Here is a 115,343-nt window from a genome sequence, read left to right as displayed (position 1 = left end):
TTAGCTGTTCCTAGAAATGAGCATTTTATTCCTCTCTTAATTGCAATGGGAGCTGGAGATAATAATAAGATGCCTGAACATCTAATTGGTGCTTACCAATTTGGGAACTTAGCCTTAGATATATGGAGATTTAATTAAATATATATCACTTAGGTTTTACTCCCTGTACTATAAATCCCCTTTTATGATAAAATAATTTTATTAATCATAAGGGGGTTTATTTATGAACAAAAAAATTGGTTTTATAGGCTGTGGTAATATGGCAAGGGCGATTATTGGAGGTATTATATCTTCTAATTTTATATCACCAGAAGATATTACAGCTTCAGCCCTTTCAGATAAAACATTACAATCTGTAAAAGAATCGTTTGGCATCAATGTTATAAGAGATAATAAAGCAGTTGCCATGTCTTCAGACATTATTGTTTTGGCTGTTAAACCACAATTCTTTAATGATGTAATTCCTGAAATAAAGTCTTCAATTAATAAGAACGCTGTTATTGTTACTATTGCAGCTGGAATCACAATAAAGTATCTTGAAGATAACTTAGGTAAGGATGCAAAAATTATAAGAATAATGCCAAATACAGCTGCTCTTGTTGGTGAAAGTTTAACTATGTTATGTAAAAACTCACTTGTTTCCGAATCTGAGTTTAACTATATAGTAGATATGTTCAATAAAGTTGGTAAAACAGAAATTGTGGATGAACCAATGATTGATAAAGCTTTAGCTATAGGTGGTTCTTCTCCAGCTATGGTTTATATGTTTATAGAAGCTATGGCAGACGGGGCAGTTCTTCACGGTGTACCAAGAGAAAAAGCTTATAAAATTGCAGCTCAAGCAGTTTTAGGTTCTGCTAAAATGGTTTTAGAATCAGGAATTCATCCAGGGGCATTAAAAGATATGGTTTGTTCTCCTGCTGGCACCACTATAGAAGCAGTATATTCGCTAGAAAGAAATGGTTTTAGAGGTGCTGTTATAGAAGCCATTGACCTATGTACTGAAAAAGCTATTAATATGTCTAATTCAAAAAAATAAATATACAACATAAAAAAGAGTACTAAAACCATAAATGTTTTAGTACTCCTCAAAAATCACTTAAAACTCTCTTATTAAATTGGCCATTTCTATTGCGGAAACAGCAGCATCATAACCTTTGTTTCCTGCCTTAGTTCCAGCTCTCTCTATTGCTTGCTCTATTGAATCTGTTGTTAATATTCCAAACATTACTGGAATACCTGTATTTAAAGATACATTTGCGATGCCTTTTGAAGCTTCTGCACACACATAATCAAAGTGTGGTGTTGCTCCTCTAATAACTGCTCCTAAACATAAAACAGCATCATATTTTTTACTTTCAGCCATTTTCTTTGCAATTAGTGGTGTTTCAAATGCTCCTGGAACCCATGCTATTTCAATATCTTCCTCATTAGCACCATGTCTTTTTAAACCATCTAATGCTCCACTTAAAAGTTTTGATCCTATAAGCTCATTGAATCTTCCCACTACAATACCAAACTTCAGACCCTTTGCTACTAAATTTCCTTCATAATTTTTCATAATTATATCCTCCTATAAATTGTTTTGTTTTCTATACGCTATTAGCGCTTCAATTGTAATTATCTTAAGTCCATGTTTTTCAACATATTTCATTAAGTCTCCTGTTCTTGCCATTGTTCCATCATCATTCATAATTTCACAAATTACACCTGCTGGTTTTAACCCAGCTAACCTTGGTAAGTCTACAGCTGCTTCTGTATGTCCAGGTCTCTCTAAAACTCCTCCTTTTTTAGCAACTAAGGGAAATACATGCCCTGGTCTTCTAAAATCCTCTGGTTTAGATGATTCATCAAGTAGTTTAACTATTGTTTCTGCCCTTTCAAATGCTGATATACCAGTAGTTGTATTAATATGGTCTACAGAAACCGTAAATGCCGTTCCATGATTATCAGTATTATTCTCAACCATTGCATTAATATCTAACTTATTAGTCAATCTTTCTTCTAATGGTGTACAAATAAGTCCTCTTCCATATGTAGCCATGAAATTAATATCTTCTGGCTTAGCTTTTTCTGCTGCCATCAAGAGATCTCCTTCATTTTCCCTATCTTCATTATCAATTACTACTATAATTTTTCCTGCTTTAATATCTTCTATTGCTTCTTCTACAGTATTAAACTTAAACATTTTACCCCTCCAATTTCCTAAAATCCATTTTCCATCAAAAACTCCATTGATATAGAGCTCTTTTTCTTTTCTTCTTTTCCTTTATTTAATCCTAAAAGCTTCTCAACATATTTTCCTATTACATCGCATTCTAAGTTTACATAATGTCCTTTTTTCTTATTAAGAAGTGTTGTTTCCTCTCCTGTATGAGGTATTATAGAAACCTTAAATACTTCGCTATCAACATAAGCAACTGTTAAACTTATTCCATCTATTGCTATCGAACCTTTTTCAACAATATATTTAAGAACTTCCTTAGGTGCCTTTATGGTTACCCATACAGCATTTGACTCTTTCTCATTTGATGTAATAATTCCAACTCCATCAATGTGTCCACTAACAATATGTCCTCCTAACCTATCACTTGCCTTTAACGCTCTTTCAAGATTCACCTTTGCTCCAGTTTTACATTCGCCAAGATTACTTCTCCTCATGGTTTCTGCCATAACATCAGAGTAATATCCATCACTCCAAAAATCAGTAACTGTTAAACAAACTCCATTTGTACTAATACTATCCCCTATGTTACTATCCTCAAGTACTTTTTTAGCCCTAATTTTTATTCTTGCTCCATCACCAGATTTTTGAATAGATTCTACAAATCCTATTTCCTCTATGATCCCTGTAAACAAAGTCAATAACCACCTTCCTTTATATAACCTTCTACTAGAATATCTTCTCCAATAACTTTGGTTGTAACCTCATTTAATCTAAAACATTCCTCTATTCTATTAACACCGTCTCCTTCTACTGAAGTTTTGGCATCCTTTCCTCCAATTATTTTAGGTGAAATATAATATTGAACTTTATCAATTATGCCCTCTTTTAATGCTGAGTAATTTAAAGTGCCTCCACCCTCTAATAAAATTCCGTCTATATTTTTTCTTCCAAGTTCCACAACTAGATTTTTAAGGCTTACCTTTCCATCATTCTCTGGTAAGATAATAACTTCAACCCCACTATTTCTTAGAATATCAACCTTTTCTTTTGGAGCTTTTTGAGTTGTAGCTATAATACAATGTGAATCTTCGTTTACCTCTAAAACTTTTGAATCTAGTGGAATCCTCAGATTGCTATCAACTATAATTCTTTTGGGGTTTCTTCCATTGGGTATTCTACAAGTTAAAAGAGGATTATCCATTATTACAGTGTCTACTCCAACCATTATTCCTGATAATGAGTTTCTAAGTTCTTGAACTTCTTCCCTAGCCTCTTTTCCTGTAATCCATTTTGACTCACCTGTATGTGTTGCTATCTTGCCATCTAAACTTATGGCTGATTTTAATACTATAAATGGTTCTTTTGTTACGATGAACTTATTAAATACCTCATTTAGTTTTTTGCATTCTTCCTCTAGTATTCCTACTTCAACTTCTATCCCATGCTCTAATAACTTACTGATACTCTTCCCCGCTACTAATGGATTTGGATCTTTTTGTCCTATAACAACTCTAGCAACTTTATTTCTTATTAATGCATCAACACATGGTGGAGTTTTACCATAATGATGACAAGGCTCTAATGTCACATAAACTGTGGAACCTTCCACACTCTCTACAGCACTTGATAATGCATTTACCTCTGCATGAGGTCCTCCATAAAATTCATGAAATCCCTCCCCGATTATTTCATCATCTTTTACAATTACTGCGCCTACCATAGGATTAGGATTAACTTTTCCTGCTCCTTTTCTAGCTAACTCCAATGCTTTTTTCATGTAAAATACATCCACTAAATCCCCTCCCTTTAAAATAATTTCAATATTATTTTTTCCTTTTTCAAATAAAAAAACCTGAGTTATTAAAACTCAGGGCATTAAAATCAAATATTATCTACAATGAATAAAAAACTATAGTTTTTTTCCACAAAAGATAAACAAAAAGCTCTGAAATTATAAAATTCCAGAGCTATGCATTCAATCAAAGTATATAGCTAACCTAATAAATAGATTAAACTATACTCTTAATAATCTTCTTTCATCCAGACTTTACTGTCGGCCTCGGAATCTCACCGAATCTGCTAAAATAGCTCGCGGGCTTTACCGCCGGTAGGGAATTACACCCTGCCCTGAAGACTTATATATAATTTTATACTAAAAGCATATATTAACGTCAACCGCTTGTCAATTAATTAATGACTAGGTGTAAATCCGCAATATCCTATTTTATCGCATCTATCTTTCATTTCCTCCCACTTGCTATTCTCTTTAATAGTTTCAAGTGCTGAAGGATATAGTATATAATTTTCTTTAAATATATGATCTCTTAGATTAAATATAAGATATTTTGCTGTTTCATCTAAATCTGACTTAAATGCTTCAAAGTTCACATATTTAGCATTCTCTCCAAGAGATTTTATTCTTCTCTTTTTCTCTCTTAAATCCTCATGTTCCATTTTCATAATTCTTGTAGGACCAGTTATTCCTAAAACTTCCATCTCAGGGAAAAGTACTTGTTCCTCTCTTTGATGGTGATTCTCTGCATCTAATATATTATCAGCTAATTCAACTAGCTCTCTAGCTATATTACCTTCTTCATCATAATTATTCATCTTTTGAATTTTATTGTTTAATACCTCTAGTTTCTTTAAGAGCTTTAATATTTCCTCATGTTCTTCTATCATAGTATTTAAAACGTGTCCCTCAGTAATGCTTGTCTTAATTTTATCCAATTCATCCTTAAGAACTTCCATATGAACTTCACACAAGCCTCTTAATTCTTGAGGATTCATTCCTTCTTCTATAAGATTTTGTTCTGCTATAGATAATTCAACTGGACTTATTTCTTTAACTATACTTAAAGCCTCTTGTCTAACTTCCTCGGTTGCACCTTCTTGATTTAACTTCTTTAATATTATTGATAAATTCTCTATTCTTTCCTTGTTCATCTTATTCTCCTCCACTATACCCTTTGAAACAATATACTGTTTTCTTTATAAATATGGATAAATAAATCTTTTTCTAAGTCATGCAACTTATTATATACAAGTTTAAAAGTTGTACATGCTCCTTCTGGTGCTTTAAAGTCTCTAGTAATCTCTTCTAGTTCCTTTAAGATATCTCCTGCCCCATCATGCTCTGCTTCAGTCTCTTCTATATATTTCTTAACTTCGACTCTTAGATTTTCATCTTTGGTAATAAAATATCTCTCCATTAATGGGAATAGGTTCTTCTCTTCTTTTATTAAGTGTTCCTCTAACTCAACTTTAAGGCTTCCAAATAACCTATGAACCTTAAGTAGCTCTTCACTATGATGTTCAAAATGAACCTTAAGTATTTTTAGTAAAAGTTCATCTATCTCTTTAATACTTCTAAAAGTGTACGCATGGTGTGTATTAATTACATTTTCAATTAGTTTAATTGAATCAACTTCTCTCCAGTCGATATATTCACTATTTGAATTTTTGAATTTCTCATATTCTTCATTTAACTTATCAACAAAAACATCAACATTTAATGCCTTTTCTCTTAAAGCTGCTCCTAAGCTATCATGTCCTCCACAACAATAATCTATCTTTATATCATTAAATATTTTTGTCGAGTCCGGGAAAATTGAAACTACTTCTCCTAGCTTTAAATTCTCATTTATAACTCTACTCATAAATAATAACCTCCTGAATTTCTTCTCTTTATGAGTTAATATTAATCCAATTTTGAATTTTAAAATATGATTTAAATCACAAATAAAAAAAGATAAAAAATCAATTTCATACTATGATCTGAAATTGATTTTTTATCTTATCATTTATTCAACATATTCAACTAATGCTTCTCTATCCTTTACAACTATAATCTTATTTCCTTTAAGTTCGATTATCCCAAGGTCTTCTAACTTAGATAGTTTTCTGCTTATAGTTTCCCTTGTTAATCCTGTGTAATTAGCCATTTCTTCTCTATTTATAGGAAGCTTTATTTGACTTACTCCATCCTTTTCCTCTCCATACTTATCTAAAAATTCTAAAAGCATGTGAGCTATTCTTATTTCTGCATCATTCGTTGCCAAGTTTTGTGCTAGTTCCTCTGTTTCTGAAAGTTTTTTAGTAACTTCCTTTAATATCTTAAATGCAATAGCTGAATTTTTTTCTAATATCTTATCCATATCTTCTTTAGTCAACGTACATATCTTAACTTTGCTAATAGCTATTACAGAAAACTTATATATATTTTCATCCGTAAACAGATTAAGTTCTCCAAAGAACTCCCCTTCTGAAAGAATTCTTATAATCTGTTCTTTTCCATCTTTAGTTATTCTGGAAAGTTTAACTTTTCCTTCATTTATAATAAATAATGTCTCCGAACGTTCCCCTTCCTGACATAGTATTTCACCATTTTTATATTCTTTATGTCCTGTCATATCTTTTATTTCTTTTAATTCAGCCTCTGATAAAAACGAAAATATCGGAACCTTCTTTACACACAAATCGCTATGATTACAATTTCCACAATTACAAACTTTCATATGTTCACCCCTGTTTAAATAAAGTTACTATGTAAAATCAATATGATATAATATACTTACATTATATAATTAATAGGAGGCTATTACTATGGTAAAACATGAAGATAAAGTGAGAATTTATATTGGCACATATACAAAGACTGGTAGTAAGGGTATATATACACTTACTCTAGATAATTCAAATGGTAAATTAGAAGATTTAAAAGTTGCTGGGGAATTAGACAACCCTACATACGTCACTTTGGATAATAAAAATAATAGACTTTTTGCTGTAGCAAAAGAAGGGGCTAATGGCGGCGTAGCTAGCTTTTCTATAAATACAGAAACTGGAGAATTAACTTTTATAAATAGTCAGGTATCTCCTGGAGCTTCTGCTTGTCATGTTAGCATGAACAATGATAAGGATTACTTATTTTCAGCTAATTATCATACAGGTGAAGTTAGATCCTACTCTGTTAATGAAGGTGGAGTTCTTAGCAACCCAATTTCAGTAAAAATTCATGAAGGATCAGGCCCAAATAAAGATAGACAAGAAAAAGCTCATGTTCATTTTGTTGAATTAACTCCTGATGAAAAGAATCTTTTTGCAGTAGACTTAGGTATTGATAAAGTAGTAAGCTATTCAGTTGATAATGGCTCATTAGTTTACGATTCAGATACTACTATTACTTTACCAGCTGGTTCAGGTCCTAGACATTTGACTTTCCATCCATCTATGAATTTTGCATACTTATTATCAGAACTTTCATCAGAAGTATTTGTATTAGAAAAATCTGATGACGATAATTCTTATAAAATAAAGCAACAGATTTCTGCTCTACCAGAAAACTTTGATGGTGAAAGTATAGCTGCAGCTATCCATTTATCACCTGATGGTAAATTCCTTTATACTTCAAATAGAGGTCACGATTCTATCGCAGTATTTTCAGTAGATTCTAATTCTGGAGAAGTTGAATTAAAGGCTATTACACCTGTTGGAGGAAAAGGTCCAAGAGACTTTGATTTAGACCCTACAGGTAAATTTATAGTTGCTGCTAATCAAGATACTGATAACTTAACTTTATTTTCTATAGATAAGGTAACCGGATTATTGACTAAACTTGAGCAAGAGATCTCAATTCCTACTCCAGTATGCGTTAAATTTCTATAATATATAGATTTAAATTTCTATGCTTTCCTTTTGTATACTAACTAACTAATAAGTGCATACTTCCAATATATTAATTTTGCTATATAATAAATATTAAATGTAAAATTATAAACAATATCGGAGGTACTAAAATGAATGAAGTTTTAAAAGCAATTGAAGCAAGAAGAAGCATACGCGCTTATAAGCCAGAACAAATTAAAGACGAGGAATTAAATGAGATATTAAGAGCTGGAAACCTTGCTCCTAGTGCAATGAACCAAAAACCTTGGAATTTTACTGTAATTCAAAATAAAGAACTTATAGAAAAATTAAATGATTTCTGCAAAAAAGCCATGCAAAGAGATAACAACAAAGATTTAAATCTTTTTTATAATGCTCCTACACTAATAATTGTTTCTAGTGATGCTAAAGCTATTGCTCCAGAAATAGATGGGGCCCTTGCCTTAGGCAATATGTTCTTAGCTGCAGAATCTCTAGAAATAGGTTCTTGTTGGATACATGCAGTAAAAGCTTTATATTCTACTGAGGAAGGTAAAGAATTAATAAAAGAACTTAATTTACCTGAAGGATATTCTATAATAGGTTCAGGAGTTTTTGGTTATAAGGTTGCACCTGCAAATACTCCAAGAAAAGAAGGAACTGTTAACATAATAAAATAAAGAATAAAAATCGCACTAAAAACTTAGTGCGATTTTTTTATATTTATATAAGTTTTCTTAATTCTTCTATGGTTTCATTTGCTTCTTTTGTTATCTCTTCGGGATAACCTATATATTCAAGAAGCTTAATAGCATTACTTTTAGTTCCTATTCCTCTCTTAATATGGTAATCAAAAATTAATCCCTTTTCTTTACTAACATCATCTTCAAAATGATAGAAATTATATTTATCATCAAAAGATCTAGTTATTTCTATATCATGAGTAGAAATAAGACATAGTACTTTTGCTTTATGAAAATAATTAAGCAACGCCCTAGATGCACTAATTCTCTCTAATGGATTAGTGCCTCTAAATATCTCATCTATAAAACAAACAACATTCTTGCCTTTTTCTTGTTCTTGAAGAATATTCAATATTGCCTTAGCCTCACCCAAATAATAGCTTCTACCCTCTAAAATATCTTCCTTAGGATTTAATGAGGTTATTATATGGAAAAGGTCTCCTTCATATCTTTTTGAGGTACAAGTATATAAGGTTTGAGCAAAAAGACAATTTAACGAAACCATCTTTAAGAATGTTGATTTTCCTGACATATTACTTCCTGTTATTATTGCTCCTGTTTTATTAACTTCTATTGAATTAGCAATTGGATTTTCTAACAATATATGATATCCTTCTTCAATTTTTATCTCTTTCTTCTTACTAAACTCAGGCTTAGAATAATACCTCAAATCCTCTCTTAAGGCAGCAATAGAGCAATAAGTATCTATTTCTCCTATTAATTTATATGCTTCATATAAATCTTCTCTATACTTAGGCAATATTTCAATAAACTTATAATATCCTCTTTCTTGAAGTAAGAAAAATAGAAATATTAAATCTAGTAGTGAATCTACCTCCTCACTTTTTGATATATAGAACATTTCTTTATTTATAGGCTTTATTCTTTCATAAATATCACAGGCTTTATCCCTAAATTCTCTAAATTCATAATCATCTATTTCTTTAACCTTTTTCAATGTACTTATAAGTTTAGCCAAGTAAGGTATATTCCAAAGCTCATATTTATTTTCCCTATGATAATGTATCTCTATATTTACAAGATAAACAACCAAAGCCAAAAATATAAATCTTAAATCTATCCAAATAGCCCCTAGTATACATAACGGAATAAGGCTCCCTATTATCATATATACGAATCTTTTGAGCTTGCTTCCCTTTTTATTATCAAGTATAAAGGAGAGTACTTCTCTTTTCCCTTCTCTACCTAAATCAAAAAATAAGTAATTTAACTTATCTCTTAAGCTTTTATTCTCTTTTATTTCATCAACTATTTTATCTCTTTTTTCAAGTTCCTTAATATCAAAGATAGGATTTGTTAAAGTATACATTAACATAGCTTCTCCAGGAGAACTATTAGTTCTATCAACAGTCTTAAATACTTCCTCCATTGATAAATCTTCGAAGCTTTGATCATTTATGTAATTTTCTTCCTTTTCTACACTTCTTATTATGTTGCAGTCTTCTTTTATCTTCCCAAGATTCCTCTTGGATTTATGACTTTTAGGCCAATAAGAGTTTATAAGTCCTAGCATTTGTTTTTTATTAAATCCCAACATCAAAAGCTCCTCCAAATATAAAAATAACCATAACCTATTATAGCACACTTATAATAAATTATGGTAAATATGGTTTTATGATACATAGTCTATAAGTTCATTAATGTTGTCAAAAACTTTATTATATTCTAGTTGTTTTCTACCTATAACTACTATTTTAATCTGCTCTTTTAATGCAGCCTCTATCTTTTGAACAGTTCCGCCTTCTACCCCTGAATCCTTCATTATTATAGCTTCGCACTTATATTCCCTTAAAATAGCTCTATTAAACTCTTCTGAGAACACGCCTTTAACTGCTATTATATCTTCAGGCTCAATTCCAAGATTACATAGTTCCTCCATGACTTTTAATGATGCAAGAACTCTGTGGATGATTCGATTTTCTATTTTTAAATCTAAGATTTTTTTTATATTTCTACTGCCTGTTGTATTTAATATATTCCCTTTTATGCTAGAAAGTGAGTTCTTAAGTTCACTATAATCCGATATTATATTAACTAATCTATGACCACTATATTTATCAATTACTGAAGGTCTTTCGTATCTTATATATTCAATGGATAACTCATTGGCCACTTCCATTGCATTTATCGATACCTCTAATGCATAAGGATGAGAAGCATCTATTAGCTTTCTAACTTCATTCTCTTCTAGCATATTTTTTAGTTCCTCTTTATTTAAGGGCTTAGTATTTAAAAGCTTATATTTATATCCCTTTAATAACTCTCCACCATAATTAGTAGCTGTGGATACAAATATATCTTCTGTGAATTTATTAAGTCCTTTTAATAATTCTTTTCCTTCTGAAGTGCCTACAATTAATCCTATCATTTTTACTTCTCCAATTTATATCCTCTCGGAGTTATAAAGAATCCATCTTTTATAAAGCTTTTTGAATTCCCTATGATTACTATAGAAAACATGTTAACTTCTTCATCTATAAAATCCTTAAGAGTAGTTATCCAATATTCTTGTCCCTCTCTTAATGCATTTTTTACAACCCCTACTGGAGTATTTTCTCCCCTGAATTCCTTTATTATTTCTATTGCCTCTTTTAAGTAATGAGGTCTTCCTTTTGATTTAGGGTTATATAATGAGATAATAAAATCCCCTTCTGCTGCGAGCTTAACTCTCTTTTTAATATCTTCATAATCTGTCATTAAATCTGAAAGAGAGATATTACAATTATCATGCATAAGTGGTGCTCCTAGTATAGATGCTGCAGCAGATGATGCCGTTATTCCAGGTATAATCTCAACTTCTTCATTCCCTCTAAGCTCTAATATAAGTCCAGCCATTCCATATATTCCTGAATCTCCTGTACTTATTAATGCAACATTTTTCTCTTTTGAAAGCTTAAGCGCTTCTCTACACCTTTCTTCCTCACCCTTCATTCCATTAGAATAAATTTCTTTATCCTTAACTATGGATTTTATCATATCTATGTACTTATTATATCCAACTATTATATCTGATTTTTCAACTACCTCTTTTGCTCTAAGAGACATATGTTCAATTCCACCAGGACCTATTCCTACTACATAAAGCTTTCCCATGCTATTCTATCCTTTCTCCAATACAAAGGGTCATACCTTCCTTTGCAATTCTATTTACTAATATATCTCCATCACTTAAGTAAACACATGGCTCTGCCACGGAGCTTACCCCTATAGATTTCTTTACAAATTCACTACCTTTAAATAAATGTTCAACCTTTTCTATACTTTCTCTTGTATGAATATCCATAGGAACTTCAAGCTCCTTCGCTAAATTTAAAATAGCCTTTTCTTTACTCTTTAAATCTACAGTACTTATCTTGGCTACTGCTTTTAATAAATATCCATGCTCAATTAATGCTTCCTTTATAAATTCACTTAATTTATCTGCTGACGTATCCTTCTTACACCCAATGCCTAGTATTATATTTTTTCTTATAAGTAAAAGTGCATCTTCATTTAATAATTTATTTGTAACAACAACTTTTCCTTTTGTATCTATATCTTCCTCTACATATCCTTCTGGTATTTCTATCTTACCTAATGTATCTATAAACCCTATCTTCTCACCTTCTGTAAGCAAACTAGAAATTTCTTTTGCTTTCTTCATATCATTAATTAGTAGATTATTTTCTTTTGCTATAATATCTGGTGCCTTTATTCCTAATGCATCTGTAGCTGTTGTTATTACTGGAGTTGCATTAATTACTTCTGAAACCTTAAGTGCTAATTCGTTCCCCCCTCCTAAATGTCCGCTTAAAAGACTTATAGAAAACTTTCCAACAGCATCCACCACAACTACACCTGGATCCACTGTTTTTCCTTTTAAATATGGAGCTATTGCTCTTAAAGCTATTCCAGTTGAAGAAATAAATATAATTCCCCTAGCATTTTCCATAGCTTCCTTTGCAACATTACTCAATCCATCTCTTACGATAGCTTCTTTAGTAATTATCCTTCCACCTAATTCTCTTGATATATTCTCTGCTATTTTATCTCCTAGCTTCGATAAACTTAGAATATATAGCATTTTCTATACTCCCTTTCTAAACTCGTGAGTAAAATGCTTATCATAAAGTAAGGATTTTTCATACTCACAATCAATAAATTCCCCTACTAATATTTGAGCAGTTTTCTTTATCCCTGCCTCTTTTACTTTTTGTGAAATATCATCTAAGGTTCCTACTATTATTCTTTCATCCTCCCAAGTAGCTTTTTCTATAACTGCAATTGGGACTGTCCCTGTACCATATCCCTTTTTAAGCTTATCAACTACTTTATCAATCATCGATACTGATAAAAATAGTGCCATGGATGCCTTATGCGCTGCTAATCCTTCTAAGTCTTCTTTCTCAGGTACTGGAGTTCTTCCTTCTACTCTTGTTAAAATTACTGTTTGACTTACACTTGGAAGGGTGAATTCTTTTTTAATAGCTGCTGCAGCTGCTGTAAAGGAGCTTACCCCTGGAATTACTTCATAATCTATTGAAAGCATATCAAGTTCATCCATTTGTTCCTTTATTGCTCCATAGATTGATGGATCACCAGTATGAAGCCTAACTATTGTTTTTCCTTCAGAATGTTTTTCCTTTATCACATTTATAACATCCTCAAGTGTCATATTTGCTGAATTATATATTTCGCATTCTTTCCTGCAAAACTCTAAATGCTTTGCATTTACTAAAGATCCTGCGTATATTACTACATCACATTTAGTTAATATATCTCTTCCTTTTACGGTTATTAAGTCTACATCTCCAGGACCTGCTCCAATAAAATAAAGCATAAATACCCCTCCTTATCTACTTGCTAATATAAGTGACATATATTCACACTCTTTAAAGATTTCCTCTTTATCGTATATTATAGCTTCTCCTTCTCTACCAGCTCTTCTTACCATAACATACTCAAAACCTTTTTCTTCAAGAGTCTCAATTACTTCTCTTTCCTTTTTATATACCTTCATTACAACAACATACTTCTCATCTCTTATTTCATTAACTTTTCCAGCTGGAATAACTAAAAGAGCTTCATTCCCCATAACTACTGGTCTGTCTGTTAATGATGCAGCGGCACAAAATGAAGTTATTCCTGGAATCGTTTCTACTGTAAAACCATTATTCTGTATATATTTAAGAAGGTGTACGTATGTTGAATATACTAATGGATCTCCTATAGTTAAAAAACTTACGGTTTTGCCCTCTTCTAATTCTCTTTTTATAGTCTCATATATCTCTTGCACTTTCGATTTAGTATCTTTTTTTCCCATAGGGAAATGAGCAATTATTACCTTAGTATCCTTGCTTATATACTCCTTAGCTGTTTCATATGCAATACTTACTCCCCCTTCTTCTGAAGTTGGTGCAACTATAACCTCTGAAGCTTCTATTGCCTTAACTGCTTTTAGTGTTAATAGTTCTGGATCTCCTGGGCCCATTCCTATTCCATATAATTTATTCATTTGTAGTTTCCTTTCTTCCACTAACTATAAAAATTCCATTATTGCTTGTTAACATATAACTACCTTTTATATTCTTACTTATGTTGACCTGTGTTATCTCAATATTATAATTTAAAGCTTTTAGAGTCTCACATGCCTTATAGCAATTATCTAAAGTAATAAAATTTAGCACTATTTTTCCTAACTTCTTAAGCCTATTATGGGAAACTTTAATTATTTCTTCTAAGTTTCCTCCACTTCCACCTATAAAAATCCCATCAAAATTATCATCAGGAAAATTATTTAAAGTTTCTAATGCCTCACCTAATATAACTTCAAGATTGTCACAATTAAATTTATTTTTATTCTCTAATATAAGGTCAAAAGCATCTTGCTCTTTTTCAATAGCAATCACAGATTTACACATCTTGCTCATTTGAACGGACACAGACCCGGTTCCAGCCCCTACATCAAGTACTTTTGAAGAGTCTTTAAGTTCCAATTTAGAAATTGATAAAATTCTTACTTCTTCTTTAGTCATAGGAACCTTTCCTCTTATAAACTCTTCATCTTTTATATATATCATTCTCTCTCCACCACCAATACGCTTAAATTACTAAACCTTTTACTCATTATTTTTTCTGGTGCTCCAATAGTTATTTTCTCATCTTCATAAGATAAATTTTCTCCTACATAAATTCTAGCCTCTATGTTTTCTTCAAATATATCCTTTGCCAATTTATTAGGAGTATTTTTATTGTCAGTAAGCCATATGGTAAGTTTTGAAGATTTTATTTCCTCAATAAATTCTCCTTCTCTTCCATGTAGTGAAGATAATTTCGCTCCATTCCAAGGAAGCGACAATTTACTCATTAAATATTGGAAGGAACTTAATCCTGGAATCACATTTATTTCTTCTTGCAAGTTTTCTTTTAGATAATTTAGTACTCCATAAAAGGTTGGATCTCCAGAAGCTACTATACTAATGTTTTTATCCACATTATCTTTGATTATATCCACAATATCTATGAGTTTTTGCACTTTTTTCTTAGGGTTATCAACAAAATCTATTGAATCTATAGCTCTACTAAAGCCTATTATTAGTGAGCTACCCTCTAGAACTTTTACAGCTTTTAAAATCATATACTCCTTACTTCCAGGTCCTAATCCAACTAAATTAATCATAGTTCTCCTTTTCACTTGCAAATAAAAGCTTGGGTTCTTTTCCTCCCCAATATAAGACTACTTCAACTTCAATTTCATTACCAGTAAATTGCTCCATTTTATTCTTAACCTTAATTCCTATATTCTCATATACTTTATGATACTCCTTAGGAATGATTTTCACAGCACCTTCTGTGGTCTTTTCATTATATACTTTATTAACTAAGCCCAAAGGACATCCCATTAAAGCTAACTCTAAGGCAAGTATTTCTAATCTCATATCACATACCTTTGAGTGGGTATTAAATACTCCTCCCGCAACTTTTCCAAGTTTTCCGATATGCCCAATTATAGTAACTTTTCTAACCCCATTATATTTAGCTGCATCTAATGCACTACCTACATAGTTTGATATAGTTACCATCTTGTTTTTGTCATATCCCAAGGTCTCTCCATATCTTTCTCCCATATTTCCAAAAACAAATATTATGTCTTTATAATAGGCAGACTTAGCTCTCATTTCTATTTCAATGGTCTCCTTAAGAGCCTCTTCTGACATTGGGTAAACTATACCAGAGGTTCCTAAAATACTTATTCCACCCTCTATATTAAGTCTTGGGTTAAAAGTCTTTTTTGCAACTTCTTCTCCCTTTGGTACGTAAATAGTTATTTCAACTCCATTATCTTCTGGAAGTACACTTAATACTTCTTTTTTTATCATTTCTCTGGGAACTGGATTTATAGCAGGCTCACCTTTTTTCACGTAAAGCCCTTCTCCCTTGACTACTCCTACACCTTTTCCACCTTTAAGAATATAGCCACTTGGAATCTTCTTTGCCTTTGCCCATATATCAAGCCCATGGGTTACATCTGGGTCATCTCCACCATCCTTTATTATGGAACAGCATATATAATCCTCCCCTTTTTCAATGGAATCAATCTGTAGATTAAGCTTTATTCCACTTGGAGTATCTATTTCTACATAATTAAATTTTTTTTCGCTATACAGCATCATAGTTGCTGCCTTAGCTGCAGCTGTTGCGCAAGAACCAGTTGTATACCCACATCTAAGCTTTTTCCCACCTGCATTTACATACATTTCAAACATTATTCTCTCTCCACTAAAAGGTACATTAAAGCATTAACTATAGCTGCTGCTACATTGCTTCCTCCTTTTCTACCTCTTATTGTTATCATAGGAATATTTAGCTTCTCTATTTCTTCCTTTGACTCCTTTGCTCCCACAAAACCAACAGGCGCTCCTATAATAAATTTAGGACTTGCTTTTCTTTCTTCATATAACTCTTTTAAAATAAACAATGCAGTTGGTGCATTCCCAAACACAAAGAATTCTACCCCTTCCTCTACTGCTTTGCTAACAGCGGCCATTGATCTTGTGGTTTTTTCTTCTTTTGCCTTCATAGCCACTTCGTCTAGTGAAACATATGTTATTACTTCACACCCAAGATCTTTTAAAGCCTTTTTATTTATACCAGCTGCAACCATGTTGGTATCAGTATATATCTTCACTCCACTTTTAAGTAACTTCTTAGCTTCTTCTATTGCACCTTCTCTTATATAAACTAAATCTTTATATTCAAAATCTGCTGTAGTATGTATAACCCTCTTTACAATTGAAAGCTCTTCCTTATTAAGGTTATGCTCGCCCATTTCTTTTCCTATTATTTCAAAACTCTTTAATTCTATTTCCATCGGATTCTTAACGTAATGCATCTTTTCTCTCCTTACAACTAATTATAATTTCTTTTATAAAATCTAAATTAGAGAAAAAGTGTACATGTCCATATGCCCCAAGAGTATTATTTTTTATATATCCACATGTCCACTCTTTTAATCCCCCGGTAAAGGTCTTTTTATTAAGCTTATACACAGTTTTATTACTACATTCAACCTTAGATTTATGGAACTCATGAGAATTTATTGATAAATTTCTCTTAATTAATTGATTCCTTGATATATCTATGTGATTATATCCAAAATTATTTAATGTCTTAGTCATATAAGCCTCTCCATCAAAAAAGCCAACCATATTGATATTATCAATAGACTTCATTAAATAAATAAGTCCTCCGCACTCAGCATAACAGGGCGTACCTTTTTCTAGTTCATTCCTTAAGCCAATTAGAAAACTAGTATTCCTAGTAAGTTCATTACTGAAAACTTCTGGATATCCTCCACCTAAATATATCAAGTCCAAATTTTCTGGAACTTTTTCATCTTTTAGAGGAGAAAAATATATAACTTCTCCAGCCTCCTCCAGAAGTTCTATGTTCTCCTTATAGTAAAAAGAAAAGGCTATATCTTTTGCAATTCCTATTCTAATTCCTACGGAATCCAAATGATAATTATCTTTGAATTTATCTGTTTCCTTCATTAATTCTAAGATTGAATTTACATCTACATCTTCTTCTATAAGACTTGATACAACATCAATCTTTTCTTGTAAATCTGTAATCTCTTGACTTTGAACAAGCCCTAAATGTCTTGATCCTAAAGTAATTCTATCATCTTTGGGTAAGTACCCTAAAACCTTTATATTTAATGTTTCTTCAATTAGTTGCTTAAGGAATATATAATAAGATTTGCTTATATTATTTAATACTATTCCTGCAAATTCACAGTCTGAAAAATTAAGTATTCCTTTTAGTTCTGCTATAAAAGTAAGACTTGAAGCCTTAGGGGAAATTACAAGAATAATCGGAAGGCCTAAAATTTTTGATACATGTGCTGTTGAGGCTTCTATAGTTGTTCCTATTCCATCATACACACCCATAACCCCTTCAACAATTCCTATATCCTCATTATTCCTACTATAAGCTGCCTTAAGTCCTTCTTCTCCCTGTAAAAAGAAATCTAAATTTCTAGAAGGCTTTCCTGTTATTTTTTCATGAAAGGCTCCATCAATATAGTCTGGTCCCACTTTATACCCTGCTATATCATAACCTTTTTTCTTCAATAGATTCATTAAACCTATTGTAAATGTTGTTTTGCCTCCTCCAGATGAATTTGATGCAATAACTACAGATTTCATATAAAAACTCCTTCAAGATACTTATTACGCTCCATTATAATTCTAACCCTTTAAGTTTTCTCCAAACCCTTGGAATCTACCACTTAAGGCATCTTCTAAATGTTTCATATAAATATTTCTTACTTCTTTATATTCACCTAATCCAACATTGAATTCTTCAACTTCTATTCCCTCACGTTTAAGTGTAGATGCCCAAGAATCTTCTTCCTTTGAGAAAATATCTTTTCTAGCATGATCTCCTACCACAAGTAAGAATGGTGCTAGTACAACACTTTTTATATCTCTATCTTTCAAGTATTTTATAGTATTTTCTAATGATGGATAAGCCTCAATTGTTGCAATTATTATATTGCCATTGTCTAAATCTCTAAGCCTATTTTGAAAACATCCATAACAAGAGTTGCCTGGATGATGAGTTCCATGCCCCGCCAGTATAACCCACTTATTTTTAGGTAATTTATTTGAAATTGCATAAACTAAATCATCATAATCTAAGTTGACTTCATCAGATTGAAAATATAGCAAAGGGCGTCCTACTCTTAAATAATTGAACTTATCCTTGTAAATATTAGCTACCTTTTTTATATAATCAAATTCTTGTCCAGGTATTATATGCAAGGGTTGTATAGTTACCTCTTCATATCCTTCATTTAATAAAGAATCTAACGCTTTTTCTGGCGTAAAAATGCTGATATCATGTTCTTTTTTTAGTTTTTTGATAATCTTATGTGAAGTAAATGCTCTAATTACTTTATATTCTTTCCCAAATTTTTCTTCAACTTCTCTCTCCATTGGTACTATATTTTTTTCTAATGCATCTAAGTAAGATGTCCCAAAACTCAAAACTATAATTGCTTTTTTCATGATGATGCTCCTTTAAATAAAAAATAAAACCTTCTGAATAATGTCAGAAGGCTATGAGAAATAATCAAGGTAATCCTAAAATCACTTTGTCCATTTAGCCACCCTCTCCATCGCTCGTAGAGAAGAAGTTTTAACTGTGAGACTTAATTCATACTTGTTATAAAATTGCGGTTTCTGGCAATTTTATGGCACGTATGAATTTTAGTCGAACTAAAACTTCGAAGAATTTTTAGTGAAACCCAAAAACCCTATTAGTGTAAAAACTTAGGCAGGTATTCTGGCTCAAGTGTCATAATCTTAGCTTATCTTCCCAGTTTCCCAGTGATTCTATAACTAAGACTCTTCTTTTACAGCGGCGGGACCGCACAGGAATCTCACCTGTTTCCCTATTATACTAATTCCCTTATGGGACATTTAAAGGCTTTATTTAAATAAATTTATTTTATCCTATTAGTCACCTATGTTTTATCAATATTTACTTTGTATGAAGATTATAGCATTGTAGTATAACTATGTCTATAACAATACTTACTATTAATAATGAACTCTTACTAACCAGAATTTTATCTTTTTATCACTCCACCCTAGATCCCAAGGAACGTTATTTCTATCAGTATTATGACAAGTAACTAATGTATATCCCTTTGAGTCTACTCCTGATACGACAGAAATATGTGTAATATCTCCTTTTTTCTCATAGGCAACAAAATCTCCTGGTAACAATTTATATGATGCCTTATAAACTTTTTCATAGCTTCCATGCGCGATAACTGAAGCTCTTCCGCTATGTATCATATATGAGGTAAACTTATCTGCATTTACCCATGGGCCTGTAGCACTTCCTTTATTATAATTCCAAGTAGAATTCTTTTTGAATTTACCTCCTTCATGGAGTACTTGTGATGCAAAGTTTGCACAATCTCCTCCTTCTGGATTAAAATCTCTATAATTCTTATTATATTTAAATCCATACTCAGGTAGTGAAGCAGCTCCGCAGTAGGTATCTGCATATTGCATTGCTCCCTTTCTTCGTTCATTTATGTCGGAAATATCCCTAGTTTCCTGGGAAATAATATGTTGTTTTATACTTTCTGCTTTTATATTGTCTAAACTAAGGGAATCAGCAAATGGATCCGTATACCACTCCTTAGTTATTACCCATTCTCCTTCTTGTTTAGTAAGTTGTAATGAATGATATGTACCTATTCTAGAACTATTAACAATGTCAGGAAGATTTTCATATATATATTTATACTCTGTGTTACACATTATATTAAAGGAATATCTATCATTCCCACCTCTACTTCTTCTTATAATTACTTTAGGTATTATTTCAGTGAATTTAACTCCTTGTTTTTCTGCCCAGTTATTTAAATATTTCACTTTTCTTTCTTCATATTCATAAGCCCATTTTCCATACTTACTATTTGTATCATATAGTGATTCTATTAGTTCTAAGTTTTTATCTAAAATAGCCTTATTTCTATTAACAAATATGTCTTGAACAAATTCCACCAATTCCGTATCTTCTGCTTCAGAAAGAGTAGTTTGTTCTTTATTATCGTCTAGTCTATCCTCTATTAGTTCAATTGCTTTCTTTACTTCCTCATTATCTATAGGTGCACCTTTATACCAACTTCCATCACTTTCTTTCCAGTTTCCAAAATATTTTGCTTTTATTATTATTTCTGGCCTATACTCAAAGTGAAGAATATCAAAATGCCCCCATTTTCCTCCCCAAACAAAGTTATTCTTTTCAAAAACCTGAACTAAATCCTTTGAATACGACTTAAGTCTTTCCTCTGCCTTTTTTTCAGTACTCCACTTCCAATAATCTCTAGGATCACTTTTAAGATCTATTGCTATTCCAAAGGAGTGTGGACTTAATCTTCCAGTACCTGAGATAACTCTATAGTTATAGGTTCCGCTAGCTGGGTAAAGACAACTAGATATATTGGGGTTTGTCTTTGCTAATGGTATCAATTCTTTTAATGATGTTTCTAATGCTGTTCTAGCTCCGTTTTTATCATTAAACCTATAACCAGCAAATCCATACTGTAATGGCTTTAAATTTTTCTCAATCTCTCCTTTTGATGACCCATATACTTCCTGTAATAAGTCATAATTTCTGCCTCTTCCAGGATCAAAATCCTTCTTCATCACTGTTGTTGTAAATTCTAATGGATATATTTGTTCCAACATATCTTGAAGATCTGGGTTATCTAACTTCTCTTCATGCCCTTTTTTTCTCATGTCATCATATAATATCTTTTTGCCAGACTTCATTATAACAAAAGTTTTATTTCCATCTGTAGTAACATCTTTTATATACCCTGGATAAGCTAACATAAGTGTTAATATATCTTGTTTCATTTTGCTTTTATATTCTTCATTAATGATTTCTTGTGACATAACTGGCATTTGAATATTTAGTAATAAACACACTAAAATCATTGATATCCATTTTTTCATCCTTAGTCACCTCATCTAGTAGCTTTAATTTTTTTTATAACTATATACTGTCCAAAGAAATAGCATAGTATGTAATATGAGTTTAAAACTCAGAAGAGTTTTAAATAAATTTTCAAAAAATTTTTTACTTACAAAGTTCTTAAACTATAGTATAATTTTCTGAAATAATTCATTTTGAAGGAGGGCATGAGTATGGATCCTATAAAACTTTCTAAAGAAATTCATAATGATATTATCAACTGGAGAAGGGAACTTCATAAAATTCCTGGAACAGGCTTAGATATAGAAGAAACTTATAATTTCGTTTGTAATGAATTAACTAAAATGAATATTGAGTTTATCACTCTTAGCAAGACTGGAATATGCGCACTAATTAATGGCGAAAATCCTGGTCCCACTATTGCCATTAGAGCTGATATGGATGGATTACCTATAAAAGAAGAAACAGGTTTAAAATTCGCCTCAAATAATAATTGTATGCACGCTTGTGGACATGATGCCCACACTTCAATGTTACTTGGAACAGCAAAGATTTTATCTAAATATAAATCTATACTAAAGGGTAATGTTAAGTTGATTTTTCAACCTGCAGAAGAAATCTCAGCTGGAGCAGAGCCTATGATTGCTGAAGGAGTTCTCGATAATCCAAAGGTAGACCGAGTTTTAGGACTACACATAGGTGGATTTTTCCCAGAAGTAAAGGCTGGCATGATTGGTGTGAGAACTGGATATACAACTTCTGCAGTTGATAAGTTATCCGTAACAATAAACGGCAAAGGTGGTCATGGTGCTTTACCACATCTTTGTGTAGATCCAATATCAATAGGTGCTGAAATGATTTCTGCTCTTCAAAGAATAGTCAGCCGGGAGATAAATCCTCTTCATCCAGTAGTTATTACAATTGGTTCTATTGAAGGTGGTTCTACTTGGAACATCATTCCGGAGTCTGTACACTTTCAAGGCACAATTCGAACAATTTTTCCAGAGGATAGAGAACTAGTTGAGAAAAGAGTTATTGAAATCTGTAACGGAATAGCTTCTACTAATGGAGCATCTGCGGATGTAGTTTATGATAAGATTTGTCCTTCTGTTAATAATAACTCAGAAGTAACTAAAAGCTTTATGAAATCAGCTCTTAAAATTGTTGGAGAAGAAAACTTAGTATACTTAAAAGAACCTACTATGGTTTCTGAAGATATGGCTTACTATCTTCAAAATGTCCCTGGAACATTCTTTTTCCTTGGCTCAAATAACCCTAAAAAAGGAATTATCTATCCACATCATCATCCTAAATTTGATGTTGATGAAGATGTTCTTTGGATAGGTCCAGCAATATTTGTTCAAGCTGTATTAGATTATAATTCAAACTTATAATGTTATCTACAACCTTAAAATATTATAAATTCCTAAAGAATAATAAAGCTAATAAGGTCATGGAGATTATAACTCTTCCATGACCTTATCATTATTTATAAATCACTAAATTATTATTTATGAAATCTTTAAATGGTCCTTCTTTAACTTCTTTCCATTCATTGTTTTCTAACTTAAGATCAATAGTGATTTTTTTAGCCTCATCTGATATATTAGGATTTTCAAAATACTTACACATTTTACTTGTTGCAAGTTCCATGACTTTTTTCATAAAAGCATCTTTAGTCTTATATTCTTTAGCTAATTCTTTCATTTCACTTTCAGATACTATTTTGTCTGGAGTTAACTCCTTACGATCTAATATTATAGGATTAACTACAATTTCAACTTTAGCATTTTCTTTATCAACATTAATAGTATTAATGTCATATTTTATTTTTGTCATTCCTCTTCTTAATGAATCCACTAGCTTATTTAAGGTTTCTTTATCAATTCCACTTGCATCGCTCGCTATACCATCACTAAATCGCTTGTCCAACTCATTTGTAAATTCCTTTACTTCATCATTGGATATTCCTAGTTTCTTGGAATCACCCATCTCACTTTTCACTGCTAAATCCATATAAAATTTTATGTACTCACCTGGTGTTGGTGATGTTTCAGTTGGTTTTTTGCTACATGAAATTAATAATGCCATAGACATTATTAATGCCAATGATAATGTTAAAATTTTAAAATTCTTCTTCATCTTCCCCCTCCTTCCGTCTAATTATATCACCCTAAATCTAATTATAAAATCGAAGTTTTTTCCAAAATTAAAGCCATGAAAACTTTAATCTATCTCCATGGCTTAGCAGTTATTTATATATTATTAAATTATTTTTTATAAAGTTTTCAAGGGTTCCTTCATTTACTTCTTTCCATTCACCTTTTTCAACCTTCAATTCAATAGTCACTTTTTTAGATTCATCAGATATCTTAGGATTCTCGAAGTATTTGCATAATTTATCTATAATTATTTCTGTTGCTTTCTTTTCCAATGTAGCTTGATCTGTATATTGAGAAGCCAATTGCATAATCTCATCTTGTGATATTAACTTATCTGGACTAAAGTCATTTTGTTCTATTACCATTGGATTTATTGACATTTCAACCTTAGCACTCTTACTATCAGATTCTACAGTCTTTATGTCATATTTGATTTGTGACATACCTTTTCTTATTGATGTAACCATTTTGTTTAGGCTTTCTTTATCTACGCCACTTGTATCATTTTCTACAACCTTACTATATTGAGTTTCCATTTGGTCCTTAAACTTCTTAACTTCATCACTAGATATACCTAGTTTTGCAGCATCTCCTTCAGTATTCTTCACTGCTAAATCCATGTAAAATGTTAAGTATTGATCTGGTGTAACTGCTGGTTTTTTGCTACATGCAGACACTAAGGCCATTGACATTACTATAGCCATTACTGCTGAGAAAAACTTAATATATTTTCTCATATTATCCCCCCTTTTTTTCATACATATCATCATATGAGGGGGTGAAATGATTGGTTACTAGAAAATATAACTTTTTAGCAATTTCTTTTATAGTTAATTATGTATATAAATGATACAAGCCATGGAAATCCTCTTCACTTCCATGGCTTTATATTTATTTAGTTATGTATAAACTATTTTCTATGAAGTTTCCAAGTTCTCCTTCATTTACTTCCTTCCATTCACCCTTTTCAACTTTTAGCTCAACTGTAATTGTTTTAGCTTCATCTGATATTTTAGGATTTTCAAAATATTTGCATACCTTATCTAAAGCTAAATCCTGTGCTTTTTTTTCTAAAGTTGCTTCATCTGTATATTCTTTAGCTAACTGTTTTATTTCATCCTGAGTTATTAACTTCTCTGGAGTTAAATCAGCTTCATCTATTACAACAGGATAAACTGTCATTTCAACCTTAGCACTCTTACTATCAGATTCAACAGTTTTAATATTGTATTTAACTTTAGCTATTCCCTTCTTTGCTGATTCTATTAGCTTATTAGAACTTTCCTTGTCTAAACCGCTTGAATCACTTGCCGCAATACTTTCATATTGCTTATCAATTTCATCAGTTAATTTCTTAACTTCAGAATCTGGTATGCCTAATTTCTTAGCATCACCTATTTGGTTTTTTACAGCTAAATCCAAGAAAAAAGTCAAATATTGGTCTGGTGTAACTGCTGGTTTTTTACTACATCCTGCTATTAAAGCCATTGACATTACTACTGCAACAGATGCTGCAAAAACTCTAAAATATTTTTTCATATTGTTATCCCCCTTAGTTTAAATACCAAAGCAATTGTACCATAAAATGACCTCTTCTTTCAATTTTTTACACGAATCTCACTTTCTACAAACTCATTAACATTAATTTAACACTACGCTTTTCTTATGTTAACACTACTATGCTATATTGGTTTTGCTTAATTAATTGTTATAAAGAAAGAGGCGTCTCAAATGATAAATAATTCCACAAACTTAATTACTTCTGATATTTCTAAAGAATTTAACTCAATTCTAGATATGGATTCTATAATAACTCATTATCAACCAATTGTATCGCTTATAAATGGTGAAGTACTTGGCTATGAAGCCTTAACTAGAGGCCCTGAAGATTCTGTTTTGCGGAATCCTGAAAAGCTATTTGATACTGCTCATAAATTAAATAAAAGTTTAGAACTTGAACTTTTATGTAGAACTAAAGCTCTTAGAAATTCTAAGTCTCTTTCTAAGGATAAACTATTATTTATAAATGTTGATCCTAATATATTTAAGGATGAAAGCTTTAAAAAAGGGCTAACAAAAGAAATTCTTAATGGAGAAAATATATCAACAGAAAATATAATCTTTGAAATAACTGAAAAGACTTGTATAGAGGATTATAAGATTTTTAAAAAAGCTTTATTTAACTATCTTGATCAAGGTTATAAGATTGCAATAGATGATATGGGTTCAGGTTATTCAGGTTTAAAGATGCTTTCTGAAACTAGACCTCATTACGTAAAAATAGATATGGATTTAGTAAGAAATATAAATGAAGATTTGTTTAAACAGTCCTTAATAGAATGCTTTGTGAAGTTAGCACAAATTACTAATATGAAACTTATCGCAGAAGGTATTGAAACTCAAGAAGAATTACAAACCTTAATTTCTCTAGGTGTCTATGCTGGCCAAGGTTTTTTTCTAGGACTTCCTTCCCCTGAAATAATTGATATTGATTTAAAAATAAAAAACTACATTAGTGAATCAAATAGAATGAAAGCTTCAACTTTTAGTGGAATACCTAACAACTACATTGGAGAAATTGTAAGAATAGATAAACCTTTTTCTCCAAATACCCTTTGTAAAGATTTAAAATCATACTTAGATTCAAATGAAATTACCGGTGCTGCAATTGTAAAAGATTCTATTCCCCTTGGTCTTGTTATGAAAAATTCATTAGATTCATTTTTGGCCACCCAATTTGGAGTTGCTGTATTTTCAAAAAGACCGGTCTCCTTGGTTATGGATACTAATCCCTTAATAGTTGATTATTTTACACCTGTGGGAGAAGTATCTAGAATAGCTATGGCTAGAAAAAATGATACAATCTATGATTACATTATTGTAACTAAGAATTCAAGGTATTATGGTGTTGTTACTATTCAATCTCTACTTAATTTCACTACAAAAATAGAATACAATTATGCCCGGCAACTCAACCCTCTCACCGCTCTCCCAGGTAATGGGGTAATTGAAAAAGTTATTTCTGACTTTATCTTATCTAACTCATGTTGCTGCATGCTTTATTTTGATTTAGATAATTTCAAAGTGTATAATGATACTTATGGTTTTGAAAATGGCGATAAAATAATAAAATTTACTGCACGCTTAATTGAAGATGAAGCATATAAGTTATCTCCTCAAGGTCCATTTGTTGGTCATATTGGGGGCGATGACTTTGTGTGCATTGTACAGCAACCCTATGAAGACTGTACTTCACTATGTAAGAGAATAATAGAACGATTTGATAAGGAAATACTTGATTTCTTTAGCGATGAACATAAGTCAGATGGATATATTGAATCTATTGATAGAAAAGGTAATCATGAACGTTTCTCTTTAGCTTCCCTATCAATTGCCGGGTTATATGGAAGAATAGGTGCTTTAAATAACCCCGAAGATGTAGGCGTGTATGTGGCCTCAGTAAAGAAAAATGTGAAGAAAATTAAAGGAAGTTGTTTTTTAATTAATAAATTATAAACGAAAACTGATAGTTGCTAACTTCAACTATCAGTTTTTTATATTAGTACTCTATCTTTTCTTATAATCCTTAATAATAAATGGCACAGTTATTGTTGCTATATTCTTATTCTTTAGTAATGATCTCTTTAAGAATATTGCTGTTTGATTATGAAGAATATTTCCCCACCATTTTTCAGAAGTAAACTGTGGAACAACAACAGTAACTATATCATCTTCACGTGTACAAAACTCGTCTGAGTTAATAAAGTTTACTAGTGGTTCAACTACATCTCTATATTCGGACTTCTTAATTACTAGTGGTATTCCCATATCATATTTTTCCCATTTTGCTTTTAACTTTTCAGTAACTTCATCATCTATGGAAATATGGAATGCTGTAATATCCTTTGATAAGCATTTAGCATAACTTATTGTTTTAATTACTGCTTCATTTAGTGATGCTACTGGCACTATAAATCTTCTAGCTTCGTTTTTATTAAACTCTGGAAAGTAATTGTTGTCTAAGCTTAATTGTTCAGCAACTTTCTTGTAATGTCTATTTATTCTCTTCATTATAATTACGCCAACTGGAACTAAAATAAATACTACCCAAGCCCCGTGTATGAACTTATTCACTGATATTATTATTGCAGTACCTAAAGTTATTAATGCACCAAAACCATTTATAAATGCCTTATGTCTCCAGCCTGCTTGTTTACTTCTTATCCACTTCATTACCATGCCTGACTGCGATAATGTAAATGATACAAAAACTCCCACTGCATATAAAGGTAATAAATAGTGATTTTCTCCTCTAAATATTACTACAAGTATTGATGCTGCGATAGAAAGTAATATTATACCATTAGAAAAACTTAATCTTGAACCTCTCTGAGCAAATTGTCTAGGCGCGTATCCATCTCTTGCTATAAAAGATAATAACAATGGGAAATCAGAAAACGCCGTATTTGCTGCCATAGTAAGTATTAATGTAGTTGCTATTTGCATAAGGAAAAATAAAAATGTATTTTGCCCAAAAACTTGTTCAGCTATTTGTGATATAACTGTTTTATCTAAACTTGGTGCAGCATGATATACACTTGCAAGTAAAGACATTCCTCCAAATAATATAACTACTATTCCAAATAATAGATATAAAACTTGCTTAGCATGCTTTGTTGCTGGAGCCTTAAAGTTAGGTACTCCATCACTTACCGCTTCTAATCCTGTTAATGCTGTACACCCAGCTGAAAATGCTTTTAAAAATAAAAGTATTGTTAAATCTCCAATTTGATTAGAAAGAACTACAGTTTGTGCAGGTTCAATTCCTAATATAAAATATTTATACAAACCCACTACAATCATTAAAATTGCTGTAAATAGAAATAAATATGTAGGTACACTAAAGAATCTAGCCGAATCTCTAATTCCTCTTAAGTTTCCTATTGCCATGAGTATTATAATGCACACAGCAAGTTCAATCTTAAAATCTAAAAGTCCTGGAATTGCTGATGTGATTGCTGCAACTCCGGCAGTTGTACTTACCGCAACTGTTAGCACATAATCTACTGTAAGTGAAGCTCCCGCCACTAGGCTAGGTATTACTCCTAAGTTCTCCCTAGAAACTATGTATGAACCTCCTCCATTCGGATAGCTCTCTATAGTTTGTCTATATGAAAAAACTAGTATACATAATAATGCTATAATCGCTAATGATACCATTCCTAAATATTTGAAAGATCCTATTCCCATGATAGGCACAAGGACCCATAGTATTTCTTCACACGCATAGGCTACTGATGAAATTGCATCTGACGATAATACAGGTAATCCATTGATTACTGAAAATTTTTCGTGATGAATTTGAGATGATTTAAGTGGTTTACCAATCAGATAACTTTTTAAACTTGACATTGAAGCACTCTCCCAATATAAATAATTCTCTTAACTCAATAGATATTATCATCATTTAATTTACTATTCAAAATTATTATCAAGTTTAAAAGCAACTTAAAACCTTATCATTTATAGCATAGAAGAGTTATTTTCACTTGTTAGCCTATAACTAGGTGAAAACTCTGAAAATATTCAAATATTTAGGATAAGCTTTCAATTTTAAATATTAATTATTATAAATATATTTATTCATAAATTAAAAGTTGTTTTTAGCTTAAAATAATGACTATGTTTTAATAGATTTTTGAAATGATATGCAAATTAAAAGGGTGAATTTTAATTCACCCTTTTAGTCATTTTTTAGAAGAGAGTCTATCGTAGATTTACAATAAATAAACATAGTATTCGAAATGTTAAATTCTATGATTGCTATATATCAGCGTTACACTCATCACATAGGCCGTCATTACGTTCATATTCTTCTTCTGATATTTCAGTTTCGCAAATGTCACAGGAGAATACTTCTTCTTCTTTATATTCAAAGTTTCTTAGGAATTGCTCATTGTCCTCCTCTTCCTCATGTTGATAATTTACTTTCACTTTATTTACCACCTTAATTCCTCCTATTTATTTAAAACTCAATTGTAAACTTAACTCCATTATCAATATTTTCAATCTTATAATCAAACTGATGTAATTCTAATATTTTCTTTACAATGTAAAGGCCTAAACCACTGCCACCAGTTTTTCTATTTCTAGATTTCTCTACCCTATAAAACGGTTCAAATAACTTATCCAAATGTTCTTCATCTATTGATGCTCCAGTATTTATAACTTCCAAATAAGCTCTTGAATTATCTGACTTACTTAATTTAATTATTATATTTTCTTCTTCTTTTGAATATTTTATTGCATTAATTATTATATTTGAAAGTGCCTTATTTAGCCTGTTATAATCTCCTTCAATTGTAAACTCTTCGTCTATATCTATATTTAATCTAACCTTTTTTTCTTCGATGAAAAAGAACATATCCTCCATTATATCATCTACTATTTCTGAGAGATTTATTATGCTCTTATTTTCTAACTTATCATTGCTTTCAAGCTTATATATATCCAAAAGCTCATAAACCAATTTCTCCATATCTTTCATTATAGAGAGAGATTTTTTCAAATATTTATCTCTGTCTTTGTATGCTCCTATACTATAGAGCATACCTTCTATCTGCCCACTAACAGATGTTATAGGTGATTTTAATTCATGCGATATAGTTGCAACAAATTCTTGTCTTTCTTTCTCTCGTATTTTTTGCTTCTTTATGTCATCCTTAAGCTTCATATTCGCATCTTTCAAATCATCCATATTCTTTTGAAGATTACTCGCCAAAGTATTCAAACTACTTGATAATTCACCCATTTCATCCTTGCTAGATATTTCAGATTTAATACTAAAATCTAATTTTGATATTCTTCGAGCTACATCATTTAAGGTTAATAGTGGGTCCGTTATCTTTCTTGAATAAACCAGTGCAGTTCCTAAGGCTATAATGACTATAAATAAAAACATGTACGGCATTAAATATAAAATAACCTTAGCAGCTTCATCAATTGGTTGAAGTGGAGCTTCTATCATTAAATAGTAACTACTTGGATCATCTTTAAAATATACCTTTTGGGTATAAGCATAGACTTCCGAGTTATTTTTTTTATTTATTATTTTACCTGATGCATTACTAGCTTCATCTAAGGGTGGTCCATCTGACTTCTTATCTTGAGACATACCTTTAAGCCATTCATTTCCCGAAAATCTACTAAAGGAGTTTGGCAAAAAAACTAAATTATTGCTATAATCTAGTAATACTAAAGATACATTATAGTTTTTCATAAAATTATGTAGCAGTGTTTGTGACTCCTGATTATCCTGAGATTTTATATTTGTCTTACTTAATTGCCCACTTAATGTTTTTATACCTTTTTCAATATTCTTCATTTTATAATTATAATAATACTTTGGTAGCGCAAGGTATAATGTTGTTAGAATTATCATCGTGCAAACTATAAGAATTCCAGCAGTAGAAATAAAAATTTTAAATTTAATACTATTTCTCTTCATCTTTAAGCTCCAATCTATATCCTATACCTTTTACTGTCTGTATGTATGGCAACTTAAGTTTCTTTCTAATGTTTTTGATATGCGCATCAACAATTCTATTTTCACCATAAAAATCGTATCCCCATATTCTATCTAAAAGCATTTCTCTTGTAAGAACCTTATGAACATTGCTCATTAACAAGTGTAATATCTCAAATTCCTTAGTTGTAAATTCTAACTCTTCTCCATTCTCATATATTTTATATGTTTCATAATCAAGTTTTAAATTTCCATACTCAATTATATTTTCTTCTTCTTTCTTTATTCTCCTTAGCACCGCCTCGACTCTTTTTATCAAAATGTTGAAGGAGAATGGCTTTGTAATATAGTCATCAACATTAAAATCAAAAGCCTTTAATTGGTCTTTCTCATCATTTAGTGCTGTTAAAATAATTATAGGAACATTGGATTTATTTCTAATCATTTTGCAGGTAGAAAATCCATCTAAATTGGGAAGCATAAGGTCTAAAATAATCAAATCATAGTCTCCATTTTTAAACTTATTTATGCCTTCAACTCCATCACTAGCTGTATCTACTTCATAATTTTCTGCCTTTAAAAATTCTGAAATCAATTCTTGTATATCTAAATCATCTTCGATTACTAAAATATTTGCTTTCATATCATCACCCATTATAATTTTAATCTTCTAATATGAAAATTCAATGAATTTATCACATATAATGCAAAAATCATATTACATCTTATAGGCTATATAAAAAGAAAAACAGAGGCAAGCCTCTGTTTTCATCTCAAAATTTCTGATTACTTGTTATTTTATATTCCTATCGCTTACCTTTTTCATAAGGTATTCCATCTGCTGCTGGTGCTTGTGTCTTTCCAACAAAACCTGCAAGTGCTACCATAGTTATTATATATGGGAATATTGCATATACTTCTGTTGGTAAATTGAATCCAAATGCTTGCGATTTTAATTGTAGTGCATTTGCGAAACTGAATAACAAACATGCCCACATAGTACCTACTGGCTTCCAGTTACCAAAGATTAATGCAGCTAGTGCTATAAATCCTCTACCAGCTACCATTCCATCTCTATATAATGGAGTCATTCCTAGTGATAATGCAGCTCCACCTAATCCTGCTAACATACCGGAAATAACTACACATATATATCTTGTTTTATATACATTTATTCCAAGAGTATCAGCTGCTTGTGGATGTTCTCCAACGGATCTAATTCTTAATCCCCATGGAGTCTTATACATAATAAAATGTGTAACTACAACTGCTATTATTGCTAAGAATACAAACCAGTTTAATCCAGAAACAAATCTTCCTGCAACTGGTATATTTCTTATAATTTCAGGAACAGTATAATCTAGACCATTAACACCATCAGTTTGGCCCCCTTTTCCGAATAATTTAAATATTAGGAAAGCTGCCAAAGCTTGTGAAAATAAGTTTATTGCTGTACCAGAGATTACTTGTTCAGCTCTAAGTGATATACTAAGGAAAGCATGCACTAATGCAATCAATCCACCAGCTATTACTGCAAAAGCTAACCCAACTAACGCACTTCCAGTTATATGAGAACCATATACACCGAAAAATGCACCTATAATCATCATACCTTCAAGTCCGATATTTACTACTCCAGACTTTTCAGAAAAAACTCCTCCAAGTCCAGCAAAAATTAGTGGTGCTGCTAAAGCTAATGTGGAGGCTAAAAGTTCTACTATAATATTAATGCTACCCATTTATCATTGCCTCCTTCTTCTTCTTTTCTGAGAAGTATTTTACTATATAATCTGTTGCTACAAATATAATTATAATTGCTTGAATTAAGTAAACTATCTCCTTAGGAATTCCGTTAAGTTGAAGAGTTTTTGAACTACTATCTAAAGCTCCGAATAAAACTGCTGCAAAGATACAGCCAACAGGATTACTCTTCGCTAACAATGCTACTGCCATTCCTGTAAATCCATATCCAGGTAAAGTACTTAAGTCATCCATATAGTACTTTCCACCTGCCAAATGCACAGCTCCTCCTAGTCCTGCTACAGCTCCTGAAATAACCATCGCTAGAATTACGTTCTTTGCTATACTTATTCCACCATATTCTGCACCAGAAGGATTTGTACCTACTGCTCTTAATTCATAACCTATAGTTGTTTTCCATAATAACCATGCAATAAATACTGCTACCGCAATACCTATAACAACTCCGTAGTTAGCTTGATATTTAGGTATAAATCTAGCTAACTTTGCACTGTCTTCAATAATAGGTGTAGCAGATTTTCCTGCTGCTCCTAAAGGAGTTCTTAAGATTACAAAGTTGGATACGTAAAGCGCTATATAATTCATCATAATTGTGTTAATAACTTCATTTGTACCGAACCTTGCTTTAAGGTATCCAGGTATCCCTCCCCAAAGTGCTCCTGCTAATATACCTACTAATATTACTAGTGGAAGATGGACTACTCCTGGCAATCCATGTATAGAACCAGTAACACCAGCTGCTAACATACCTACTACAAATTGGCCTTCAACACCGACATTAAATAAACCAGTCTTAAAAGCTAATGCATTTGCAACTCCAGTAAATAATAATGGTGTTAAATAAAACACAGTGTTTAGTGTGTTCATCTGAGTACCAAAACTACCTTTCCAGACAGTACTAAATAAGTCTCCTAATGCCCTTGGATATTGTAAAATTGAATAACCTTTTGCCCAAACTACGAAAAATGTAGCAACAAATATAGATATTACAATTGCAAAAATTGGGAAAAGTGTAGGTTTTATTATTTCATAAATTTTATTTTCTTTATTATTTTTACTCAAGGTCTTTCACCTCTTTCTTTTCGTCCTTTAAACTTCCGCCTGCCATCAATATTCCTAATTTTTGTTCAGTTGCTTCTGCTCTATCAAGAATATCCACAACTTGCCCATCATACATTACTGCAATTCTATCTGAAAGAGCCATAATTTCATCTAGTTCTAATGATACTAATAAAACAGCTTTTCCTTTATCTCTTTCATCAATTATTCTCTTATGAATGTATTCAATAGCTCCAACATCCAATCCTCTAGTAGGTTGACATACTATTTGTAATGCTGGCTCCTTTGATATTTCTCTTGCAACTATTAACTTTTGTTGATTTCCTCCTGATAATGCAGATGCCATGACTTCATCATTCGGAGTTCTTACATCAAATTGTTCAATTAAATCTTTAGTGTGTTTTCTTATTTCCTTATAATCCATAACGATACCCTTTGAATATGGCTTCTTGTTATGGAATCCTAGAACTGCATTTTCAAAAAGAGAATATTTTAATATTAACCCTCTCTTGTGTCTGTCTTCAGGTACATGTCCAACTCCTGCTTCCATTACAGCTCTTGGAGATTTATTAAATATATCTTTACCATCTATTTTAATAGTTCCTGAAACTGCTTTCCTAAGTCCAGTAATTGCTTCTACAAGTTCTGATTGTCCATTTCCATCAACCCCGGCAATACCTAGAACTTCTCCAGCCTTTACAGATAGGCTAAGATCTTTAACTGCGGGTAAATTTCTATGATCATTTACATTTAATTTAGATATACTTAAAACTTCATTTCCCATTTTAGCTTTTGATTTATTAATGACTAGATTAACTTTTCTACCTACCATCAATTCAGCTAATTGATCTATATTAGTTTCCTTTGTCTTAACTATACCAGTAACTTTACCTCTTCTTATAATTGTTACTCTATCACTCATTTTCATTACTTCTTTTAGCTTATGAGTAATAAGTATTACTGACTTTCCTTGTGCTTTTAAATTATCTATAATAACACCTAACTCTTCAATTTCTTGGGGAGTTAGTACTGCTGTTGGCTCATCTAATATAAGTATTTCTGCTCCTCTATACAAGGCTTTAAGAATTTCTACTTTTTGTTGTTGTCCTACTGTTATATCTTCAATAATTGCGTTTGGATCTATTTTAAATCCATATTTCTTAGAAACCTCTACTACGTCATCAATAGCTTTTTTCATATCAATTTTCATGCCTTTTTTAGGCTCATTACCTAAAATAATGTTTTCTGCTACAGTAAAATTGTGCACAAGCATAAAATGCTGATGTACCATACCAATACCTAGTTTTATTGCATCATTTGGATTATTAATTTGGGCAAGCTTTCCATTTATGTATATTTCCCCTTTTTCCTGTTGGTATAACCCATAAAGGATATTCATTAAAGTGGTTTTGCCTGCCCCATTTTCTCCTAATAAAACATGTGTTTCTCCCTTTTCCAAATCAAAATTAACATCGTCATTTGCAATAGTGCCTGGGAATACTTTGGTTATGTTTTTCATTTCTACCACTTTTGTCACTTTTTATCTCTCCCATTCTTAAACAAACTTTTTAATAACTTCCTAATAACTTTATAAGAGCTAGATAAATTTTTTCATCTAGCTCTTATATAATTGAAATTTTTACACTGTCTTAAAAACTATTTTACATCTACTGGCTTAAATGCCTTTAACTCATCTATAGTTGATGGAGCTGTTATCTTTCCATCTTTTATAGCATCTTGATATTTTTGAACTAAATCAAGAACGTCTTTAGGAGTGTTCTTGCTTGAAGTTTCTGCTATTCCGATAGCTCCTTCTTTAATTCCTAATACTACATTTTTTCCACCTTGGAATTTATCATCTACAACACTCTTTGTAGCTTCATATGTTGCAGTATCAACTCTCTTAATCATTGAAGAAAGTATAATGTCAGCATATTGTGGAAGTGTTTGTGCTTGGTCCATATCTACTCCGATACCCCAAACTTTGTTACCTGCTTTGTTTGCTTCTTGAATTGCTTGGAACATTCCAACTCCAACACCACCAGCAGCATGGTAAATTACATCGCAACCTGAGTTAATAAGATTTTGAGCTGCTTGTTTTCCTAATGCAGCATCAGCAAAACTATTAACATATGCAACGTTCTTTCTATTTAGTAAATCTGCAGCTGCAGTTGGGTTTACTGATTCAACACCAGCTACAAATCCTGCTTCGAATTTATTTATAAGTGCTTCATCTTTTCCACCTATAAATCCTACTTTGTTAGTTTTTGTAGTCTTTCCTGCTATAACTCCCATTAAGAAAGATCCTTCTTGTTCCTTAAATGTATAAGAAACTACGTTTGGTTTATTTACAACTGTATCAACAATTGCAAACTTTTTATCTGAGTACTTATCTGCTACATTTCCTAGAGCAGTTTCCATTTGGAATCCTATTCCAAAAACTAAATCTGATCCATCTGCAACTAATGCATCTAGATTTGATTCATAGTCATCTTTAGTTTTTGATTCTACTGCTTTATAACCTACTTTAAGGTCATTAACAGCTTTTTTGATACCAGCATCTGCTGATTGGTTAAATGACTTATCATTTAATCCACCTTCATCTGTTGAAAGTCCTACCTTTATTTCCTTTGTGGTTTTAGTAGTAGAATCATCTTTCTTTGCACATCCTGCAAACAAAGTTGCAACTACTGCTATTGCAGAAATTGATGCTATTAATTTTTTATTCATACCTCATACCTCCAATATGTTATCGCTTACGCTTAAATATTATCTCACTAAACTACCGTAGTCAATGAAATTTTTTAAAAATAATGGAAATACAAATTTTTTTTATATTTTATTAATTAAATTTCGTTTTTTTAACAGATTTTATTATTTCCACAGTAGTTTTTAATGATATTCTATTGAAAAAAGTAAATAATAGCTTTCTTTTTCCTATTATTTGTTAAATTAATAGACAATATACTCTAATTTTTTATTAAATTAATAAAAAATTCTTTATCCACTGTTTCGATTCAAGTATCACATATTTTTCTCTAAAAATCTAGTAGTATCTTAGATGTAATTTATTCATATTTATACATAATATTAATGAAGCTTACAATTAATTCATCAATTTAAAATTATTATCTGTTATTTTAAAATTATTTTTTAAACCTGAAGTAACATACACCTTATTATCTTTTGTGACAAAAATTGCCTCAATACCTTTTTGACTTTCAATAAATTTCAATCCATTATCTACACCGAAACAAAATGCTTTTGCTAGGGCATCTCCATCTATTGACTTATTGGTAATAATTGAAACACTTGCTAGTTCATTATCAACAGGATATCCAGTTGAAGTATCTAAAATATGATGATACTTCTTGCCATCTTTAATGAAGTATCTTTCATATATACCAGACGTAACTACTGCCTTATCAGTTACCTCTATTGTTCCTAAATAATCTCCTCTTTCATTATTAGGATTTTGTACTCCAATTTTCCAGTCTGATCCATCAGTCTTAGAACCTACAGTTAAAATGTTTCCACCTAAATCTATAATCGCATGACTTACTCCATTACTTTTTAAAACCTCAGCTACTGCATCACCAGCGTAACCTTTCGCTATTCCGCCTAAATCTAAGGACATTCCCGGTTCTTTTAACATAACTTCTTTTGTATCTTCTTTTAAAAGAACATTTTTATAATTAACAAGAGACTTTGCTTGATTTATCTGATCTTGAGTTGGAAGTGGTTCAGTATCATTTTCTTTTCTTTGATTTACATGCCAGAGTTTAACTAATGGACCTACACTAATATCAAACTTCTCATTAGTTAATTCTCCATATTTTATTCCTTCTTTTATAACATAGAAGGTATTATCAGATACTTTTACATATCCTTTTCCCGCTTGATTATTTACTGCAGAAACCTCACTATCCTCATTGGCAGCATTCATTTTTTTATCTACTTCTCTTAATTTGTCAAATGCCTTATCTAAAACATCACTTGATACTTTATCATATATTGTTACTTTACAAGGTGTATCTAGTAATATTTCGCTTTTTGAAATAGGTTCTGTTGTCTTTTTACCACAAGAAACTAAACTTCCTATTAGGGATAATGTAACTGCTCCCAAAATCAGTCCTTTAAAAACTCTACCTTTAGTCATTTGTCTTCCTCCATTTTCGAAACTGTACTATAGATATTTTAACATAATGATTAATGAATTCAATAAAAGTATTTCTACTAATTCATATATTAATGCTAAAATAAATACTATTCATATAGTAAAGGAGTATGTAAAATGAGGAATACCTTAAATCTACGTAAAATACATCATGTTGCAATTATTTGTTCAAACTATGATATATCAAAAAATTTCTATGTTAATATACTAGGCCTAAATATTATTCGTGAAGTTTATAGAAAAGAAAGGAACTCATATAAACTTGATTTGTCTATTGGTGAAAGTCAAATCGAACTTTTTTCATTCCCAAATCCACCTGAGAGGCCAAGTTATCCCGAGGCTTGTGGTCTTAGACACCTATCTTTTGAAGTTGAGGACATTGATGCTTCAGTAAAATACCTCAATGCAAATAATGTAGGAACTGAGCCTGTAAGAATTGATGAATTTACAGGCAAAAAGTTTACATTCTTTAGTGATCCAGATAATTTACCTATTGAAATTTATCAATTTTAAATTTTCAAAATATTCTTGACATTGTTTTTGCATAGTTATACAATACTAACAATAACCAATTTAATATCAAAGACTTTGATGAGGAGGAGTATATATTCTCTGGATTTAAAGAGAGGGAAAGCTTGGTGTAAATTTCCCATGAAGGAACTATAGAAGGTAGCCTCGGAGTCGTTAATCGAAATGTAAAGAGTAGAATTAAACGTAGTCTCAACGTTAAAGGAGAAGTAGTATCGGTATTATAAGTTTCAACTATATGTGCCCGTACTATATTTAAGAGTGTATTATTTTTATACAAAAATAGGTGGTACCGCGGAGATTCAACCTTCGTCCTTATATATAGGACGAAGGTTTTTTATTTTATAGAAATTTTTATTATTTAAAGGAGTGTTTATTAATGAATTTATCTGGGGCTGAAATTACTATTAAACTTTTAGAACTACTTGGTATTGATACTATCGCTGGTATTCCAGGAGGTGCTAATCTCCCGCTTTATGATGCATTATACAAGAGCAATATTAGCCACATATTGGCTAGGCATGAGCAAGGGGCTGCTTTTATTGCTCAAGGTATAGCAAGGTCAACTGGCAAAGCTGCTGTATGTTTTGCTACATCTGGGCCTGGAGCTACAAATTTATTAACGGCTATAGCTGATGCAAAACTTGACTCTATACCTCTAATTGCAATAACTGGGCAAGTTCCATATTATGCAGTTGGAACTGATGCTTTTCAAGAAGTTGATACCTATGGGCTAACTATTCCAATTACTAAGCATAACTTTTTCATACATTCAATCGAAGAATTATTTGATATTATCCCAGAGGCTTTCAGGATTGCTGAAGATGGCAGGCCTGGCCCTGTGGTAATTGATATTCCAAAAAACATTCAAACTCAAATATATGAATTTAACTCTTGGCCAGAAATCAAACAACAAAAGTCATCTAAAATGCATATATCCTCACAAGATATTGATACTGCAGTAAATTTAATTAATTCCTCTAAAAAACCCATTCTTTATGTAGGAGGAGGTATTATAAATGCTGAATGCTCCCATGACTTATTTAAATTAGCAAAGAAGAATTCTATTCCAGCTACCACTACCTTAATGGCTTTAGGTTCTTTTCCATATCATGATGAACTATATTTAGGCATGCTTGGTATGCATGGTGCTAGATTTACTAATCTACTATTGAATGAGGCAGATTTAATTATTGCTTTAGGTGTTCGATTTGACGATAGGGCTGTATGTAAGATATCTGAATTTTCTCCCAATGCAAAAATTATTCATGTAGATATAGATGAATCTGAAATAAATAAACTCAAAAAAGTTGACCTTTCTATAATTGGTGATATAAGTATTATAATTAAATATCTTATAAAGAAAGTAGATTTAAATCCAAGAGAAAATTGGTTAAAAGAAGTAGCTAACTGTAAAAAGTCATACCCCCTAGTTCTTCCGGCAGAAGAAGATTTGTTTCATCCAATAAATATAATTAAGCAGGTTTCTAAATTTTTAGATGAGGATGCAATAATATCTACTGACGTTGGGCAACATCAAATGTGGACAGCTCAGATATATCCTTTCAACAAACCTAGAACCCTACTAACCTCTGGGGGATTAGGTACCATGGGATTTGGACTTCCTGCTGCTATCGGTGCAGCTTTAGCTAATCCTGACAAACAAATTGTTTGTTTTTCTGGTGATGGTTCTATTTTAATGAACATTCAGGAACTTGCTACCCTATGCGATCTTAATCTTAATATTAAAATAATAATTCTAAATAACAATCATTTAGGATTAGTTAAACAACAGCAAGAGTTATTTTATGATAAACATTTTATAGCTTCAAAGTTTATAACTAAAACAAACTTTGCCTTAGTTGCCAAAGGATTTGGTTTAAACTCATGTAACTTAAACTATGAACAAAATCCAATAGCTAAACTTGAATATGTTTTGAGCTTAAAGGAACCTTATGTAATAAATATTGACATTAACCCAGAAGAAAATGTATTTCCAATGGTTCCTCCTGGAGAAAGTTTAAACAACATGATCGGTGGTGAAAATATATGAATAATAAATATTTAATAATTGAATTATTAGTAAACAATCATCCTGGGGTAATGTCTCATATAACTGGATTATTTGCAAGAAGAGCTTTTAACCTTGAAGGAATATTATGTGGAGAAGTTGGTGATGGACTCAAAAGTAAAATGTACCTCTTGGTAAAAGATGATGTGTTTCTTGATCAAATAATAAAACAATTAAAGAAACTATATGATGTTTTACAGGTTGAGATCCATGACGACTATGAAGAAATAATATTTAAGAATCCAGAATTATTTTTAAAAGCAAAATAATATTTATAAAAGGCAATTGTAGTGACTTATAATTAAGACTGCTACAGTTGCCTTATTTTTCCCGAATAAATCCATTTATTTTCAGATTAATATTCGTAATTCCTATTGCTTATATCTAATTTATTTGATAATATATTCAAGTGATTTTTTTTAGGCGTAAAACAAAAGAAAGTGTATTGTAGAAACTTCAATAGATTTTTTTTACAATTGCTTATGTGAAAAGGAGACATATATTCAATGTTAGAATCATTTTTTAAATTAAAAGAAAACAAAACTAATGTAAAGACTGAAATATTAGCTGGAATTACTACATTTATGACTATGGCTTATATACTAGCAGTTAATCCTTCAATTCTTTCCGCAGCAGGAATGGACTCAGGCGCAGTATTTACAGCAACTGCAATATCAGCGATAGTGGCAACTTTGTTAATTGGGTTACTTGCAAAACTTCCTTTTGCGGCAGCTCCTGCAATGGGACTTAATGCATTTGTAGCTTTTACAGTTGTTAAAGGTATGGGATATTCATGGCAATTTGCTATGACAGCAGTTTTCTTAGAGGGAATTATATTTATACTATTAACAGTATTCAATATACGTGAAGCAATAATAAATAGCTTACCATTAAATATTAAAAGAGCTATTTCAGTAGGAATTGGTTTATTTATCGCACTGATAGGTTTATCAGGTTCTCAAATAATCACTCATGTAGATGGTAGTACTATCGTTTCACTTGGTAATTTAAAAAATCCTGGCGTACTACTTGCAATTATAGGTATTATTATAACTGCCATTTTATTAGCTAGAAAAGTAAAAGGTGCTTTATTAATTGGAATAGCTCTAACTACAATAGTTGGTATACCACTGGGACTAACACACCTTCCTGGGAACCTTGTTAGTGCTCCACCTTCATTAGCTCCAACATTTATGAAATTTGAATGGACTCATGTTTTTAGCCCAGACATGGTTATAGTTCTTTTCACTTTATTGTTTATGGACATGTTTGACACTATAGGAACTTTAGTAGGTGTATCAACAAAGGCTGGTCTCCTTGATGAAAAAGGTAATGTTCCAAGGGCAAAGGAAGCCTTACTTGCTGATGCAATAGGCACTACCGTAGGTGCCTGTCTTGGAACTAGTGCATTATCTGCTTATGTAGAAAGTGCTTCTGGTGTATCCGAAGGAGGAAGAACTGGATTAACAGCGGTTTCAACATCTGTAATGTTTATACTTGCATTATTCCTTTCACCATTATTTTTAATGATACCTACAGAAGCAACTGCTCCTGCATTAATCTTAGTTGGATTATTTATGTTAGAGCCTGTTAAAGAAATTAACTTAACAGATTTTTCTGAAGCTATACCTGCATTTATAGCATTGCTTTTAATTCCAATGAGCTATAGTATTGCTGATGGTATTGCATTTGGTATGATATCTTATGTAATATTGAAATTAACTACTGGTAAGTTTAAAGATATATCAATTGCTACTTGTGTAATATCAATAATATTATTAATTAAGTTTTTCATTTAAAATGTTTATATTAAAAGAGGCCGTATATGGCCTCTTTTTAGTTACTATCTAACTTATATCCAGTGTGTTCTATACACCTTTTAATTTCTTCACCTGTTGCAGGATTATTAAACTGCACCTCAACTGTTCCTCTTGCTAAATCAACTTCAACTTTATGAACTCCTTCTATTTTATCTAATGCATTATTTAATTTTGTTTTACTTTCAGAGCCTGCGAGTCCACTTACTTGATAATGAACATTATTCATATTGAAACCTCCTTAATAATTTATACATTATATTATGGAGAGCTACTATGTTTTTTATCCATTATCAATATCTTAAAAAATAAACTAGCTGATGTAATTACAACTACTCCAATTATTATCCAGCCTACTGAGATAGAATAATCTTTTACCACAAATCCCATGCCTAAAGAACCTACAAGTCCTCCCGATTTCATAAATAGAGATTCTAACGATAAGAGAGTTGCTCTATTCTCATTTTCTACATGATTATTAAATAGTGTGTAATATGGTGATTCTGCCATTCCATTAATTGCATAAAGTAATAGATATACAATTACAAATGTTATTATATTTTTTTGAAAAGCTAGAATTATAAATGAAATCCCAAGTAAGATCCTTATTAAAATCAATACCTTTAGTAAGTTTCCTTTAAACAGTTTGCAAATAGGAGAAATAATTATACTTCCAATAGCACCAGCAAAAAAATATCCTGCATTTATAACTCCAAACACTACAATTTTAGTTTCTTCTCCTAATATATTCTTTACTTGTGGCTGCCAATAAACTTCTAGAGCTGAAAAACCTAATCCCCAAACTACTGTTGATAGCATCATAAAAAAAATAGATTTATTTCTCACTACAATTTTAAGAGAACTTTTCAATGTCTTGGGTGATAATTTTAAGCTTTCTAATATCTTAGCTTTTTTATTTTCATTAATTTCTTCAACTATTAATCTTTTTGTTAATACAATCTGAATAATTATAAGCAATATTTCTACTATAAAATTAATTGAATAAATACTTAAGTGTAGCTTTGCATGAAGTATGGTTCCAATGCTCATAGGAAGTATCCCCGAGAGCAATGAACTCCCTCCTAAGGATATTAATGTGAATACATTAGATTTAGCCAAGGCACTTTGCAAGTCACCCTTTGGAAATTCATTGTTAAATTCATCCACAAACCATGCATCTATTGTACCTGAAGAAAGTGCTTGTGCTATACCCATAAATACAATCCCTATAGATACTTGAAGCAACCCCACAGAAAATATATAAATTATTGCTGCTACACACATCATCATCATAGAAATAATATAAACATTCTTTCTACCATAATTATCTGCTAGTGCTCCTGATGGTACTTCAAAGATTATAACTGTTGCCGATTGTATAGCTACAAGTAGCCCTATTTGTAACAATGAAATTCCCTTATCCATAATGAATAGTGTTGATATTGGTAATAGCATCCCTATTATGCACCAATGAATAGTTTTATTTATTATAAATTTGTTTGTTAAACTTATTTTTTTCATTTAATACCCCCCTGTCAAATTAATCTTACTCTGTAGTGTTCAGACCATTTCAACAGGGATTTTTAAAAATTTTTCTACTAAAATAAAAAAAAGGTGGGGCTAACCCTACCTTTTACCATAAAAATTATAAGTATACACCTTTTCACCTTTTTTAAAGTAATTCTCAAACGGCCCTCCTTCTTCTACATAATCAGAAATCCTTTCCGTTTCTAACTTATAACCTAATTTATTTAAATTCTTTTTAACCTCTTCAAGAATAAAATTAATTCTAAATTTTTTGTCAACAAAACTATCAGCAACAAAATTTTTAAATAAAATATAACTTCCTATAAGCTTACTATGTTCTTTTACTTTATTATCTACTAAATCCAATAGAAAATTCTTATTCTCAAAACCAAAATTACTTGTTCCTGAAATATCCATCACTATATCTATAGACTTATTTTTAATAGGAATATTTAAGAAATCACAGCAAACAAATAAAATATTTCTCTCATAATTCAAGTTTTCTAAGATTGATTTTAAAAAGATATGAGAATTTATATTTCTGTCTACAGCTATATAGGTGCTTGACTCAGGAAGTTCGCTATATATACTCCTTAAACAATATCCCCAACCTGTTCCCAATTCTAGAATTACCTTGTTATTAAAACTATTAAAATCAAGTTCTCTATGTAACCACTCATTTGTTTTATATAAGTTGTCTAAATATTCTTCACTTGTTTCTAATATATAATCCTTTATTGAACTTTCTTTAAAAAAATCCTCATTATTAGCAAGCTTATTTTCATCCATTAAAATACCTTCACTAATTATATATCTTTTACCACATTTGCAACTTAAAGTTCCATCTATTATTTTATTATCAGTTATACTTCCTTGTGTTAATGATAGTCCTTCGTTACAAAGACTGCAGCTAAGTAAATTTAATACACTTATATCAACTCCAATTTTTCTCCGCTCAACATCTTCTGATAACTCCATTGTCTTTAGCTTTTCTTCAAGCTTATTTCTTATATCTGCAAGCCTTTCTATCTCCGCTGAAATATCATTATACTTTCTTTTAAATATACCTTTATAATATTTCTTTTCTTCATTTTTAACCAAGCTAGCTAATTTTTTAAAAAAGAAAATTGTTTTGATTTCATTCAAACTAAAACCTAACGCCTTTAAACTCATTATCTCTTCTATGTCTAGTTGGCATCTTTCATCAAAATCATATTGTTTTCCATTTTTATTTGGTACCAACAATCCTAGATTAATATAGTGTCTTATAGAATCTAAAGTAATATTGTTTTTCTTAGAAAAGGCACCTATTTTCATATCTTCACTTCCTAGTTTTTCTACTCTTTTTTCTTGAGAAAAATTCATTCCATAAATATTTTCCTATTTTAATAATTAAATAGATAATAAATAGGTACAAAAACCCCATTAAGCCTGCAACTATATCCTCAAACTCCATGTTTCCTCTTTTAGTTATCTTTTGACCAATTTCTATGGCAAATACTATTACTACTAGTACTGTAAATGTGTATATAAATGATATAGCTGTGATGCTATACTTAGATAGCTTTTTGAAAGCAAGTTGAGTAATAGCAAAAATACATATCCCAAGTAATCCAATTATAATAAAGTGAAGTTGCTTATCATTAAGTCCCACTCCCATTTTATTAAATATCTTTTGAAGAAAATCATGTAAATTATTAACTACGTTCATTAAAAATTTTATTACACCAGCCATTATAACATCCTACCCCTATCTATTCATTTAATTTAACTTTTATTCTTACTAACTCCGATCTACTCCCTATTCTTATAGGAGGACCCCAAGTCCCAAAACCGGAAGAAACTATTTCAGTGAAGTTTCCTTTTTTAAGCATACCCCAGTCAACTTCAAAAAGCTTTCCTGTTATTAGCTCTCCAGGTGCTAATTGTCCTCTATGCGTATGTCCAGAGACTTCTAAGTCCACTCCTGCTTCAACTGATTCCTGAAGATTCTTCGGTTGATGATCCATTAAAAATATAGGCTTACTTCTATCTACGTCCTCCATTATTTCTGATAAATCTTTTCTCTTCATTCCAGAATAGCTCATTCCCGATATATCATTTCTTCCTACTACGTAGAAGCTATCATCCACCTTAAAATATTCATCTTGAAGAACCTTAACTCCAGATTCCTCCAAAAAACCTACTAGTTTATCTGCTTTTCCACTTATATATTCATGATTTCCAGTAACTGCAAAAACTCCATATTTTGATTTTACTGCTTTCATATACTCACTTATATTCTCATCTATATATGGTTGTATATCATCATTTATTATATCTCCAGCAAGTAGGACCATATCTGGATTTTCCTTATTGGTCATCTCAACCAACTTTTCCATCCTATCCTTATATCCAACACTTCCGATATGAATATCTGATGCCATAATTATCTTTAAATCTTTAATAGCTCCTACATTTTTATTTATGTTTACTTCATAGTCTTTTATAACAGTGTGACTTGCATTCCAAGTTCCATAAACCAAAATAAACATAATAAAAATTGTTATAATTATACCTACAGTTGCCTTAAAGAAATCTGTTATTTGAAAAATACCTAGTTTACCATTTAATATTCTTAAAATATCTACTATAGGTAAAATTATTAGTAAATACATCATTATAGCCATATAATACGACCCTATGTAATCTAGTCCACCTATAATAGTTTTAGGTAAAATCTTAGGTAGTGCCATACTAAAAATATAGCTAAAAGCACTAAACCAAAAGATTATCCATAAAACTTTAGTATTTATACTCTTATTTAAAAGCTGTACCAATTGAATTCCTCTTAACCCTATATAGTAGTTAATGATAACATACAATGCTAAAGCAAAAATAATTGCTGCTATTTTCATTAAACTTATTCCTCCCAAAATTCCTGTGCTTTTATATTCACTGGATACATTCCCCAACTTATTATTATCCATAATTCTAACCTCTTTCAAATATCTTATAATAAATATTTCTATTACTATCTACTATACTTCAATTGCCAATTGTTCTCAACAATCATTGTGATTAATATTTCACTTTATAATGCAATAAAATACAGAAGCTTCCTACCATTAAGAAAACTTCTGTATTTTTAACTATTTTTCAATATGCAAATGGGTATTATCTTCTTTCTTCCCATTTATTATGCTTAAGATATAATTACGTTGAAACATAGATATATCCTTTTCCCAAAGTTTGAATCCTTCAGTGTTTTTTATTTCATCACCAATCTTATATTCAGTTCCTGCAAAATAATTAAGATTTACTATTCTCATTATGTTGCTCATAGCTTTAATTTCTTCAACTGTATATTGTCCTGAACTAGCTAGATTTTCGTATGCCCTATCATATGCTTTATCCCCAAAATACCCTTCGGAATAAGATTTAAAATTAATTAGGTTTTTATCTTTTAATCCATTTTCTTTCGCATAAGCTTCAACATCAACAGACTTAGTACTATAATCGTATCCCTTTTCCTTATCATAATTTATGATTCCGTACTGCTGAGGATATACCGCCAATGAACTAGTTGCTATATCATAAATCTTGGTATTGTTATCTTGAGCGGAGTTTATATTTTGAATATGTATATGCCCTGTCAAAACCAAGTTTATTCCATCCTTTGTAAATTCATCAATAGCATCTTTACTATTATCTAACGTATAATCTTTTTTCACCACTCCACTGTGATCCATTAAGTTGTGATGCATAACTGTTATTAACTTTGCATTATGAGCTTTTGCTAAATCACTACATTTTTTAATCCATTCAAATGTTTCTTTAGTAATCTGTCCCCCTACTTCTGGAGATCCATTTTTAATGTTATTCATATATTTTGCTGTATCCAGCATAAGAAACCAAGTATCTTCTGTTGGTGCTACTAAATAGCTTAATGTCTTCTTATCCCTCGAAACAGCTTCATTATATCCAAAATCCTTATACAACATAGGGAAATCTTTATTGGTTATATAGTCGGTCTTATATTGATCTTCTCCCTTAAAACTTCTTGCATTAGGATTCAAAATATCATGATTTCCTGGAATTACATACACGGAAGTCCCAAGTTCCTCTATCTTATGTAACTTCTTAATCAATTCTTCATGACTCGCCTTTTCACCATTACTTGTTAAGTCCCCGCTTATTATAAGAAATTGAGGTTTACTTTTTTTAATATCATTTATAAAGGCATCCGTAATTTGTTCAATATAATCTGTTTGCTTCCCATCACCTAAGCTTACAAATCTTTGAAAAGCTTCCCCATGATCATTTATACTATCAGGTAAGTAATGTATATCTGATGTCACAAATATAGATACTGATTCCCCTCTTTTAATCTTAGGATCCACTTTCTTATCCCTATATGTATTTAAATTATAAATATAATAACCACCAGCTAAAAAGATTATCAAAATTAGAGACAAAAACGGCCAAGGCTTCTTTTTAATTTTCATATTATCCACTCACTTACTTATTAAAATGTTATGTTCTTAATATCTCATATTATTTAATAATTATAAAGAAATTTTTCAAAAAAGGATGGATTTTTTAATCATCCATCCCTTAATCTTAATATTCTATTCACTTATGTTTTTAAATTGGTTAAGGTACATATTAGAATATACACCTTCTTTTTTAATAAGCTCATCATGATTTCCACTTTCAATAATATTCCCATTATCTATAACCATAATTGTGTTAGCATCCCTTATAGTGCTTAATCTATGGGCTATTATAAAGCTCGTACGCCCTTTCATCATATTTAACATGGCTTCTTGTATTCTTCGTTCTGTTCTTGTATCAACACTACTTGTTGCTTCATCCAATATTAAAATACTTGGTTTTGATAAAATAGCTCTTGCTATAGCTAAAAGCTGCCTCTGCCCTTGGCTTAAGTTTCCTCCACTTTCCCAAAGCATTGTATCATATCCATTAGGCAATCTTTTTATAAAAGCATCTGCATTTGCCATAATTGCTGCTGCTTCAACCTCTTCATTTGAGGCATCTGGTTTTCCATACTTTATATTTTCCTTTATTGTACCTGAAAAAAGATAAGTATCTTGAAGAACTACCCCAAAGGCTTTTCTCAGACTTTCCCTTGTATATTCTCTTATATCTCTTCCATCAATTAATATTCTGCCCTCGGTAACATCGTAAAACCTAGTAAGCAAATTAACTATTGTTGTTTTACCTGCTCCTGTTGGCCCTACTAGAGCTGTATCTGTGCCCTCTTTAGATTCGAAGCTAATGTTTTTAAGTATAGGAACGTCTGCTCTATACCCAAAGGATACATCTTCAAAAACTACATGTCCTTTAATATTTTCAAGAGAAATTGCATTTTCTATATCCAAAGGCTCCTCTTCCTCATCCAAAATATCGAAAACTCTTTCTGCTCCAGCTACTGCTGATTGTAGTGTATTAAAAATATTTGCCAAGTCATTTAAAGGTCTAGTAAATTGTCTTGAATAACTTAAAAAGCTAGCTATTACCCCTACTGTAATAAGGTTCTTTACTGCTAAAGACCCCCCAATACCAGCTACCACTGCAAATCCGACATTATTAATTACATTCATTAAAGGCATTAGAAACCCTGACCAAATCTGAGCCTTAAGGCCAACAGTGCATAAACTTGAATTTAGCTCCTGAAATTCTTCAATAGCCTTATCTTCATGATTAAAAGCTTTTACTACATCTATTCCTGAAATAGTCTCCTCAATATATCCATTTAATCTTCCTAACTGAACTTGCTGCTCTTTAAATAATACCTTAGTTTTCTTAGCTATTACCTTTGTAAGTAAATAAACTAAAGGGGCTGTTATTATGCTTGCTAAAGTTAATATTGGACTTAGGACTAGCATCATTATTAAAGAACCCAATATTGTAATCACCCCAGACATAAGCTGTGTTGTTGATTGAGATATGGTACTACTTACATTTTCTATATCATTAGTTAGTCTACTCATTACCTCACCATGAGGATGGGTATCAAAAAAACCTATAGGTAATTTCTGCAGCTTACTAAATAAAGTTCTTCTAAGCCCTTTTACTATTCTTTGAGATATACCTGCCATTAGCCAGCCTTGCAGAAAATTTAGAATCGCATCAATAAAATATGCTCCAAATAAGGCTATTATAATGTATGTTAATATTGAAAAATTCACTCTATGATTATTACTAGACATTGCATCTATGGACTTTCCAATTATATATGGAACTAAAAGTGTTATTACTGCATCAATAATTATAAATACAAAGGTTATTAACAATAGGTTTCTCTCTTTTCCAAAATAGTTCCACAACCTTTTCATAGTTCCTCTAAAATTCTTTGGTTTTACTACAGGTGCCATTCTATTACCTTGGCCTGGACCTCTTCTCATCAATGATGGGGGAGTAACGTTATTTGAATTATCTTCCTTCATTCTTATATTGCCTCCTTCCCAATTTGCGACTTAAATATCTCTTGATAAGTTTCACATTCCTTCATAAGTTCCTTATGAGTTCCAATTCCTACAATCTCACCTTTATCTAAAACAATTGTTCTATCCGTATTCATTACAGAAGTAATTCTTTGAGCTATGATTATAGTAGTAAGCTCACTTGAGTATTTTCTTAATTCTTCCCTTATTTCAGCTTCAGTCGTAACATCTAGTGCACTTGTGCAATCATCTAAAATCAATAATTCCGGATCTTTTACTAACGCTCTAGCAATTGAAATTCTCTGTTTCTGGCCACCTGAAAAATTCACTCCACCTTGTCCTATCAAAGTATCATATCCATCTGGCAATTTCTCAATAAAATCATGAATTCTAGCAATAGTTGAAACTTTCTCTATATGCTCTTCAGTAGCCTTTTCATTTCCCCACCTAATATTCTCAGATATTGTGCCAGTAAATAAAACTGTCTTCTGAGGCACAATAGCTATCTTTTCTCTTAAGACCTTAGTATCTAATTCCTTTACATCTATATCATCAACTCTTATTTCACCATCAATAGCATCGTAAAACCTAGGAATCAAATTCACAAGAGTACTTTTGCCTGAACCAGTAGATCCAATTATCCCCACAGTTTCTCCTTCTAAGCAACTAAAGGATATATTATTAAGTACTTTTTCCTCATAAGACTCTGAATAGCTAAAGCTTACATTTATAAAATCTATCTTACCTTTTGAAGCAAACTCTTTTATTTGTTTCCCCTTTATAATCATTGTATTTTCTTTAGAAAATACTTCTTCTATACGCTCTGCCGAGGCTTTTGCTCTTACTAACATATTAAATACATTTGAAATTATCATAAGTGAAAATAAAATTTGGGTCATATAGTTTACAAATGCTATTATTTGGCCTACCTGCATTTGCCCTTGATTTACCTTTACTCCTCCTAACCATATCACTGCAACTATTCCTAAATTTACAGTAAAAGTAATTGCAGGAGAAAATATAGCCATCCTCTTCATTGCTTTCGTTGATATTTCTGATAATTCTTCGTTTGAATTTCCAAACCTATTTTCTTCATAGCTAAATCTATTAAATGCCTTAACTACTCGTATTCCTGACAGATATTCTCTCATTATGCTATTTACCTTATCTAAAGCTTTTTGCACTTTCCTAAACAAAGGGTATCCTATCTTCATGTTCAAAGAAATGATAATAAATACCACTGGAATTACAGCTAATAATATTAGAGCTAATCTATAATTTAATCTTATAACCATAAATAAACTTCCTATGCATAATAAAGGAGCCTTAACAAAAATTCGCATAAGACCATTAGCAAAAACTTGGATTTGATTCACATCATTTGTCAATCTCGTAATCAGAGATGCTCTATCGAATTCATCTATGTTTTTGGAAGAAAAGCTTTGTATCTTCTTATATAAATCTAGTCTTAATTCTGCACCAAAATTTTGAGAAACATTAGTTGCTATTATATTTCTAGTTGATGCTGCTATAGCTCCTACCAATGTTACTAAAAGCATTATACCTCCTAGTTTTATTACATAGTCCATATTCTTTTCAGCTACTCCAATATCTACTATTCTTGACATTATTGTAGGCTGTAATAAATCACACAAAGCCTCTAATGTAAGGAAAAGAACTGCAAGAAGAAATAATCTCCAGTATTTTTTAATATACTTGTTTAAAAAATCCATATAGGTTTCACCGCCTCAAAAAAGTCATAGCGAGTATTGACTATACCCACTATGACTCTATCTATAATTCTAAAATCATTATACTCTTTTTTATCTTACATTTACTACTTATGCAAAAACTTTACGGATATTTAAAAATTTCTAATGAATTTTTATTCATCTTTATTTAAAGGCAAACTAATAATTATCTTAGTTCCCTTATCTAAAGCACTCTTAACTGATATTTGTCCCTTATGACTTTTAACTATCCACCTTGCTATGGATAGTCCAAGCCCCGTTCCTCCTGTTTCTCTTGTTCTAGACTCATCTGCTCTATAAAATCTATTGAATATTTTAGGTAAATCTTCTTCTGATATCCCTATTCCATTATCTTCAATTACTATTAAAACTTCTTTCTTTTCTAAATAAGAGTTTAGCTTTATAGTTCCATCAATTGGAGTATACTTTATACTATTATCAATGAATATTCTTAGCATTTGCTTAATTAGCTTTCTATCACCATAAATTTCTACACTATCATTTCTTTCTAGAATTATATTGTGATTGCTATCAATTAATTGAGTGTCCTTTAGTATTTCCTCCATTAAATTTTCTAATGTAAATATTTCAAAATTTATCTCTTGTGTATTTTTATCTCCTCTTGCTAAAAACAAAAGATTCTCAACTAGCTTCTTCATATTTTCAGCTTCAGATTTAATTGCATCAATAGATTCTTGTAGAACCTTTTGATCCTCTTTTCCCCATCTATCTAGTAACTTTACATATCCTTGAATTACTGCTATAGGGGTTCTTAACTCATGAGATGCATCTGATACAAATTGATTTTGAACTTCGTAAGATTTTTGAATTCTATCAAGCATATCATTTACTGTTATCGATAAATCCTTAAGTTCATTTTGTGTCCCACTTATATTGAGTCTTGTATTCAACTCATTTATTGTAATATTCTTAACCGTATTATTCATTTCATCAATTGGCTTTAATATCTTCTTTGTTCCCTTAGTTGCTTTACTTAAAGATAATAAAATTAGTACAACTTCTACCAATACTAATATACTTAATATTATCTTTAACTCATTTAGCTCATTAGAAAATCCATATTGAGCTACTACCTTGATATCTCCGCTCTCAGTAGTAAGCCTTTTTTCATATACATAATTAATATTTAATAGTGTATTTATTTTCTTATTTAAAGCTTCCTTTGAATTAAATGGATTTTCATTAGTTTTCAATGAATTTTCATTATCTATTTTAAAGACTGTATTAATTAATTCTGCAGTCTCACTATTATTTGTGTACATTAAATTATTATTTTCATCATAAAAATAATAGTTAATCGCCTCAGTATGTCCAACGCCTTCAATAATCCCTGTAGGAAGATCTTTCTGTTGTTTTTGTATTTGATATATATAACTAACAGACTCAATTACCTTACTTTTATTTGTCTTATAAACTGCATAACCATAAATAATGCTAATTGCAATATTTAAAAAAATCAACATCCCAATTAATCGCAAGGTATACATAGTATTTAACTTTAAAACTATTGACAATCTAATCCTTGTAATTATTCCTTCTGAAGTTTTCTTAATTTCTTTTTTCACATTTTCGGCATATTCTTTGCTTATATCGTTAAATTTATTGTTATTCATCTTTCACTGAATACCCTACCCCTCTTACGGTATAGATTATTTTTTTATTAAATTTATCATCTAATTTACTTCTTAAATATCTTATATAAACATCTACTACATTAGTATCTCCATAGTAATCATAGCCCCAAACTTCTTCAACTATTTTTTCCCTAGATAATACTTTGTTTTTATTTTCTAGAAGATATTTTAATAGATCAAATTCTCTTTTGGTTATCTCTATCGCTTCTTGATCATAGCTTACAGTGTATTTTTCCAAGTCAACCTTAAGCTTTCCTGCCGTTAATATATTACCTTCAATTCTATTTACACTTTTTCTCTTTAAAGCCACCCTTATTCTTGCTAATAATTCTTCAATCTCAAAAGGTTTTGTTACATAATCATCTGCCCCAAGATCAAGTCCTGTTACCTTATCTACAGTTTCGTCCTTGGCGGTTAACATAATAACAGGAATTTCTGATATTGCTCTTACACGTCTTAAAACTTCAATTCCGCTCATTGTAGGCAGCATAATATCTAATAGAATCAAATCAAAATTGCCATTCTTAAATGTTTCAAAACCTGTCCTTCCATCATGCGCCTTCTCTACTTCATACCCTTCATAATTAAGCTCTAGTTCAACAAATCTTGCTATTTTAACCTCATCTTCAATAATCAATATCTTTCCCTTCATTATTTCAACCCCTCAAGTATTTTAATTAAATTATAACCTATCATAAACATAAAATAAGGATATTTTTAAAGAATCTCGTATCTCTACTGCAACTCTTTAAAAACATCCCCTTAATTATTATTTAACAAATTCACTTTTAATGTTTTCCGCAGTTGTGCTAGCTTTATCCATTGTATCATTCGCCCTAGTTTTTTCTATATCGTCTCCTACAAATTTAATTTTATGACCTGTAAATAACGCTAATAATAGTAATGGTAATGAAATATATGGTGCTAATACAACCACTAAAACTATTACTGTTAGTGAAAGTCTTAGTATTACATTATCATTTTTCACAATTACTAAGTGGTTTGAATTACCTTTTCTTAAAACATTCTTTGACCAAGAAATCACTTTGCATACAGCCCTTGTAAAACCATCTTGCTCTTCTTTTTGTTCTTCTTTGTGATCCTCTTTATACTCTTGCTTTTTTGAATTAATCTTATTATTTCTTTCAAGATATATTATAGCTTCTAAAATATCTCCTTGAGAATTTTCTAACGCCTCCTTAGCATCTTCGTAAGTTACATCTACTCTAGCTCTTAATTCATCAATCATCTCTATTGTTATCATAATAATCCCTCCAAAATTTATATGTTTTTCATTTTCTTTAAATCATTCATTTACTCTACACTTTTATTATAGATTTCATTAATTATAGAATGATTAATGAATTATTAGAATTTGATTAGAAAATTAATTTTATCGTAATTTTTTATTTATTTAGTTTAATGCTAAGATATTGTAATATAATATATATGATATTATGAAATCATTATTTATTAATTTTAGAGGTGCAGGATTATGACAAAAACAATTAATGAATCCCTTCATGAAATGAGAGGGAAATTACTTTATTACTCAAAATTATTAGAAAAGTTATCAAAAATCGAGAAAGAAATAATAAGAACTAAGCATCAACTTATGGCATTAAGTGATATTTGGGATAACGAAGAATCAGATGTTAAAGAATTAAACTCCTTCTCCCTAACTACACTTTTTTTAAAACTATCAGGTAAGTTCGATAAGAAGATTTCAGAGGAAAATAGAGAACTTCTTGAAGCAAAAGCAAACTTTGAAAAGTGTAATAATTATCTAATGACACTTTTAGAAGAAAAAAAACAATTATCAGAAGAAGCTTCTAGCTACTATACCTTGGAACAAGATTATAATAAATTATTAAGTGAAAAAGAGGCATCTCTTTATGCTTCAGACAACCCTAGTAAAGAGAAGTTAGTTGCAATTTCTAGCAATATTAACAAGCTTAACCTTGAACTTAAAGAAATTAATGAAGCTATTGATCAAGGTTCTGAGTTATATTCAGTATTGAGAAACTTAACTTCAGAATTAGAAGATGCAGAAAGTGTATTAAGAGAAACCAATCTTAATAAAGTTACAAGTCAACTTAAAATAGAAAACATTTCTGATTACATAAATCAAGTAAAATTACAATTAAGTAAGTATAAAGTAGAATTAAGTGATTTAGATGATACACTACAAGATACTATAAATCTAAATGAATTAGATTCTTTATGCGATAGTCTTTTTGACAACTTCTTTGCAGATCTTATGGTGGAAGCACCAATAAAAGATGCTCTCCAAGATGTTAAAGCTTTAAGAACTGCTATTGAAAAGATTCAGTCTTCCTTAAGAGATGATAAAAAATCTTTACTTGAAAATATATCAAATCTAAAAACAGAAAAAGATAAGATTTTAGAAGAATCCTAAACATAAAAGATGGAATAAGCTTATAGACTTATTCCATCTTTTTATATTACTCATAGGGTTTTAAGTTCAACTATTAACTTATTCATGCCTGAAAATGTCCAGAAGCCGACATTTTCAAACAAGTATAAGTTAAGTTTCCTATAAAAAACCCTATATATCCTTTGAAAATAACCATTTCTTATCATTAAAGCTCCTGCCTTTTATTGTTACCTTGCCATTATTTACTTCCACGTATAGCCCTTGATTATTGTTTACATTCTGTCTGTTACCAGAACCATCTGTTACTATAGTATAGGCTACAGCTCCTGTATGGACTGTTGTAAAAGGAAGATTAGTCTTTACACCGTTCTCATCTAACGGAGCATGGGTATGGGAGGTAAATAAGACTACCTCTGGATATTTCGATAGTATATCCTTAACTTGCTGCCCTTGTTCCACTCCTGTAAACCCTTTTCCATTATTATTTAATGGTTGATGTAAAAATACAAAGATAGGTTTACCCTTTACGTATTTTTCTGCTAGCTTTTCTTCTAACCATTTTAATTGTTTATCAGATAAAAATGCCTTCATAGATCCAAGTTCTTTAGTATTTCCTGATTCCGAACCAAGAGATATAAAGTGATAATCTTTAATCCATTTATCATGATATACAAATTCTTCTCCTGAAAAGTCTAGATATCTTTTTTTAAATACTTCAACTTGCTCTGGAGAATTTTGCTCTATATTATAATCAAAAAATTCGTGATTTCCTATATTACTTATTATTATCTTAGGTAAAATTGAGCTTTTTTTATCCAATGCTTTTTTTACAGATTCATATTGACTTGGAATTCCTTGACCTACTACATCCCCATTCATTATTAAAGCATCCATTTGTGGATTTATTTCATGAAAATCTTCAGCTAATTTATTAAAATTATCAATCTTTTCATGCAAATCCCCAATAACTCCAAATGAAAGCTCTGAACTTGTAGATACCTCTTTAGCTGATGATACCTCCCTATCCATTGCAAGTTTTTCTTTATAACTAAAAAAGGCAATTGCCGCAATAAACATGATTATAACATCAAGTAATATTAATACTTTCTTCAAAATCCTCAATCCTTACAAATTAAATTTTTTCTATATTTTTCCCTTAAATTATCTTTGCATCTTTATTATATTTTTATTCATATAAAATATCAATTAATACCTATTATTAATATACAAAAAATTGTATCCATACATTTTGCATTTTTTTTAAATTGTTTTAAGATAATAACATTAATAATATTAAGGGGGCAATCATCATGACACCAAACACAACAAACAAATCAAAAACAAGTGATATCGCGCTTTATGGATTATTTATTGCATTAATCTATGTAGCAACGCGATTCATAAATATTCCTGGACCTACTCCAGGCGGCCTATTTCATTTAGGAAATGTTATGGCTTTTACCATTGCAATAGTATTTGGTAAAAGAGCAGGAGCAATATCAGCAGCTTTCGGAATGGCTCTATTTGATATAACAAGTTCATTTTTACCTTGGGCACCTTTTACTTTTATAATTAGGTTTGCCATGGGATATACTATAGGTTATCTATCTGATAAAGGCACTAACGGTAAGGCTTCAAAATCTTTATTTTTTAACCTTTTGGGAATAGCTTTAGCTACCATAATAATGATAGGTGGATACTATATAGCTGAAGTAATTCTTTACGGAAACTTATATGCACCTATACAATCAATTTGGGGTAATTTTATGCAATGTGTAGTAGGTACAGTCTTAGGTCTTCCTCTTGCAACTGCAGTTAAATCTGCTTTTATAAAAAGAAATTTATTAACTAGAGCTTAAGGAGATATAAATGGATAAATTAATTATGACTCCAGGTCCAACTTATATAAGAGAAAATGTAAGAGTGGCATTAAGCCAAGAAATTACTAACCCTGATTTGGACCTAGATTTTTATGAATTTTATAAAGAAACTTGTAATAAACTTCAAACTCTTTTAAAAACTAAAAATAATATCCTTATTCTATCTGGAGAAGGAATATTAGGTTTAGAAGCTGCTTGTGCTTCTTTAGTTGAAAAGGGCGATAAGGTATTATGTATTGAAAATGGAATATATGGCGAAGGGTTTGGAGATTTCTGCAAAATATACGGTGGGGAAGTTACTTATTTTCATGATGATAGAAGAAAGGGCTTAGATTATGATAAGCTTGAAAACTTTCTACAAGAAAATCATGATTTTAAGATTGCAACCTTAGTTCACTGTGAAACGCCTTCTGGGATAACTAATTCAATCTCTGACATATGTAAACTTCTTAATAAGTATGGAATTATCTCTATAGTTGATGCAGTTTCTAGTATTGCTGGAGAAGAAATAAATATAGATGAATGGAAAATAGATGTGGTTATTGGAGGTTCACAGAAATGTCTTTCTGCTCCTCCAGGTTTAACCTTTCTATCTATAAGCAAAAGAGCACAAGATGCCATGAATAATAGAAAAACTCCTGTACAAGGTTTCTATACCAACTTATCTATATGGAAGAATTGGTATGAAGAAAAATGGTTCCCTTATACTCAACCTATTAGTGATATTTATGCACTAACTCAAGCAATAGATAACGTACTTGACGATAACAACATTATTAAAAGACATACGCTATTTGCTAATGCTGTTAGAGGTGCACTAATAAACTCAGGATTAGAACTTTTCCCTAATGATCATTTTTCAAATACTGTAACTACAGTTCTTGTTCCTTCTGGAATTGAATATAAAGATATATTTAATAAATTAATCAAGGAGCATAATATAATAATTGCAGGTGGCTTTGACTTTTTACAAGATAAAATCTTTAGAATTGGCCATATGGGAGAAAATTGTTATGAAGATAAATTATATCTTACATTAAAAGCACTTAATACAGTATTAAAGGAACTAAACTTCGAACTTAAAGCAGATCTTCACCAAGAATTTGTTAAATTGCTTCCATAATTTCCATAAAATTGACTTGTTTTAAAAGCTTATTATACAATGTGTATAATAAGCTTTTTATTTGAGAAAAAATTTATAAAAGCTGCATTTTACTTGGAGGATTAACATGACATCTAATCCCTTATCCACTAAAAAATTAACTGTATTTAAATTAACTTGGCCAATATTCATTGAAACCTTGCTTTTTATGCTTCTAGGCAGCGTAGATACCCTTATGTTAAGCAGATATTCAGATAATGCAGTTGCCGCTGTTGGTGTTTCAAATCAACTTATTACCATGATGAATATAATGTTTGGTATTCTTTCTACTGGAACATCAGTGCTTATTGCTCAAAACCTTGGTGCTGGCAATAGGAAAATGGCGTCTAAAGTTGCAACAGTATCATTAATTATTAACTGCATCTTTGGACTTTTCTTAAGCTTAATAATGTTCTTAGCTGCTCATGGAATTCTTAGTACAATGGGAATAAGACCAGAGCTTATGAGCTTTGCAGCAGAATATCTTAAGATTGTCGGAGGATGTTTATTCCTACAATCAGTTATGATGACATGTACAGCAATTGTTAGAAGTCATGGTTTGACTAAAATATCTATGCTTGTTACCTTGGGAATTAACATTGTACACGTTATTCTCGATTATATCTTTATATTTGGCCCCTTAGGCTTACCTGTTTTAGGAGTACGTGGAGTTGCTATCTCTACCAATATTAGCAAATTATTAGGACTTATAATAATGCTTTATGTTGTATTTAAAAATGTAGAACATGGCATAAGCATCAAAAATATAACCCCTTTCCCTAAAAATATTGTAAAAGACCTTTTAAAGATAGGCATACCTACTGCAGGGGAGCACTTTTCATATAATTTATCTCAACTTGTCATTACATATTTCATAAATTTCCTTGGAAATGAAGCCCTCACAACAAAGGCTTATGTTCAAAATATAGTTATGTTTGCATACCTATTTTCAGTAGCCATAGGGGAAGGAACTGAAATATTAGTGGGTCATTTAGTTGGGGCAGATGAAAATGAGAAAGCATATAAGACTTGCCTTAAAAGTTTACGTTTAGCTCTTATAATATCTTTTAGCATTGGAACTCTATTCGCCTTGCTTAGGATTCCGGTATTATCAATATTTACAGACAATCCTTCCATCCTCATTGTTGGTGGAACAGTTCTTATTATAGACGCAATTTTAGAACCTGGGCGATCATTTAATGTTGTTGTGATTAATTCTTTGCGAGCTGCTGGCGATGTTAAATTTCCAGTTTACATGGGCATTTTATCCATGTGGGGTGTCAGTGTAACTCTTTCCTATATTTTCGGGATAAAGATGGGGTTTGGTCTTGCAGGAATGTGGGTGGCTTTTGCCTGTGATGAGTGGTTTAGAGGTCTACTTATGCTTTGGAGATGGAGAACCAAGAAGTGGCAAACAATGGCCTTTGTTAGAAAGTCTGTTTAATAAGAAAAGACTGAAAAACACATGTTTTTCAGTCCTTTTATTATTTTTTATCTTTACCCTCTTTATTATTAGAGCCTTCTTTTCCATCGCTTGAAGATTTCTTTGTTTCTGCTTGATTATTATCATCATTTTTCTTACTTTTTGTATCTATATTACTATTCTTAACTTTGTCATCTTTATTCTTAACTTTATCTTTATTTTCCTTTTGTGTAGTAGCATTTTTATCACTATTTATTTCTTCAGAGTTTGATTTTTCTTTCTTAGTTTCAGTATTATCTTCCTTCTTAGCTTCATTTATTGCTTTCATAATTTCTTTTACAGGTTTATTAGCATATTCTTCTGCACTAACCCCTTGTTCTTCTGATTGAAGTTTTTCAATAAGTAACATCTTTCCTGGAGATATTCCTAACTTTTCTGCATCTTCACGTCTTTCTAGGTTTAAGTTTTGTACTACTACTTCAGTTTCTCCTAGATCAGCGTCCTTTAACTCTTGTTTAAGCTCATCTTCTAACTCTGCTACTTTATCTTCACTATTTTTACTATTTGAAGACAATGTTATAGCAACTGCATTATCTTCTCCTACCTTCAAGTATCCATTATCTTTAGCTGCTTTTATTAATTCTTTAAGTGCTTCCTCTTCTTTTTCTCCTTTAAGCTTTAACCCACTATAAATTTTCTTTCCATCTTCATTTAATGGATTCACACCAATTACTCTTCCAAACATATTAGCTTTTAATTCTACACTTGGGTTAATATCTAAAGATATATAAGAACTTGGTTTTGCATAAGCATATCCAAATGATACAAAAAGCATTACCATAGCGAAACTTGCTACCTTATATACTAGACTCCTATTAAATTTAAATACTGAATTATTAATATATTCTTGCCCTATAACTAAGCTATCTATATTTTTAACTTTATGAAAATTTCCTTTTTCATCAAGTACTATCCCATATCCATCATGTTTCTCTAATACTATTCCTTTCATCCTTATACCTCCAAATTAATGTAGTCTCTTAAATATTGATAATCTCCAATAATAACTACTAGCACTGCTATTATATATCTACGAGATCTTTCAATTTTTTTTCGGGGTAGGGATGTTAACTTTTCTAATTCCTTAATATTCAAGGTCTTTTTTCCAATTAATGCTCCCATAACTTCATTACTTTTCAGTGAAGCATTTATTATCTGATTATATATTTTTTTAGTTGTACCCCATTTAGGAGATGCTTTTACCAAGTCTTCAAATGTTATTCCATATTGCTTTAAATCTATTGATAATTGCTCAATCTCAAGTTTTCTAAGATAGCTTATCCCCTCAGTTTGATAAACTTCCATTGCATTTTTGTCAAGAATATTAAAACTTTCTGATTCTTCATTTTCAAAACTTCCTTCAGTCAAAATATTTTTCTGCTTGCTTTCCTTACGCAAATAGTCTATTAACCGATATTTTATTATGTTTTGAGCAAAAGACAAAAAACCGCCTTTTTCGAAATTGTAAGTCTTAATTGCCTCATTAAATGCTAATAATGCTACGCTATATTCCTCATCGTTATTATAATCAATATAATTATTAAGAAACTTACTTGCAGAGGAAACTATAAATGGTTTAAATTCTTCAATAAAAATATCTATTTCTTTATTATTATTTTTTATAGACTCAACTCTTTTATCTATACTTCTAATCAAGTTAATATCCTCCTGTAAAGCTTAATAAATGCACTCATTAATTTTTGAATGTAATTCATAATATATATTCGCACATTAGCCATACTTTTATGAGGTAGCATCAACTTTTTTTATTTTGAATATTATTCTAATTATTATTACTAATATTAATACAGCTCCTCCACTGACTAAAAAACCAGCTGAAGCACCTATATTATCGCATATCCATCCAGTAAGAAGACTCCCTATTGGTGTTGCTCCTGCAAAGACTAGAGAGTATATACTCATTACTCTTCCCCTATATTCATCCTTAGAATTAAGTTGTAATAAAGAGTTTGAAGTTGTAGAGAATGCGATATTAAAAAATCCAGTTATAATCAATAGTAAGCTTGTAAAGGCTAAACTCTTATTCAATCCATTTAATATAAGCATAGCGGATATAACGATAGAGCTTATAAATGCCACCTTCATCTTAGGACCTCTTTTACTCCTTATAGAAACATTTAAAGCTCCTACTAAAGAACCTGCCCCTAAAAATGACATTAATAACCCATATGTCTTTTCATTGCCATCTAAAACTAACTTCGTAAATGAAGGAACTAGAACATTGTAATTAAATGCAAATATACCTATTATACATACCATTAGTAGGGTCTCCAAAAGCAATATATCATTCTTCACATAAGATAAGCCGTCCTTTATTTCGCTTATTATATTGCTTTTAACTCTTTGTTTAATATTGTTTCCTTCTACATCAATATTGTAAAGTCCATACAGCACTGCTAGATAGCTTACTCCATTGAAGAAAAAACACCAGGCTGCTCCAAAATAAGCCATAACAACTGCTCCTATGCTTGGTCCTAATATTCTTGCTAGATTAAAGATAGATGAGTTTAGTGCAATAGCATTCATTAAATCTTCTTTTCCTGCAATCTCTACAGTAAACGCCTGCCTTGTTGGCATATCAATACAATTTATACATCCAAGTAAGAATGCCACTATTAATATATATTCATATTTAACAGTGTTACTAAACACCATGGCAGATAGTATAAATGCTAATATCATTGATGAGGCTTGAGTAAAAAGTAATAATCTTTTCTTGGGAAATCTGTCCACTATAACTCCAGCAAACAAAGAAAATATTGTTACAGGAATGAACTGAACTGTAGTAAGAATGCCTAATAAAAATGGCGAGTTAGTTATAGATAAAACAAGCCAACTTTGCCCTATATTCTGCATCCAAGTTCCAATTAACGAAGCACATTGCCCCATCCAAAAGTATCTGAAATTTCTATGCATTAATGCATGAAAATTTCTTTCTATAAGTTTCTTTACTCTCAAAATACCACCTTCTCTTTATGTAAAAGTTACCTCTTATTAGTTATCTATATCACGTTTAAAATCTCTTTTTATTTCTAGCATATGTTCAAAATCATTTAAATACTGAAAAAGCATTGCTCTGTTTTCAAACTCTTCCCTACTTTTAGGTAGCTCTTGTTTACTGCATATCTTAAAGACTTCTTTTAAATCCAATAGCAATTCTTCTGCTGTATTATATTCATGCAGGGCTGACGCAACTCTTTCTGTAAATGATGCTACCAATTCTGTTTGATCATAAGCAATATAAAACTTCGTAAAATGTCCTCTCATATATTTTAACACCTGTAATTGCACTGTTCTCATTTGCATATACTTAACGTAATATTTAGCTTCATACAAAATATTATTGTTTAAATTTATGTATGCTCTTTCTGTAGCTTCTTTAAGTTTATCTTCTAACTTACTGAATAGTTCTCCCTCACTAATACTTACAGATTGATTTCTTAAACTCTCTGCCATACTTAATAGGATTCTTTTCATAAAGCTTTCAATCTCTTCTTGGTCTGATTTAATTTTATCTTCTACCCTAGGCATATATGTATTTAATAAAATTGCTATTCCTGCTCCTATAGCCATTAAAAGCAGCTCATTCTTTATCCAAAATAATGAAATTGAATTTTCTACTAACAAATGTGTTACTAATACTGAACTAACTACAATACCATCCTGCATTTTAAACCTAACTGCTACAGGAATAAAAATAAGTAAAAATAGTCCGAATGCTACCGGATTATACCCAACTATAGAAAATAATATTGCTGAAATTAGCAATGCCAATAAGGTAGATCCTAACCTTTGAAAGGCCAAAGTTATTGAATGTTTTTTAGTATTTTGAACACTTAGTACTGTTATTACCCCTGCAGATACTGCATATCTTAGCCCTAAGACTTCTGAAATTACTATAGCTATTGTGGCACCTACTGCTGTTTTTAGTGTTCTTAGTCCAATAAACTTTTTCATAAAATCACCTACCTTTAAGTATATTCACTTTATATCTTACACCATTTTATCTGAATAAAAAAATAAGAGTCCCTAGTATTTTCATTATATTTCTAGGTGACTCTTATATATTTATTTTATTCTACAGTTTACTTAGTATATCAGTTGATATTCCCTCAAAGCCTTTTATAACTATATCTGCTTCAGAAAGATTCTCTTCACTTCCTACCCCTATAACCTTCATTCCTCCATTATGTGCTGCTCTAACACCTGCTAATGCATCCTCAAATACTACACACTCTTCTGACTTTAACTCCATTTCCCTGACTGCTGCTAGAAATACCTCTGGATCTGGTTTTGCCTTACTTATTTTGTTGCCATCTATTATGCAATCAAAGTAATTCTTCAACGCTAGTTTGTCCAGTATAAATCTTGAATTCTTTGAGGCTGATCCTAATGAAATTTTTATTCCTTCATTTCTTAATTCCTGAAGAAATTCTTTAACTCCTGGAAGTATTTCTTCTTCTTTTAATTTGTCTATACACTCAACGTACTTCTTATTTTTCTTATCTGCCAGTAACTCTTTTTCTTCTAGTGTCATTTTTCTATTTCCTAATGATAGTATTATATTAAGTGACTCCATTCTTGAGACACCCTTTAATCGCTCATTATCATCTTCATTGAATGCAATTCCTAACTCCTTAGCTAAGGAACTCCACGCTAAATAGTGATATTTTGCTGTATCGACAATCACTCCATCCAAGTCAAAAATGCAACCCTTTATCTTATTCATAAATCTCACTCCAAACTACCTAGAATTACTTTTCCAAACAAAATATATAACATAAAAAGTCATTGCTTCATTAAAATTTCTTAAATCCATGGATATTTCTCTTTTTATTTTGTCTAATCTATATAGCAAAGTGTTTCGATGAACAAACAACTCCTTTGATGCATCGCTAATATTTAAATCTCTTTGAAAAAAAGTCTCTATAGTTTTTAACGTATCTGAATCTTGACTATCTAAATAATTTTCATATGTGGCTATTATCTCTTCTTTTAAACTATTATTTATTCCATCCATGACCCTCTCAAAAATTATATTACTTGAGGTTAATATCTCTTTTCTTATTCCAACCCTGTCGCTTAGTTCAATTAAACTTTTAAGACTTTTTAAAGCTTCCTCTATATTAGTTTTCCCGTTAAGAGCCTCCAAAGCTATTCTTGGACTTCTAATATTTAGTTCTTGAACATTATGCAAGATACTTTTGCAATGATCATAAACCTCATCAAAAATTCCTAACAGTACAACATACTCTTCCCAAATACAATACCTATATTCCTCTTCATTATTGTAAGAATATTTGACTATATCATAGACTTCCTTACAATGATTCTTCGCCTTAATAAGTATCAGTGTCCCTTTATCCAAAATTTTGTTTATTATTTCATCATTTTCTTTAAAACTTGAATTTCCTTTGATAAGATTAAACAATTCATTTCCTTTTAACTCTTGAACCTCTTTTAATTTCTCTTCAAAAATGAACTTTAATAAAGGGATGCTAGTTTCTTCTTTTTTTTCTATCTCAATATAATAAACGATATCATTGTATTGAATAGGGAAGTGTATACCTTCAAGTTTTTTAATTTTTGTTGACTCACAAATATAATCTCCATTCTTGTCTGTCACTTCGATAATATATGGAAACTTATTCATGAGTTCTCTCACATAATCCTTAAATGAGTCCATGTCTTTCACCTCTATTTAAAAGAAATCTCTTTTATATTTTTAAAGGCATATTTCTTATTACTCTTATATCCCTCACACTCCTTTTCTATCTTTACTTCATGGGCTGAATAACTAGCTCTGTATAAATTGTATTGTCCCATTTTATAGTTTTTGCTTATCCCATCATCCTCATAAATTATTCCAGTTGCCTTTTCTCCATAAGGAATTAATGTCACCTTATCTGGGACATTGTCCATATTTAAGTAATCATCCTCATAAATCGGAATTATTGATCCCTCTTTCACAAATAGAAGAATCTCATCTAAATTAACTTTAAAGTTATAGAATTTAGTTCCTTGGTATTTTTGCCCATTAACCAAATTATACCAATTTCCTTCTGGTAAATATACCCTTTTTTGTCGTTCTCCTTCATATAAAACTGGTGCAACAAGTATGCTCTCACCAAAAAGAAATTGCTCCTTCATATTTAATACCTTCATATCTTTTGGATAATCAAATACCATTGCTCTAAATACGGGTATTCCTTCTTTATATGAATGATAGAAAGAAGTATAGATATATGGCATTAACTTATATCTTAAATTAATAAACTTTCTGCAAATATTTTCTACATCTTTACCAAAACTCCAAGGTTCTTGTCTTCTCGAAAGTACATCCGAATGATTTCGCATTATAGGTAAAAAACTCCCCAATTCCATCCATCTTATAAATAATTCTTCATTGGTATCTAAGCAAAATCCACCTATATCATTTCCTACAAATGAAAACCCTGACATCCCCAAATTAGCATTCATGGTCATACTCATTCTCATCTGACTCCAAAGACTTCTGTTATCACCTGTCCACACTGAGGAATATCTTTGTCCACCTGCAAATGTAGCTCTTGTCATGGAAAAGCTTCTCTTATTTTCCCTAAGTTCTTCTTGGGCCTCTTTTGAGCACCTGCTCATTTCTCTTCCATATAAATTATGGAATTCTTTATGCTCCACTACCCCGTAATCTCCGTCATGCAAACACTTTTCATCTAGAGTTCCCTCTTCATTAAATGCTGCTGGCTCATTCATATCATTCCAAATTCCATCTATCCCTACTGATATGAAATTCTTTAACTCATCTTTCCACCATTCTCTAGCATCTTTATTTGAGAAATCAGGAAATGCACTTATTCCTGGCCAAACTTTTTCAAAAGTTAATTTCCCATCATAATTTTTTACAAAATGATTTCCCTGTAATCCTCTATTATATACTTCATAATTTTCATCTAGCTTTACTCCTGGATCAACAATAGCGATGACCTTTACTCCGTTCTCATGAATTTTCTTTATCATTTTTTCTGGTTCTGGGAATTTATCTTTATCAAATGTCATTACCCTGTATCCGTCCATATAATGAATATCTAAATATATACTATCTAATGGTATTTCTTTTTCTATGAATTTATTTAGAATATCTTCTACTTCCTTTTGTGAAAAATAACTATATCTACATTGTTGATAGCCCAGTGACCACAAAGGAGGCATATCCATTTTCCCAGTTAGTATCCCATATAATCCAGTGACCTCTCTTAAGTTATTTCCTAGCATAAAATAATATTCTATTTCCCCTCCAACAGCTCCAAAGAAAATTCTATCCTCAAAGCTATTGCCCATATCAAAATAACTTCTAAAGCTATTATTTAAAAAAACTCCATAGGCTACGTCCTCCTTTAACCCTTGGAAGAATGGGATAGTCTTGTAATATACGTAACTCTCATCATCTGTATCTGGTTCATCTGTATTATAATTCTCTATATACATTCCTTTTTTATTAAGATTTCCGCCCTTTTCACCAAAGCCATAATAACCTAATGCAGAATTATCCTTAGTAATAAATATATTTCCCTTGCTATCCTTACCTGCTGGGGCTATATCTTCCAATACTATGTTTCCGTAATTATCTAGAAATTCTACTGTCCCACAATTTTTCGATACTATGGTTATAACTCTACTTCCTTTAAATGCTATGCTTCTTTCTGATTCTTCTATAAGAACTTGTACACTATTCATTTGCATTACAGATGAAGTTTCCTTTGGATTACTATGTTCTTCTCCTTGAAATATTCTTACTATGTCACCTTCAAAATATTCCACTTCAATTTTCCCTTTGGTAAACAATAATTGTGTTCTGTTTCCTATTTGTTTCATAGTTTCATATATTCCAACTGTAGAAACGGTTGCATAAGTTTGATGAATTATCTCAGATTTTTTCATTTTCATCTCCTCCTAATCTTTAAAATTACATTGTTTTATTTTAGTATATCAACGTCAGAAAACATTTTCAACCAAATTCATTATAAAGTATTGTTAAATTATCCATAAAATGCTATTATATTTATAACAACCCTTTCAATTCAGTATAGAACCATTAAATTTTTTTAACTGTTTTGTGCAACCGTTTTACTTACTATTAGTTTTGAGGTGATTAAATGAATAAAGATTACGTTTTACTTGATCCATGGCATATTATCCAAGATGGTTTTAATTCAAAGGATAATAGAATCTACGAAAGTCAAATGAGTATTGGGAATGGCTTTATGGGCATAAGAGGAAATCTTGAAGAAACCTTTTCTGGTAACTCTCTTCAAGGCACTTATGTCGCCGGAGTTTATTATCCAGATAAAACAAGAGTTGGTTGGTGGAAAAATGGCTATCCTGAGTACTTTGCCAAAGTCCTCAATTCCATAAATTTTATTGGAATAAAAGTTTTTTTAGGAAATCAGGAATTGGATTTAGATAAAGTTACAATAAAAGATTTTAGAAGAGACTTAAATATGAAAGAAGGAACCTTAACTAGAACTTCTACTATTATCGATTCAAATGGTCGAGAAACTAAAATAGAAAGTCTAAGATTTTTAAGTAAAAAAAGAAAAGAAATTGCTTGCATCAAGTACTCCATAACTCCTTTAAATTATCATGATACCATAACTCTAATACCATATTTAGATGGTAATATAGTTAATGAGGATTCAAATTATGATGAAACTTTCTGGGACGAGGTTAATAAGGGTTTCATCGAAGATTCAGCCTATCTGACACTAAAAACGAAGAAATTAGACTTTCATGTAACTTCAGCTACCTCATTTAAACTTTTAAAAAACAAAACTGAAATAAACACTACTCCAAGTACTTTAATTGAAGATAAATATGTAGCTCATAAACTTAATATATATGTTTCGCAAGGAGAGACTCTAACTTTAGAAAAATACGTCTCCCTAAGTTCAAGTAGATACTATCCTAAAGATGATTTAGTTAATAATGTTGTAAGATCTTTAAAATCAGCTAAAAATGATGGTTTTGATCTCCTATTGGACGAGCACGTATCTGGATGGAATAAGAGTTGGGAGAGTAATGATATTTTCATAGATGGAGATGTCAAAGCACAACAATCCATTAGATTCAATATATTTCAACTTCACCAAACTTATACTGGTGAAGATTCAAGGTTAAATATCAGTCCTAAAGGATTTACTGGCGAGAAATATGGAGGAAGCACATACTGGGACACTGAGGCTTATTGTCTTCCTTTCTATCTTGGAACATCCGCGGCACAGATCTCTAAGAATTTACTAATTTATAGGTATAATCAACTGGGAAAAGCAAAAGAAAATGCAGTTAAGCTTGGTTTGAAAGGTGCTCTTTATCCTATGGTTACCATGAACGGTGAGGAATGTCATAATGAGTGGGAAATAACCTTCGAAGAAATCCATAGAAATGGTGCCATAGCTTACGCTATATATAATTATGTTAATTATACTGGCGATCATAAGCATCTTTTAGATTTCGGTATTGATGTTTTAGTTGAAATAAGCAGATTTTGGGAAGGAAGAGTTATCTATAATAAAAATAAAAACTGTTATATGATACTTGGCGTTACTGGACCTAACGAATATGAGAATAATGTAAACAATAATTGGTACACAAATAGAATCGCATCCTGGACTTTAGAATACACTCTTCAAACACTTGAATTTATAAAGAATTCTTTTTCAGAAAGTTATGAAGATGTACTGAATAGATTAGCAATTAAAGACTCAGAAACTATCAAGTGGATGGATATCATCAAAAAGATGTACTACCCTAAGGATGATAACCTAGGAATCTTTTTACAGCAAGATGGTTACCTTGACAAAGAGGATCTTCTAATTAAGGATATACCTAAAGAAGACTTACCCCTAAATCAAACTTGGTCATGGGATAGAATACTTCGCTCCCCTTTTATAAAACAAGCTGATGTGCTTCAAGGTTTATACTTTTTAGGTCATCTATACGATTTAGAAACCAAACGTAAAAACTTCTATTTTTATGAACCTAGAACACTACACGAATCATCTCTTTCTCCTTGTGTTCACTCCATTTTGGCCTCAGAGCTTGGGGATAAAGAAAAAGCATATGATATGTATTTAAGAACAGCTAGATTAGATCTAGACAATCTTAACAATGATACAGATGATGGGTTACACATCACTTCAATGACTGGAACCTGGATGTCAATAGTACAGGGGTTCGGCGGTATGCGGATTATTGATGGTACTCCTTCATTTAAACCATTTATACCTGACCAATGGATTAAATATTCCTTTAGAGTTCTTTTTAGAGAAAGAGTTTTAAATATAGAAGTTTCAAAAGATAAAGTGCTAGTGACCTTAGAAAAAGGCGACCCATTAACAATTCTTCTATATGATTCAGAGATAAAACTAACAAAACAGCATTAATTCTATAGTGGTTTTAAATAATGCACACTTTAAAACCTCCATAATTTAAGGAAGTGTTAATTACCCAACACTTCCCCTTTTTTATAAAAAATGAACCCTTACAAGATGAATTACAATCTGCAAGGGTCTTTCCTTTATATTCTAGAGTATTCCTTTAATTGATTCTCTAGCAATTAAATTAGTCTCTATTATGTAGTGATTTCTCTCCAAGTTACTATCATTGAGGCTTCCAATCAAAAGCTTAGCAGCATAATATCCAAGCTTTTCTGCATTGATATCTACAGATGCTAATGGCGGATTTTGATATGCAGCTAATGGAGTATTATTAAATCCCACTAGGGCAACATCCTTTAAGTTATTTTCATTAAGATATTTTAGAGCTCCAAAAGAAAACAAATCATCCGTAGTTACTACTACCTGTGGAATTTCACTTTCTGCTATCAACTTCATGGCATCATAGCCTTCTTCTTCATTGAATTTTATCCTCTGTACTATAAAGCTTTCATTTACTTGAACTCCGTGCACAGAATGAGCCTGCAGATATCCATTTAACCTATCCTTTGAAACATTCCATTCCTTATCTCCGCTTATAAAACCAATCTTTTTGATTCCCTTTTGCAGAAGTTTACTTACCACATTATACATGGCATTAAAATTATCATTGTCTACCCAAAGTACTTCTGAAGTATCCTCTGGTCTGCCAATTACTGAAAATGGAAACTCCATATCCTTTAGGTACTCTATGCATCGATCATTTGCCCTTGCTATTAATAAGATTACTCCGTCTACTAAATTACTTGAAGTAAATTTTTTTACAAGATCAAATTCCTCTTCCTCATTTTTACTAAAAGAATACATAATATAATAACCCATTTTTTGAGCACATATATTTATTCCTGTCATTGCGTTAATAAAGAAAGGGTTTTTAAACAAATCTTCAGCTTCATTAGGCAATACTAGTCCAATTGTCCTTGTAGAGCTTTTCGCAAGACTTCTAGCAATAGCATTTGGATGATAATCCAGTTCCTTTATCACTCTTTGCACTCTTATTTTTGTATCTTCACTTATTCTTGGGCTATTAGCAATAACCCTAGAAACCGTAGATGCTGAAACTCCAGCCTTCTTAGCTACATCCCTTATAGTTACCGACATCTATTTTCACATCCATTCTAGATAGAATAATATCTACATTATTTTAAACATTTATAATTTTATCTTGCTAACTATAATTATTTTCTCATTATTATGTAATTTAGTAAACTATCCTATTTATACCTTTTATAAAATTCTACCAAATTACCTTAATGCAAGTAAATACTTATAATGCATATTAATTTCTTTTGTGATATCTTACATATTTTTTCTACCCATTTTATACAATTTTCTAAATTCGGCATATGGAATATTATTAAAGACCAGCAACTATGCCATTTATATTCAATATCCTTAGTATCTTCAAAAAATAATTTTCTTTGCTTAATGGAATTTTTTGGTGTTATAGTATTAATATAATCACTTTATAGTATTTAGTTTTTTATTTTGGGAGGTACAGGTATGGCAAATCTATCATTAAAAAATATATGTAAAGTATATCCTGGAGATGTTACAGCTGTAAGCGACTTTTCTTTGGATATAGAAGATAAGGAATTTATTGTATTTGTAGGTCCTTCAGGTTGCGGCAAATCCACAACTTTAAGAATGATCGCAGGATTAGAAGACATTTCATCTGGTGAAATTTATATTGACGGAAACCTTGTAAATGACTTAGCCCCAAAGGATAGAGATATTGCTATGGTTTTCCAAAATTATGCCCTCTATCCACATATGACTGTATACGACAACATCGCTTTTGGATTAAAACTTCGCAAAACTCCAAAGAGTGAAATTGATGTAAAAGTTAGGAATGCAGCTAAAATTCTTGATATTGAACATCTTCTCGATAGAAAACCTAAGGCTCTTTCTGGTGGACAAAGGCAAAGAGTTGCTATGGGCAGAGCTATAGTAAGAGATGCAAAAGTATTCTTACTAGATGAACCTTTATCAAACCTAGATGCAAAGCTTAGAAACCAAATGAGGGCTGAAATAGCTAAATTGCACCAAAGCTTAGGAACAACTTTTATATATGTAACTCATGATCAGACCGAAGCTATGACCCTAGGTACAAAAATTGTTGTAATGAGAGATGGTATTATTCAACAAGTTGCCTCACCAACAGAAATATATAATCATCCTTCAAATATGTTTGTTGCTGGGTTTATCGGAAGCCCTCAAATGAACTTCCTGTATGGACATGTTGTTATGGAAAATGAAACTCCTATACTTAAATGTTTAGATAGTAATATGGAATTAAACAAAAATAAAGCTACCATACTTAAAGATAAAAACTATATGGATCAAGAAATGATTATTGGTGTTAGGCCAGAAGATATAAGGCTAGTAGACTCTAATTTAGGTTCGAGTACATTAAAGGGTAAAATTGAAGTAATTGAGAATTTAGGAGCAGAAGTTTTTCTTCATATAACCTCTGAAGACAGAAATCTTATAATAAAAACTACTCCTAAGGAAGGTCTATCTGTTGGTAGCGAATTATATTTCACTTTTAACATGGATAAAATTCATATTTTTGATAAGGAAGAGCAAAACACTATTTTTTAAATTTTTCCTCTAAAATTTAATTAATACCTAAAAAAGCTGTAGCAAATAATTACTACAGCTTTTTAATATATTGCCTTTTATACTATCTTGAATCCGCCTACAATTTCTTCTAAGTTATCTGATGAATATACCATTACTTCAGAAACTTGTTTTAATTGGATAATTTGCCTTAATATATCCTCTACAAGACCAAGAGATTCTTCACTACTACTTGCTCCTTGAAGTGTATTTTTTCTTATCACTTCTGCCATTTTATTTATCTCTATATCTACTTGATTAACTGCAATACTTTGATTATTTGTAATCTTAGATATAGACTCCATGGTTCTAGTTACCTCTGTTATATTATTTGATATTAACTCAAAAGATTTAATTGCTTCTTTAGTACTTATAACAGATTTTTTTACACTTGAATTAATCTGCACAATTGCTTCAGAAGTATTCTTTGTTTCTAATTGAATATTTCTTACAATTTCACTGATAGACGCTGTCGATTCCTCTGTTTCAGAAGCTAACTTTGATATTTCTTGAGCAACTATAGAAAAGCCCTTACCTGCTTCACCTGCTCTTGCAGCTTCAATAGTTGCATTAAGAGATAGTAATTGAGTTTGTTTACTAATACTACTAATAACACTTATAACTTGTGATATTTCATTTGATCTTTTTTGTAATAAACCTATGCTTTTTAATGTTCTCTCCATTATTCTATCAAGTTCTTCCATAGAATTTAATACTTCTTCAGACGATCCATTTGCTTCAACTGCATACTTACTTGTTTTTATAGCCTTTTCAGTAACCTGATTAATTAACTCGTCCATTTCCTTAATGGAAGTAGATATATTATTAAACTGTGCTTTATTATTTTGAATTAATTCATTTTGATTGTTTGTATTTAATAGTAAACTTTCTACAGTCCCAGCTATCACCTTCATACTATTTTTTATATTTTCTGTTAATTCTGAAACTGCTTTTATTGATTGTTTTGTAGTCTTAGCTGATGTTCCAACTCTCTTAACCATATTCATTTGATTATTTATAAATTTATTAAACCATCTAGACAGCTCTCCTATTTCATCTGATGATAGCTTTTCTACCCTTTTAGTTAAATCACCTTCTCCTTCTGCAATCATATGTAATATAGAAACAGTTGTATTTAAAGGCTTTACAATAACTTTTTTAGAAATGAAATATGTTGCTAATGTTATTATAATCCAAGTAGCTATGTCACTAACAATACCAAGATTCCCTACTTTTGCTGTTATTACTCTACTTACTATTAGAAATAACGCTGTTATTATAGATGTAACTAATGGAATTCTTAAATTTACACTTCTGAAATTATATATTTCAGCTATGTCTCCTTCACACATCATTCCCCAAACTTCATTAGAATATGGTGGTCTAATTATTGTTCCCTTTCCTCCAACCATGATGTGTCTATAATCCGGATATCCTGGCCAACAATCTAAATTCTCCTCGTTTTCCATGGTCTTTTGTATACCAGGATGAAGCTTTCCTGTTGCCGGATCATTAAAAATCACTTCAAACTCAGTATGTTTATTTATTTTTACGACTCCCCACTTGCTAGTCTTTACACCATCCTTTAAATTTTCACCCATTGTAAATGTATTATCTTCAAATCTGCTTCTTGATATAGCTGTTCCTGGCAAAATATCTCTATCACTTTTTATCATAAATAGATAATTATCTCCAGAATCTTTATAAATATGAGTATCCTCATCTTGAATTACATTACTCATGTCATCATTCAATACCCTTGTACATAATATTCTTCTCTCATTATTCTCATTTCTATAAGGAATTGAAAACAACAACGTAACTTCATCAAAAAACTTTTTACTAGACAGATTTAAATCCAAGGTTTTTTCATCATTGTATGGTCCATACATAAGGTGATTACCACTTATCCCCTCTTCAAAGTTAGGAAATATGCTCATATCATCTCCTATATGTTTTTGACATGTTGAAATAATAACTTTTCCAGCTTCATTAATAACTAAGAGTTCACTAAAATCGTTGTAATATTTTAGTTTATCCTCAAGCTCTAAATTAATTTCCCTACTGTCTTCATCTAAGCTTTTAATTGTATTCATTGTGGTTTCTAATTGCACCCACTTATCCCTAAACCAATTTTCAAGAGCTTTCTTTCTCCCCCTAGAAATACCCTCAAAAACCATTTCAGAATGGCTTTTTAAGTTCCTATTCAGCAAATAATTTAACCTTAATTTCATTTATAGCCCCCCTTATTTTATAAAAAAAAGAGGGCATCCCCCATTAGGATGTCCTCTTTGACATGTATATACTTTTAAATATATAATATTTATTCTTTGTAGTCAATTTATTTATCAATTTTATTAGATTATTTGCTATCTTGGAGAGCGTCCCAACCTTCTTCTCCAGTTCTAATACGAATAACATTTGCTAATTCATAAATAAATATCTTACCATCCCCAATTTCACCAGTTCCCAAAACCTTTTTTGCGGCATCAACAACTACCTCAACTGGAATTTCACTTACTACTATTTCAACCTTTATTTTAGGAAGCAGATTAACTTCTACAGCTACGCCTCTATAATACTCTTTATATCCTTTTTGCATTCCACAACCTAGTACATTAGAAACAGTCATTCCTGTAACCCCTATATGATTTAATGCATCTTTAAGTTCATCAAATTTATTAGCTCTTGTGATAATATCAACTTTCATAAGCTTCTTATCCATATAACTTACCACCCCCATAAGTTCATAATACTATATACTTAATAGCGTAGTCTACAATTTATACTTCCCTAAAGAGTAAAAAAAATAACCTTAAGTAACTTAAGGTTATTTTTTAATAACTTATTATACATTTAATCCTGTATATGCTCCTTCACCATGTAAGGAAATATCTAATCCTTCTGACTCCTGAGACTCATCAGTTCTTATTTTCATAACAAAACTCATTACTTTTAATATTATGAAGGTTACTACTGCTGCATATAAAGCAACTGATGCTGCTGAAATAAGATGAACTTTCAATAATTCAAAGTTGCCATATATAACTCCATTTGCTCCTGCCGAATTAATATCTTTAGATGCAAATATTGCAGTTCCAATAGCACCCCAAATTCCCGCAACTCCATGGCATCCAAAGGCATCTAATGCATCATCATATCCAAGTTTTGCTTTTAATACTGCTATTGCAAGGAAACTTAATATTCCTCCAACCAATCCCAAGACAACAGCTGACATAGGACTTACATATCCAGCTCCTTGTGTTATGGCCACTAATCCTGCTATAGCTCCACTTATAGTTCCTAAAGCTGTAGGTTTCTTATAAAGAATCCATTCACAAGCAACCCAAGCAATTGCTCCTGCTGCTGCAGAAGTATTGGTGGTTACAAATGCATTAATTGCTACATAATTCATAGAAAGAGCACTTCCAGCATTAAACCCAAACCAACCAAACCACAAAATACCGCCTCCTAGTATTGCCATTGGTATATGATGAGGCTCAGGTTTTCTCTTTTTTCTTTTTCCAATAAATATTGCTGCAACAAGCCCAGAAACACCTGAATTTATTTCAACTACATTCCCACCTGCAAAATCTAATACTCCAAGTTTTTTTAGCCACCCCATATGCTCTCCATTACTTCCCCATACCCAGTGAGCAATAGGATCATAAACTAAGGTACTCCATAAAAGCATAAATATTAAGAATGCTGGAAATCTCATACGCTCAGCAAAAGAACCAGATATTACTGCAGCAGTAATAGCTGCAAACATTAATTGAAATATTACAAATTCTAAGTGAGGAATAGTACTTGCATAATCTGCATTAGGAGTTATTCCTACATTTTTTAGAAAACCCCAATCAAATCCACCGATTATTCCTTTTATGTCTGGCCCAAAAGCCAATGTATAACCTACTATTATCCATTGTATTGAAATAATAGCTAAGGCTGCATAACTATGTACTGTTGTACTTAACACATTTTTACTCTTTACCATTCCACCATAAAACAATGCTAACCCAGGAACCATTAGCATTACTAAGGCTGCTGAAATAAAGACAAACCCCATATCAGCTCCATTTAACATATTCATTTTTCTACCCCCATTTTCAATTAACTTAGCAATTCAACTTAATTTATTTTTTTGCATAAAAAAAGCGCAGACATCCCAAACAATATACACCCCCCAGTGTATATTAAAATTGAAATGAAAACGCCATAGTTTTCCTAAATTTTTATTTATCAACTAGTTCTAATTCTACTTTCATATTTTTTATATGTCAAGATTACTTTCTATATAATTGCCCCTGACTATAATATTTAATAATTTGTTTAATATTTAGTATAATTTTTACTTTATATTAATGTCTGCAGAAGTGTCGCTTATTGCTAATACGTTAAATAGCTTATTAATATCTAAGTTAGTGATAATTCCTTCTTCATCCCAATGATTTTTACATCCGCAATAATTAAGAATTACACATTGAGGGATAAATCCTATACTCTTCGCCTTCATTCCTCCCGAGATGAGATTAAGTACACATACGACACCAATAATGCCTATACTTTTATCTTCAATATTGGTGTTTTCATATATTAGAGATTCATGTGGAATTACAAAAACTTTAACTCCATATTTTTTGCCCATTAATGATAACTTGCTCACAGCACAATCACTTTTGCAGTTAATGCATACATACCCGTATTCTGTTCTTATTCCCCTGCACTCTTCTTCTAAATTGTTTCTCATGCATCCTGGCAAAAGAATTCTCTTTTCATCAGTCTTTAGAAAATCTTCTCTATATATTCTATTGAGTATTTCTGCTCCAACCATATTTAAATGATATTGAACTTCTCTCTTTCCACAATATATAACATCCTCTTTCCAGGTATGACTAGGATAAACTTCTCTTAGAAAGCTCCCTACCCCCTTCGTATAAACGCCTAATGTAATTTTGCTTTTTTCCTCAAATTCATTTGCAATATTAATACTCCTAGTCAGGAATTGGTAAATTTCTTCTTTGTTTTTTGTTTTTAAGTAATTACTCCATTCTTGTAGACACTTAACTTCATATATAAATTCTCCAGTTGCCTTTAACCATTGAATTAGTTTATTTACATTATTAAAAGACCTGGCAACATCTTTTCTCAAGCTCTTATTGTTCTTAGAAATAATGGTAGAAAGAAAGCCTTTTATTTTTATTCTTACTTTTTTCATCTTCTTTCCTTTTACCCTAAAATATACAGTCCTAGTCAATATTGTTTTGGAGAGTAACCTAGATTTTATAGCATTATTAATGTATTCATTCCAAAGCACACCTAAGATTAATATCTCTAAATAATACTCTTCTTTCTTTTTTAGTTTTTTAGGATCAATTCTATTCTGGTATTCCATACGATTTTCTACAAATACTCCTACGTTTTCTTTAACATATCCTATTATCTCTTTTGAAAATCTCTTTATTACATCATAGTATTCTTCAGCTGAATTTTTCTCATCACCCAGATAATATGTTATTACTTTCCCCATATCCTCACCCACTAAAAATATTTACCACCTTTTTACATATCTGCTATATAATATTATTGTAAACTAAAAAGATGCATTGGGGGATACTTTATTTTGAAAACTACCAAAATTGATTTTTTAAATTCATATTACAGAAAACTTTGGTGGCAATCTGATACTAACTTGCTTATCGACCTAAGAAAATATAGTTATTCAGATAAAAAATTCAACGAGAAAGATTTAAATATATTGATAGACACCATGATAAAAAAGCTTCAAACTTTTCCAAAGGAATCTGATAACCAAGTTCTTTGGAAAAATGACTTTAAGAACCATATAGATACTATCTTTAAAGAAAATATATTTTTTAGTGGAATAAGTTCAGAAATGAAAGATGCTTTTCTTATAAGTACAAGTAGATTTATAAAGGAATGTAAGTACTTTGATTCAACCTTGCCATTCACCGATATCGGGCAAGCCCTGCGGAATGTTTGGATAATTAATATTTTTCAAGAGGTATTGGGCAAAAAGATTGAATTTACTAGTGCTATTTTGGGTTACAGCCTTCTTTATCCTTATACAGATAACTTTCTTGATAATACTACTATCTCAATACATAGCAAAAAGACTTTTAATACTAACCTTTACAAACGGCTTGAGGGAGAGTTGATTGCTCCAGCTTCTTCTCATGAAGAACAAGTATTTAACCTTATTTCTTTAATTGAAGCTAAATATAATAGAGAATGTTATCCAAATGTCTATAATTCTCTACTATATATACAAAATGCTCAAGAAAAGAGCTTAATGCAGCAAGGATATAAAAGCATTCCTTATGAAGTGGATATCTTAGATATATCTATTGAAAAAGGCGGTTCATCGGTATTAGCTGATGGTTATTTAATTGATGGAAATCTATCGGACGAAGAAGAAATATTTGCTTATGGATATGGATTTATTCTTCAACTCTGCGATGATCTTCAAGATTTAAAAGATGATTTGGTTAATAATCACATGACTCTAATGTCTCAACTATCTGGCAAGTACCCGCTTGATACTATTGTAAGCAAATTAATTAATTTAACCACTCACATAATAGACTCTTCTACTTGTTTTCGCAGTAAAAATAGTAGTTTCTTAAAGTCATTCATTAAAAACAACTGTATTTTAATGATTCTTTTTGCAATTACAGATAGTAAAAACTTTTTTTCTAAAGATTATATTTCATATATTGAACAATTCTTACCTTACACCCTAAGGTATACAAGGAATTTAAAAAATAAGCTAATGAAGAAACTTAATAAATTAAATATGTCTCTTACTGATTATTCTTTAGATTATATTATTATGTTCTTACTGGAATAGAAAAACCCAATAGCTTGTTAACTAGGCAAGCTATTGGGTTCTTAAATTAATATAAATGTCCCATTTTTTCTTTTTTAGTTTTAAAATATCTTTCATTATGAAGATTTGTCTCCATTACTAATGGAACTCTCTCTACAATATTAATTCCATGACCTTTAAGTCCAACAATCTTTTTAGGATTATTAGTCATTAATCTTATTTTCCTTACTTTTAATTCACTTAAAATCTGTGCACCAATTCCGTAATCTCTCATGTCAGCTGGAAATCCTAATGCTATATTAGCTTCCTCAGTATCCATACCCTCTTCTTGAAGTTTATAAGCTTTAATCTTGTTAATTAAACCAATTCCTCTTCCTTCTTGTCTTAAATATAAAAGTACTCCTTTTCCTTCTTTTTCAATTGCTGCTAATGCTGCTGCCAATTGTTCTCCACAATCACATTTTAAAGAATGAAAAGCATCTCCTGTTAAGCATTCTGAGTGTACCCTTACAAGAACCTCATCCGCTTCATTAATATCACCTTTCACTAGCGCTACATGATGTTCGCCATTTAACTTATTAACGAATCCAACCATTTTGAAATTTCCATAAGCTGTAGGTAGTCCAGCCTCTGCTTCTCTAACAACATAGCACTCACTCTCTCTTCTATATGCAATCAAATCCTCTATTGATATTATACTAAAGTTATTAGTTATAGATAGATCCACCAGCTCAGATAATTTTGCTAAAGAACCTTCATCATTTAACACTTCACATACTACTCCAGAAGGATTTAATCCAGCTAATGTAGCTAAATCAACTATAGCTTCACCTCTTGCTGCTCTTTTAAGCACTCCCCCTTTTAAGGTTCTAATAGGAAACACATGTCCAGGAACCCTAAAATTCTTTCTACTAATACCTGGTTCTATTAACTTCTTAATAGTTAAAACTCTATCCTGAACGTCTACTCCATTTTTTGCTTCTTCATAATCTATAGACAAAGTATAATCCCCTTTGCCCTTTTCAAGAGTCTTTTCTGCTATTTCTGGCAAATTAAGCTCTTCAAGTCTTTCTTCTGTCAATGCGACTGAAATAAGTCCTCCTCCATTTTTTATCATGAAGTTCAAAACTTCTTTTGTAATTCTTTCTGCTGAAGCTACTAAAACCCCTGTATTTTCTTTATTATCATCATCTACTACTATAACTAACTTACCTTCTTTAATATCTTTTATTGCATCTTCAATCTTCGTAAACATATTTTTCCTCCTTTTATTCACCTAAATATATCCTTTAAAAATAACATCATTTCCTACAATCTCATGTTTAACATTTTTTAATACAATAGCATCCTTCATCCTTTCAATTCCAATTCCTCCAACAGGAGTTATAGCATCTTTCCCACCAATAATCTTTGGTGCTATTGCTGCATACACCTTGTTTACAATTCCACTTTCAAATGCTGATGCCAATACTGAGCTTCCACCCTCAATATAGAGAGAATCAATTTTCATTTCTCCTAAAGCTTTAACTATATCCTTAAACTCTATTCTATTATTTTTTTCTTTTATCTTAATTAACTGTACTCCTTTATTAACTAAAAATTTTTCTTTATCTTCTGGAATATTAATTGAAGATATGATTAATGTTTTAGTATCACTATCTACCTTTAAGACATTTGCTTCAGGAGATATATCCCCGTACTTAGATAAAATTACTCTTAAAGGATTTGATATCTGAACACCTTCTAATCTTGTAGTAAGCATAGGATTGTCCTGCCTCACGGTATTTTCTCCTACCATAATTGCCGCAACTCTTTGTCTTAAATGATGGACAAATCTCAAACTTTCTTCTCCACTTATCCATTTAGAATCTCCTGTTTTAGTTGCTAGCTTCCCATCCAAAGTCATTGCCCACTTCGTAAACACAAAAGGTGTTTTAAACAAAGTATAATGCTTATAGATTTCATTTAACTCTTCACATTCTTCCTTTAGTATACCGACATTAACTTCAATACCACTTGATATAAACTTTTCTATATTACTTTTAGTCTTATCAGGATTTAACATTCCAATATATAATTTTTTTATTCCACTATTAACTATTATATCAAACTCTGGTTCAAGGTTTATATATAATTCTGATCCATATATATCTTCTTTTATAGTAGATAACATTTCTTCTATTGCTGATGGGGCTCCATATTCTTTGTGATATCCTTCACCTATTACTCTATTATCTTTTACTAATACAACTCCAACTAATGGATCTGGATTTACAAAACCTACAGCTTTTTCTGCAAGTTCAATAGCTCTTTTCATATAGAATTCCTTCATGATTTTATCCCCCCAAAGAATTCAAAAATTCACTAATATTTTACTTAATGTAGCACATGAAAATTTCGCTGTCAAGTTATTTGATAATTATTATCATCTAATTCGACTTATTCAGTTATCTTTATCCACTTCTCTAGAAGCATATCTAATTTTTCCTGTAAATTTCCCTTTATAAAAAGCCATTTATTAAGCTCTTCATAATCACTTCCAAGCAAACTCATTCTAGCATCTACATCTGTTATTTCCCTCTCAATATCATTTATATTATTCTCCAACTCGTCTATCTGTCTCTTGCTTGGAGTTCTCTCTTTTATCTTTTCAGGTTTTTTTATAGGTTCCTTTTTCTTAACAGGTTCTTGACTTATTTTTCTTAGGCTTTCATCTTTTTTTACCTTGTAATAATCGAAGTCTCCTTCATAGCTAACAAACTGTTTATCACTAAGTTCAACAATCCTGTTGCTAATTTTATTTATAAAATATCTATCATGGGATATAAAAAATATTGTCCCTTGAAAATCTTCTAGAGCCTCTTCTAAGGTTTCTATTGAATCTATATCTAAATGATTTGTAGGCTCATCTAATATTAATAGATTCACATCATTAAATAGGAGTTTGCTTAGCATTAATCTAGTTTTTTCTCCTCCAGATAAGCTACCTACCTTTTTATAAACACTCTCTCCAAAAAACATGAACTTCGCTAGATATTCTCTTGCCTTTCCTTCTAGTATCTGAATGTCTTCTCTAAAGCACTCTAGTATGGTGGTATTCTCATTATTAAATTCAATATTTTGAGGCAAATAAGCTATTCTAACACTTTCACCTAGTTTTATTATTCCGTTATCGATATTCTCATATCCTAATAAGATTTTTAAAAAGGTTGATTTCCCACATCCATTAGCACCAATTAACGCAACTTTTTCTCCATATGAAATATTAAATTCTCCATTAATAAATAGTTCTTTATTCCCAAAGGTTTTTGTAGCCTCCTTAACTTTAATTACCTCTTCTCCAGATCTTTCTTCTAGCATCAAATTAAGCTTAATATTTTTCTTATTTAAATTAGGCTTATTAACTTTATCCATTTTATCTAATCTTTTCTGCATACTAGCAGCTCTCCTAAAGAACTTTCCATTATCCCCTCTGATAGCCCAATCCCTTAAATTCTTTATAGACTTTTCCATTTGGTCTATCTTTTTTTGCTGATCTCTATATGCTTGATATTGCAATAGTAAATCTTCATCTTTCTTTTTTACATAAGAAGAATAGTTTCCTTGGTAGGTAGTACTTTTAAAGTCCTCCAGCTCTACTATACTAGTTGCAACCTTATCTAAAAAGTATCTATCATGAGATACTATAATAATGGTTCCACTATATTGGTTTATATATCCCTCAAGCCATTCCAGCGACTCCATATCTAAGTGATTAGTCGGTTCATCTAAGAGTAATATATCAGGGCTTTCTAATAGTATTTTGCCTAGCATTACTGTAGTTTTCTCTCCTCCGCTTAATATACTAAAAGGTTGATTTAGTATATTCTCATTTATTTTTAATCCCTGCGTAACCTTATTTAGGTTTTCTTCCTTATCATATCCCCCCAAGAGCTCATATCTCTGTTGCACTTCGCTATACTGCTTAAATACTTTTTCTAATTCCTTTTCACTAGAATTACTCATTTTCTTTTCTAACTCAGCTATATGAACTTCCAGCTCATTTATTTCTATAAATGCTGTATTCAAAGCATCTCTTCCTGTATATTCTTCTGGAAAACTTGGAATTTGCTTTAAATATCCTACTTTTGCACCTTTTCTAATGCTTAAGATTCCACCATCAATTTTCTCATGTCCTGATATTATTTCTAATATGGTACTCTTTCCACTTCCATTTCTTCCTACTAAGCCTATTTTCTCTCCTTTGTGTACCTCAAAGCTAACTGAATCCAATACTAAATTTGCTCCATAATACTTCACTAAATCTTTTAACGCTATTTCTATCATATTTCTCTTCCTTTCCTAAATCAGATATAGGTGTTACTTTCCGAATCATTGCTTTAAGAAAGGTTTTTATTTATATAAAACAAAAAATCCGGACAAGTAAACTCCTGCCAGGATTCCATAAAAAAGTATATACTAAGCCATATACTTTTAACCATATAAAAACCGGGCAAGACCACCTTACCCGGATATCATTTCTTATTAATCTAATATATCTGGTAATAGATGAATTACTTGCTTAATGTTGAAAATATACAATTTTAGACGCACTTATCCCGTTAAATAAAGAATTTGCTGAAATTCTTACAGATATTGCTCTAATTTTGTTCATTCTATCAACATAGCAATTATTCATTTTCTATCCTCCTTTTGATATATTTACTAGTATTATACTGTAAAATTTTAGATATATCAACAATATATTTAAAAACATAAAATTTCTATATCTGTACATTATATTATTTATATTTATATTTTGTTCATAAGGGGCTAACATTATGACTAAAAAATCACTTGTGAAGTTATTTATTTATATAAATTTTATCCTATATTTTTTATTCCTATTAATGGACGTATATAATAGGGATTCTTATAATTATGTTTCTATTTGCTTAAAATATTCTACAATATTGCTTTGCTTTGTCTTAAGTTTATTTATAGGAAATGATTGCATTAATAAAAGGGATCTTTTATTAATGCAATCTGCTAGGTTTTTTACACTTTTAGCTGATTTATTCCTTGTTCTTTCTGGCAAACTTTTTTTAGGAGTATTCTTTTTTATATTAGTTCAGTACTCGTATTTATTTAGATGTTTAACTAAAAAATCCTTAATACTTATTTCAATCATAATATCATTGTTTTTGATTCCAATATTTATAGTATTTTCTTATAGGCTCAGTAATCTAAGTCTATTTATAATTGCACTATATTACGGAATATTACTGCTAACAAATTTGATAATAGCCTCAAAGAAATACAAATATCATCGTATAATTTTTTGGGGAATGCTCTTATTTTGTTTATGCGATATTAATGTCGCTCTGTATAACTTAAGTTCTAACTTTAATTTTACTAATATAAACTTTATTCCATTTGGCTTTCTAATTTGGCTTTTTTATTTTCCATCACAATTACTGCTTACCCTTAGCGGATTTAAACCTAGCTACTTAGAAAGACTACTTTAATTCTTTATATAAGGTGTTGTATACTCTGCCTTTCTCTGGATCTATAAGATTGACTTCTTTATAATATATCCTAGGAGTTTTCCAGAGTGAGATTAGTGCTGAAAACAAACTCATTTCATTATATCTTTCAGGCCAGTGTTTAATTATATGTTGTTTAATTAATGGATAGTATTTAGGATTCACTCTTGGAAATAGGTGGTGCTCTGTATGATAGGAAAAATTAAAGTGTAAAATATCAATCCATTTAGGAACCCTTACAGATAAACTATTGATTAAAGGATCATTTATCTCTACTAGCGGATTTAATCTATGATTTGTTGATATATATGCCATTACTATAAAGTTTCCTATTAACACAGGTATTAAATATATAAAGGTCCACTTAGTGATTCCTACATAAAGCAATAATCCAATCCAGACTGTCCAAGGTACTATGAATTGTGCCCAAAGTGTCAACTTTCCTTTTTCTTTAATATCTAGAATATATTCTACAAACATTCTTGTTGAATGAATCGTAAAAGTAATGCTTAGTGATATAAAGCTAACAAGAGATCTCAATTGCAATGGAATTTTATATATTAATACTATAAATGGTCTTTTTAAATACTTCTCTAAACTCATCCACGCATCTGGATCCTTTTCTTCGTTTTGAGTATAGGCATGATGATTCATGTTATGCCACTTTACCCAAAGCTTAGGCCCTACGCTAAGAGGGAAAAAAGCAACGGCGCCTAAAAAGTTTTTAAGCCAAGAAGTTTTAACTACCGAACCATGAAGAATTTCATGACCTAAAAAACCCATTGCTGCAAAACTAAATCCTAGTGCAATTGATATAATAAAATTACTGATTAAATTCATTTTTGTTAAAGCTATAATTAATATTCCTGTTATTATAACTATTAAATATGCAAGCCCTCCCAATAGTCTAGTGGGAGAAGTCTTAAATACCTTCTTAGGTAACTCAGGAATTATTTTGCTTGCATACCAACTTATATTATGAAGATTATTCATTGTCATTTCACCTCTTGAAAATTTAAATTTAAGCTAATACTTTGATTGTCAAAGTATTAGCCTTTAATTAAATGATAATTTTTTTCAATTGATTTGTCAATAATTATTATCTCTTAATATATTTTATCACTTACCTTTATTATATATTCCTTTATTTAAATAAATACTTGAAAACTGTTTGCGAGAAGTGTTGATGGAACTCATCAACACTTCCTGCAAACAGTTTTGTAATGCAAAGAATATATATAACTTACTATTAAAAGAGCCAAGCACCACATTTAATATAAGTGGCGCTTGGCTCTTATTTTCTATTCTACAAAGTTCTTAACCTTAAAGGTACCTGCTGTAAACAAGACTACTGCAAATAAGATTACTACTAGTGATAACCACACATTACCTGTATTTATTGATTGTAATGCCCAATATTGTGGTGTGAATTTTGAAAGAACAGTTATACTCTTAGGCAAATATTCGATTGGCATGAAACTTCCCCCAACAAAGCAAGAAACCGAAATAACTATTTGTAAAACTGCTTGTAACATACTCTCATTCTTAATTATTCTTGATACAAATACTCCAAGACTTAATGATACCAATGATAGTGCTGTTATATTAATTAATATAACTGGAGCTTCGGAAGGATTTCCTAATGAGTTTATAGTTAAGTTTGCTAGATATACAATCCCATATCCTATTGCAGCTAAAATAAACATTGCCACTAAAACTCCGCCAATTATGGTTTTTGAGGTATTTGAGGTAGTAAAGCTTCTTGATAAAATATTTTGTTTCTTAAGTCCTAAAAGCTCTATTGTTATTCCTATGGCTCCAAAAAGTACAAAACTTATTATCATATTAAGCATTACTATATCCCCAGTTGTTTTTGCATTTTTACCAGTAACCTCAATATTAGATTTATTATAGCTTAAATCTTCTAGGGAAACCTTTTGTCCGCTCTTTTCAAATTTTTCTCTTAAAAGCATTTTTGTAACTATTGAATTAGCATTAAACTCAAAATTGCTTTGTCCACCACTTTCTAATTTTACAGCTTGGATTTGTGGTTTTTCTCCCTTGGATATCTTTTCAGTAAAATTCTCTGGAATTTCATAGTATACTGAGATTTGTTTTTTCTTTAGTTTTTCAATCCCTTCTTCTTTAGAATATTCTTTAATCGAATTACTCTTACTATATTCCTTTATAAACTCACTTCCGTAGCTTCCTTTGTCGTTGTTTACTATGATACTTTGATTATCACTACTTGAAAATTTATTAAAAGCATAACCTAGAGCCAAAGTCAAAGTTAGCGGTATTAAAAAGCTTATAGCAAGATTTCTTTTATTTTTTAACATTCTTTTTAAGTTGCTTTTTAGTATTATTAAGAATCTCATAACTAATCCTCCCAGCTAGTTTTAACTTTAATTGTACTGATTACTAATAAACATGCGGATAAACCAATCATTATCATGATTTGAGTTAATGCTCCACTATAACTTTCAGTTATAGATAATCCTTTATATGCATTCAATATAAGTGAATTAGGTGCAAAGTTAGAAAGTACTTGAAGGACTTTAACCTCCATAATGTCTGCACTGTAAAATACTCCTCCAATTATCATTGGCAAAAAGATCAATATAGTCATTATTCCATTAGCAACTTTATCACTCTTAACTAATGCTATTATCGCTCCTATTACGGCTGCCTCAAGAATACTTTGAAGAAATACTATCATTAGTAAGTATAGATAATTCCCTGTAAATGCTGTTCCTAAAAATCTATTTATAGTTACATAAAGTATATTAATAATAAGCGCCATAATCATTGTAAAACTTACATATCCATAGAAGTAATTTAACTTACTATTTGGTGTCGAGAAAACTCTTTTTAATATTCCCTTTTTTCTTTCATTATAAAATCCCTTAATTAATAGACTAATAAGCATAATTGAAGTAAAACTAAATAGAGATATTGTGTAATACTCTCTTGAACCTAGAGTTCTATAGCCTTCTACTATCTTTTCCTTTACAGTAGGTGTATTAGAATTCTCTTGTAAGCTAATAAGAATGCTACTTGTTATCTGACTTTTATCCATAGGTGATAAATTAAGTTTCTCTACATTAGTTTGAATTATTTTATACTGATTTATATTTTCACTAAATGACTTCATAAAGGTTTTTATCATCTCAGTATCATTATCTGAGCCTTTTAACTTTTGTATATTTATATCATTAAAATCTTTACTAATTGTAACCTTGCATTTAAAATCCTCTGTAGCATCACTATTGATAAAGTCCTTTACCTCTTTATTTTTCAATATAGAAGTTAATAGTTCTCCTTCTTTGCTGTCTTTATCATAACTAATTTCAACCTTTATAGGCTCAAAAGAGCTTTTTCCTGTAAACATATCTTCTTCCATGATTCCATAGATATATGCCATTACCATAGGAAAAAGAAAGAACGCTATTATAATTGTCATTTTATTTGTATTAATGTAAGATACTAAATTTCTTTTTATATGAGGAAATAATTTCATCACTACTCCTCCTTATCTCTTAAATTTTTACCTGTTAGGGTTAAAAATACTTCTTCTAGATTAGGTTCTTCTATTCCAATATTTCTTACCATAACTTTATGCTTTGAAATAACATCCAAAAGTTCATTTAAACTAATATTATCCTTAGCCACGACCTTAATTTCCATATCATTTATATCTACACCCTTAACGGAATTTAGTTTTCTTATATCAAACATTAAATCTTGAATTTCTCCATCTGCTCTAATCTTTATAACCTTATCACTTACTACCATTCTCTTTAGTTCATCTTTACTTCCATAAGCTAATTCTTTACCTAAATCAAGAATCATTATATTGTCACATAATATTTCAACTTCCTCCATGTAGTGAGATGTATAAATTACGGTAGTGTTATTCTCTTTATTCATCTTCTTTACCACATCAAAAATATGATTTCTGGATTGAGGATCAACCCCTACAGTAGGTTCGTCCATTATCAATATTTCTGGATGATGCATCATAGCTGCTACTATATTTAATCTTCTTTTCATTCCTCCAGAGTATTTTTTCACTGGTTTCTTTAAATGCTCCTTTAATGCAGCTAACTCCAAAGCTTCATTTATTCTTTCTTTTAATAAACTTCCTTTTAATCCGTATAGTCCGCCCCAGTATTCAAGATTTTCTTTTGCAGTTAGACTTTCAAAAAGTGCTATTTCTTGAGGTACTAAACCAATCTTTTCCTTAGCCTTTAAAGGATCTTTTTTGATATCGTACTCTCCTACAGTAACCTCGCCTTTATCCATTTGTATAAGTCCTACCATTAAGTTTATAAGTGTAGATTTTCCTGCACCATTTGGACCTAACAACCCAAAAATCTCTCCTTTTCTTATTTCAAAAGATACATTATCAAGAACTAATTTATCATTAAATCTTTTAGTCAAATTTTTCACTTCTATAGCTTTCATATTTATTACCTCCATCAATCTTATACATTAATTATATTTTATTTTAAAGCATCCTCCTATTAGCCTAGGTCATTAAGTGAGATGACTTAAGTCATTTTAATCAATGAAAAAAGCATGCCTAGCAGCATGCCATTTTACATATTTTAAGTTATCCCTAAGCAAGATTGTTTTTAAATGCAAATATAGCTATTTGTGTCCTATCTCTCAAGGATAATTTTGATAGTATTGTAGTAATATTATTTTTAATGGTTCCTTCAGTTAGGTACATAACTTCCCCAATCTCTTTATTAGATAATCCCTTAGCTATCTCCACGATTATCTGAATTTCTCTATCCGTAAGACAAGTAGTCTTCTTTAACTCATCTATACTCTTTTCCCCTTCTGCTCTTTCCTCTTTAACTACAAGCTTTGAAACAATATCTGGATGAACTACTATGTTTCCTCCATATACAGCTTTTATCCCTCCATAAATAAGATCATATGAACTATCCTTAAGCAAATAACCAGATGCTCCATTTTTAAGAGCTTCTTCAATATATTCACTATCTTTAAAAGTCGTTAGCATAAGTATCTTTGTCTTATCGCATACTTCTTTTATTAGCTTTGTTCCAAGCACTCCATCGCATACTTCCATTCTTATATCCATTAATACTACATCTACATCATTATCTCTGCAAAATTCAAAAGCTTCTTTTCCATTTTCACATAAAGTTACTACTTCTATATCTTCATAGGTTGAGAGTATTATTTTTAAACCTTCCCTTATTAATTTTTCATCATCTACAATTATTAATTTTATCTTATTCATATTCAAACTTCTCCCCAAATTAGTTATACTTCATCTAAGTTAAGCTTTGATTTTTCCATTGTCACAATAAGTTCAAACCCTTTATCTTCATTTGTATGATATTCCAAGGTTCCTGCCCATGCTGCAACTCTTTCCTTAATGCTTCTAAGCCCTACTCCAGGAACTACTTCTTTTGATCCAACACCATTGTCTTTTAAATGAAGTCTTAATCCATCTTCTAAGAAATTTAAAAATATTCTAACTTCAGTAGCCTTCCCATGCCTAATAGAATTAGAAAGGAATTCTTGTATAATTCTATATATAACCATAGTTTGATCAGCATTTAGTTTCCATACTTTATTCGAAACTCTAAATTTTACGTTCACTGAAGTTAACTTTTCAAAGTTCTTAATCATCTCTGAAATAGCTACAATACCTTCATATTCCTCCAATTCTCTTGGTTTCATGGCCCTTACTGCACCCCGAACTCTTGCCATACTTTCTTTTGCAAATTCTCCAAGATTATTAGCCATTAGTGACGCTTCATCTCCATTAACTTTTGCTATTTTCTCTATTGCCCCAAGTTGAATTATAATGGTTGAAAGAGCGTGTCCCACATTATCATGAATTTCTCTAGATATCCTATTCCGTTCTCTTAATAAAGTGATTTCTTCAATGGTATTTACATAAGATTCTAATTCCTTATTAGCCTTCTTCAGTTCTTCATCTTTTTTTCTTAGCCTGTCATACAAATCCTGGGCTTCAACTTTTCTTTCCTCTTCATCCTTAATTCTGACCAATAGAATAATAATTGGTGATACACCTACTGCCCAATATATTATTAAATTGATGTTTTTTGTATATATTAACAATAATGTAATAGCAAGCACAAAAATATATGCAAATATGCTATTAAACTCATATATTATATCCATTAAAATTAAAATAAAAACTATACTGCCATAGCTTCCTGCGAAATTAAACAAATAAAATGCCATTATAATTTCCACCATAAATGATGGTATTGAGTATGCAAGTTTCTTCGGAAATATAAAATATCTTAATTGATTATTAATTATAAAAATCAATATAAGTATTATATGATTTATTCCAAGCTTATTACTATTTTCTCTTACAAAAGAAAATAAAAATATTAGTATGTATCCATATCTTAAGAAAAGCATGTACTTCTCTTTGTTTAGCTTTTCGAACATATATCCTCCCAATTTACTATTATTTTAATTTATGAATTATTTTTCCTCTTATTATATACTTTAACATCAAATTACTATTTATTGCAAAAAAAGTTAACAAAAAAGAGGCCTTAAATTGCCTCTTCCTAAAACAGCTATTTATCTTCTAAAATTTCTTTTATAGTCTCTCCTATTATCCTAATTCCCTTTTCTATATCCTCCATGCTAACTCTAGAAAAACCTATTCTTAACGTTTCTGTCCCCTTATTATCCGTATAAAAAATATCACCTGCAGTAAATACTACCCCTTTTTTATAACATTCCTCTAGCACTCTTCTAGCATTAACACCTTTTAATTTTACGAAAATGTGAAGTCCACCTTCTCCCATAATATATTCATATGGGATATATTGTTTTATTTTATCTAGCGTAAAATTATATTTTTCTCTATAATGTCTTCTTACTTTCTTTACATACCTTCTAAAAGAATCACTTATCATATAATTGTAAAATATCCCTTGATCCAAAAAAGAAGTATGAATATTTCTTGTCCTTTTAACACTTTCTAAAGTGCTTATAAGCTTTTTATCTGCTAAAATCCAACCTATTCTCAAACCAGGAAATAGGATTTTAGAAAAACTTCCTATATAAATTACTCCATTTCCACTGCTACATAAGCTAGCTATTGGAGGAACATGAGAACTTGAATATAAAAGTTCCTCATTAAAACCATCTTCTACTATTGGAACAGAGTATTTTTGGAAAAGCTCAAATACTTCTTTTCTCCTTTCACCCTTCATTACTATCCCAGTTGGATTATGGTAAGAAGGTATAATATATGCAAGCTTAGGAGGATTACTCCTTAATTCTTCACTTAATTTATCTATATTAATTCCATCCTCATCCATATCTACACCAACAATATCAAGCTCCCGTGCTCTCATTATCTTTAATGCTGTATTATGAGTAGGATTCTCACAAAGAATTCTATCACCTGGTACTGTTAGCGAATTAATTACTATATCAAACCCCTCAGTAAAGCCATTTGTTATTAAGATTTCTTTCCCCTTTGTATTAACACCTTTGTTCTCCATATATTTCATTAGATATTCAATGAGCGCCTTATATCCTCTTGCATATCCATAATTTAATAATTTCTCACCTTCAAGGGACCATGCATTCAAAAAGGCTCTTTTAAATTCATCTAAATCAAATAAGCTTTCATCAGGTGCTATGCTCTTAAAAGAAATCATCCCTTTTTCCCAAGGAATCTCTGTTTTAATGATATCTAATTCTTCACATGTGTGGGCATAGCCATTAACCTTTGACTCCCAATCTATATTAAAGCTCTTTTCTGCTACTTTTTTATTAGATGTTACAAAGGTACCTTTTCCTTTAGTACTTTTTATTTTTCCCTCACTTTCTAGTATCTCATAAGCAGTTACAACAGTACTTCTGCTTACCCCCAATATACTACTTAATTCTCTTGTGGAGGGCAGTTTACTTCCATTTTGAAGAATTCCTTTTTCAATATTATCTTTTATATGATTTTCTATTTGAATATAAATAGCCTCTTCTTTATTAAATTCAAAGGATGAAAAAATCAAATACAAACACCTCTTATACTCTAGGTTTTTTATCACTTACAAGGAGTATTCAATAATCTTGTCTAACAACTCACTATACTCCATATTTACTCCTTTTGCACTTTTAGGGAATAATGAATTCTTCGTCATTCCTGGTAAAGTATTTAATTCCAATACATAAGGAATACCATCACTTACTATAATATCAATTCTAACATAAGCCTTGCAATTAAAAATATTCCAGCACCTTTCCCCAATTTCTTTCATCTTATTCTGCAAATCCTCAGTCAATTCTGCTATAGCTTTTTCAGAGCCTCCATCTGTATACTTAGAATTATAATCATAAAACTCTCCACTAGCTTTTATTGATAGTATTGGAAATATATCTCCATTTAAAACAGGTATAGTATATTCATTTCCCGGCAAATATTTTTCTACCATAACTTCTTTATCAAACTTTAATGCTTCAGTGATTGCTCTTTCAAGTTCCTGATTATTCTTCGCTAAGAAAGTTCCAACACTAGAACCACCACCATTAGGTTTAACTACAACTGGGTAACCAAGTTCTTTTATTTTTTCCAAGTCAAAAGGTTTATCTTTTCTTACTAAAACTTCTGGTGCAACTGCTATGCCCTCACTCTTTAGTATCCTTTTGGTTTGCTTTTTATCCATACATAAAGCACTAGTTAAAATACCGCAGCCAGAGTAAGGCATATTTATACTTTCAAGTATAGCTTGAACTGCTCCATCCTCGCCAAAAGCTCCATGCAAGGCAATAAAAATAAAGTCCATCCCTTTAACCTTCTCAATTAATTCCTCTTTTGCATCTATAACAATAGGGAATACCTCATATTTATTTCTATCTAAATATTCCACTATACCTTTTCCTGAATGTAATGAAACTTCTCTTTCTGAAGAAACTCCACCCATTAATACTCCTATTTTCATATATATCCCTCCTTTTTCTAATATTATTATATTAATCTGAGAAGGGATATTTAACGTCCACCAATTAAGGAGTTTTGTAAACAAGTGGTAAGGTACTTATTGTACTCTCTTAAGCTTTAAAAAAATCTTCTTTCCAATTTGTATAATTGCTTCATCCTTTATCTCAATGGAATTAATATTATTTATTTTATCGTTATTAACTTTTATTCCTCCTTGTTCCACTAGTCTTTTTACTTCCTTTTTACTTTTTATAATTTCATTATCTACTAGAATTTCAGCTAAATTTATTTCCTCTGATGTCACTTCTAACACATCAATGTCTTCTGGTATTTCTCTTTTTTGAAAAACTATCTTAAATCTCGCTTCTCCTTTTTGAGCACCTTCTTCCCCATGATATAATCTTACTATTTCTTTTGCTAAAGACATCTTTATATCTCTTGGATTTACAGTTCCCTTTTCTAGTTTCACTTTTATATCACTTATCCCATCTGGATGTATATCAGTAACTAGTTCAAAGTACTTGATTATTAGCGAGTCTGGAATTCTCATAGCTTTTTCAAACATTATTTCTGGTGCTTCATCAATACCTATATAATTCCCTAAACTTTTGCTCATTTTCTCTTTTCCATCTGTACCCTCTAATAGTGGCATAAATATTGTTGCTTGAGGTTCTTCTCCATAATGCTTCTGTAGCATCCTACCCATTAGGACATTAAATCTTTGATCAGTTCCTCCTAATTCAATATCTGACTTTAATTCTAATGAATCATACCCTTGCATCAATGGATAAAAGAATTCATGTATTGATATTGGCATATTACTTTCATATCTCTTTTTAAAATCTTCTCTTTCGAGCATTCTTGCAACTGTAGTTGTTGCAGCAAGATTAATTACATCTTGAAAGTTTAACTTTGATAACCACTCGCTGTTAAATCTCACTTCTGTTTTATCTTTATCTAATATCTTAAATATTTGTTCTTCATAAGTTTTTGCATTCTCTAGAACCTCCTCTCTAGTAAGGGCTTTTCTAGTTTTTGACTTTCCTGTAGGGTCGCCAATCATACCAGTAAAATCACCTATAACTATAACTGCCTTATGTCCTAAATCTTGAATTTGCTTTATTTTTCTAAGAACTACTGTATGCCCTAAGTGTATATCTGGTGCACTTGGATCAAGCCCTAACTTTACAATGATTTGCCGATTCTCTTTATTTGCTTTTAGTAACTTACTTTTAAGCTCCTCTAATCCTATTATCTCATCTGCCCCTTTCTCAATAATTTTTAATTGTTCTTCTAAATCCTTCATTTTAATCCCTCCTAAAAATAAAAAAGCTCTCGTCCTTTATTAAAAAGGACGAGAGCATTACTCACGTGTTACCACCTAAATTCATTACTATTTCACAATAGTAACCTCTTCAAGTACGTCAATTATAAATTGGTTATACTCTAGCACTATAACGGGTGCAAAATCCGGAAACTGCCTACTAGATTACTAGAGTTTTTAAAACTCTCTATCTTTCAGAGTACTGCTCAGAGATGTATTCACATTAACTTATCTTGCCCCTCTCACCTACCGGGAACTCTCTTTAAGACTCTGCTTATGCTACTCTTTCTCCTCAACGCTTTCATTTATGAATTTATATCATTTTATATCAAATTAATCTGCTTGTAAATACATTGTTTAACTTTCTTATTTAAGCTCTGGAACTACATTAGGTGGTATTTTTCCTTGTACCCCTTTAACTAGGTTCCTAACTGCTACTTCAAACATATCTCTTCTAGTTTCTTCAACTGCAGAACCAATATGCGGAAGAGTTATTACATTATTCATCTTTAGTAATGGATTATCCTTTTCTACTGGTTCAATTTTAAAAACATCTAATCCTGCCCCTAATATCTTCTTATTTTCTAGAGCTTCTATTAATGCTTTCTCATTTATAGTTTGCCCTCTTGAGGCATTTATAAATATTGATGATTTTTTCATTAAATCAAATTCTCTATAACCTATTAGCTCCCTAGTTTCCTTCGTAAGTGGTGTCATAAGTACTATAAAATCAGAAGTTTTTAATAACTCATCAAATTCGCAATATCTTACACCTAAGTTATTTTCAGTTTCTAACTTTCTATTTCTATTATAGTAGATAACATCCATATCAAAGCCTAGCTTCCCTCTTTTAGCAACAGCTTCTCCTATTCTACCCATTCCAATTATCCCTAAGGTTCTGTGATGTACATTTACTCCAAATAAGTCATCATCTTCTTGAGGTTTCCACTCCCCATTTTTTACATACCTATCTAACTCAGGAATTCTTCGTGCTGAAGAAATAATAAGTCCAAATATTAAGTCTGCCACTGTATCATCTAATACGTTTGGAGTATGCGTTCCTATAACTCCTCTTTTTTTCATTGCTTCTAAATCAAAGTTATTATAACCAACTGAAATATTACTAACTATTTTTAATTTAGGTGCACGATTTAATAATTCCTCATCAATCTTTGTTCCAACAGTTAATAACCCTTCTTTATCAGAAAGTCTATCTAATAATTCTTCTCTAGTTATCTCTAAATCCGAATCCCAAGTCTCTAAATCACAGTATTTTTCTAGATATTCTTTATTTTCATCTAGTATTTTTCTTGCTATAAAAACTTTTGGCTTATCCATCTTTATCCTCCTAGTTATATATGATTTATTATAAGCTGGTTGGGATACTTTGTTAATTAATTTCCTCTACAGCTTTACTTTTATTATCCGCAAATTCTAATCCAAACATAGAAATAGTTCCTATTATTGCCACGGATGCAATTACTAGCCAAGAGCTCATAATACTATGATTCTCCATGAAGTTTCCCATTATCATTGGTCCAAAAGCAAAACCTGCACCAGATATAATTGGGAGTATCGAGCTTATCCTTCCTCTATGTGAAGCTGGTGTATGATTGGCCACAAATGCTCCATTATTTATAGCTATAAGTATTTCTCCAATTGTCATTAAAAATACTCCAAAGAAGAATAATGGCAATGCTTTTATAAATCCAAATAATCCAAAGGATAGTGCGTATAGTGCTCCGCCTATAGCCATAGTTTTAATTGGATTTAGTTTTTGTGTAATAGATGTTAATAATGGAGTAAATGCTATAACTACAACCCCATTTAGACCACCCATTAGCCCATAAATTCTAGCTCCATCTTGTCCTAAAATGGTTCCCATTTGTATAGGAAGTGCAAAACCCCATTGAGAATATGCAAAAGAATAAGCTAGCATTATTAAAGAGAATATAAGTAATATAGGTCTTTGTAATAGCACCTTAATTGCTGATCCTTCTACATGACTTTCTAGAGTCTCCTCTTCTTGAGCATTAACCTCTCCTTTTTTAATCATTGTCTCTTTTATAAATATTACAAAAAGACATAAAGAAATTAATGTTGTTACTGCATCCCCAATGAAAACAAGAGTTAAGAATTTTTTATATAACATACCACCTATAATAGGTCCTATTGCAAATCCTAGATTAAAACCCATATATAATAGTGAATATGCTGCCTGTCTGTTTTCTGGTGTTGTAAGATCAGCATTTAATGCATCATAGGCTGGTTGAGATATTGCATAAAAGCACGATGCTAATATAATAATATAAGTCATAAAAATTGAAGGTTTCATAAACCCACAGGAAATATATGCTGCTGCACCTAATAATTGAAATAATATAATAACCCTTCTACGGCCAATTGTATCTGCAAGCTTTCCTCCAAGCATTAAACATGGTACCTGACATACTGCAAGTAATGTAGCAAATCCTCCTGCCTGCCCACTAGACATACCTATCTTTTGTGTTAATATTAATGCCAACAACGGGAAAACAAAAGAACCCATGCTGTTAACCATTCTTCCAATGAATAAAATATACATCTCTTTAGGCAGTCCCCTATATTGTTTAAACATATTCTCTAAAAACTTCATTTTATCCCCCATCTATCCTTAATAAAAAGAATATAAAATATTTATCATTCATAAACACTTAAATTATACAGTTATTTACCATGTATTTCAAATTCATGTAAATTATAATATAATTAATTAAATTTTATTATGTTGAAACTTTTTACACACTCAGTATCTCTAATATGTGTAACATCGATGTTTAAATATATTTTTGATTTAAAGGAGTACTATGGAAAACTTAATTGAGCTTAACGTTAAAGAAACTGATAAAAATGCTCTTGAGCTAAAACTTATAAAAAAAGCAGTTAAGGGAGATTCTTCTGCATTTATTGAAACTATGAAAGTTTACAAAGGCTATCTTTATAGAACTGCCTATGCTTATGTTAAGAGTGAAGAAAGTGCTTTAGAGGTTTTGCACGAATGTACTTATAATGCATTTCTTAACATAAAAACTCTAAGAAACCCACAATACTTTAAAACGTGGATTACTAGAATATTGATTAATACAGCTATTAAGTACTTAAGAAGAAATGAGAATATTTCATATATTGATGACACTATGGTACTTAAAGAACCAACATCAAATGTTTCCATAGAGGAAAAACTCGATTTGTATAATGCCATTGATTTGCTTAGAGAAAATTATAAGACTGTTATAATCCTTAAATATTTCAATGATTTATCCATAGAGGACATTTCTTCTATTATGGATATACCTCTGAATACAGTTAAGACTTATCTAAGAAGATCAAAAGAAAATTTAAGTAAAATATTGATGGAGGGATACTTAGATGATTAATGAAAATTTTAATAATATACAAATACCTGATGGTATAGATTCAACTATAGAAAATGCTGTTTTAAAAGCAGTTAACGATAAAAAATTAAGAAAACCTAAAAAGATAAAAATTGCTTCCATTGCTGTTTCAGCAAGCTTTGCTGTATTATTTACCCTTGGTTATAGTAACCCAGCTTTTGCTGCCAAACTCCCTATAGTAGGAAGTGTTTTTGAATCTATCGAAAAAAATATATATTTCCCTGGAAACTATTCCGAATATTCTACTTCTGTAAATAAATCGGCTGTTTCTAATGGAATTAAAATAACTATGTCAGATATTCTTTGCGATGGCCAGTCTCTATATGTAACTTATAAAGTAGAAAGTCAAACCAAGTTTAATTTGGGCGACAAGTCACTTACAATGGATCAACTAATGTATTCTGCAGCATATGAAAAAGTAAGTTTTTCAAATAAAGAACTAGATGCCTCTGGCGTTGCCGGCCTTGAAGGAAAATTCCTAGACGAGCACACCTTTATAGGAGTGGAAAAATATAATCTAGATTCCTTAGACACATCTATCCCAGATAGTTTTGATTTTCAAGTAAAACTATCTAGGATAGGAACTCAAGATTTAGAGAAAGATCAACTTTTGAGGGGTACATGGGCATTTAAAGTTCCTGTTAAGGTGGATAAATCTCTTAATAAGAATATTCCTATTTCCGATGCTGAAGCAAATGGTCAAAAGATTGAATCTATTTCTATTACTCCATTTCAGACAATGCTTAAAACTGCTCACTCAAAAGATGATTTTGAAACAATTTATGACAAGAGAATATATGATGATAAAGGAAATGAATTAAAATTTGATCATAGTAGCATTGAGAATGGTGTAGAAACATCTTTATTCGCTACTCCAAGTAAAGACACTAAGAGTATTAGAATTGTAATTTATAATGGACCACTTAAAGCAGCTAATTCTCGTGATCCTAAAGATTTAAAGGATATAATATTATTAGATAAAACTGTTCCTCTAAACTAAATATAAATAAAGCCAGGCTTATTTGCCTGGCTTTTATTTATATACATCAGAGGAAAGACTCTCTAGCAGTTCTCCATCTATAACTTCATAATAAGTATTTTTCTTTTTTATAACTCCCTTATTACATAAAATATTTAGGGTTCTATGTAAATGCCTATAACTTGTCCCTAAAAGCTCTGCTATTTCTGTAAGATTTTCTTGAAATTTGAGTATGTCTTCTCCATTTATGTTAGCCGTTTCTTTAGTCTCAAATATATATCTTGCAAGCCTATTTTCTAGTGGGTAAAGCAAATTAACTGAACTTTTTTTAGAGGAAACATGTAATTTTTCACTTAAGGATTCACATGCAAATCTTAAGAAATTCACATCATTTAACAAATCCTCTTTTGCCTTGTTTAGTGGAATCCTTATGCAATAAGTATCTGATATAATCTGTACATTTGTGGATGCCCCTATAGAGTTAAATAATTCCAAGTCACCAAGTACTGCAAAATCCTCGCAAAAGCTAAGTAGCAAAGACTTTCCGTTACTTAGTGTTGTAAATACTTTCGCTTTTCCTGATATAAATAGATATATACTTGTGAATTCTTCTCCTTCTCTACAAATATACTCCCCTTTTGTAAAGAGTATAAGTTCCATATATCGTCTCATATCCTTAGAAAATATTTTATTAATTTTATATTTATGTATTAATTTATCTAGTTTTTTATGGTCTTCTATTTTTATCATAGTTTACTCCCTTAATGAAAATATTCTTTCTTTTAATATGACATATGTCCTACTTATTTTCAATAATACCATGATAAATTATAGTTATAAATTAAGGAGGAACAATATGAATAATTTATACGCTACATTATTTGGTATCCTAGCATCTATAATGATTCTTTTTAATGGAACCTTAGGGAATCTAACTGGAAACTATACTGCAAGTGTAATTATACACTTAGTTGGACTTATCTCTATTTGCATTATTCTTTTAGTTAACAAAGCAAAGTTTAAACTTCAAAAAGGCACTCCCCTATATCTTTATTGCGCTGGAGTTATTGGAGTATTTACTGTACTTTTTAATAACGTAAGTGTTTTAAATCTTGGTGTTGCTTTAACTTTAGCTTTAGGATTGTTAGGACAATCCTTAACTTCAATAATATTTGACCATTTTGGTTTTATGGGCACCAATGTGGTAAAGTTTGAAAAGAAAAAAATTATTGGATTTATAATTATTGCTTTAGGAATATTTATAATGACAGTTTATTAATGGAGGTTTTTTATGTTATATATACTTCTTTCAGTTTTAGCTGGGGTTTCGATAGTTATCTCAAGAGTTATAAACTCCAATTTGTCTAAAAAAATTGGTCTTTTTCAAGGAACTTTTTTCAACTACTTAACTGGACTAAGCTTTTCAACAATTATACTTGTTATAAGCAACTATGGATCTAATACAAATGCTATTTTTTCAGGGAATATTCCCTTCCAAGCCTATCTTGGAGGTTTTCTAGGAGTGTTATTTGTTGCTTTTTCAAGCTATATAACACCTAAAATGTCTGCTTTTTATTTAACTTTATTTACATTTGTAGGGCAATTACTTGGAGGAATAATCATTGATTACTTCTCATTAAATATATTATCTACAGGAAAATTTGTAGGTGGTATCTTAGTTCTTATAGGACTTGCTTATAACTTATTTGTAGACAAGAGGTCAGAAATTGATGGGAATGTTAGTACAAGCTCCGTAGAATAATATTCAGGTATTATTGTGAATTCCACTTCATACAAAAGTGTTTGCATTAAGTGTTGATGGTGCATATCCTCTTAAATATACTTTTATTGACTAACCCAAATGATTTATGGCAAGAATTCAAATACATAATCTTAGGAGATGATTTATTTGAATCACTTAGCTACATATTTCAAAAAAATGTTTCTAAAATCTGAAGATATTTTTACTGAAGTTCAAATTAATAAAATCATGAAAAGTATTAAGCCAAAATTTCCACATGAATGTCCTAAATGTAATAGTAAATGTATAAATAGAAATGGTAAAACAAAGCTTAAGAAGCAACGATATATTTGTAAATCCTGTGGAAAGAGTTTTTCAGAAACAACGGGGTCTCCATTTATGTATAGTAAAAAGCCTCTAGAAACTTGGATAAAATATATATTTTGTATTAAAGAAAACCTACCGCTTAGAGATACTTCAAGATTACTTGGTATTAATTTAAGCACAAGTTTCTATTGGAGACATAAAATCTTAAGCGTAGTTGGTGAGGAATTAGAAAGTCCCTTTCTCTCAAATGTTATAGAATTACACGAACTAAAATTGAAAGAAAACTTCAAAGGAAATCATTCAAAAAAGCTACTACCTCCACTTAATGAAAGAGATTCTATACTAATATTGAGTTCTAAGGATTCATTTAATAATTCATTCTTTAAACCCTCATGTAAAAATGTAGTTACAAGAGAAATCTTAGATGACATTCTTGCTCCCATTATTAAGAATGGTAAAATTCTTGGAACGCCTAGAAACCCTCTGTACATTAGGTTTGCAAAAGATAATAATCTTCAACTTTCAATGTATGGAAGTCTATCATATTTGAGGGATGATGTGAATTTAGGTAATGCTAGAAAACAATCTATAGATTTCAAGCGTTTCCTATATGTTTATTCTGGTGTAGCTAGTAAGTATTTAAGTTACTATATTAACTTATTTATTTTGAAATCTACTGATGTTAAAAACTTAGTAAAAGAAATATTTAATAAGCTTTTATTTGGTGTAAGGCAGCTGAAAATTAGCAGCTTCAATAAAATCCAATTTGATGGTGTTTTGAAGGCCTCTTAAAGATGTTAATTATGCTTTACTCCTTTACTCATAAGGCAGTAAAATCCAATTTTATCAACACTTAACTCGAACAGATTTGCATAGAGCCAAACATGAGAAATTAGTTGGATAAATAAAGAACCCCTGAAATTACAAATAATTATCAGAGATTCTAAACTTAATTATCTATTATCTATTTTTTCTGGGTACATATCATGTTGGAATAGACGATTCTTAGCCATTTCTTCAAACATTGTACCTTTTTTGCCATAATTGCAATATGGGTCTATGCTTATTCCACCTCTTGGTGTGAACTTGCCCCAAACTTCTATGTACTTTGGATCCATTATCTTAATTAAATCTTTCATTATTACATTTACGCAATCTTCATGAAAATCACCATGATTTCTGAAGCTAAATAAATATAATTTTAAAGATTTACTCTCCACCATTTTTTGACCAGGTATATAGCTTATATATATTGTTGCAAAATCTGGTTGACCAGTCATAGGACAAAGACTTGTGAACTCTGGGCAATTAAACTTTACAAAATAATCATTATCTGGATGTTTGTTATCAAATACTTCTAAAATACTTGGATCATATTGTGTTTTATATTTTGTTCCTTGATTTCCAAGTAAACTAATTCCTTCTAGTTCTTCTTTACTTCTGCCTTCAAATTGTTTTTCCATAAGTCAATCCTCCTACTTATTTTTTGAATTTAAATAATCCTCTAAGCCTCTTTTTCTAAGCTTACAAGATGGACATTCTCCACAACCATCTCCAATTATTCCATTGTAACAAGTTAATGTTTTTTCTCTTATATATTCTAATGCTCCCATTTCATCTGCCATCTTCCAAGTTTCTTCTTTATTAATCCACATGATTGGAGTGTGAATTACAAATTGATAGTCCATTGCAAGGTTTAAGGTTACATTTAATGATTTAATAAAGATGTCTCTGCAATCAGGATATCCACTAAAATCTGTTTCACATACTCCTGTAATTAAATGGCGTGCACCCTTTTGCTTTGCAAAAACTGCTGCGAAGGTTAAGAATAACATGTTTCTTCCATCAACAAAAGTAGTAGGAAGTTCTCCTTCTTCTCCTGCTTTTATTTCTATATCACTTCTAGTTAACGCATTTGGAGCTAGCTGTCCTAATAGCTTCATATCTAAAATATGATGCTCTACCTCTAATTCCTTTGCTATTTTTTTTGCACATTCAAGCTCTAAAGAATGCTTTTGATTATAATCAAAAGAAACTGCAATTACCTCTTTAAACTGCTTCTTTGCCCAAAATAAACAAGTTGTGGAATCTTGTCCACCGCTAAAAACTACTACTGCTTTCTCATTTCTCATCTTCTCTTATCTCCTTTACTAAAGTAATAATAAAAATTCTTGTCTTAAACTATCTTTCTTATCAAATTCTCCTCTAAATACTGTTGTTTTAGTGACTGAACCAGGCTTTTTAACTCCTCTGGAAGTCATACAACTATGTTCACCTTCTACAATTACTGCAATATCCTTTGAATCTGTGGCCATTTCAATAACATCCGCAACATCCATGGCTATTCTCTCTTGAAGCTGAAGTCTTTTCCCAACCATCTCTGCAATTCTTGCAATTTTACTAAGCCCAATTACCTTTTCATTTGGTATATATCCTACTGACACCTTCATATTGTACATAAGTGCAATGTGATGCTCACAGTAGCTAAATATAGGAATATCTTTTACAATAACCATGTTTTTATGCTTCTCAAGTGCAAAATCCTCTTCCTCAAATGTAACTCCGAACTTTTCAGCTATCTCTTCGTTGGAATAAAGCATACCTTCGAAAACTTCTTCAAACATTTTTGCCACTCTCTTTGGAGTATCCTTTAATCCTTCTCTGTCAGGATCATCTCCTAGGGCAATAAGAATTTCTCTTATATTTCTCTCAATAGACTTTTTATCTATTTCCTTCTTCATATTCTAAACCCCCCTAGTTTCTGGTGACCATATTATCTTATGTAATTGAATCTGTAATCTTATGTTATTCATCTTATTTACTTTCATGAATTCCACTATTTCTACCGGCTTAATTTTTGTAGTTATTGGACTAAAATAAACTAAACACTTTTCACTTAACTTATATTTCTCTATTACTTCCTTAGCTTTTTGTAGATCTTCCATTGATTCTATAACAAACTTGCATACGTCTATATCTCTAAGATTTTCATAATTCTTAGTGTCCATCTTTTGTTCCATGTTACTACTTGGCAACTTATAGTCTAATATAAAAATTACATTATCTATTTTTTCATATTTATAAACTGGTATTGAGCCATTTGTCTCTATGTGAATTAACAATTCTTTATCCTTTGATAAAAAATCTATAAGTTCTTCTATACCTTCTTGAATTAAAGGTTCTCCCCCTGTTAAGGTTACATTTTTAGTTCCATTGTCTTTTATGTATTTGTATATATCCTCTTTCGTTAGAGGTTCTCCTTTTACTGACTTAGGAATGGAATAAGCTGTATCACACCATGAACAAGCAAGGTTACATCCTCCAAATCTTATAAATGTCGCAAGCTCTCCAGCCGTTGGTCCTTCTCCATCAATTGATAAGAACTTTTCAATTACGTTATATAACATCTACTCATCCTCCCTATAGATACAGCTATTAGTAGGCGTTTCAAAAAGCTCAACTTCATAAATATCTATTCCTTTTTCCTTTATCTTATTAAAAATATCTCTAGACATTTCTTCAGCTGTAGGTCTATAGGGAACTAAAACATATTCAAAATTTTGTGGTGTTCCTTCTAATCGTTTGATTAAATCTCTACCAATTTCATCGTCTTCTATAATTAACTTATGATCGAATAAGTCATGAATCTCCTTAAGTGCTACCTTTATATAATTGAAATCTTCAACCATTGCACGGTTTGTACCAGATTCCTTTAATTTATTTCCTTTAACTTTTATAACTAATCTATATCTATGTCCATGTATATTGGCACACTTGCCATTGTATCCTCCCAAATAATGCGATGAATCAAATCCAATTTCACTTTTTAAAATAAACATAAAATCCTCCAAATATTAATTTTTACAAATAAAAAAGGGCGCAAGGGCGCCCAAATAATATGTACAAAAAAAGTGGAAACTTCTACTTCATACAGAGTATGAGGAGAGCTTTTCCACTTTAAACACGTCAAAAATAACTATTTTGTTCATATAAATAGTAATCGCCTAGTTTTATTTTACGACAGGAAGCTTACGAACTGTCCTATTAAGTTTTAAATTAGTTATACCAGAAAATCCATAATTAATCAACGGTATAAATTAACATATAAAAGAATATTGGAGCCAATAAATTATGACTCCAATAATTAAATATTAAAATTAAATATTAAACTTATCTATAGCTTCTTCTAATTTCTTCGCTAAAGCACTTAAGCTACTTGTATTTGCTTCAATTTCTTCCATTGCACTTAGTTGTTCTTCTGTTGATGCTGCAACTTCTTGAGTTGATGCAGCTGATTCTTCTGATGCCGCAGCTATATTCGTAATTACATTTACAATTTCATCTTTTCTGCTATCCATTATATTGCTATATCTATCAATTTCATTCATTTTAGAAGTTAATTCTTGTATTAAACTAGAGATCTTTTTAAATAGTTCTCCAGTCTCCTTAACTGCTTCATTTTGTTCACTTACAACTTTTTCTGCAGATCTCATCATATCCACTGCAGTCTTGGCTTGTTTCTGAACTTCATAAATTAATGCGCTTATCTCATTGGCTGATTCTGAGGATTGTTCTGATAATGTTCTAACTTCTTCTGCTACTACTGCAAAGCCTTTGCCAGCTTCTCCAGCTCTTGCAGCTTCTATTGCTGCATTTAACGCTAAAAGATTGGTTTGTTCTGCTATTTGTCCTATTGCCTCAATAATAGCTCCTATTTTATTAGCACTATCATTTACATCATCGATAGTTAAGCTAACTTCCTTTGTAGCCTTATTGTTTTCCTTTGTTTTTTCAATTAATACATCTACTGTTTGTAAGCCTTTGTCACTTGTTGTTTGGGCATTTACAGAAATATTTTTCATTTCAGTAGTTGCTGTACCTACAAGTTCTATATTTTCAGCTAATTCATTTACTTTAGCCGCTCCACTTTCAGTTTGTCTTGCTTGATCTTCTGCAGTCTTTGATATTTCTTCAACTGCATTTGCAACTTCATCAGTAGCTGTAGCTACTTGAGCTGTTGTTTTTGATAATGCATCTGATGAACTAACTATAACATCATTAGAATCCTTAATTTCTTTAATTAGTCCGCTAATGCTATCAACCATTTCATTAAAGCCCTTAGCTATTTGTCCAAATTCATCATTTCTATCTAATATCTTTCCGTCTATAGGTGCATCCTTTAGGTTACCACCTGCAGCTAAACTAATCTTTTTCTTAATGTTAACTAGTGGGTTTGTTATATATTGAGCTAATTTATATGATACATAAATTGCTAGTAATAATATGAAAAATACTATTGAAACTATTGTCCAAATTAATGAAGTAACTCCTTTATTAGCTGCAGCAGAATCCATTTCTACTACAAGCCCCCAGTTTGCTATATCAATTGGAATATATGACGCTAATAATTTAGTTCCATTATTATCATACTCAACAGTTCCTTGTTGTTTTTTAATAACATTTTGAACTGGTAATAACTTAGAATAATCAGACATCTTTTCAACTAGAGTCTTATCTTTATGAGCTATTACCTTTCCTGTTTTATCTACTATGTATGCTTGACCATCATGTCCTTTCATTGCATCTGTAACAATATCACTAAATTTATCAAGGCTCATATTTGCATTTAATACACCAATAACTTTATTATCTTTTTTAATTGGTGCATAACAAACAACTATTGGCTTATTAGTTGACTTTGAAACTAATACGTCTGAAAATCCTGCTTGTCCATTCATTCCTGCTTTAAAATAATCTCTATCTGATCTATCACCTAATTTATCTTTGCCTAAGGAATTATAAACCTGCATTCCATTAGGTCCTACTATTCCTACATCTGAAAGTATTGAATTTTCTTTAAGCATTTCTTTAACATAGGCATCAGCTTTATCAAAATCCATAGATTGTACACTCTCTGAATTAGCAACAATATTTACTACTCCTTGTATCTTTTCCAATACAGCATTACTCTGCCCAGTTATTAAATCTGTGTTCATTAGCTGGGTGTCCGAAACATTGCTTTTAACTTCCATAACATTTTTCACACCTAAATACCCATTAGATGCTATAAGAGGTATTAATGCTAATGCAATTATTAATAGAGTAATTTTGAGTCTAAAACTTTGTTCTTTTACATTTACATTTACGTTGATTTTTGACTTCTTTCCTTCCATAAATCCTACCCCCACATAAATATTGTTAAACTTTTGTTTAATGTTTTTTTCGACAAAAATTACACTTTCTTTACATATTCCTACAAATATATGTAAATAATATTATTTCCCTTATTAAATTATCAATTTGAAAATTACACCCTTTACCTAATATATTTTTTTGATTTCAGCAGTTAAACCTAGAATTCTTATAGGTTTACGGTTGTTTTTATAACCCTTTTATATTACATTTTATAAATATTTTATTATTAGTTTAGAATTATTTAATAATTACTTTAATTCTGATTTATACTTGCCCTTTACAATAACACTATAGTTTTAAAACAGAAAAATTTTGGAGGTATTTATTATATGAAAAAGAAATTAATTACTTGGATTATCGTTGTAGTTGTTGTTGGTGGAATAATAACTGTTGGTACCTTAGGAAGAAAAAATAAAAATAATTTAGTAAGTGTAAAAACTGCTACAGTCTCTCAAGGAGATATTAAAGCTTATCTTTCGACTACAGCTACTATAAAATCAAAGAATAGTAAAGATTATTTCCCTATTCAAGGACAAGTTAAAAAAGTAAATGTAAAAGTAGGTGACTCTGTTACAAAAGGACAAGTTTTAGCTGAATTTGATGTAGCTGACCCAAATACAGCAGTTAAACAAGCTCAATTAGCATATGATAATGCCGTACTTACTAAACAAAATCAAATAAATAGCAATGATGCTGCTAAGAACAGCGTTGCAGATGTTGATAACCAGATTTCAGATATTGATAAACAGATAAATGCATTAAAAAACAATCCTTCACAAGCTGCTCAAGTTACCCAATTGGAAAGTCAAAAAGCAACACTAATGAACAAAAAAGATTCCTTAAAGGTTCCATTTTCAGATGAACAATTAAAACAAGCAGATAATAATATAGCTCTTCAAAAACTATCTTTAGATACTGCAAAGGACAATCTTTCCAAAAGCAAGAGTTCAATCATTGCTGACTTTGATGGAATAGTAACTGCTGTTAATTTAACAGAAGGTGCAACATCCTCTATGGCTACTCAACCAGCTATTACAATTCAGGATGTTAATAACTTGAAAGCTGTTATGTCTGTTGGTAAATATGATGCTTCAAAAATTAAAATAGGACAAGATGCTGTAATTAAGAATGGTCAATCAGAGTTAAAAGGCAAGGTATCTTTCATAGCTCCTACTGCTGCAAAAACTGCTTCTCCTACTGGAGCTGACACTACTCTAAATGTTGAAATTGACATTACTGATAAGCCTGATGGACTAAAAATTGACTTTGATACCGACGTAGATGTGTTATTAGGTGAAGTAAATAATGTTGTTAAAGTACCTGCTGAAAGTATTGTTACTGATAAAACTGGTAAAACTTTTATATACACAGTAGAGAAAAATAAAGTTGCAGAAAAAGATGTAACCCTTGGTCTCCAATCAGATATGGAAGCTCAAATAGTTAATGGTGTACAAGATGGTGACAAGGTTATATTAAATCCAAGTGGAGATATAAAAACAGGAGAACTAGTTAAAGATTCTACAGGAGATGGTAAATAATGATTGAAATCAAAGATGTGGTTAAAAGCTATGTTAATGGTGAAATTAACTTCAAAGCGTTAAAGGGTATAAATCTTAAAATTGAAAAAGGCGAATTCACCTCCATAATGGGTCCTTCAGGTTCAGGAAAATCAACTATGATGAATATATTAGGATGTTTAGATAGATTAGACGAAGGTTCTTATATTCTTAATGGTAAAAATGTTTCTAATTTAACTGATAATGAACTAGCTTTTATTAGAAATAAGGAGATCGGGTTCGTATTTCAGGCATTTAATCTACTTCCAAGAATGACTATTCTAGAGAATGTTGAATTGCCTATGGCCTATGCTGGAGTACCACTAAAAGAAAGAAGAGAAAAAGCACTAACTGCACTAGATAAGGTTGGATTACTTGATAGAATAAAACACAAGCCTAATGAGATTTCTGGAGGACAAAAGCAAAGAGTTGCAATAGCTCGTGCTATTGTTAATACCCCTGCTGTTATTATGGCTGATGAACCTACTGGTAACCTAGATACTAAGTCTTCAGTAGAAATAATGAAGATTTTTCAAGACCTAAATAATGAAGGTGCCACAATAATAATGGTTACTCATGAACCTGACATAGCAAACCATACTAAAAGAGTAGTTAGGTTTAGAGATGGAGAAATAGTTGATGATTATGAAGTAAAGGATAGAATTATTCTATAGGGGGTGCACGTATGAACATATTAGCTAATTTAGTAGAAAACTTTAAAATGGCCTTAGATAGCATTATTTCAAATAAAATGCGCTCTTTTCTTACAATGCTTGGAATAATTATAGGTATAAGTTCTGTTATAACCATAGTTTCACTTGGACAAGGTGGTCAAAACTCTATAACAGGCGAATTTGAGAAATTCGGTTCCTCAACAGTAAATATATCTATAGATTCTTCTAAAGCAGAACAAAGTGACCGTATTACTTATGAAGATATAAAGCAAGTTAAAAACAAAGTAGATACAGTAAAATATGTTGCTCCTTTTGTTTCAAAATCTGGTGTTGCAATTTCTGACACTGAAAATAAAAAAGCAAATATTACTGGAACAAATACTGACGGATTAACTATTCAAAACTTAGAGTTTTTATATGGAAGAGCGTTTAATGAAAGAGAATATTCAGAAGGAAAGAATGTTGTAATAATAGATGAAATAGCTGCTAAAACCTTATTTGGTTATAGCGATGCTACTGGAAAGACAATTAAAATTGGTTCTTCACAATCACCTATAAAAGCGACCATAATAGGGATAACTTCTTCCCCTATGGCTTCTTTTGGTGGTATGAATAACCAAAGACCAGCAATGCTTTATGTTCCTGCTACTTTACTTCAAAATATGTATTCTAATGAATTTTCTATAGACAGAATTAGCGTTATGGCAACTGATAAAAACTCAACTGAAGATGCTGGAATAGGTGCAAAAAATATACTAGAAAGCAGACACAATAATAGAGGCAAGGATATGTATATAGCAGAGAATGCTATTAGCCAAATAGATCAAATTAATAATGTACTTGGAATTTTCACAGCATTTATAGGAGCTGTTGCTGCTATATCTCTTATAGTAGGTGGAATAGGTGTTATGAACATAATGCTAGTTTCAGTAACTGAAAGAACAAGAGAAATAGGTATAAGAAAAGCTATCGGTGCTACAACAGGCGCAATACTTCTTCAATTTTTAACAGAGTCTGTAATAATATCCATGCTAGGGGGAATAATTGGTATGCTTGTAGGTATCCTAGGCGCTTTCGGAATTGGAAAATTTGCTAATATAACTCCTTCCTTGTCTCCTATTGTTATAATTAGTGCAATTTTATTCTCCTCTGCAGTTGGTATTTTCTTTGGAATTTATCCAGCTAGAAAGGCAGCTAACTTAGATCCAATAGATGCATTAAGATATGAATAATTCAATATCTTTAAATGAATATATTCTTATGCTAATATAAATATAATATTTACCTAAAACTTAATGAGCAAGTCTATCTAGTCTTGCTCATTTTTCTAAGCAATTTGAATGGAGGAATCTTACAATGTCTATTAAGTCACGATTAAAGTTTAGTTATATAGCTATGCTTCTTATACCCTTTATTCTCATAATATTTATTAGTAATATTTTTGTGTCTTACACTACTGAAAGTTCGAAATATAACTTAAGTGGTAATACTGCAATAAACAGCGCAGCTATATTTGGTAAGATTATTTCATCAAATACTAAGCTTTTAAAAAAGGTAAATAATCAACTTCTTGATAATCCGGATAAATTCTTAGATAAAGACTACCTTCTTCAACTAGAAAGAAGCGTTGATTTTAATTATTCAGGGATAATCGTAAGAAAAAATGCTGAAATAGTATATTCTTCTGACTATATAAAAGATATTATAAATAGCCCATCATTACCTCCATTTAAATCAGATGTAATTAACAAAAGTAATAAAGACATACACATTTTGAGTCAGCAAGATTTTTATTTTAAAGATGGCAGCCAAGGAAGTTTATTTTATGTTGTGAACATGGACGATTTTAAAGATATGATTGCTAGAAATGCTATTATTGTAGTACTTTCAGCTCTAATTATTCTAATTCTTACTAATGGAATATTAACCTACTTTACATCTAAAAGTATACTTATTCCTTTAAAGGAACTAGAGAATGCAGCAAATAAAATAAAACAAGGTGACTTAGATTATAAGATAAATATCTCAACTAAGGATGAAATAGGAGAAGTAGGAACTTCCTTTGAAGAAATGCGTATGCAACTTAAGGAATCACTCGAATTACAGAACCAATACGAGGAAAATAGAAAAGAGCTAATCTCAAGTATATCTCATGATTTAAAAACTCCTATTACATCTATAAAGGGATACATTGAAGGAATACGAGATGGCATTGCAGATACACCTGAGAAAATGAATAAGTATATTACAACTATATATACTAAAGCAACTTATATGGATAGCTTAATCAATGATTTATTTCTATTCTCTAAGCTTGATTTAGGAAGAGAAGCTTTTAACTTTCAAATGGTTGATATAAGAAATTATATAAATGATTGTGTTGAAGAAATTAATTTCGATCTAGACCATTCATTAATTAATTTAACTTCCAAGGTCCCTACGACTCCAATCTTAGTAAATATTGATGTTTATCAAGTTAAGAGAACAATTATGAATATAGTTGGCAACTCAATAAAATATAAATCTAATGATAAATTATTAATAGACATAATTGTAACGGAAAACTCTGATTATGCTGTTATTGAAATAAGAGACAATGGTAAAGGAATAGATACGGAAGCCTTACCTTATATTTTTGACAGATTCTATAGAGCAGATTCCTCTAGAGAAACATCTATTGGAGGAAGTGGACTCGGCCTCGCTATAGCAAAAAAAATAATAGAAGAACATGAAGGTTCTATATGGGCTGAAAGCACCCTTGGTAAAGGTACTTCTATATTCTTTTCCTTAAAAAAGTATGGACAATAAACTTATTAAATGGAGGTCACTATGAAAAAGATATTAATAATAGAGGATGATATAAGTATTGCTGAATTAGAAATGGACTATCTTGAGATAAATGGATTTCAGGTTGAAATAGAAAACAATGGAGCCAAGGGACTTGTAAAAGCTGAAAATGAAGATTATGATTTAATAATTTTAGATTTAATGCTTCCCAATATAAGTGGTTTTGAAATATGCAAAAAAATTAGAGCTAAAAAAGAAGTTCCTATTATCATAGTATCTGCCAAAAAAGAAGATGTCGATAAAATGCGTGGTTTAGGCTTAGGAGCTGATGATTATATGACTAAGCCTTTTAGTCCTACTGAACTAATTGCAAGAGTAAAAGCTCATATTGCAAGATATGAAAGATTAATTGATATAGATAAGGTGTCCAACAAAGATATAATTGAAATTAGAGGTATATCAATTGCAAAACCCTCTAGAAAGGTATATGTAAATGGAAAGGAAGTTGAATTTACATCTAAGGAATTCGATTTACTACTTCTTTTAATAAGCAACCCTGATAGAGTTTTTTCAAAAGAAGAACTATTTGAAAGAATATGGGGGCTAGATGCAATAGGGGGAATTGCTACAGTAACTGTGCACATAAGAAAAATCAGAGAGAAAATAGAATTCAACCCATCCGATCCAGAATATATAGAAACTATATGGGGTGTTGGTTATAGGTTTGGGAAATAATAAAAAACTCTTTTAGTCTTTAGTTAAAATGTACCCTTTGTAAAGGACAGTTTAAAAAAGACTATATAGCAGACTTAAGAAGATGATTTCTGTATTGAACAGGAGTCATCTTTTTTAAATTCCATTGTGATCTATAGTTG

The 115,343-nt window shown here is 30.8% G+C and carries 104 protein-coding genes, 2 pseudogenes, 2 riboswitches and 2 other annotated features (1 of these 110 running past the window's edge); of the genes and pseudogenes, 27 read left to right on the top strand and 79 right to left on the bottom strand.

The genetic code is table 11. The features are described from left to right. Positions 1-138 carry the 3' end of a DODA-type extradiol aromatic ring-opening family dioxygenase gene (locus tag JK634_RS05940; RefSeq protein ID WP_202766717.1) on the top strand. It extends 633 nt beyond the left edge of the window, so the window shows 138 of its 771 coding nt (coding positions 634-771); the start codon falls outside the window, past its left edge; the stop codon is at positions 136-138. Between the two features lie 85 nt (positions 139-223). Then, the gene (gene proC / locus JK634_RS05935; protein WP_202766716.1) at positions 224-1,039 is read left to right on the top strand and encodes a pyrroline-5-carboxylate reductase; all 816 of its coding nucleotides are present in this window, start codon (positions 224-226) and stop codon (positions 1,037-1,039) included. A 60-nt stretch (positions 1,040-1,099) separates the two neighbouring features. On the opposite strand, the gene ribH is transcribed toward proC, so the two are convergent. The 7 genes and pseudogenes from ribH to JK634_RS05900 all read right to left on the bottom strand — a co-directional run bounded on the left by ribH (position 1,100) and on the right by JK634_RS05900 (position 6,684). Continuing rightward, complete coding sequence (ribH, locus tag JK634_RS05930; RefSeq protein WP_202766715.1) at positions 1,100-1,561, bottom strand: 6,7-dimethyl-8-ribityllumazine synthase; 462 nt, start codon at positions 1,559-1,561, stop codon at positions 1,100-1,102. A gap of 21 nt (positions 1,562-1,582) precedes the next feature. Next, positions 1,583-2,188: pseudogene (gene ribB, locus JK634_RS05925) on the bottom strand (3,4-dihydroxy-2-butanone-4-phosphate synthase); the annotation flags it as partial. Between the two features lie 17 nt (positions 2,189-2,205). Further along, positions 2,206-2,859 carry a riboflavin synthase gene (locus JK634_RS05920; protein ID WP_202766713.1) on the bottom strand — a complete coding sequence of 218 codons (654 nt, stop codon included), beginning with the start codon at positions 2,857-2,859 and terminating at the stop codon, positions 2,206-2,208. Positions 2,860-2,861: 2 nt separating this feature from the next. Then, positions 2,862-3,959 (bottom strand): bifunctional diaminohydroxyphosphoribosylaminopyrimidine deaminase/5-amino-6-(5-phosphoribosylamino)uracil reductase RibD, encoded by a 1,098-nt coding sequence (gene ribD, locus JK634_RS05915; RefSeq protein WP_202766712.1) that lies wholly within the window; start codon positions 3,957-3,959, stop codon positions 2,862-2,864. A 232-nt stretch (positions 3,960-4,191) separates the two neighbouring features. Next, positions 4,192-4,306: riboswitch (FMN riboswitch) on the bottom strand. A 51-nt stretch (positions 4,307-4,357) separates the two neighbouring features. Continuing rightward, positions 4,358-5,113: a DUF438 domain-containing protein gene (locus JK634_RS05910; RefSeq protein WP_202766711.1), complete on the bottom strand. Its 756-nt coding sequence runs from the start codon at positions 5,111-5,113 to the stop codon at positions 4,358-4,360. 14 nt (positions 5,114-5,127) lie between these two features. Then, a complete protein-coding gene (gene ric, locus JK634_RS05905) occupies positions 5,128-5,826 on the bottom strand; it encodes an iron-sulfur cluster repair di-iron protein (protein ID WP_202766710.1) in 699 nt (232 codons plus the stop codon). A gap of 144 nt (positions 5,827-5,970) precedes the next feature. Continuing rightward, positions 5,971-6,684, bottom strand: coding sequence for a Crp/Fnr family transcriptional regulator (locus JK634_RS05900; RefSeq protein ID WP_202766709.1), 714 nt, complete (start codon positions 6,682-6,684; stop codon positions 5,971-5,973). Between the two features lie 88 nt (positions 6,685-6,772). Between JK634_RS05900 and JK634_RS05895 the strand changes: the two genes are divergently transcribed. Together JK634_RS05895 and JK634_RS05890 are read left to right on the top strand one after the other, a co-directional pair. Beyond that, positions 6,773-7,834: a lactonase family protein gene (locus JK634_RS05895; protein WP_202766708.1), complete on the top strand. Its 1,062-nt coding sequence runs from the start codon at positions 6,773-6,775 to the stop codon at positions 7,832-7,834. A gap of 131 nt (positions 7,835-7,965) precedes the next feature. Continuing rightward, complete coding sequence (locus tag JK634_RS05890) at positions 7,966-8,493, top strand: nitroreductase family protein (RefSeq protein ID WP_202766707.1); 528 nt, start codon at positions 7,966-7,968, stop codon at positions 8,491-8,493. Between the two features lie 43 nt (positions 8,494-8,536). On the opposite strand, the gene JK634_RS05885 is transcribed toward JK634_RS05890, so the two are convergent. The 14 genes and pseudogenes from JK634_RS05885 to JK634_RS20350 all read right to left on the bottom strand — a co-directional run. Then, positions 8,537-10,114: a MutS-related protein gene (locus JK634_RS05885; RefSeq protein WP_202766706.1), complete on the bottom strand. Its 1,578-nt coding sequence runs from the start codon at positions 10,112-10,114 to the stop codon at positions 8,537-8,539. A 75-nt stretch (positions 10,115-10,189) separates the two neighbouring features. Then, positions 10,190-10,945 (bottom strand): cobalt-precorrin-6A reductase, encoded by a 756-nt coding sequence (locus tag JK634_RS05880; protein ID WP_202766705.1) that lies wholly within the window; start codon positions 10,943-10,945, stop codon positions 10,190-10,192. A gap of 2 nt (positions 10,946-10,947) precedes the next feature. Further along, entirely contained in the window at positions 10,948-11,670 is a 723-nt protein-coding gene (gene cobJ, locus JK634_RS05875) for a precorrin-3B C(17)-methyltransferase (protein WP_202766704.1), read from the bottom strand. Position 11,671: 1 nt separating this feature from the next. After that, on the bottom strand, positions 11,672-12,640 hold the full coding sequence (gene cbiG, locus JK634_RS05870; RefSeq protein ID WP_202766703.1) for a cobalt-precorrin 5A hydrolase: 969 nt from the start codon (positions 12,638-12,640) through the stop codon (positions 11,672-11,674). A 3-nt stretch (positions 12,641-12,643) separates the two neighbouring features. Beyond that, the gene (gene cobM, locus JK634_RS05865) at positions 12,644-13,396 is read right to left on the bottom strand and encodes a precorrin-4 C(11)-methyltransferase (protein WP_202766702.1); all 753 of its coding nucleotides are present in this window, start codon (positions 13,394-13,396) and stop codon (positions 12,644-12,646) included. Between the two features lie 12 nt (positions 13,397-13,408). Beyond that, positions 13,409-14,071 carry a cobalt-factor II C(20)-methyltransferase gene (locus JK634_RS05860; RefSeq protein ID WP_202766701.1) on the bottom strand — a complete coding sequence of 221 codons (663 nt, stop codon included), beginning with the start codon at positions 14,069-14,071 and terminating at the stop codon, positions 13,409-13,411. Beyond that, complete coding sequence (gene cbiT, locus JK634_RS05855) at positions 14,064-14,636, bottom strand: precorrin-6Y C5,15-methyltransferase (decarboxylating) subunit CbiT (RefSeq protein WP_202766700.1); 573 nt, start codon at positions 14,634-14,636, stop codon at positions 14,064-14,066. Before cbiT ends, JK634_RS05860 begins: the two co-directional genes overlap by 8 nt. Continuing rightward, on the bottom strand, positions 14,633-15,235 hold the full coding sequence (gene cbiE / locus JK634_RS05850) for a precorrin-6y C5,15-methyltransferase (decarboxylating) subunit CbiE (RefSeq protein ID WP_202766699.1): 603 nt from the start codon (positions 15,233-15,235) through the stop codon (positions 14,633-14,635). Before cbiE ends, cbiT begins: the two co-directional genes overlap by 4 nt. Then, a complete protein-coding gene (gene cbiD / locus JK634_RS05845) occupies positions 15,228-16,322 on the bottom strand; it encodes a cobalt-precorrin-5B (C(1))-methyltransferase CbiD (protein ID WP_202766698.1) in 1,095 nt (364 codons plus the stop codon). Before cbiD ends, cbiE begins: the two co-directional genes overlap by 8 nt. Further along, positions 16,322-16,948, bottom strand: a complete 627-nt coding sequence (locus tag JK634_RS05840) for a precorrin-8X methylmutase (protein WP_202766697.1) — start codon at positions 16,946-16,948, stop codon at positions 16,322-16,324. Before JK634_RS05840 ends, cbiD begins: the two co-directional genes overlap by 1 nt. Next, positions 16,935-18,266 (bottom strand): cobyrinic acid a,c-diamide synthase CobB, encoded by a 1,332-nt coding sequence (locus JK634_RS05835; RefSeq protein ID WP_202766696.1) that lies wholly within the window; start codon positions 18,264-18,266, stop codon positions 16,935-16,937. The genes JK634_RS05840 and JK634_RS05835 overlap by 14 nt, the downstream gene beginning before the upstream one ends. A gap of 42 nt (positions 18,267-18,308) precedes the next feature. Then, complete coding sequence (locus tag JK634_RS05830; RefSeq protein ID WP_202766695.1) at positions 18,309-19,130, bottom strand: sirohydrochlorin cobaltochelatase; 822 nt, start codon at positions 19,128-19,130, stop codon at positions 18,309-18,311. Between the two features lie 250 nt (positions 19,131-19,380). Continuing rightward, positions 19,381-19,563: riboswitch (cobalamin riboswitch) on the bottom strand. 101 nt (positions 19,564-19,664) lie between these two features. After that, complete coding sequence (locus JK634_RS05825) at positions 19,665-20,711, bottom strand: amidase domain-containing protein (RefSeq protein ID WP_420839038.1); 1,047 nt, start codon at positions 20,709-20,711, stop codon at positions 19,665-19,667. Continuing rightward, a pseudogene (locus JK634_RS20350) lies at positions 20,697-21,602 on the bottom strand (M15 family metallopeptidase); the annotation flags it as partial. The pseudogene JK634_RS20350 and the gene JK634_RS05825, both read right to left, overlap by 15 nt. A gap of 192 nt (positions 21,603-21,794) precedes the next feature. Between JK634_RS20350 and JK634_RS05820 the strand changes: the two are divergent. Beyond that, the gene (locus JK634_RS05820; protein WP_202766694.1) at positions 21,795-22,976 is read left to right on the top strand and encodes a M20 metallopeptidase family protein; all 1,182 of its coding nucleotides are present in this window, start codon (positions 21,795-21,797) and stop codon (positions 22,974-22,976) included. Positions 22,977-23,067: 91 nt separating this feature from the next. On the opposite strand, the gene JK634_RS05815 is transcribed toward JK634_RS05820, so the two are convergent. The 3 genes from JK634_RS05815 to JK634_RS05805 form a co-directional block, all read right to left on the bottom strand. Beyond that, positions 23,068-23,724, bottom strand: coding sequence for a DUF5105 domain-containing protein (locus tag JK634_RS05815; protein WP_202766693.1), 657 nt, complete (start codon positions 23,722-23,724; stop codon positions 23,068-23,070). A 109-nt stretch (positions 23,725-23,833) separates the two neighbouring features. Next, positions 23,834-24,481, bottom strand: coding sequence for a DUF5105 domain-containing protein (locus tag JK634_RS05810; protein ID WP_202766692.1), 648 nt, complete (start codon positions 24,479-24,481; stop codon positions 23,834-23,836). Between the two features lie 154 nt (positions 24,482-24,635). Next, the gene (locus tag JK634_RS05805; RefSeq protein WP_202766691.1) at positions 24,636-25,283 is read right to left on the bottom strand and encodes a DUF5105 domain-containing protein; all 648 of its coding nucleotides are present in this window, start codon (positions 25,281-25,283) and stop codon (positions 24,636-24,638) included. A gap of 192 nt (positions 25,284-25,475) precedes the next feature. On the opposite strand from JK634_RS05805, the gene JK634_RS05800 reads away from it, so the two are divergent. After that, positions 25,476-27,260, top strand: a complete 1,785-nt coding sequence (locus JK634_RS05800) for a GGDEF domain-containing protein (protein ID WP_202766690.1) — start codon at positions 25,476-25,478, stop codon at positions 27,258-27,260. Between the two features lie 51 nt (positions 27,261-27,311). On the opposite strand, the gene JK634_RS05795 is transcribed toward JK634_RS05800, so the two are convergent. The 9 genes from JK634_RS05795 to JK634_RS05755 form a co-directional block, all read right to left on the bottom strand. After that, positions 27,312-29,156 (bottom strand): APC family permease, encoded by a 1,845-nt coding sequence (locus tag JK634_RS05795; RefSeq protein ID WP_202766689.1) that lies wholly within the window; start codon positions 29,154-29,156, stop codon positions 27,312-27,314. A gap of 411 nt (positions 29,157-29,567) precedes the next feature. After that, positions 29,568-29,750, bottom strand: a complete 183-nt coding sequence (locus tag JK634_RS05790; protein ID WP_202766688.1) for a hypothetical protein — start codon at positions 29,748-29,750, stop codon at positions 29,568-29,570. A gap of 19 nt (positions 29,751-29,769) precedes the next feature. Next, positions 29,770-31,251, bottom strand: coding sequence for a sensor histidine kinase (locus JK634_RS05785; RefSeq protein ID WP_202766687.1), 1,482 nt, complete (start codon positions 31,249-31,251; stop codon positions 29,770-29,772). Beyond that, a complete protein-coding gene (locus tag JK634_RS05780; protein ID WP_202766686.1) occupies positions 31,238-31,912 on the bottom strand; it encodes a response regulator transcription factor in 675 nt (224 codons plus the stop codon). Before JK634_RS05780 ends, JK634_RS05785 begins: the two co-directional genes overlap by 14 nt. A gap of 163 nt (positions 31,913-32,075) precedes the next feature. Beyond that, entirely contained in the window at positions 32,076-33,008 is a 933-nt protein-coding gene (locus JK634_RS05775; RefSeq protein ID WP_202766685.1) for an ABC transporter permease, read from the bottom strand. Beyond that, entirely contained in the window at positions 33,001-34,092 is a 1,092-nt protein-coding gene (locus JK634_RS05770; RefSeq protein ID WP_202766684.1) for an ABC transporter permease, read from the bottom strand. The genes JK634_RS05775 and JK634_RS05770 overlap by 8 nt, the downstream gene beginning before the upstream one ends. After that, positions 34,085-35,626, bottom strand: coding sequence for an ATP-binding cassette domain-containing protein (locus JK634_RS05765; protein ID WP_202766683.1), 1,542 nt, complete (start codon positions 35,624-35,626; stop codon positions 34,085-34,087). Before JK634_RS05765 ends, JK634_RS05770 begins: the two co-directional genes overlap by 8 nt. A gap of 119 nt (positions 35,627-35,745) precedes the next feature. Further along, positions 35,746-36,819: a BMP family lipoprotein gene (locus JK634_RS05760; protein WP_202766682.1), complete on the bottom strand. Its 1,074-nt coding sequence runs from the start codon at positions 36,817-36,819 to the stop codon at positions 35,746-35,748. Positions 36,820-37,195: 376 nt separating this feature from the next. Further along, positions 37,196-38,248 (bottom strand): FAD:protein FMN transferase, encoded by a 1,053-nt coding sequence (locus tag JK634_RS05755; RefSeq protein WP_202766681.1) that lies wholly within the window; start codon positions 38,246-38,248, stop codon positions 37,196-37,198. A gap of 135 nt (positions 38,249-38,383) precedes the next feature. Here JK634_RS05755 and gloA2 point away from each other — a divergent pair, with 135 nt between their 5' ends. The 4 genes from gloA2 (at position 38,384) to JK634_RS05735 (ending at position 42,664) form a co-directional block, all read left to right on the top strand. Further along, positions 38,384-38,779, top strand: a complete 396-nt coding sequence (gene gloA2 / locus JK634_RS05750; RefSeq protein WP_202766680.1) for an SMU1112c/YaeR family gloxylase I-like metalloprotein — start codon at positions 38,384-38,386, stop codon at positions 38,777-38,779. Positions 38,780-38,845: 66 nt separating this feature from the next. Further along, positions 38,846-39,114: a binding site (T-box leader), on the top strand. 59 nt (positions 39,115-39,173) lie between these two features. Beyond that, positions 39,174-40,847: a biosynthetic-type acetolactate synthase large subunit gene (gene ilvB, locus JK634_RS05745; protein WP_202766679.1), complete on the top strand. Its 1,674-nt coding sequence runs from the start codon at positions 39,174-39,176 to the stop codon at positions 40,845-40,847. Next, positions 40,844-41,134 (top strand): acetolactate synthase small subunit, encoded by a 291-nt coding sequence (gene ilvN, locus JK634_RS05740; protein WP_202766678.1) that lies wholly within the window; start codon positions 40,844-40,846, stop codon positions 41,132-41,134. The genes ilvB and ilvN overlap by 4 nt, the downstream gene beginning before the upstream one ends. Before the next feature lie 237 nt (positions 41,135-41,371). Further along, entirely contained in the window at positions 41,372-42,664 is a 1,293-nt protein-coding gene (locus JK634_RS05735) for an NCS2 family permease (protein WP_202766677.1), read from the top strand. 37 nt (positions 42,665-42,701) lie between these two features. Here JK634_RS05735 and JK634_RS05730 read toward each other — a convergent pair whose 3' ends face one another. The 11 genes from JK634_RS05730 to JK634_RS05680 form a co-directional block, all read right to left on the bottom strand. Beyond that, positions 42,702-42,911, bottom strand: a complete 210-nt coding sequence (locus JK634_RS05730; RefSeq protein ID WP_202766676.1) for a heavy-metal-associated domain-containing protein — start codon at positions 42,909-42,911, stop codon at positions 42,702-42,704. A 32-nt stretch (positions 42,912-42,943) separates the two neighbouring features. After that, positions 42,944-44,203 (bottom strand): MFS transporter, encoded by a 1,260-nt coding sequence (locus JK634_RS05725; protein ID WP_202766675.1) that lies wholly within the window; start codon positions 44,201-44,203, stop codon positions 42,944-42,946. 105 nt (positions 44,204-44,308) lie between these two features. After that, entirely contained in the window at positions 44,309-45,574 is a 1,266-nt protein-coding gene (locus JK634_RS05720) for a MerR family transcriptional regulator (protein ID WP_243425566.1), read from the bottom strand. Continuing rightward, the gene (locus JK634_RS05715; RefSeq protein WP_202766674.1) at positions 45,531-45,944 is read right to left on the bottom strand and encodes a hypothetical protein; all 414 of its coding nucleotides are present in this window, start codon (positions 45,942-45,944) and stop codon (positions 45,531-45,533) included. The genes JK634_RS05720 and JK634_RS05715 overlap by 44 nt, the downstream gene beginning before the upstream one ends. A gap of 19 nt (positions 45,945-45,963) precedes the next feature. After that, the gene (locus JK634_RS05710; protein WP_202766673.1) at positions 45,964-47,178 is read right to left on the bottom strand and encodes a metallophosphoesterase; all 1,215 of its coding nucleotides are present in this window, start codon (positions 47,176-47,178) and stop codon (positions 45,964-45,966) included. 162 nt (positions 47,179-47,340) lie between these two features. After that, a complete protein-coding gene (locus JK634_RS05705; protein ID WP_202766672.1) occupies positions 47,341-48,696 on the bottom strand; it encodes a metallophosphoesterase in 1,356 nt (451 codons plus the stop codon). Between the two features lie 123 nt (positions 48,697-48,819). Continuing rightward, a complete protein-coding gene (locus tag JK634_RS05700) occupies positions 48,820-50,661 on the bottom strand; it encodes an ABC transporter ATP-binding protein (RefSeq protein ID WP_202766671.1) in 1,842 nt (613 codons plus the stop codon). Positions 50,662-50,663: 2 nt separating this feature from the next. Next, positions 50,664-52,391 (bottom strand): ABC transporter ATP-binding protein, encoded by a 1,728-nt coding sequence (locus JK634_RS05695; RefSeq protein WP_202766670.1) that lies wholly within the window; start codon positions 52,389-52,391, stop codon positions 50,664-50,666. 152 nt (positions 52,392-52,543) lie between these two features. After that, positions 52,544-54,043: a sensor histidine kinase gene (locus JK634_RS05690; protein ID WP_202766669.1), complete on the bottom strand. Its 1,500-nt coding sequence runs from the start codon at positions 54,041-54,043 to the stop codon at positions 52,544-52,546. Then, on the bottom strand, positions 54,036-54,716 hold the full coding sequence (locus JK634_RS05685) for a response regulator transcription factor (protein ID WP_202766668.1): 681 nt from the start codon (positions 54,714-54,716) through the stop codon (positions 54,036-54,038). The genes JK634_RS05690 and JK634_RS05685 overlap by 8 nt, the downstream gene beginning before the upstream one ends. A 117-nt stretch (positions 54,717-54,833) precedes the next feature. After that, positions 54,834-55,328, bottom strand: coding sequence for a DUF4342 domain-containing protein (locus tag JK634_RS05680; protein ID WP_202766667.1), 495 nt, complete (start codon positions 55,326-55,328; stop codon positions 54,834-54,836). Positions 55,329-55,559: 231 nt separating this feature from the next. Between JK634_RS05680 and JK634_RS05675 the strand changes: the two genes are divergently transcribed. Beyond that, on the top strand, positions 55,560-56,483 hold the full coding sequence (locus JK634_RS05675) for a coiled-coil domain-containing protein (protein WP_202766666.1): 924 nt from the start codon (positions 55,560-55,562) through the stop codon (positions 56,481-56,483). A 150-nt stretch (positions 56,484-56,633) separates the two neighbouring features. Here the strand turns inward: JK634_RS05675 and JK634_RS05670 are convergent, their stop codons facing one another. Then, on the bottom strand, positions 56,634-57,575 hold the full coding sequence (locus JK634_RS05670; RefSeq protein WP_243425565.1) for a metallophosphoesterase family protein: 942 nt from the start codon (positions 57,573-57,575) through the stop codon (positions 56,634-56,636). A gap of 197 nt (positions 57,576-57,772) precedes the next feature. Here JK634_RS05670 and JK634_RS05665 point away from each other — a divergent pair, with 197 nt between their 5' ends. From JK634_RS05665 to JK634_RS05655, 3 genes are all read left to right on the top strand, one after another. Then, positions 57,773-58,321, top strand: a complete 549-nt coding sequence (locus JK634_RS05665; RefSeq protein WP_202766665.1) for an ECF transporter S component — start codon at positions 57,773-57,775, stop codon at positions 58,319-58,321. 10 nt (positions 58,322-58,331) lie between these two features. Next, complete coding sequence (locus JK634_RS05660) at positions 58,332-59,465, top strand: pyridoxal-phosphate-dependent aminotransferase family protein (protein WP_202766664.1); 1,134 nt, start codon at positions 58,332-58,334, stop codon at positions 59,463-59,465. A 106-nt stretch (positions 59,466-59,571) separates the two neighbouring features. After that, entirely contained in the window at positions 59,572-60,927 is a 1,356-nt protein-coding gene (locus JK634_RS05655; RefSeq protein ID WP_202766663.1) for an MATE family efflux transporter, read from the top strand. 40 nt (positions 60,928-60,967) lie between these two features. On the opposite strand, the gene JK634_RS05650 is transcribed toward JK634_RS05655, so the two are convergent. The 7 genes from JK634_RS05650 to JK634_RS05620 form a co-directional block, all read right to left on the bottom strand. Then, positions 60,968-61,918 carry an anti-sigma-I factor RsgI family protein gene (locus tag JK634_RS05650; RefSeq protein WP_202766662.1) on the bottom strand — a complete coding sequence of 317 codons (951 nt, stop codon included), beginning with the start codon at positions 61,916-61,918 and terminating at the stop codon, positions 60,968-60,970. Positions 61,919-61,920: 2 nt separating this feature from the next. Beyond that, positions 61,921-62,622, bottom strand: coding sequence for an RNA polymerase sigma-I factor (sigI, locus tag JK634_RS05645; RefSeq protein WP_202766661.1), 702 nt, complete (start codon positions 62,620-62,622; stop codon positions 61,921-61,923). Between the two features lie 87 nt (positions 62,623-62,709). Beyond that, positions 62,710-63,945 carry an MFS transporter gene (locus tag JK634_RS05640; RefSeq protein ID WP_243425564.1) on the bottom strand — a complete coding sequence of 412 codons (1,236 nt, stop codon included), beginning with the start codon at positions 63,943-63,945 and terminating at the stop codon, positions 62,710-62,712. A gap of 36 nt (positions 63,946-63,981) precedes the next feature. Then, positions 63,982-64,944, bottom strand: coding sequence for an aromatic acid exporter family protein (locus JK634_RS05635; protein WP_202766660.1), 963 nt, complete (start codon positions 64,942-64,944; stop codon positions 63,982-63,984). 121 nt (positions 64,945-65,065) lie between these two features. Beyond that, positions 65,066-65,716: a beta-phosphoglucomutase gene (gene pgmB / locus JK634_RS05630; RefSeq protein WP_202766659.1), complete on the bottom strand. Its 651-nt coding sequence runs from the start codon at positions 65,714-65,716 to the stop codon at positions 65,066-65,068. Positions 65,717-65,731: 15 nt separating this feature from the next. Further along, positions 65,732-66,673, bottom strand: coding sequence for a PucR family transcriptional regulator (locus JK634_RS05625; RefSeq protein WP_202766658.1), 942 nt, complete (start codon positions 66,671-66,673; stop codon positions 65,732-65,734). An 11-nt stretch (positions 66,674-66,684) separates the two neighbouring features. Further along, positions 66,685-68,922, bottom strand: a complete 2,238-nt coding sequence (locus tag JK634_RS05620; protein ID WP_202766657.1) for a glycoside hydrolase family 31 protein — start codon at positions 68,920-68,922, stop codon at positions 66,685-66,687. 215 nt (positions 68,923-69,137) lie between these two features. Here JK634_RS05620 and JK634_RS05615 point away from each other — a divergent pair, with 215 nt between their 5' ends. After that, positions 69,138-71,423, top strand: a complete 2,286-nt coding sequence (locus tag JK634_RS05615; RefSeq protein WP_202766656.1) for a family 65 glycosyl hydrolase domain-containing protein — start codon at positions 69,138-69,140, stop codon at positions 71,421-71,423. A gap of 141 nt (positions 71,424-71,564) precedes the next feature. Here JK634_RS05615 and JK634_RS05610 read toward each other — a convergent pair whose 3' ends face one another. Next, complete coding sequence (locus tag JK634_RS05610) at positions 71,565-72,575, bottom strand: LacI family DNA-binding transcriptional regulator (protein WP_202766655.1); 1,011 nt, start codon at positions 72,573-72,575, stop codon at positions 71,565-71,567. 402 nt (positions 72,576-72,977) lie between these two features. On the opposite strand from JK634_RS05610, the gene JK634_RS05605 reads away from it, so the two are divergent. Beyond that, positions 72,978-74,078, top strand: a complete 1,101-nt coding sequence (locus JK634_RS05605; protein ID WP_202766654.1) for an ABC transporter ATP-binding protein — start codon at positions 72,978-72,980, stop codon at positions 74,076-74,078. A 77-nt stretch (positions 74,079-74,155) separates the two neighbouring features. On the opposite strand, the gene JK634_RS05600 is transcribed toward JK634_RS05605, so the two are convergent. The 4 genes from JK634_RS05600 to JK634_RS05585 all read right to left on the bottom strand — a co-directional run bounded on the left by JK634_RS05600 (position 74,156) and on the right by JK634_RS05585 (position 79,626). Beyond that, positions 74,156-76,330 (bottom strand): methyl-accepting chemotaxis protein, encoded by a 2,175-nt coding sequence (locus tag JK634_RS05600; protein ID WP_202766653.1) that lies wholly within the window; start codon positions 76,328-76,330, stop codon positions 74,156-74,158. 128 nt (positions 76,331-76,458) lie between these two features. Continuing rightward, positions 76,459-76,821: a P-II family nitrogen regulator gene (locus JK634_RS05595; protein ID WP_202766652.1), complete on the bottom strand. Its 363-nt coding sequence runs from the start codon at positions 76,819-76,821 to the stop codon at positions 76,459-76,461. Positions 76,822-76,944: 123 nt separating this feature from the next. Next, a complete protein-coding gene (locus JK634_RS05590) occupies positions 76,945-78,189 on the bottom strand; it encodes an ammonium transporter (RefSeq protein ID WP_202766651.1) in 1,245 nt (414 codons plus the stop codon). A 258-nt stretch (positions 78,190-78,447) separates the two neighbouring features. Next, entirely contained in the window at positions 78,448-79,626 is a 1,179-nt protein-coding gene (locus JK634_RS05585) for a DUF116 domain-containing protein (RefSeq protein WP_202766650.1), read from the bottom strand. 93 nt (positions 79,627-79,719) lie between these two features. Here JK634_RS05585 and JK634_RS05580 point away from each other — a divergent pair, with 93 nt between their 5' ends. After that, the gene (locus tag JK634_RS05580; RefSeq protein ID WP_207753595.1) at positions 79,720-80,967 is read left to right on the top strand and encodes a hypothetical protein; all 1,248 of its coding nucleotides are present in this window, start codon (positions 79,720-79,722) and stop codon (positions 80,965-80,967) included. Between the two features lie 46 nt (positions 80,968-81,013). On the opposite strand, the gene ribA is transcribed toward JK634_RS05580, so the two are convergent. The 14 genes from ribA to JK634_RS05510 form a co-directional block, all read right to left on the bottom strand. Continuing rightward, the gene (ribA, locus tag JK634_RS05575) at positions 81,014-82,201 is read right to left on the bottom strand and encodes a GTP cyclohydrolase II (RefSeq protein WP_202766649.1); all 1,188 of its coding nucleotides are present in this window, start codon (positions 82,199-82,201) and stop codon (positions 81,014-81,016) included. Between the two features lie 21 nt (positions 82,202-82,222). Then, positions 82,223-83,278: a bifunctional diaminohydroxyphosphoribosylaminopyrimidine deaminase/5-amino-6-(5-phosphoribosylamino)uracil reductase RibD gene (ribD, locus tag JK634_RS05570; RefSeq protein ID WP_202766648.1), complete on the bottom strand. Its 1,056-nt coding sequence runs from the start codon at positions 83,276-83,278 to the stop codon at positions 82,223-82,225. A 107-nt stretch (positions 83,279-83,385) separates the two neighbouring features. Further along, positions 83,386-85,272 carry a ribosomal protection-like ABC-F family protein gene (gene abc-f, locus JK634_RS05565; protein ID WP_202766647.1) on the bottom strand — a complete coding sequence of 629 codons (1,887 nt, stop codon included), beginning with the start codon at positions 85,270-85,272 and terminating at the stop codon, positions 83,386-83,388. Positions 85,273-86,444: 1,172 nt separating this feature from the next. Then, entirely contained in the window at positions 86,445-87,464 is a 1,020-nt protein-coding gene (gene desB / locus JK634_RS05560; protein WP_202766646.1) for a Delta(10) desaturase DesB, read from the bottom strand. 308 nt (positions 87,465-87,772) lie between these two features. Then, a complete protein-coding gene (locus tag JK634_RS05555) occupies positions 87,773-88,849 on the bottom strand; it encodes an ABC transporter permease (RefSeq protein ID WP_202766645.1) in 1,077 nt (358 codons plus the stop codon). A 2-nt stretch (positions 88,850-88,851) separates the two neighbouring features. Next, positions 88,852-89,991 (bottom strand): ABC transporter permease, encoded by a 1,140-nt coding sequence (locus tag JK634_RS05550; RefSeq protein ID WP_202766644.1) that lies wholly within the window; start codon positions 89,989-89,991, stop codon positions 88,852-88,854. A 2-nt stretch (positions 89,992-89,993) separates the two neighbouring features. Further along, a complete protein-coding gene (locus tag JK634_RS05545; RefSeq protein ID WP_202766643.1) occupies positions 89,994-90,938 on the bottom strand; it encodes an ABC transporter ATP-binding protein in 945 nt (314 codons plus the stop codon). Positions 90,939-91,092: 154 nt separating this feature from the next. Continuing rightward, positions 91,093-91,746, bottom strand: a complete 654-nt coding sequence (locus JK634_RS05540) for a response regulator transcription factor (protein WP_202766642.1) — start codon at positions 91,744-91,746, stop codon at positions 91,093-91,095. A gap of 23 nt (positions 91,747-91,769) precedes the next feature. Then, the gene (locus JK634_RS05535; RefSeq protein WP_202766641.1) at positions 91,770-92,939 is read right to left on the bottom strand and encodes a sensor histidine kinase; all 1,170 of its coding nucleotides are present in this window, start codon (positions 92,937-92,939) and stop codon (positions 91,770-91,772) included. Between the two features lie 134 nt (positions 92,940-93,073). Next, on the bottom strand, positions 93,074-94,522 hold the full coding sequence (pdxR, locus tag JK634_RS05530; protein WP_338031217.1) for a MocR-like pyridoxine biosynthesis transcription factor PdxR: 1,449 nt from the start codon (positions 94,520-94,522) through the stop codon (positions 93,074-93,076). Between the two features lie 39 nt (positions 94,523-94,561). Further along, positions 94,562-95,452, bottom strand: coding sequence for a D-alanine--D-alanine ligase (locus tag JK634_RS05525; RefSeq protein ID WP_202766639.1), 891 nt, complete (start codon positions 95,450-95,452; stop codon positions 94,562-94,564). A gap of 96 nt (positions 95,453-95,548) precedes the next feature. After that, entirely contained in the window at positions 95,549-96,757 is a 1,209-nt protein-coding gene (tyrS, locus tag JK634_RS05520; RefSeq protein WP_202766638.1) for a tyrosine--tRNA ligase, read from the bottom strand. Positions 96,758-96,798: 41 nt separating this feature from the next. After that, positions 96,799-97,080: a binding site (T-box leader), on the bottom strand. Positions 97,081-97,141: 61 nt separating this feature from the next. Continuing rightward, the gene (locus tag JK634_RS05515; RefSeq protein ID WP_202766637.1) at positions 97,142-98,113 is read right to left on the bottom strand and encodes a 2-hydroxyacid dehydrogenase; all 972 of its coding nucleotides are present in this window, start codon (positions 98,111-98,113) and stop codon (positions 97,142-97,144) included. 52 nt (positions 98,114-98,165) lie between these two features. Continuing rightward, positions 98,166-99,410, bottom strand: a complete 1,245-nt coding sequence (locus JK634_RS05510) for an MDR family MFS transporter (RefSeq protein WP_243425563.1) — start codon at positions 99,408-99,410, stop codon at positions 98,166-98,168. Positions 99,411-99,621: 211 nt separating this feature from the next. On the opposite strand from JK634_RS05510, the gene JK634_RS05505 reads away from it, so the two are divergent. Beyond that, the gene (locus JK634_RS05505; protein ID WP_202766635.1) at positions 99,622-100,191 is read left to right on the top strand and encodes a sigma-70 family RNA polymerase sigma factor; all 570 of its coding nucleotides are present in this window, start codon (positions 99,622-99,624) and stop codon (positions 100,189-100,191) included. Next, positions 100,184-101,209: a DUF4179 domain-containing protein gene (locus JK634_RS05500; RefSeq protein WP_202766634.1), complete on the top strand. Its 1,026-nt coding sequence runs from the start codon at positions 100,184-100,186 to the stop codon at positions 101,207-101,209. The genes JK634_RS05505 and JK634_RS05500 overlap by 8 nt, the downstream gene beginning before the upstream one ends. Before the next feature lie 33 nt (positions 101,210-101,242). On the opposite strand, the gene JK634_RS05495 is transcribed toward JK634_RS05500, so the two are convergent. Then, entirely contained in the window at positions 101,243-101,938 is a 696-nt protein-coding gene (locus tag JK634_RS05495; RefSeq protein ID WP_202766633.1) for a cyclic nucleotide-binding domain-containing protein, read from the bottom strand. 106 nt (positions 101,939-102,044) lie between these two features. On the opposite strand from JK634_RS05495, the gene JK634_RS05490 reads away from it, so the two are divergent. The 3 genes from JK634_RS05490 (at position 102,045) to JK634_RS05480 (ending at position 104,048) form a co-directional block, all read left to right on the top strand. Further along, positions 102,045-102,467: a DMT family transporter gene (locus tag JK634_RS05490; protein WP_202766632.1), complete on the top strand. Its 423-nt coding sequence runs from the start codon at positions 102,045-102,047 to the stop codon at positions 102,465-102,467. A 12-nt stretch (positions 102,468-102,479) separates the two neighbouring features. Then, positions 102,480-102,950 (top strand): DMT family transporter, encoded by a 471-nt coding sequence (locus JK634_RS05485; protein ID WP_202766631.1) that lies wholly within the window; start codon positions 102,480-102,482, stop codon positions 102,948-102,950. A gap of 147 nt (positions 102,951-103,097) precedes the next feature. Next, entirely contained in the window at positions 103,098-104,048 is a 951-nt protein-coding gene (locus JK634_RS05480) for an IS1 family transposase (protein WP_202766630.1), read from the top strand. Positions 104,049-104,209: 161 nt separating this feature from the next. Here the strand turns inward: JK634_RS05480 and queF are convergent, their stop codons facing one another. From queF to JK634_RS05450, 6 genes are all read right to left on the bottom strand, one after another. Further along, positions 104,210-104,719 (bottom strand): preQ(1) synthase, encoded by a 510-nt coding sequence (queF, locus tag JK634_RS05475; protein WP_202766629.1) that lies wholly within the window; start codon positions 104,717-104,719, stop codon positions 104,210-104,212. Positions 104,720-104,731: 12 nt separating this feature from the next. After that, positions 104,732-105,388 carry a 7-cyano-7-deazaguanine synthase QueC gene (queC, locus tag JK634_RS05470; RefSeq protein ID WP_202766628.1) on the bottom strand — a complete coding sequence of 219 codons (657 nt, stop codon included), beginning with the start codon at positions 105,386-105,388 and terminating at the stop codon, positions 104,732-104,734. 18 nt (positions 105,389-105,406) lie between these two features. Beyond that, positions 105,407-105,997: a GTP cyclohydrolase I FolE gene (folE, locus tag JK634_RS05465; protein WP_202766627.1), complete on the bottom strand. Its 591-nt coding sequence runs from the start codon at positions 105,995-105,997 to the stop codon at positions 105,407-105,409. Between the two features lie 3 nt (positions 105,998-106,000). Further along, on the bottom strand, positions 106,001-106,663 hold the full coding sequence (gene queE / locus JK634_RS05460; protein WP_202766626.1) for a putative 7-carboxy-7-deazaguanine synthase QueE: 663 nt from the start codon (positions 106,661-106,663) through the stop codon (positions 106,001-106,003). Then, the gene (locus tag JK634_RS05455; RefSeq protein ID WP_202766625.1) at positions 106,664-107,095 is read right to left on the bottom strand and encodes a 6-pyruvoyl trahydropterin synthase family protein; all 432 of its coding nucleotides are present in this window, start codon (positions 107,093-107,095) and stop codon (positions 106,664-106,666) included. It lies immediately after the preceding gene. 318 nt (positions 107,096-107,413) lie between these two features. Further along, complete coding sequence (locus JK634_RS05450; RefSeq protein WP_202766624.1) at positions 107,414-109,429, bottom strand: methyl-accepting chemotaxis protein; 2,016 nt, start codon at positions 109,427-109,429, stop codon at positions 107,414-107,416. A gap of 351 nt (positions 109,430-109,780) precedes the next feature. Between JK634_RS05450 and JK634_RS05445 the strand changes: the two genes are divergently transcribed. The 5 genes from JK634_RS05445 (at position 109,781) to JK634_RS05425 (ending at position 115,203) form a co-directional block, all read left to right on the top strand. Continuing rightward, the gene (locus JK634_RS05445) at positions 109,781-110,989 is read left to right on the top strand and encodes an efflux RND transporter periplasmic adaptor subunit (protein WP_202766623.1); all 1,209 of its coding nucleotides are present in this window, start codon (positions 109,781-109,783) and stop codon (positions 110,987-110,989) included. Beyond that, positions 110,989-111,681 (top strand): ABC transporter ATP-binding protein, encoded by a 693-nt coding sequence (locus JK634_RS05440; RefSeq protein WP_202766622.1) that lies wholly within the window; start codon positions 110,989-110,991, stop codon positions 111,679-111,681. The genes JK634_RS05445 and JK634_RS05440 overlap by 1 nt, the downstream gene beginning before the upstream one ends. An 11-nt stretch (positions 111,682-111,692) precedes the next feature. Beyond that, positions 111,693-112,913 (top strand): ABC transporter permease, encoded by a 1,221-nt coding sequence (locus tag JK634_RS05435; RefSeq protein WP_202766621.1) that lies wholly within the window; start codon positions 111,693-111,695, stop codon positions 112,911-112,913. Between the two features lie 124 nt (positions 112,914-113,037). After that, the gene (locus tag JK634_RS05430; RefSeq protein WP_202766620.1) at positions 113,038-114,489 is read left to right on the top strand and encodes a sensor histidine kinase; all 1,452 of its coding nucleotides are present in this window, start codon (positions 113,038-113,040) and stop codon (positions 114,487-114,489) included. 21 nt (positions 114,490-114,510) lie between these two features. Further along, positions 114,511-115,203 carry a response regulator transcription factor gene (locus JK634_RS05425; protein WP_202766619.1) on the top strand — a complete coding sequence of 231 codons (693 nt, stop codon included), beginning with the start codon at positions 114,511-114,513 and terminating at the stop codon, positions 115,201-115,203. Between the two features lie 61 nt (positions 115,204-115,264). Here JK634_RS05425 and JK634_RS20405 read toward each other — a convergent pair. Beyond that, positions 115,265-115,343, bottom strand: a 79-nt coding sequence (locus JK634_RS20405; RefSeq protein WP_243425568.1) for an integrase core domain-containing protein, incomplete at its 5' end; no start/stop codon positions are given.

The sequence above is a fragment of the Clostridium paridis genome (genome assembly GCF_016765615.1).
In the GTDB taxonomy this organism is placed as follows: Bacteria; Bacillota; Clostridia; order Clostridiales; family Clostridiaceae; genus Clostridium_T; species Clostridium_T paridis.
This window is presented reverse-complemented; position numbering and strand designations above follow the sequence as displayed.

Excerpts from the sequence above, each read along its gene's own strand:
- proC (WP_202766716.1), top strand. The coding sequence starts at position 224 with ATGAACAAAAAAATTGGTTTTATAGGCTGTGGTAATATGGCAAGGGCG.
- ribH (WP_202766715.1), bottom strand. The coding sequence starts at position 1,561 with ATGAAAAATTATGAAGGAAATTTAGTAGCAAAGGGTCTGAAGTTTGGT.
- JK634_RS05910 (WP_202766711.1), bottom strand. The coding sequence starts at position 5,113 with ATGAACAAGGAAAGAATAGAGAATTTATCAATAATATTAAAGAAGTTA.
- ric (WP_202766710.1), bottom strand. The coding sequence starts at position 5,826 with ATGAGTAGAGTTATAAATGAGAATTTAAAGCTAGGAGAAGTAGTTTCA.
- JK634_RS05900 (WP_202766709.1), bottom strand. The coding sequence starts at position 6,684 with ATGAAAGTTTGTAATTGTGGAAATTGTAATCATAGCGATTTGTGTGTA.
- JK634_RS05895 (WP_202766708.1), top strand. The coding sequence starts at position 6,773 with ATGGTAAAACATGAAGATAAAGTGAGAATTTATATTGGCACATATACA.
- JK634_RS05890 (WP_202766707.1), top strand. The coding sequence starts at position 7,966 with ATGAATGAAGTTTTAAAAGCAATTGAAGCAAGAAGAAGCATACGCGCT.
- JK634_RS05885 (WP_202766706.1), bottom strand. The coding sequence starts at position 10,114 with ATGTTGGGATTTAATAAAAAACAAATGCTAGGACTTATAAACTCTTAT.
- JK634_RS05880 (WP_202766705.1), bottom strand. The coding sequence starts at position 10,945 with ATGATAGGATTAATTGTAGGCACTTCAGAAGGAAAAGAATTATTAAAA.
- cobJ (WP_202766704.1), bottom strand. The coding sequence starts at position 11,670 with ATGGGAAAGCTTTATGTAGTAGGAATAGGTCCTGGTGGAATTGAACAT.
- cbiG (WP_202766703.1), bottom strand. The coding sequence starts at position 12,640 with ATGCTATATATTCTAAGTTTATCGAAGCTAGGAGATAAAATAGCAGAG.
- cobM (WP_202766702.1), bottom strand. The coding sequence starts at position 13,396 with ATGCTTTATTTTATTGGAGCAGGTCCTGGAGATGTAGACTTAATAACC.
- JK634_RS05860 (WP_202766701.1), bottom strand. The coding sequence starts at position 14,071 with ATGAATAAATTATATGGAATAGGAATGGGCCCAGGAGATCCAGAACTA.
- cbiT (WP_202766700.1), bottom strand. The coding sequence starts at position 14,636 with ATGATATATATAAAAGATGAAGAGTTTATAAGAGGAAAGGTTCCTATG.
- cbiE (WP_202766699.1), bottom strand. The coding sequence starts at position 15,235 with ATGATTAATTTAGTTGGATTAGGACCTGGAAGTAAGGAGTATATGATT.
- cbiD (WP_202766698.1), bottom strand. The coding sequence starts at position 16,322 with ATGTTTGAAATGTATGTAAATGCAGGTGGGAAAAAGCTTAGATGTGGG.
- JK634_RS05840 (WP_202766697.1), bottom strand. The coding sequence starts at position 16,948 with ATGCATTACGTTAAGAATCCGATGGAAATAGAATTAAAGAGTTTTGAA.
- JK634_RS05835 (WP_202766696.1), bottom strand. The coding sequence starts at position 18,266 with ATGAAATCTGTAGTTATTGCATCAAATTCATCTGGAGGAGGCAAAACA.
- JK634_RS05830 (WP_202766695.1), bottom strand. The coding sequence starts at position 19,130 with ATGAAAAAAGCAATTATAGTTTTGAGTTTTGGGACATCTTACTTAGAT.
- JK634_RS05820 (WP_202766694.1), top strand. The coding sequence starts at position 21,795 with ATGGATCCTATAAAACTTTCTAAAGAAATTCATAATGATATTATCAAC.
- JK634_RS05815 (WP_202766693.1), bottom strand. The coding sequence starts at position 23,724 with ATGAAGAAGAATTTTAAAATTTTAACATTATCATTGGCATTAATAATG.
- JK634_RS05810 (WP_202766692.1), bottom strand. The coding sequence starts at position 24,481 with ATGAGAAAATATATTAAGTTTTTCTCAGCAGTAATGGCTATAGTAATG.
- JK634_RS05805 (WP_202766691.1), bottom strand. The coding sequence starts at position 25,283 with ATGAAAAAATATTTTAGAGTTTTTGCAGCATCTGTTGCAGTAGTAATG.
- JK634_RS05800 (WP_202766690.1), top strand. The coding sequence starts at position 25,476 with ATGATAAATAATTCCACAAACTTAATTACTTCTGATATTTCTAAAGAA.
- JK634_RS05795 (WP_202766689.1), bottom strand. The coding sequence starts at position 29,156 with ATGTCAAGTTTAAAAAGTTATCTGATTGGTAAACCACTTAAATCATCT.
- JK634_RS05785 (WP_202766687.1), bottom strand. The coding sequence starts at position 31,251 with ATGAAGAGAAATAGTATTAAATTTAAAATTTTTATTTCTACTGCTGGA.
- JK634_RS05780 (WP_202766686.1), bottom strand. The coding sequence starts at position 31,912 with ATGAAAGCAAATATTTTAGTAATCGAAGATGATTTAGATATACAAGAA.
- JK634_RS05775 (WP_202766685.1), bottom strand. The coding sequence starts at position 33,008 with ATGGGTAGCATTAATATTATAGTAGAACTTTTAGCCTCCACATTAGCT.
- JK634_RS05760 (WP_202766682.1), bottom strand. The coding sequence starts at position 36,819 with ATGAATAAAAAATTAATAGCATCAATTTCTGCAATAGCAGTAGTTGCA.
- JK634_RS05755 (WP_202766681.1), bottom strand. The coding sequence starts at position 38,248 with ATGACTAAAGGTAGAGTTTTTAAAGGACTGATTTTGGGAGCAGTTACA.
- gloA2 (WP_202766680.1), top strand. The coding sequence starts at position 38,384 with ATGAGGAATACCTTAAATCTACGTAAAATACATCATGTTGCAATTATT.
- ilvB (WP_202766679.1), top strand. The coding sequence starts at position 39,174 with ATGAATTTATCTGGGGCTGAAATTACTATTAAACTTTTAGAACTACTT.
- ilvN (WP_202766678.1), top strand. The coding sequence starts at position 40,844 with ATGAATAATAAATATTTAATAATTGAATTATTAGTAAACAATCATCCT.
- JK634_RS05735 (WP_202766677.1), top strand. The coding sequence starts at position 41,372 with ATGTTAGAATCATTTTTTAAATTAAAAGAAAACAAAACTAATGTAAAG.
- JK634_RS05730 (WP_202766676.1), bottom strand. The coding sequence starts at position 42,911 with ATGAATAATGTTCATTATCAAGTAAGTGGACTCGCAGGCTCTGAAAGT.
- JK634_RS05725 (WP_202766675.1), bottom strand. The coding sequence starts at position 44,203 with ATGAAAAAAATAAGTTTAACAAACAAATTTATAATAAATAAAACTATT.
- JK634_RS05720 (WP_243425566.1), bottom strand. The coding sequence starts at position 45,574 with ATGAATTTTTCTCAAGAAAAAAGAGTAGAAAAACTAGGAAGTGAAGAT.
- JK634_RS05715 (WP_202766674.1), bottom strand. The coding sequence starts at position 45,944 with ATGGCTGGTGTAATAAAATTTTTAATGAACGTAGTTAATAATTTACAT.
- JK634_RS05710 (WP_202766673.1), bottom strand. The coding sequence starts at position 47,178 with ATGGATAATAATAAGTTGGGGAATGTATCCAGTGAATATAAAAGCACA.
- JK634_RS05705 (WP_202766672.1), bottom strand. The coding sequence starts at position 48,696 with ATGAAAATTAAAAAGAAGCCTTGGCCGTTTTTGTCTCTAATTTTGATA.
- JK634_RS05700 (WP_202766671.1), bottom strand. The coding sequence starts at position 50,661 with ATGAAGGAAGATAATTCAAATAACGTTACTCCCCCATCATTGATGAGA.
- JK634_RS05695 (WP_202766670.1), bottom strand. The coding sequence starts at position 52,391 with ATGGATTTTTTAAACAAGTATATTAAAAAATACTGGAGATTATTTCTT.
- JK634_RS05690 (WP_202766669.1), bottom strand. The coding sequence starts at position 54,043 with ATGAATAACAATAAATTTAACGATATAAGCAAAGAATATGCCGAAAAT.
- JK634_RS05685 (WP_202766668.1), bottom strand. The coding sequence starts at position 54,716 with ATGAAGGGAAAGATATTGATTATTGAAGATGAGGTTAAAATAGCAAGA.
- JK634_RS05680 (WP_202766667.1), bottom strand. The coding sequence starts at position 55,328 with ATGATAACAATAGAGATGATTGATGAATTAAGAGCTAGAGTAGATGTA.
- JK634_RS05675 (WP_202766666.1), top strand. The coding sequence starts at position 55,560 with ATGACAAAAACAATTAATGAATCCCTTCATGAAATGAGAGGGAAATTA.
- JK634_RS05665 (WP_202766665.1), top strand. The coding sequence starts at position 57,773 with ATGACACCAAACACAACAAACAAATCAAAAACAAGTGATATCGCGCTT.
- JK634_RS05660 (WP_202766664.1), top strand. The coding sequence starts at position 58,332 with ATGGATAAATTAATTATGACTCCAGGTCCAACTTATATAAGAGAAAAT.
- JK634_RS05655 (WP_202766663.1), top strand. The coding sequence starts at position 59,572 with ATGACATCTAATCCCTTATCCACTAAAAAATTAACTGTATTTAAATTA.
- JK634_RS05650 (WP_202766662.1), bottom strand. The coding sequence starts at position 61,918 with ATGAAAGGAATAGTATTAGAGAAACATGATGGATATGGGATAGTACTT.
- JK634_RS05635 (WP_202766660.1), bottom strand. The coding sequence starts at position 64,944 with ATGAAAAAGTTTATTGGACTAAGAACACTAAAAACAGCAGTAGGTGCC.
- pgmB (WP_202766659.1), bottom strand. The coding sequence starts at position 65,716 with ATGAATAAGATAAAGGGTTGCATTTTTGACTTGGATGGAGTGATTGTC.
- JK634_RS05625 (WP_202766658.1), bottom strand. The coding sequence starts at position 66,673 with ATGGACTCATTTAAGGATTATGTGAGAGAACTCATGAATAAGTTTCCA.
- JK634_RS05620 (WP_202766657.1), bottom strand. The coding sequence starts at position 68,922 with ATGAAAAAATCTGAGATAATTCATCAAACTTATGCAACCGTTTCTACA.
- JK634_RS05615 (WP_202766656.1), top strand. The coding sequence starts at position 69,138 with ATGAATAAAGATTACGTTTTACTTGATCCATGGCATATTATCCAAGAT.
- JK634_RS05610 (WP_202766655.1), bottom strand. The coding sequence starts at position 72,575 with ATGTCGGTAACTATAAGGGATGTAGCTAAGAAGGCTGGAGTTTCAGCA.
- JK634_RS05605 (WP_202766654.1), top strand. The coding sequence starts at position 72,978 with ATGGCAAATCTATCATTAAAAAATATATGTAAAGTATATCCTGGAGAT.
- JK634_RS05600 (WP_202766653.1), bottom strand. The coding sequence starts at position 76,330 with ATGAAATTAAGGTTAAATTATTTGCTGAATAGGAACTTAAAAAGCCAT.
- JK634_RS05595 (WP_202766652.1), bottom strand. The coding sequence starts at position 76,821 with ATGGATAAGAAGCTTATGAAAGTTGATATTATCACAAGAGCTAATAAA.
- JK634_RS05590 (WP_202766651.1), bottom strand. The coding sequence starts at position 78,189 with ATGAATATGTTAAATGGAGCTGATATGGGGTTTGTCTTTATTTCAGCA.
- JK634_RS05585 (WP_202766650.1), bottom strand. The coding sequence starts at position 79,626 with ATGGGGAAAGTAATAACATATTATCTGGGTGATGAGAAAAATTCAGCT.
- ribA (WP_202766649.1), bottom strand. The coding sequence starts at position 82,201 with ATGTTTACGAAGATTGAAGATGCAATAAAAGATATTAAAGAAGGTAAG.
- ribD (WP_202766648.1), bottom strand. The coding sequence starts at position 83,278 with ATGAAGGAATTCTATATGAAAAGAGCTATTGAACTTGCAGAAAAAGCT.
- abc-f (WP_202766647.1), bottom strand. The coding sequence starts at position 85,272 with ATGATAGAAATAGCGTTAAAAGATTTAGTGAAGTATTATGGAGCAAAT.
- desB (WP_202766646.1), bottom strand. The coding sequence starts at position 87,464 with ATGAATAATCTTCATAATATAAGTTGGTATGCAAGCAAAATAATTCCT.
- JK634_RS05555 (WP_202766645.1), bottom strand. The coding sequence starts at position 88,849 with ATGAGATTCTTAATAATACTAAAAAGCAACTTAAAAAGAATGTTAAAA.
- JK634_RS05550 (WP_202766644.1), bottom strand. The coding sequence starts at position 89,991 with ATGAAATTATTTCCTCATATAAAAAGAAATTTAGTATCTTACATTAAT.
- JK634_RS05545 (WP_202766643.1), bottom strand. The coding sequence starts at position 90,938 with ATGAAAGCTATAGAAGTGAAAAATTTGACTAAAAGATTTAATGATAAA.
- JK634_RS05540 (WP_202766642.1), bottom strand. The coding sequence starts at position 91,746 with ATGAATAAGATAAAATTAATAATTGTAGATGATGAAAAATTAATAAGG.
- JK634_RS05535 (WP_202766641.1), bottom strand. The coding sequence starts at position 92,939 with ATGTTCGAAAAGCTAAACAAAGAGAAGTACATGCTTTTCTTAAGATAT.
- JK634_RS05525 (WP_202766639.1), bottom strand. The coding sequence starts at position 95,452 with ATGAAAATAGGAGTATTAATGGGTGGAGTTTCTTCAGAAAGAGAAGTT.
- tyrS (WP_202766638.1), bottom strand. The coding sequence starts at position 96,757 with ATGAAGGATTTAGAAGAACAATTAAAAATTATTGAGAAAGGGGCAGAT.
- JK634_RS05515 (WP_202766637.1), bottom strand. The coding sequence starts at position 98,113 with ATGGATAAGCCAAAAGTTTTTATAGCAAGAAAAATACTAGATGAAAAT.
- JK634_RS05510 (WP_243425563.1), bottom strand. The coding sequence starts at position 99,410 with ATGAAGTTTTTAGAGAATATGTTTAAACAATATAGGGGACTGCCTAAA.
- JK634_RS05505 (WP_202766635.1), top strand. The coding sequence starts at position 99,622 with ATGGAAAACTTAATTGAGCTTAACGTTAAAGAAACTGATAAAAATGCT.
- JK634_RS05500 (WP_202766634.1), top strand. The coding sequence starts at position 100,184 with ATGATTAATGAAAATTTTAATAATATACAAATACCTGATGGTATAGAT.
- JK634_RS05495 (WP_202766633.1), bottom strand. The coding sequence starts at position 101,938 with ATGATAAAAATAGAAGACCATAAAAAACTAGATAAATTAATACATAAA.
- JK634_RS05490 (WP_202766632.1), top strand. The coding sequence starts at position 102,045 with ATGAATAATTTATACGCTACATTATTTGGTATCCTAGCATCTATAATG.
- JK634_RS05485 (WP_202766631.1), top strand. The coding sequence starts at position 102,480 with ATGTTATATATACTTCTTTCAGTTTTAGCTGGGGTTTCGATAGTTATC.
- queF (WP_202766629.1), bottom strand. The coding sequence starts at position 104,719 with ATGGAAAAACAATTTGAAGGCAGAAGTAAAGAAGAACTAGAAGGAATT.
- queC (WP_202766628.1), bottom strand. The coding sequence starts at position 105,388 with ATGAGAAATGAGAAAGCAGTAGTAGTTTTTAGCGGTGGACAAGATTCC.
- folE (WP_202766627.1), bottom strand. The coding sequence starts at position 105,997 with ATGAAGAAGGAAATAGATAAAAAGTCTATTGAGAGAAATATAAGAGAA.
- queE (WP_202766626.1), bottom strand. The coding sequence starts at position 106,663 with ATGTTATATAACGTAATTGAAAAGTTCTTATCAATTGATGGAGAAGGA.
- JK634_RS05455 (WP_202766625.1), bottom strand. The coding sequence starts at position 107,095 with ATGTTTATTTTAAAAAGTGAAATTGGATTTGATTCATCGCATTATTTG.
- JK634_RS05450 (WP_202766624.1), bottom strand. The coding sequence starts at position 109,429 with ATGGAAGGAAAGAAGTCAAAAATCAACGTAAATGTAAATGTAAAAGAA.
- JK634_RS05445 (WP_202766623.1), top strand. The coding sequence starts at position 109,781 with ATGAAAAAGAAATTAATTACTTGGATTATCGTTGTAGTTGTTGTTGGT.
- JK634_RS05440 (WP_202766622.1), top strand. The coding sequence starts at position 110,989 with ATGATTGAAATCAAAGATGTGGTTAAAAGCTATGTTAATGGTGAAATT.
- JK634_RS05435 (WP_202766621.1), top strand. The coding sequence starts at position 111,693 with ATGAACATATTAGCTAATTTAGTAGAAAACTTTAAAATGGCCTTAGAT.
- JK634_RS05430 (WP_202766620.1), top strand. The coding sequence starts at position 113,038 with ATGTCTATTAAGTCACGATTAAAGTTTAGTTATATAGCTATGCTTCTT.
- JK634_RS05425 (WP_202766619.1), top strand. The coding sequence starts at position 114,511 with ATGAAAAAGATATTAATAATAGAGGATGATATAAGTATTGCTGAATTA.